112 protein-coding genes and 2 tRNA genes (1 of these 114 only partly in view) are annotated in these 110,880 nt (G+C 68.9%); 46 read left to right on the forward strand and 68 right to left on the reverse strand.

Annotated features, from left to right (window positions below; genetic code table 11):
* Positions 1–27: 27 nt before the first annotated feature.
* From ung to sucC, 6 genes are all read right to left on the reverse strand, one after another.
* Positions 28–741, reverse strand: a complete 714-nt coding sequence (gene ung / locus NS334_RS02805) for a uracil-DNA glycosylase (protein WP_058754466.1) — start codon at positions 739–741, stop codon at positions 28–30.
* Between the two features lie 3 nt (positions 742–744).
* Positions 745–1,392, reverse strand: a complete 648-nt coding sequence (locus NS334_RS02810; protein ID WP_058754467.1) for a peptidylprolyl isomerase — start codon at positions 1,390–1,392, stop codon at positions 745–747.
* A 42-nt stretch (positions 1,393–1,434) separates the two neighbouring features.
* Entirely contained in the window at positions 1,435–2,160 is a 726-nt protein-coding gene (locus NS334_RS02815; RefSeq protein WP_241491785.1) for a phytanoyl-CoA dioxygenase family protein, read from the reverse strand.
* Positions 2,161–2,220: 60 nt separating this feature from the next.
* Complete coding sequence (locus NS334_RS02820; RefSeq protein ID WP_058754615.1) at positions 2,221–3,150, reverse strand: electron transfer flavoprotein subunit alpha/FixB family protein; 930 nt, start codon at positions 3,148–3,150, stop codon at positions 2,221–2,223.
* Between the two features lie 117 nt (positions 3,151–3,267).
* On the reverse strand, positions 3,268–4,017 hold the full coding sequence (locus NS334_RS02825; protein WP_058754468.1) for an electron transfer flavoprotein subunit beta/FixA family protein: 750 nt from the start codon (positions 4,015–4,017) through the stop codon (positions 3,268–3,270).
* 180 nt (positions 4,018–4,197) lie between these two features.
* Entirely contained in the window at positions 4,198–5,397 is a 1,200-nt protein-coding gene (sucC, locus tag NS334_RS02830) for an ADP-forming succinate--CoA ligase subunit beta (protein WP_058754469.1), read from the reverse strand.
* 137 nt (positions 5,398–5,534) lie between these two features.
* On the opposite strand from sucC, the gene NS334_RS02835 reads away from it, so the two are divergent.
* Together NS334_RS02835 and NS334_RS02840 are read left to right on the forward strand one after the other, a co-directional pair.
* Positions 5,535–8,255 (forward strand): ATP-dependent DNA helicase, encoded by a 2,721-nt coding sequence (locus tag NS334_RS02835; protein WP_058754470.1) that lies wholly within the window; start codon positions 5,535–5,537, stop codon positions 8,253–8,255.
* 16 nt (positions 8,256–8,271) lie between these two features.
* Positions 8,272–8,811, forward strand: coding sequence for a SixA phosphatase family protein (locus NS334_RS02840; protein ID WP_058754471.1), 540 nt, complete (start codon positions 8,272–8,274; stop codon positions 8,809–8,811).
* A gap of 52 nt (positions 8,812–8,863) precedes the next feature.
* Here NS334_RS02840 and NS334_RS18530 read toward each other — a convergent pair whose 3' ends face one another.
* From NS334_RS18530 to NS334_RS02875, 7 genes are all read right to left on the reverse strand, one after another.
* Positions 8,864–9,529, reverse strand: a complete 666-nt coding sequence (locus tag NS334_RS18530) for a GIN domain-containing protein (protein WP_058754472.1) — start codon at positions 9,527–9,529, stop codon at positions 8,864–8,866.
* Complete coding sequence (locus NS334_RS02850; RefSeq protein ID WP_058754473.1) at positions 9,517–10,221, reverse strand: head GIN domain-containing protein; 705 nt, start codon at positions 10,219–10,221, stop codon at positions 9,517–9,519. Before NS334_RS02850 ends, NS334_RS18530 begins: the two co-directional genes overlap by 13 nt.
* 111 nt (positions 10,222–10,332) lie before the next feature.
* Positions 10,333–10,866 (reverse strand): CarD family transcriptional regulator, encoded by a 534-nt coding sequence (locus NS334_RS02855; protein WP_058754474.1) that lies wholly within the window; start codon positions 10,864–10,866, stop codon positions 10,333–10,335.
* Between the two features lie 199 nt (positions 10,867–11,065).
* Complete coding sequence (locus tag NS334_RS02860) at positions 11,066–12,055, reverse strand: proline iminopeptidase-family hydrolase (RefSeq protein WP_241491786.1); 990 nt, start codon at positions 12,053–12,055, stop codon at positions 11,066–11,068.
* 2 nt (positions 12,056–12,057) lie between these two features.
* Complete coding sequence (gene fdxA / locus NS334_RS02865; RefSeq protein ID WP_058754475.1) at positions 12,058–12,399, reverse strand: ferredoxin FdxA; 342 nt, start codon at positions 12,397–12,399, stop codon at positions 12,058–12,060.
* Positions 12,400–12,466: 67 nt separating this feature from the next.
* A complete protein-coding gene (locus tag NS334_RS02870; protein WP_241491787.1) occupies positions 12,467–12,766 on the reverse strand; it encodes an RNA-binding S4 domain-containing protein in 300 nt (99 codons plus the stop codon).
* Entirely contained in the window at positions 12,763–15,243 is a 2,481-nt protein-coding gene (locus NS334_RS02875) for a helicase-related protein (protein ID WP_058754476.1), read from the reverse strand. The genes NS334_RS02870 and NS334_RS02875 overlap by 4 nt, the downstream gene beginning before the upstream one ends.
* Before the next feature lie 201 nt (positions 15,244–15,444).
* Between NS334_RS02875 and NS334_RS02880 the strand changes: the two genes are divergently transcribed.
* The 5 genes from NS334_RS02880 (at position 15,445) to NS334_RS02900 (ending at position 20,004) form a co-directional block, all read left to right on the forward strand.
* Positions 15,445–16,914: a M23 family metallopeptidase gene (locus NS334_RS02880; protein WP_058754618.1), complete on the forward strand. Its 1,470-nt coding sequence runs from the start codon at positions 15,445–15,447 to the stop codon at positions 16,912–16,914.
* Positions 16,915–17,041: 127 nt separating this feature from the next.
* A complete protein-coding gene (locus NS334_RS02885; protein ID WP_058754477.1) occupies positions 17,042–17,800 on the forward strand; it encodes a hypothetical protein in 759 nt (252 codons plus the stop codon).
* Positions 17,797–18,969 (forward strand): M48 family metallopeptidase, encoded by a 1,173-nt coding sequence (locus tag NS334_RS02890; RefSeq protein ID WP_058754478.1) that lies wholly within the window; start codon positions 17,797–17,799, stop codon positions 18,967–18,969. The genes NS334_RS02885 and NS334_RS02890 overlap by 4 nt, the downstream gene beginning before the upstream one ends.
* Positions 18,970–18,971: 2 nt before the next feature.
* The gene (locus NS334_RS02895; RefSeq protein WP_153002565.1) at positions 18,972–19,553 is read left to right on the forward strand and encodes a hypothetical protein; all 582 of its coding nucleotides are present in this window, start codon (positions 18,972–18,974) and stop codon (positions 19,551–19,553) included.
* Between the two features lie 43 nt (positions 19,554–19,596).
* Positions 19,597–20,004: a DUF1489 domain-containing protein gene (locus NS334_RS02900; RefSeq protein ID WP_058754480.1), complete on the forward strand. Its 408-nt coding sequence runs from the start codon at positions 19,597–19,599 to the stop codon at positions 20,002–20,004.
* A gap of 39 nt (positions 20,005–20,043) precedes the next feature.
* Here the strand turns inward: NS334_RS02900 and NS334_RS02905 are convergent, their stop codons facing one another.
* The 4 genes from NS334_RS02905 to crtY form a co-directional block, all read right to left on the reverse strand.
* A complete protein-coding gene (locus NS334_RS02905) occupies positions 20,044–20,982 on the reverse strand; it encodes a phytoene/squalene synthase family protein (protein WP_058754481.1) in 939 nt (312 codons plus the stop codon).
* Positions 20,983–20,992: 10 nt separating this feature from the next.
* A complete protein-coding gene (locus NS334_RS02910; RefSeq protein ID WP_058754482.1) occupies positions 20,993–21,574 on the reverse strand; it encodes a TIGR00730 family Rossman fold protein in 582 nt (193 codons plus the stop codon).
* Between the two features lie 224 nt (positions 21,575–21,798).
* Positions 21,799–23,289, reverse strand: a complete 1,491-nt coding sequence (locus tag NS334_RS02915) for a phytoene desaturase (RefSeq protein ID WP_058754483.1) — start codon at positions 23,287–23,289, stop codon at positions 21,799–21,801.
* A complete protein-coding gene (gene crtY / locus NS334_RS02920) occupies positions 23,286–24,446 on the reverse strand; it encodes a lycopene beta-cyclase CrtY (RefSeq protein WP_058754484.1) in 1,161 nt (386 codons plus the stop codon). The genes NS334_RS02915 and crtY overlap by 4 nt, the downstream gene beginning before the upstream one ends.
* A gap of 115 nt (positions 24,447–24,561) precedes the next feature.
* Here crtY and NS334_RS02925 point away from each other — a divergent pair, with 115 nt between their 5' ends.
* The 3 genes from NS334_RS02925 to NS334_RS02935 all read left to right on the forward strand — a co-directional run bounded on the left by NS334_RS02925 (position 24,562) and on the right by NS334_RS02935 (position 27,044).
* The gene (locus tag NS334_RS02925) at positions 24,562–25,095 is read left to right on the forward strand and encodes a peroxiredoxin (RefSeq protein WP_058754485.1); all 534 of its coding nucleotides are present in this window, start codon (positions 24,562–24,564) and stop codon (positions 25,093–25,095) included.
* 57 nt (positions 25,096–25,152) lie between these two features.
* Complete coding sequence (locus tag NS334_RS02930) at positions 25,153–26,211, forward strand: GGDEF domain-containing protein (RefSeq protein WP_241491788.1); 1,059 nt, start codon at positions 25,153–25,155, stop codon at positions 26,209–26,211.
* Positions 26,212–26,630: 419 nt separating this feature from the next.
* The gene (locus NS334_RS02935) at positions 26,631–27,044 is read left to right on the forward strand and encodes a DUF1810 domain-containing protein (RefSeq protein ID WP_058754487.1); all 414 of its coding nucleotides are present in this window, start codon (positions 26,631–26,633) and stop codon (positions 27,042–27,044) included.
* Positions 27,045–27,052: 8 nt separating this feature from the next.
* On the opposite strand, the gene NS334_RS02940 is transcribed toward NS334_RS02935, so the two are convergent.
* The 7 genes from NS334_RS02940 to NS334_RS02970 form a co-directional block, all read right to left on the reverse strand.
* Positions 27,053–28,735: an ATP-binding protein gene (locus NS334_RS02940; RefSeq protein WP_083500222.1), complete on the reverse strand. Its 1,683-nt coding sequence runs from the start codon at positions 28,733–28,735 to the stop codon at positions 27,053–27,055.
* A gap of 61 nt (positions 28,736–28,796) precedes the next feature.
* Complete coding sequence (locus NS334_RS02945) at positions 28,797–29,513, reverse strand: TIGR02186 family protein (protein ID WP_428835031.1); 717 nt, start codon at positions 29,511–29,513, stop codon at positions 28,797–28,799.
* 38 nt (positions 29,514–29,551) lie between these two features.
* Positions 29,552–30,469, reverse strand: coding sequence for a sulfite exporter TauE/SafE family protein (locus tag NS334_RS02950; RefSeq protein ID WP_058754489.1), 918 nt, complete (start codon positions 30,467–30,469; stop codon positions 29,552–29,554).
* A gap of 39 nt (positions 30,470–30,508) precedes the next feature.
* Positions 30,509–31,453 carry a hypothetical protein gene (locus NS334_RS02955; RefSeq protein ID WP_193752989.1) on the reverse strand — a complete coding sequence of 315 codons (945 nt, stop codon included), beginning with the start codon at positions 31,451–31,453 and terminating at the stop codon, positions 30,509–30,511.
* A 56-nt stretch (positions 31,454–31,509) separates the two neighbouring features.
* Positions 31,510–32,865 carry a glycosyl transferase family protein gene (locus NS334_RS02960; RefSeq protein WP_083500223.1) on the reverse strand — a complete coding sequence of 452 codons (1,356 nt, stop codon included), beginning with the start codon at positions 32,863–32,865 and terminating at the stop codon, positions 31,510–31,512.
* 259 nt (positions 32,866–33,124) lie between these two features.
* Positions 33,125–33,670, reverse strand: a complete 546-nt coding sequence (locus NS334_RS02965) for an RcnB family protein (RefSeq protein WP_058754491.1) — start codon at positions 33,668–33,670, stop codon at positions 33,125–33,127.
* Between the two features lie 108 nt (positions 33,671–33,778).
* Complete coding sequence (locus NS334_RS02970) at positions 33,779–34,249, reverse strand: outer membrane protein assembly factor BamE (protein ID WP_058754621.1); 471 nt, start codon at positions 34,247–34,249, stop codon at positions 33,779–33,781.
* 121 nt (positions 34,250–34,370) lie between these two features.
* On the opposite strand from NS334_RS02970, the gene NS334_RS02975 reads away from it, so the two are divergent.
* On the forward strand, positions 34,371–34,880 hold the full coding sequence (locus NS334_RS02975; RefSeq protein WP_153002566.1) for a ubiquinol-cytochrome C chaperone family protein: 510 nt from the start codon (positions 34,371–34,373) through the stop codon (positions 34,878–34,880).
* A complete protein-coding gene (locus NS334_RS02980) occupies positions 34,877–35,401 on the forward strand; it encodes a YceD family protein (protein WP_058754492.1) in 525 nt (174 codons plus the stop codon). The genes NS334_RS02975 and NS334_RS02980 overlap by 4 nt, the downstream gene beginning before the upstream one ends.
* Here NS334_RS02980 and NS334_RS02985 read toward each other — a convergent pair whose 3' ends face one another.
* From NS334_RS02985 to ftsE, 4 genes are read right to left on the reverse strand one after another with little or no spacing between them, the layout of a single operon-like run.
* Positions 35,402–36,085, reverse strand: coding sequence for a lysophospholipid acyltransferase family protein (locus tag NS334_RS02985; protein ID WP_058754623.1), 684 nt, complete (start codon positions 36,083–36,085; stop codon positions 35,402–35,404).
* A complete protein-coding gene (locus tag NS334_RS02990; protein ID WP_193752990.1) occupies positions 36,082–36,618 on the reverse strand; it encodes a YdcF family protein in 537 nt (178 codons plus the stop codon). Before NS334_RS02990 ends, NS334_RS02985 begins: the two co-directional genes overlap by 4 nt.
* Positions 36,615–37,487, reverse strand: a complete 873-nt coding sequence (locus tag NS334_RS02995; RefSeq protein ID WP_058754493.1) for a cell division protein FtsX — start codon at positions 37,485–37,487, stop codon at positions 36,615–36,617. The genes NS334_RS02990 and NS334_RS02995 overlap by 4 nt, the downstream gene beginning before the upstream one ends.
* Positions 37,484–38,191, reverse strand: coding sequence for a cell division ATP-binding protein FtsE (ftsE, locus tag NS334_RS03000; protein ID WP_058754625.1), 708 nt, complete (start codon positions 38,189–38,191; stop codon positions 37,484–37,486). Before ftsE ends, NS334_RS02995 begins: the two co-directional genes overlap by 4 nt.
* A 114-nt stretch (positions 38,192–38,305) precedes the next feature.
* Between ftsE and NS334_RS03005 the strand changes: the two genes are divergently transcribed.
* The 3 genes from NS334_RS03005 (at position 38,306) to NS334_RS03015 (ending at position 41,617) form a co-directional block, all read left to right on the forward strand.
* Positions 38,306–39,064 (forward strand): MJ0042-type zinc finger domain-containing protein, encoded by a 759-nt coding sequence (locus tag NS334_RS03005; protein WP_058754494.1) that lies wholly within the window; start codon positions 38,306–38,308, stop codon positions 39,062–39,064.
* Positions 39,065–39,254: 190 nt separating this feature from the next.
* A tRNA-Leu gene (locus NS334_RS03010) sits at positions 39,255–39,341 on the forward strand.
* Positions 39,342–39,442: 101 nt separating this feature from the next.
* On the forward strand, positions 39,443–41,617 hold the full coding sequence (locus NS334_RS03015) for a transglycosylase domain-containing protein (protein ID WP_058754495.1): 2,175 nt from the start codon (positions 39,443–39,445) through the stop codon (positions 41,615–41,617).
* Here the strand turns inward: NS334_RS03015 and NS334_RS03020 are convergent.
* Genes NS334_RS03020 through NS334_RS03030 form a run of 3 tightly spaced genes read right to left on the reverse strand, consistent with a single transcriptional unit; the run spans position 41,587 to position 43,297 of the window.
* Positions 41,587–42,267: a M48 family metallopeptidase gene (locus NS334_RS03020; protein WP_058754496.1), complete on the reverse strand. Its 681-nt coding sequence runs from the start codon at positions 42,265–42,267 to the stop codon at positions 41,587–41,589. The genes NS334_RS03015 and NS334_RS03020 overlap by 31 nt on opposite strands.
* On the reverse strand, positions 42,264–42,698 hold the full coding sequence (locus tag NS334_RS03025; protein WP_058754626.1) for a YcgN family cysteine cluster protein: 435 nt from the start codon (positions 42,696–42,698) through the stop codon (positions 42,264–42,266). Before NS334_RS03025 ends, NS334_RS03020 begins: the two co-directional genes overlap by 4 nt.
* Before the next feature lie 11 nt (positions 42,699–42,709).
* Positions 42,710–43,297: an SCO family protein gene (locus NS334_RS03030; protein WP_058754497.1), complete on the reverse strand. Its 588-nt coding sequence runs from the start codon at positions 43,295–43,297 to the stop codon at positions 42,710–42,712.
* A gap of 87 nt (positions 43,298–43,384) precedes the next feature.
* Here NS334_RS03030 and NS334_RS03035 point away from each other — a divergent pair, with 87 nt between their 5' ends.
* Positions 43,385–43,993 (forward strand): ankyrin repeat domain-containing protein, encoded by a 609-nt coding sequence (locus tag NS334_RS03035; protein WP_058754498.1) that lies wholly within the window; start codon positions 43,385–43,387, stop codon positions 43,991–43,993.
* Between the two features lie 42 nt (positions 43,994–44,035).
* On the opposite strand, the gene NS334_RS03040 is transcribed toward NS334_RS03035, so the two are convergent.
* From NS334_RS03040 to NS334_RS03090, 11 genes are all read right to left on the reverse strand, one after another.
* Positions 44,036–44,527: an MmcB family DNA repair protein gene (locus tag NS334_RS03040; protein ID WP_058754499.1), complete on the reverse strand. Its 492-nt coding sequence runs from the start codon at positions 44,525–44,527 to the stop codon at positions 44,036–44,038.
* A 65-nt stretch (positions 44,528–44,592) separates the two neighbouring features.
* A complete protein-coding gene (locus NS334_RS03045; protein ID WP_058754500.1) occupies positions 44,593–45,225 on the reverse strand; it encodes a cell wall hydrolase in 633 nt (210 codons plus the stop codon).
* A gap of 179 nt (positions 45,226–45,404) precedes the next feature.
* Positions 45,405–45,734, reverse strand: a complete 330-nt coding sequence (locus tag NS334_RS03050; RefSeq protein WP_058754501.1) for a DUF1491 family protein — start codon at positions 45,732–45,734, stop codon at positions 45,405–45,407.
* Entirely contained in the window at positions 45,731–46,183 is a 453-nt protein-coding gene (locus NS334_RS03055; protein ID WP_058754502.1) for a PaaI family thioesterase, read from the reverse strand. The genes NS334_RS03050 and NS334_RS03055 overlap by 4 nt, the downstream gene beginning before the upstream one ends.
* Entirely contained in the window at positions 46,173–46,643 is a 471-nt protein-coding gene (locus NS334_RS03060) for a PTS sugar transporter subunit IIA (protein WP_058754503.1), read from the reverse strand. Before NS334_RS03060 ends, NS334_RS03055 begins: the two co-directional genes overlap by 11 nt.
* A gap of 9 nt (positions 46,644–46,652) precedes the next feature.
* Positions 46,653–47,243 carry a ribosome hibernation-promoting factor, HPF/YfiA family gene (hpf, locus tag NS334_RS03065; RefSeq protein WP_058754504.1) on the reverse strand — a complete coding sequence of 197 codons (591 nt, stop codon included), beginning with the start codon at positions 47,241–47,243 and terminating at the stop codon, positions 46,653–46,655.
* 57 nt (positions 47,244–47,300) lie between these two features.
* A complete protein-coding gene (gene dnaQ / locus NS334_RS03070) occupies positions 47,301–47,990 on the reverse strand; it encodes a DNA polymerase III subunit epsilon (RefSeq protein ID WP_058754627.1) in 690 nt (229 codons plus the stop codon).
* Between the two features lie 10 nt (positions 47,991–48,000).
* The gene (coaE, locus tag NS334_RS03075; RefSeq protein ID WP_058754505.1) at positions 48,001–48,603 is read right to left on the reverse strand and encodes a dephospho-CoA kinase; all 603 of its coding nucleotides are present in this window, start codon (positions 48,601–48,603) and stop codon (positions 48,001–48,003) included.
* A 14-nt stretch (positions 48,604–48,617) separates the two neighbouring features.
* Complete coding sequence (locus NS334_RS03080) at positions 48,618–49,427, reverse strand: shikimate dehydrogenase family protein (RefSeq protein WP_058754506.1); 810 nt, start codon at positions 49,425–49,427, stop codon at positions 48,618–48,620.
* Entirely contained in the window at positions 49,424–50,011 is a 588-nt protein-coding gene (locus tag NS334_RS03085; RefSeq protein ID WP_083500224.1) for a Maf family protein, read from the reverse strand. The genes NS334_RS03080 and NS334_RS03085 overlap by 4 nt, the downstream gene beginning before the upstream one ends.
* Entirely contained in the window at positions 50,011–50,841 is an 831-nt protein-coding gene (locus tag NS334_RS03090; RefSeq protein WP_058754507.1) for a pyruvate, water dikinase regulatory protein, read from the reverse strand. Before NS334_RS03090 ends, NS334_RS03085 begins: the two co-directional genes overlap by 1 nt.
* A 311-nt stretch (positions 50,842–51,152) precedes the next feature.
* On the opposite strand from NS334_RS03090, the gene hemE reads away from it, so the two are divergent.
* The 7 genes from hemE to ribA all read left to right on the forward strand — a co-directional run bounded on the left by hemE (position 51,153) and on the right by ribA (position 57,956).
* The gene (gene hemE, locus NS334_RS03095; RefSeq protein WP_058754508.1) at positions 51,153–52,172 is read left to right on the forward strand and encodes a uroporphyrinogen decarboxylase; all 1,020 of its coding nucleotides are present in this window, start codon (positions 51,153–51,155) and stop codon (positions 52,170–52,172) included.
* Positions 52,173–52,174: 2 nt separating this feature from the next.
* A complete protein-coding gene (locus tag NS334_RS03100) occupies positions 52,175–52,630 on the forward strand; it encodes a CopD family protein (protein WP_058754509.1) in 456 nt (151 codons plus the stop codon).
* A 268-nt stretch (positions 52,631–52,898) separates the two neighbouring features.
* On the forward strand, positions 52,899–54,155 hold the full coding sequence (rho, locus tag NS334_RS03105; RefSeq protein ID WP_058754510.1) for a transcription termination factor Rho: 1,257 nt from the start codon (positions 52,899–52,901) through the stop codon (positions 54,153–54,155).
* A gap of 292 nt (positions 54,156–54,447) precedes the next feature.
* Entirely contained in the window at positions 54,448–55,179 is a 732-nt protein-coding gene (locus NS334_RS03110) for a TerC family protein (RefSeq protein ID WP_058754511.1), read from the forward strand.
* A 69-nt stretch (positions 55,180–55,248) separates the two neighbouring features.
* Complete coding sequence (locus NS334_RS03115) at positions 55,249–55,857, forward strand: LolA family protein (protein ID WP_058754512.1); 609 nt, start codon at positions 55,249–55,251, stop codon at positions 55,855–55,857.
* Positions 55,858–56,118: 261 nt separating this feature from the next.
* Positions 56,119–56,901: an exodeoxyribonuclease III gene (locus NS334_RS03120; protein WP_058754513.1), complete on the forward strand. Its 783-nt coding sequence runs from the start codon at positions 56,119–56,121 to the stop codon at positions 56,899–56,901.
* Between the two features lie 32 nt (positions 56,902–56,933).
* Positions 56,934–57,956: a GTP cyclohydrolase II gene (ribA, locus tag NS334_RS03125; RefSeq protein WP_058754629.1), complete on the forward strand. Its 1,023-nt coding sequence runs from the start codon at positions 56,934–56,936 to the stop codon at positions 57,954–57,956.
* Positions 57,957–58,037: 81 nt separating this feature from the next.
* Here the strand turns inward: ribA and NS334_RS03130 are convergent, their stop codons facing one another.
* Positions 58,038–58,703, reverse strand: a complete 666-nt coding sequence (locus tag NS334_RS03130) for an HAD family hydrolase (protein ID WP_058754514.1) — start codon at positions 58,701–58,703, stop codon at positions 58,038–58,040.
* Complete coding sequence (locus tag NS334_RS03135) at positions 58,700–59,395, reverse strand: YggS family pyridoxal phosphate-dependent enzyme (protein ID WP_241491789.1); 696 nt, start codon at positions 59,393–59,395, stop codon at positions 58,700–58,702. The genes NS334_RS03130 and NS334_RS03135 overlap by 4 nt, the downstream gene beginning before the upstream one ends.
* On the opposite strand from NS334_RS03135, the gene NS334_RS03140 reads away from it, so the two are divergent.
* On the forward strand, positions 59,394–59,969 hold the full coding sequence (locus NS334_RS03140) for a thiamine phosphate synthase (protein WP_058754516.1): 576 nt from the start codon (positions 59,394–59,396) through the stop codon (positions 59,967–59,969). The genes NS334_RS03135 and NS334_RS03140 overlap by 2 nt on opposite strands.
* Here the strand turns inward: NS334_RS03140 and NS334_RS03145 are convergent.
* Complete coding sequence (locus NS334_RS03145; RefSeq protein WP_058754517.1) at positions 59,942–60,670, reverse strand: hypothetical protein; 729 nt, start codon at positions 60,668–60,670, stop codon at positions 59,942–59,944. The genes NS334_RS03140 and NS334_RS03145 overlap by 28 nt on opposite strands.
* Positions 60,671–60,872: 202 nt before the next feature.
* Here NS334_RS03145 and NS334_RS03150 point away from each other — a divergent pair, with 202 nt between their 5' ends.
* The 4 genes from NS334_RS03150 to holA are packed head-to-tail and all read left to right on the forward strand — an operon-like array spanning position 60,873 to position 65,389.
* Positions 60,873–61,316: a DUF3576 domain-containing protein gene (locus NS334_RS03150; RefSeq protein WP_058754630.1), complete on the forward strand. Its 444-nt coding sequence runs from the start codon at positions 60,873–60,875 to the stop codon at positions 61,314–61,316.
* 16 nt (positions 61,317–61,332) lie between these two features.
* Positions 61,333–63,873, forward strand: coding sequence for a leucine--tRNA ligase (leuS, locus tag NS334_RS03155; RefSeq protein WP_058754631.1), 2,541 nt, complete (start codon positions 61,333–61,335; stop codon positions 63,871–63,873).
* A gap of 2 nt (positions 63,874–63,875) precedes the next feature.
* Positions 63,876–64,382 carry an LPS assembly lipoprotein LptE gene (lptE, locus tag NS334_RS03160; RefSeq protein WP_058754518.1) on the forward strand — a complete coding sequence of 169 codons (507 nt, stop codon included), beginning with the start codon at positions 63,876–63,878 and terminating at the stop codon, positions 64,380–64,382.
* Positions 64,379–65,389, forward strand: a complete 1,011-nt coding sequence (gene holA, locus NS334_RS03165; RefSeq protein WP_058754519.1) for a DNA polymerase III subunit delta — start codon at positions 64,379–64,381, stop codon at positions 65,387–65,389. Before lptE ends, holA begins: the two co-directional genes overlap by 4 nt.
* On the opposite strand, the gene NS334_RS03170 is transcribed toward holA, so the two are convergent.
* The 6 genes from NS334_RS03170 to NS334_RS03195 are packed head-to-tail and all read right to left on the reverse strand — an operon-like array spanning position 65,386 to position 70,928.
* Entirely contained in the window at positions 65,386–66,309 is a 924-nt protein-coding gene (locus tag NS334_RS03170; RefSeq protein ID WP_058754520.1) for a ParB/RepB/Spo0J family partition protein, read from the reverse strand. The two genes, holA and NS334_RS03170, sit on opposite strands and share 4 nt — an antisense overlap.
* A complete protein-coding gene (locus NS334_RS03175) occupies positions 66,306–67,088 on the reverse strand; it encodes a ParA family protein (RefSeq protein WP_058754521.1) in 783 nt (260 codons plus the stop codon). Before NS334_RS03175 ends, NS334_RS03170 begins: the two co-directional genes overlap by 4 nt.
* The gene (gene rsmG, locus NS334_RS03180; protein ID WP_058754522.1) at positions 67,088–67,693 is read right to left on the reverse strand and encodes a 16S rRNA (guanine(527)-N(7))-methyltransferase RsmG; all 606 of its coding nucleotides are present in this window, start codon (positions 67,691–67,693) and stop codon (positions 67,088–67,090) included. Before rsmG ends, NS334_RS03175 begins: the two co-directional genes overlap by 1 nt.
* Positions 67,690–69,411, reverse strand: coding sequence for a tRNA uridine-5-carboxymethylaminomethyl(34) synthesis enzyme MnmG (gene mnmG, locus NS334_RS03185; protein ID WP_058754632.1), 1,722 nt, complete (start codon positions 69,409–69,411; stop codon positions 67,690–67,692). The genes rsmG and mnmG overlap by 4 nt, the downstream gene beginning before the upstream one ends.
* A gap of 9 nt (positions 69,412–69,420) precedes the next feature.
* Complete coding sequence (gene mnmE / locus NS334_RS03190) at positions 69,421–70,695, reverse strand: tRNA uridine-5-carboxymethylaminomethyl(34) synthesis GTPase MnmE (protein WP_058754523.1); 1,275 nt, start codon at positions 70,693–70,695, stop codon at positions 69,421–69,423.
* Positions 70,692–70,928: a DUF6489 family protein gene (locus NS334_RS03195; RefSeq protein WP_058754524.1), complete on the reverse strand. Its 237-nt coding sequence runs from the start codon at positions 70,926–70,928 to the stop codon at positions 70,692–70,694. The genes mnmE and NS334_RS03195 overlap by 4 nt, the downstream gene beginning before the upstream one ends.
* 147 nt (positions 70,929–71,075) lie before the next feature.
* On the opposite strand from NS334_RS03195, the gene NS334_RS03200 reads away from it, so the two are divergent.
* Positions 71,076–71,765, forward strand: coding sequence for a dienelactone hydrolase family protein (locus NS334_RS03200; RefSeq protein ID WP_058754525.1), 690 nt, complete (start codon positions 71,076–71,078; stop codon positions 71,763–71,765).
* A 38-nt stretch (positions 71,766–71,803) separates the two neighbouring features.
* Here the strand turns inward: NS334_RS03200 and NS334_RS03205 are convergent, their stop codons facing one another.
* On the reverse strand, positions 71,804–74,128 hold the full coding sequence (locus NS334_RS03205; RefSeq protein ID WP_058754526.1) for an FtsK/SpoIIIE family DNA translocase: 2,325 nt from the start codon (positions 74,126–74,128) through the stop codon (positions 71,804–71,806).
* Positions 74,129–74,246: 118 nt separating this feature from the next.
* Between NS334_RS03205 and NS334_RS03210 the strand changes: the two genes are divergently transcribed.
* Positions 74,247–75,464, forward strand: a complete 1,218-nt coding sequence (locus NS334_RS03210; RefSeq protein ID WP_058754527.1) for a UbiH/UbiF/VisC/COQ6 family ubiquinone biosynthesis hydroxylase — start codon at positions 74,247–74,249, stop codon at positions 75,462–75,464.
* On the forward strand, positions 75,464–76,156 hold the full coding sequence (locus tag NS334_RS03215) for an aspartate/glutamate racemase family protein (RefSeq protein WP_058754528.1): 693 nt from the start codon (positions 75,464–75,466) through the stop codon (positions 76,154–76,156). The genes NS334_RS03210 and NS334_RS03215 overlap by 1 nt, the downstream gene beginning before the upstream one ends.
* Before the next feature lie 94 nt (positions 76,157–76,250).
* Here the strand turns inward: NS334_RS03215 and pdeM are convergent, their stop codons facing one another.
* The 4 genes from pdeM to NS334_RS03235 all read right to left on the reverse strand — a co-directional run bounded on the left by pdeM (position 76,251) and on the right by NS334_RS03235 (position 81,966).
* Complete coding sequence (gene pdeM / locus NS334_RS03220) at positions 76,251–76,928, reverse strand: ligase-associated DNA damage response endonuclease PdeM (protein ID WP_058754633.1); 678 nt, start codon at positions 76,926–76,928, stop codon at positions 76,251–76,253.
* 58 nt (positions 76,929–76,986) lie between these two features.
* Positions 76,987–78,384, reverse strand: coding sequence for a M20/M25/M40 family metallo-hydrolase (locus NS334_RS03225; RefSeq protein ID WP_058754529.1), 1,398 nt, complete (start codon positions 78,382–78,384; stop codon positions 76,987–76,989).
* Positions 78,385–78,592: 208 nt separating this feature from the next.
* Entirely contained in the window at positions 78,593–79,519 is a 927-nt protein-coding gene (locus NS334_RS03230) for an aspartyl protease family protein (protein ID WP_058754530.1), read from the reverse strand.
* Between the two features lie 41 nt (positions 79,520–79,560).
* A complete protein-coding gene (locus NS334_RS03235; protein WP_083500232.1) occupies positions 79,561–81,966 on the reverse strand; it encodes a ligase-associated DNA damage response DEXH box helicase in 2,406 nt (801 codons plus the stop codon).
* Between the two features lie 271 nt (positions 81,967–82,237).
* Between NS334_RS03235 and NS334_RS03240 the strand changes: the two genes are divergently transcribed.
* From NS334_RS03240 to NS334_RS03250, 3 genes are all read left to right on the forward strand, one after another.
* Positions 82,238–83,248, forward strand: a complete 1,011-nt coding sequence (locus NS334_RS03240) for a ligase-associated DNA damage response exonuclease (RefSeq protein WP_058754531.1) — start codon at positions 82,238–82,240, stop codon at positions 83,246–83,248.
* Positions 83,249–83,370: 122 nt separating this feature from the next.
* Positions 83,371–85,011, forward strand: coding sequence for a S10 family peptidase (locus tag NS334_RS03245; RefSeq protein WP_058754532.1), 1,641 nt, complete (start codon positions 83,371–83,373; stop codon positions 85,009–85,011).
* A complete protein-coding gene (locus tag NS334_RS03250; RefSeq protein ID WP_058754533.1) occupies positions 85,011–86,816 on the forward strand; it encodes a DUF885 domain-containing protein in 1,806 nt (601 codons plus the stop codon). Before NS334_RS03245 ends, NS334_RS03250 begins: the two co-directional genes overlap by 1 nt.
* Before the next feature lie 130 nt (positions 86,817–86,946).
* Here the strand turns inward: NS334_RS03250 and NS334_RS03255 are convergent, their stop codons facing one another.
* Positions 86,947–87,627: an RlmE family RNA methyltransferase gene (locus NS334_RS03255; RefSeq protein ID WP_058754534.1), complete on the reverse strand. Its 681-nt coding sequence runs from the start codon at positions 87,625–87,627 to the stop codon at positions 86,947–86,949.
* On the reverse strand, positions 87,624–88,661 hold the full coding sequence (locus NS334_RS03260; RefSeq protein ID WP_153002572.1) for a Ppx/GppA phosphatase family protein: 1,038 nt from the start codon (positions 88,659–88,661) through the stop codon (positions 87,624–87,626). The genes NS334_RS03255 and NS334_RS03260 overlap by 4 nt, the downstream gene beginning before the upstream one ends.
* Positions 88,662–88,806: 145 nt before the next feature.
* On the opposite strand from NS334_RS03260, the gene NS334_RS03265 reads away from it, so the two are divergent.
* Positions 88,807–88,880 (forward strand) — tRNA-Gln (locus NS334_RS03265).
* A gap of 98 nt (positions 88,881–88,978) precedes the next feature.
* Here NS334_RS03265 and NS334_RS03270 read toward each other — a convergent pair.
* On the reverse strand, positions 88,979–89,179 hold the full coding sequence (locus tag NS334_RS03270; protein WP_058754535.1) for a hypothetical protein: 201 nt from the start codon (positions 89,177–89,179) through the stop codon (positions 88,979–88,981).
* A 229-nt stretch (positions 89,180–89,408) separates the two neighbouring features.
* Here NS334_RS03270 and NS334_RS03275 point away from each other — a divergent pair, with 229 nt between their 5' ends.
* From NS334_RS03275 to NS334_RS03290, 4 genes are all read left to right on the forward strand, one after another.
* Entirely contained in the window at positions 89,409–91,073 is a 1,665-nt protein-coding gene (locus NS334_RS03275; RefSeq protein ID WP_058754536.1) for a glycoside hydrolase family 43 protein, read from the forward strand.
* 102 nt (positions 91,074–91,175) lie between these two features.
* The gene (gene epsC / locus NS334_RS03280; RefSeq protein ID WP_058754537.1) at positions 91,176–92,135 is read left to right on the forward strand and encodes a serine O-acetyltransferase EpsC; all 960 of its coding nucleotides are present in this window, start codon (positions 91,176–91,178) and stop codon (positions 92,133–92,135) included.
* Positions 92,101–92,883: a gamma-glutamyl-gamma-aminobutyrate hydrolase family protein gene (locus NS334_RS03285; protein ID WP_241491790.1), complete on the forward strand. Its 783-nt coding sequence runs from the start codon at positions 92,101–92,103 to the stop codon at positions 92,881–92,883. Before epsC ends, NS334_RS03285 begins: the two co-directional genes overlap by 35 nt.
* A gap of 58 nt (positions 92,884–92,941) precedes the next feature.
* Positions 92,942–93,295 carry a hypothetical protein gene (locus NS334_RS03290; protein WP_058754539.1) on the forward strand — a complete coding sequence of 118 codons (354 nt, stop codon included), beginning with the start codon at positions 92,942–92,944 and terminating at the stop codon, positions 93,293–93,295.
* Positions 93,296–93,460: 165 nt separating this feature from the next.
* Here the strand turns inward: NS334_RS03290 and rpoN are convergent, their stop codons facing one another.
* From rpoN to NS334_RS03315, 5 genes are all read right to left on the reverse strand, one after another.
* A complete protein-coding gene (gene rpoN, locus NS334_RS03295) occupies positions 93,461–94,933 on the reverse strand; it encodes an RNA polymerase factor sigma-54 (protein WP_058754540.1) in 1,473 nt (490 codons plus the stop codon).
* A 161-nt stretch (positions 94,934–95,094) separates the two neighbouring features.
* Positions 95,095–95,880 carry an LPS export ABC transporter ATP-binding protein gene (lptB, locus tag NS334_RS03300; protein ID WP_058754636.1) on the reverse strand — a complete coding sequence of 262 codons (786 nt, stop codon included), beginning with the start codon at positions 95,878–95,880 and terminating at the stop codon, positions 95,095–95,097.
* A 135-nt stretch (positions 95,881–96,015) separates the two neighbouring features.
* Entirely contained in the window at positions 96,016–96,552 is a 537-nt protein-coding gene (locus tag NS334_RS03305; RefSeq protein WP_058754541.1) for an LptA/OstA family protein, read from the reverse strand.
* A gap of 12 nt (positions 96,553–96,564) precedes the next feature.
* Positions 96,565–97,197, reverse strand: a complete 633-nt coding sequence (lptC, locus tag NS334_RS03310) for an LPS export ABC transporter periplasmic protein LptC (RefSeq protein WP_058754542.1) — start codon at positions 97,195–97,197, stop codon at positions 96,565–96,567.
* Positions 97,190–97,810 (reverse strand): ribonuclease D, encoded by a 621-nt coding sequence (locus tag NS334_RS03315; RefSeq protein WP_058754543.1) that lies wholly within the window; start codon positions 97,808–97,810, stop codon positions 97,190–97,192. The genes lptC and NS334_RS03315 overlap by 8 nt, the downstream gene beginning before the upstream one ends.
* A 258-nt stretch (positions 97,811–98,068) precedes the next feature.
* Here NS334_RS03315 and NS334_RS19255 point away from each other — a divergent pair, with 258 nt between their 5' ends.
* Both NS334_RS19255 and NS334_RS03325 read left to right on the forward strand, forming a co-directional pair.
* The gene (locus NS334_RS19255) at positions 98,069–98,893 is read left to right on the forward strand and encodes a cold-shock protein (RefSeq protein ID WP_058754544.1); all 825 of its coding nucleotides are present in this window, start codon (positions 98,069–98,071) and stop codon (positions 98,891–98,893) included.
* 461 nt (positions 98,894–99,354) lie between these two features.
* Positions 99,355–100,881, forward strand: a complete 1,527-nt coding sequence (locus NS334_RS03325; RefSeq protein WP_058754545.1) for a peptide chain release factor 3 — start codon at positions 99,355–99,357, stop codon at positions 100,879–100,881.
* A gap of 68 nt (positions 100,882–100,949) precedes the next feature.
* On the opposite strand, the gene mgtE is transcribed toward NS334_RS03325, so the two are convergent.
* Complete coding sequence (gene mgtE, locus NS334_RS03330; protein ID WP_058754546.1) at positions 100,950–102,365, reverse strand: magnesium transporter; 1,416 nt, start codon at positions 102,363–102,365, stop codon at positions 100,950–100,952.
* 109 nt (positions 102,366–102,474) lie between these two features.
* On the opposite strand from mgtE, the gene NS334_RS03335 reads away from it, so the two are divergent.
* Entirely contained in the window at positions 102,475–102,930 is a 456-nt protein-coding gene (locus NS334_RS03335) for a peptidylprolyl isomerase (RefSeq protein ID WP_058754547.1), read from the forward strand.
* A gap of 33 nt (positions 102,931–102,963) precedes the next feature.
* Here NS334_RS03335 and NS334_RS03340 read toward each other — a convergent pair whose 3' ends face one another.
* The gene (locus NS334_RS03340) at positions 102,964–103,848 is read right to left on the reverse strand and encodes a LysR substrate-binding domain-containing protein (RefSeq protein ID WP_058754548.1); all 885 of its coding nucleotides are present in this window, start codon (positions 103,846–103,848) and stop codon (positions 102,964–102,966) included.
* 296 nt (positions 103,849–104,144) lie between these two features.
* On the opposite strand from NS334_RS03340, the gene NS334_RS03345 reads away from it, so the two are divergent.
* Positions 104,145–106,439, forward strand: a complete 2,295-nt coding sequence (locus NS334_RS03345) for a CDC48 family AAA ATPase (protein WP_058754549.1) — start codon at positions 104,145–104,147, stop codon at positions 106,437–106,439.
* A 156-nt stretch (positions 106,440–106,595) separates the two neighbouring features.
* On the opposite strand, the gene NS334_RS03350 is transcribed toward NS334_RS03345, so the two are convergent.
* The gene (locus NS334_RS03350; RefSeq protein ID WP_058754550.1) at positions 106,596–107,876 is read right to left on the reverse strand and encodes an MFS transporter; all 1,281 of its coding nucleotides are present in this window, start codon (positions 107,874–107,876) and stop codon (positions 106,596–106,598) included.
* Positions 107,877–108,034: 158 nt separating this feature from the next.
* Here NS334_RS03350 and NS334_RS03355 point away from each other — a divergent pair, with 158 nt between their 5' ends.
* Positions 108,035–108,649, forward strand: a complete 615-nt coding sequence (locus tag NS334_RS03355) for a class I SAM-dependent methyltransferase (RefSeq protein ID WP_058754551.1) — start codon at positions 108,035–108,037, stop codon at positions 108,647–108,649.
* Positions 108,650–108,703: 54 nt separating this feature from the next.
* Here NS334_RS03355 and NS334_RS03360 read toward each other — a convergent pair whose 3' ends face one another.
* Positions 108,704–110,185: a S41 family peptidase gene (locus tag NS334_RS03360; RefSeq protein ID WP_058754552.1), complete on the reverse strand. Its 1,482-nt coding sequence runs from the start codon at positions 110,183–110,185 to the stop codon at positions 108,704–108,706.
* Positions 110,186–110,306: 121 nt separating this feature from the next.
* Between NS334_RS03360 and NS334_RS03365 the strand changes: the two genes are divergently transcribed.
* Positions 110,307–110,645, forward strand: coding sequence for a hypothetical protein (locus tag NS334_RS03365; RefSeq protein ID WP_058754553.1), 339 nt, complete (start codon positions 110,307–110,309; stop codon positions 110,643–110,645).
* A 123-nt stretch (positions 110,646–110,768) separates the two neighbouring features.
* Positions 110,769–110,880: the 5' end (the start) of a glutaminyl-peptide cyclotransferase gene (locus NS334_RS03370; RefSeq protein ID WP_193752992.1), read on the forward strand. The gene runs 671 nt beyond the window's last position; the window shows 112 of its 783 coding nt (coding positions 1–112); the start codon lies at positions 110,769–110,771; its stop codon lies off the right edge, out of view.

Here is a 110,880-nt window from a genome sequence, read left to right on the forward strand (position 1 = left end):
GTGGCGTGAACTTTGTGAACTTCCGCGTCAGCCGACCCGTTCGGGCAGCGCCCAGTCGATCGTTCCGCGCCCATGCTCGGCCAGGAAGGCATTGGCCTTGCTGAAATGCCCGGAGCCGAACCAGCCGTTATATGCCGACAGCGGCGACGGGTGCGGCGCCTTGAGCACCAGATGCCGCCCGCCCTTCGCGACGTCCTTGACGAACCCGGCCTTTTTCTGCGCGTAGCTGCCCCAGAGCATGAACACGACCGGCTCGTCCTTTTCCGCCACCCGCCGCACGATCGCGTCGGTGAACCGCTCCCACCCGCGTTCGCGGTGCGAGGCGGCGCGCCCGCTCGCCACCGTCAGCACGCTGTTGAGCAGCAGCACGCCCTGCCGCGCCCAGCTTTCCAGAAAGCCATGCGCCGGCGGCACGATCCCGCAATCGCTCGCCAGTTCCTTATAGATGTTGATCAGGCTTGGCGGCGGCTTCACCCCCGGCTTGACCGAGAAGCACAGCCCATGCGCCTGCCCCGCCCCGTGATACGGGTCCTGCCCCAGGATCACGACCCGCACCTCGGGCAGCGGCGTCAGCTCCAGCGCGCGGAACCAGTCGGCGGACGGCGGGAAGACGGTCGTTCCGCCCTTCTTCTCCGCGACCAGAAAAGCCCGCAGTGCCGCCATATAGTCGCTGTCGAACTCGGTCCGCAGCGCGTCGCGCCACGTCGGGTCCATGCGGATATCGGGGCGCGGATCGGCCATCGCTCAGCCGTCCCGGCGATGTTCGAGCAGCCACGGGCGCGGGCGTCCGGTCGGCGCGGCCTTGCCGTCCAGCCGGATCGCGCGGTCGACGCGGACCGGCTTCAGCAGCAGCGTGCCGTTCATCTGCTGCCCGGTCGGCGCGGCCAGGATGCGGCGGACCACCGCCTGCCCCGCCACGACGCGCCCGAACGCGGCATAGCCCGGGTCGCGCGGACTCCAGTCCATATATGGCGTCGGCCCGACCGTGATGAAGAAATTGCCGTTCGCCGACCCCGGCGGCCCCTTGCGCGCCATGGAGATCGTCATGTCGAGATGCCTGATCCCGGTCTTCTTCGTCGATTCATGCGGGATCATGTCCAGAAACCGCCGCGCATCGGTGCGGATCCCCGACTGGACGAACCCGAATTTGGGCGCCTGCTTGTTGCGCGCCGAGCGGTAGAAGCTCACCCCGTCGAACCGCCCGTCGTCGACATAGCGCAGGAAGTTATCGGTCGTGACCGGCGCGTGGCGGCGGTCCAGCGCCAGCACGATCGGCCCCGCCCCGGTCTCCAGCCGCACCCGCACCCACCCCGGCGTCGCCCGATCGGCGCGCTGCGCGGCGGCAGGGGCGGCAAGGGCGAGCAGAGAAAGCAGCGGAAGGAACAGGCGCATGGCGGCGGATGTACGGGCCGCGATCCGGGATGGCAATTCAGCTCAGATGCCCAGCCATGTCAGCCCGCCGGGCAGATCCCGCGCGGCATAGTCGACCTGCAGCACCCGCCGACGACGCTTGCCGCTCGCCGCGGCCGAGGCATGCAAGATCGGCGTGGCGTAGCTCCATATGTCGCCCGCCGCCGCGAGACAGGTGGCGATGCCGCAGCGCGTCACCGTCTCCGCGACCGCATCCTCCGCGATCCGCCCCAGCAGGTGCGAACCCGCCGCGATCAGCAACGGCGCATTGTCCCCGGGTGTGTCGTCCAGATGGATGCGCAGCGTCACCATCGCTTCGGTGATCTCGAACGGCGGCTCGACATGCTGGATGCCCTGCTTGACCGACCAACGGCCGAAGCCGGGAACGTCGACGCGCTCTCGCACCGCGATCGTGCGGTCCTGATGCCACCCGAGCGACCGGTTGGCGGCCGGGTTCTTGTCGAACAGAACCGCCCGCACCGGTCGCGCGGCCGGGCCGAGACCACGTGCCGCTATCGCCCGGATCGGGCCGGTGGCGAGAAGCGGCGGGAGCGCGGCATGACCGTGAAGCCTGACGCCGGCACGGTCCTGCGGCATGTCATCCGCCAGCGCCCGAAGCGCGCCGAGCAACGGTGCGGCGGCGGCGCGATGATGGGTCGCCCCGTCGCGGGACCAGTCGAGGTCGGGACCGGTACAGCGCGGCGACATGGGTATGAAGCCCTTGATCAGCGGCATCGTCTTCGCGGACACGACGCGGGGACGAGCCCCGCGTCGTCGGGCGCCGCCGCGCCGCCCGCCCGCCGTCCATCGTCAGAGCTTGCTCGTCAGCTCCGGCACCACCGTGAACAGGTCGCCGACCAGCCCGAGGTCCGCGACCTGGAAGATCGGCGCGTCCTCGTCCTTGTTGATCGCGATGATCGTCTTGCTGTCCTTCATCCCCGCCAGATGCTGGATCGCGCCGGATATGCCGACCGCGATATAGACTTCCGGCGCGACGATCTTGCCGGTCTGCCCGACCTGATAATCGTTGGGGACATAGCCGGCGTCGACCGCCGCGCGGCTGGCGCCGACGCCCGCGCCCAGCTTGTCGGCCAGCGGCTCGATCAGTTCGTGGAACTTCTCGCCCGACCCCAGCGCGCGCCCACCCGACACGATGATCTTCGCGCTGGTCAGCTCCGGCCGCGTCGACTCCGCGATCTCCTGATTGACGAAAGTCGCCAGCCCGGTGTCGCCGGTGGCCACCACCGCCTCGACCGTACCCGATCCGCCCTCGGCCGCAGCCTTCTCGAAGGCGGTGCCGCGCACGGTGATGACCTTCTTGGCGTCCGACGTCTGGACCGTCGCGATCGCATTGCCGGCATAGATCGGCCGAGTGAATGTGTCCGGCCCCTCGACCGACAGGATGTCGGAGATCTGCATCACGTCCAGCAGCGCGGCGACGCGCGGCGCGACCGCCTTGCCGGTGGTGGTGGCGGGCACGACGAACGCATCGTGGTGGCCCATCAGCTCGACCACCAGCGGCGCGACATTCTCGGCCAGCTGATGCGCATAGGCCGCGTCATCCGCGACATGCACCTTGCCGACGCCCGCGATCTTCGCCGCCGCCTCGGCCACACCGCCGACGCTGTGTCCCGCGACCAGCAGATGCACCTCACCCAGCTTCGCCGCGGCGGTCACCGCCGACAGCGTCGCGTCCTTGACGGTCGTCCCGTCGTGTTCGACCCAAACCAGAGTCTTCATGTTCATAGCCTTCCTTCGATCCGACGTCCGCTGGCGCCGAGCGGTATCAGGCGCGCGACGGACGTGGGTGCATGGGCTTCGACGCCGCTCAGCCCGAACGGAGCATGGGCGATCGCCCTACTTCGCGATCCCCATCGACTTCAGCTTGTCGACCAGCGCGTCGACATCGGCGACCTTGACGCCGGCCTGCCGCTTGGCGGGCTCGGCAACCTTGACCACCGTCAGGCGCGGGGTGACGTCGACGCCCAGGTCGGCGGCGGTCTTCGTCGCCAGCGGCTTCGACTTCGCCTTCATGATGTTGGGCAGCGAGGCATAGCGCGGCTCGTTGAGGCGCAGGTCCGTGGTGACGATCGCCGGCAGCTTGAACGTGTCCGTCTCCAGCCCGCCATCGATCTCGCGCGTCACGGTGACGCTGTCGCCGCCCAGCTCGACCTTCGACGCGAACGTCCCCTGGCCCCAGCCGAGCAGCCCGGCCAGCATCTGCCCGGTCTGGTTGTTGTCGTCGTCGATCGCCTGCTTGCCGAGGATCACCAGCTGCGGCTGCTCCTCCGCGACGATCTTGGCGAGCAGCTTGGCCACGCCCAGCGGCTCGACCTTCGTCTCGGAGGTGACGAGGATCGCGCGATCGGCGCCCATCGCCAGCGCGGTGCGCAGCGTGTCCTGCGCCTTGGGCTCGCCGATCGAAACGACGACGATCTCGGTAACCGCGCCCTTCTCCTTCAGCCGGATCGCCTCTTCGACCGCGATCTCGTCGAACGGGTTCATGCTCATCTTGACGTTGGCCAGATCGACGCCCGACCCGTCCGCCTTCACGCGGGGCTTCACGTTATAGTCAAGCACGCGCTTGACCGGCACCAAGACCTTCATCGAGGCTCCTTCCGATCCTGTTCTTACCAGACCTTCTTGGGCGCAGACATGGCGGTTCCCCGCCGGTTTCGCAACCCGGGTATGGTGCGCCGCAGCGACGTAGCGTCAGCCGCAACGCAAACGGGCCGGAACGCTTTCGCGCCCGGCCCGCATACCCGAATCATCGATTCGAAAAGACGGTCAGGCGACCTTCTTCACTTCGGCCACGATCTTCTGCGCGGCGTCGCCCAGGTCGTTGGCGGGGACGATGGCGAGGCCCGAGGTCGACAGGATTTCCTTGCCCTTGTCGACGTTCGTACCTTCCAGGCGGACGACCAGCGGCACCGAGAGATTCACTTCCTTCGCCGCGGCGACGATGCCCTCGGCGATGATGTCGCACTTCATGATCCCGCCGAAGATGTTGACGAGGATGCCCTTCACCGCCGGATCGGCCAGGATGATCTTGAACGCCGCCGTCACCTTCTCCTTGCTGGCGCCACCGCCGACGTCGAGGAAGTTGGCGGGGAACATGCCGTTCAGCTTGATGATGTCCATCGTCGCCATGGCAAGACCGGCGCCGTTGACCATACAGCCGATGTCGCCGTCCAGCTTGATGTACGCCAGGTCGTACTTCGACGCTTCCAGCTCGGCGGCATCTTCCTCGGTCTCGTCGCGCAGCTCGGCGAGGTCCTTGTGACGGAACATCGCATTGCCGTCGAAGCCGACCTTGGCGTCCAGCACCATCAGCTTGCCGTCGTCGGTGACGGCGAGCGGGTTGATCTCGATCTGCTCGGCATCGGTGCCCAGGAAGGCGTCGTACAGCTTCGCCGCGACGTTCGCCGCCTGCTTGGCCAGATCGCCGTTCAGCTGCAGCGCGCCCGCGACCGCGCGGCCGTGGTGCGGCTGGAAGCCGGTCGCCGGATCGACGTCGATCGAGTGGATCTTCTCGGGCGTGTCGTGCGCGACCGTCTCGATGTCCATGCCGCCCTCGGTCGAGGCGACGAACGAGATGCGGCCCGACGCGCGATTGACGAGCACGGCGAGGTAGAATTCCTTGGCGATGTCGACGCCGTCGGTCACGTACAGGCGGTTGACCTGCTTGCCCGCCTCGCCGGTCTGGATCGTCACCAGCGTGTTGCCCAGCATCTCGGTCGCGGCGTGGCGCACCTCGTCCTCGGTCCTGGCCAGGCGGACGCCGCCCTTGCTGCCCTCGGGAAGCTCCTTGAACTTGCCCTTGCCGCGGCCGCCGGCGTGGATCTGCGCCTTGACGACGTACAGCGGCCCGGGCAGCTTCTTCGACACCTCGACCGCCTCTTCCACGCTCATCGCGGCATAGCCGGCCGGCACGGGGACGCCGAATTTCGCGAGCAGTTCCTTGGCCTGATATTCGTGGATGTTCACGGGGCTCTCCCAGGTGCAGCGATAAAATCGCGGCAGCCTAAAGCACAGCATGGCGGGCGAATCCACCCTTTATCGTCCCGCAGTTGCGATGCAATTGCAATAGAGGGTATTGGTTGCTCTTTCGTTCCGGCTGGGTCATGCCGGATCCCGTGACGTCGCTCCCGCATCCCGCGCTTCATGCCAGCCATTCCGGCATCTGGGTCGCACACCAAGGGGAGACGCGCGCCGTATCGCGCGGAGAGGCGATCCGGCTGGCTGCGGACACCCCGGTGATCCTGCTCAACGCGCCGCTGGTGGGGCAGCGGCTGGGCTATGCCGACCTGTCGGGGCTGGACGTGCTGGAACTGTTCGCCTTCCTCCATCCGGCCCGCTTCATGGTGCCGACGCCGAAGGGGGTGGCGGATGCCGCCGGGCTCGCCGCACCGGCGTGCGACGACGAGGTCGCCGCCTTCCTGCGCGACGCCGCCGAACGGATGCTGGCGGTGACGCAAGGCGACTGGCCGGAGCGCGAAGGGGCCTGGACGGCGGCGCAGTCGCTGACCCGCGCGCGCTGGGCATGGGCGCCGGTCGTCGCCCCGCGCATCGGCAAGCCGCAGCAGAACGAGCGCTGGCTCTTCTCGCGCCTCCCCGAATGGGAGGAAACCGCCCCCCGCCCCGCCCCGCGAAGCGTCGCGCTCGACGATCGCGCGGTGCTCGACCGGCTCGATCGCCTTACTGGGCAGGGGGCGGAGGCGCGCGCCGGGCAACGTGCCTATGCCGCCGCCGCCAGCGCCGCCTTCGCCCCGCGCGTCGCGCGGGAAACGCCCAATCTGGTACTGGCGGAGGCGGGGACCGGGATCGGCAAGACGCTCGGCTATCTCGCCCCCGCCAGCCTCTGGGCCGAACAGGCGGGTGGCGCGGTATGGGTGTCGACCTATACCAAGGCGCTGCAACGCCAGCTGGGGCATGAGACGCGCCGGCTCCACCCCGATCGCGCGCTGCGCAAGGCGAAGGTGGTGACGCGCAAGGGGCGCGAGAACTACCTCTGCCTGCTCAATCTGGAGGATGCGTTGCAGGGCGGATTCGCCGGGCGTGCGGCGATCCTCGCGCATCTGGTTGCGCGCTGGGCGGCCTATACCGACGATGGCGATATGGTCGGCGGCGACCTGCCCGGCTGGCTGGTGGCGCTGTTCCGCCGCAACGGCTCGGCGGCGCTGACCGACCGGCGCGGCGAATGCGTCTATGCCGGCTGCCCGCACTATCGGAAATGCTTCATCGAGCGCGCGGCGCGCGCGTCGGCGGAGGCCGATCTGGTCATCGCCAACCATGCTTTGGTGATGGTCAATGCCGCGCGGGGTCGCGAACTCGCGACCCGTCCGACCCGCTACGTCTTCGACGAGGGGCACCATCTGTTCGACGCCGCCGATGCGATGTTCGGCACCGCGCTGACCGGCAGCGAGACGATCGAGCTGCGCCGCTGGATCGTCGGGCCGGAAGGGACGTCGCGCGGGCGGCGGCGGGGCCTGCAGGCGCGGCTGTCGGACGTCGCCAGCTATGACGAACAGGGCGGGCGGGCGGTCGCCGATATCGTGACGGCGGCGCAGGCGCTCGCCTCCGACGGCTGGCTGGCGCGCGTCGCCGAGGGGCAGCCGTTCGGCGCGATCGAGGCATTGCTGGGCGCGGTGCGCGGCCTCGCCTATGCCCGCGCCGAGGAACAGGGGGCGGACGCCGGCTACGGGCTGGAAACCGAACTGGCCGAGCCGTCGCCCGAATTGATCGAGGCCGCCGCCCCCGCCGCACACGCACTCGACGCGCTGGTCCGCCCGATGGTGGCGCTCGGCAAGCGGCTGGAGGCGGTGCTGGCGGAGGGGCCGGACTGGCTCGACGGCCCGGCCCGCGCGCGGGTCGAGGGCGCGATCGCGTCGCTCGGCTGGCGGGCGGAAACGGTGGCGGCGTGGCTGGCGCTGCTCGCCCGCGTCGGGGGCCCGGCCGACCCGCGCTTCGTCGACTGGCTGGCGGTCGATCGCGTCGAGGGGCGCGAATATGACATCGGCCTCCATCGCCGCTGGCTCGACCCGACGCTGCCGTTTGCGGAGACGGTGCTGAAGGGCGCACACGGCGCGCTCGTCACCTCCGCGACGCTGACCGCCGGGGGCGACTGGGACACTGCCGAGGCGCGGATCGGCGCACCGCACCTGCCGCGCGCACCGGGCCGCTTCCAGGTCGAAAGCCCGTTCGACTATGCCGGCCGTGCCGAGGTGGTGATCGTCACCGACGTGAAGCGCGGCGACATCCCCGCGCTCGCCAATGCCTATGCCCGGCTGGTCGAGGCGAGCGCGGGCGGCGCGCTCGGCCTGTTCACGGCAATTCGCCGATTGCGCGCGGTCCATGCGCGGGTCGCCGACCGGCTGGCGCGCGCCGGCCTGCCGCTCCACGCGCAGCATGTCGATCCGGTCGACACCGGCACGCTGGTCGACATCTTCCGCGACGATTCCCACGCCAGCCTGTTCGGCACCGATGCGCTGCGCGACGGGGTCGACGTGCCCGGCCATTCGCTGCGGCTGGTGGTGATGGAGGGCGTGCCGTGGCCCAAGCCGACCGTGCTGCATGCCGCGCGACGACTGGCGGGGGGCGGCAGCGCCTATGACGACCGCATCGTTCGCGCGCGGCTGGCGCAGGCGTTCGGGCGGCTGATCCGGCGCGAAAGCGATACCGGGCTGTTCGTCCTGTTGTCCGCCGCGATGCCGTCGCGGCTGCTCGACGCCTTTCCGCCCGGCGTACCGATCGCCCGCGTACCGCTCGACGAGGCGGTCGAAAGAGTGCGGCGGCGGCTTTCCTCGGGCACCAACATCGGGCATGACGCGCCCCTCGACGCCTGACGGAGATGTTCGCCCCGTGAAGACGCTGACGCTGCTGCGCCATGCCAAGTCGGGCTGGGACGATCCGGTGGCGCGCGATTTCGATCGGCCGCTGAATCCCAAGGGGCGCCGTGCGGCGCTGGCGATGGGGCGGCACCTGCGCGATCTGGGACTCGGCTTCGACCGCGTGCTCGCCTCGCCGGCCGTCCGCGTCACCGAAACGGTCGCGGAGGTCGAGAAGGGGCTGGGCCGCGCCCTGTCTCCCGCATGGGACCGGCGGCTCTACCTCGCCTCGGCGGCGACGCTGCTGGACGCGGTGCACGAGGCGTCGCCCGACGCGGCGTCGCTGCTGCTGGTCGGCCACAATCCGGGGCTCGAGGAACTGGCGATGCTGCTGGTGCCCGACACCGCCGGCGGGCTGCGCGACGCGGTCGAGGAGAAATACCCGACCGCCACGCTCGCCGAGATCACCTTCGAGATCGACGACTGGTCCGCCGTCGCGGCAGGACAGGGAGTGCTGACCCGCTTCGTGCGCCCGCGCGACGTGGATCCGGCACTCGGACCGGACGCCAGCTGATCCCCGGATCCTCTGCCCGCCGGCCGGCTCGCCCTGGAGCCGAAATCTCCGGCTATCGCTCGCCGCAGCGCACGACGGCGGTCTTCGGCGCCCGCACCGTACATCGCGCCCGTCCCGCCACCGCGACCTGCGCGTCCGGCCCCGCCGTCACCTGCGCACTGTCCCGCGCGGCGGCACGAACGATGATGTCCCCCGCCGCCTGAACCGCCAGCCGATCCGTGGCGACCCGCGCCAGGTCGATCGTCCCCGGCCCCTGCCCCGTCACCCGCGCGTCGCGCGCACTGCCGCCGGCCGCCGCGATCTCCCCCTCGCCGACCAGCGCCACCGACAGGGTGTCCGCCTCGATCCGGCCGACCGAGAGCGTTCCCGCCCCGACCATCGACGCCGTGACGCGGCTGCCGCGCATCGCGTCCACCGCCACCGTCGCCGCCGAGGTCACCGCCACCGAATCGACGCGCGGCGTCCTGATCACCACCTCGCCTGCCACCACCTGCCGCGCGCGGAGCGTCAGGGTCGTGCCATCGACTCGCACGTCGATCGCCTCCAGCGCAGCGCGATCCGCCGCCGTCGCGCTGACGCCGGTCCCGCCGCCGGTCACGATCCGCACCGCGACCGGCGCCTCCACCCGCACGCGCTCGATGCTGCCGACCGGCCAGCGCCGCTCCGCCGCCTCGCCCGGCGCGGCGAGCGATGCGAGAAGCGCGATCAGCCCCCGCACCGCACACGACCCGATCCCATCTTGCGCACCGTGCAGCGCGCCGCTGCGCCCAGGTCGACATCGCCCGACCCCACCGAGGTCACGCTGGCCGCACCGCGCACGATCGCGCGCACGCTGCCCGATCCGACCACCTTCACGCTCGCCGCGCCCGCCACCAGCGCGGTGCCGCTCAGGTCGCCCGACCCGGCGAGTTCCACCGCCAATCGCTGCGTCGTGCCGCGCGCGACGACAGTGCCGGATCCCGCGACCGCCACCGACAGAGTCCGCGTCGACAACTGCGCCAGCGTCAAATTCCCCGACCCCGCCACGCGCGCCGACAGGTCGCCGCCCGCGACCCGATCGACCGTCATGTTGCCCGACCCACCGACCCCCACCCCGGTCAGCACGGGCACGGTCACGACGATCCGCACCTTGCCCGGCCGGCCGCTCCACCGCCGCGACACCTGCAACTCGCTGCCCCGACGTCGGACCTGCAATGCGTCGAGGATCTGCGGATCGCCCTCGGCGCGCATCGCATAGCCGCCGCCGACCCGCACCTCGATATCGTCGCTGCCGCCCAGATCGACCGACGACACGTCGCGCACGTCGAAGGTGCGTACATTGCCGCTGCCGCGCGCGGCGATATCCTCGGCATGGGCGATCGTGCCGCACGCCGCGAGCGGCAAGAGGGCGAGGCAGGTGATCCGGCGCATATGATCCTCCCAACGGGTGTGTTGCAAGGGCAATACGCCGGCCGTCCGCAAAAGAAAAGGGCGACCATCGCTGGCCGCCCCTTTCCCGCACGCAAGGAGTCGTATGCCGCGTCAGGCGGGCACCTTATCCTTGTTGTAGATCGCCGCGGCCTTGCGGAGGATCTCGAGGATCTTCTCCTGCGCCGCCGGCTCGTCGATCTGCTCCATCGCGGCCAGCTCGCGCGCCAGGCGGCTGCACGCGCCCTCGAAGATCTGCCGCTCGGAATAGCTCTGCTCGGGCTGGTCGTCGGCGCGAAACAGGTCGCGGACCACCTCGGCGATCGACGCCAGGTCGCCCGAGTTGATCTTCGCCTCATATTCCTGCGCGCGGCGCGACCACATGGTGCGCTTGACCTTCGGCTTGCCCTTCAGCGTCTCCATCGCCTCGCGCATCGTCTTATCCGACGACAGCTTGCGCATCCCCACCGATTCGGCCTTGTTGGTCGGCACGCGGAGCGTCATCCGCTCCTTCTCGAAGCGCAGGACATACAGCTCGAGCTGCATCCCGGCGATTTCCTGTTTCTGCAACTCGATGACACGGCCCACACCGTGCTTGGGATAGACGACATAATCACCGACATCGAAATGCAGAGCCTTGGCAGCCATAAGTGGCCTTTCCAATGTTGTGGCCCCCAACGGGCACGACCCGTGTCGCGAGCGACGCGATCCGACAGTCGGGAAGGGGCGATAAGGTTGGACGTCTCCGGCGGACGCGAAAGAAGCGCCCGTGCCGGACGTATATAAACGCTTTGCAACAAAATTTCCAGCCTATTTAGGGCAGCCACGCTGCCTTGGCGGAACTTTCTTACAACCCGATCGTGTCATGTCGGCGCAGCCAGCCGCGCAGCACGCCGATCGTCTCGACCGGACGATCACTCAGCGTCCCATGTGCCGCCCCCGGAATCACCGCCACCTCCGCCCCGCCGGGCACGCGGCGGGCGAACTCCAGCGCGGTGACGGGACGCGCCTCATCATATTGGCCGACCATGAACAATGTGCGCCGCGCGTCCAGCTTCGCCAGCAACGGCGTGCCGTCATAGTCCCGCAAGCTGCCCGTCGAAACGAACTCACTCCTGCCCCACATCGTCTCGTACAGCCGCTTGTTGAAGCCGCGATTGCCCTCCGCCCGCGCGGCCGCCCGCATCGCGACCGGCGCCTCCTCACGACGGTTGAAATGGCGATAGAAGACCTCGGTCGCCGCATCACACACTGTCGCCGCCGGGGGCGCGGTGCCCTCGCATGCCACCAACGTGTCACGCGCGGACTGAGGCAACGTCGCGCGCAGCGCATCGGCATCGGCCAACCACGCCTTCGTCGCGATCAGCGGCCCGCCCAGCACGACGCTCGCCAGCGCCGCCGGCTGGCGCGCGGCATATTCCAAGGCGATCGTCCCGCCCCAGCTGATCCCGCAGACATGCCAGCGCTCGACGCCCAATCCGCGCCGCACCGCCTCCAGCTCGTCGACGAACCGCGCCACGCGCCAGTTGGCGGGGTCCTGCGGCCAGTCGGATCGTCCGCTGTCGAGCTGATCGTAGAGGATCACCGCGCGCTCGTCGGCCAGCGCCAGCGCGTCGAGCATCGAGGTGTGCGTGCCGCCCGGCCCGCCGTGGATCATCACCAGCGGCGCGCGCGGCCCCTTCAGATCACCATTGGCACGCACATAGACGCGACCGCCCGGCACCGGCAGCATCGCCTCGCGCGCGGGCGGCGGATAGGTCACATCGCGTGCGAACGACCCGCGTGCGAAAAGTCCCGCCGCGCCCGCGATCAACAACGCGCGGCGCGACAGCGCCACGATCAGTCGCCCTTGCCGGGCTCGGGCGAGAAGAACTTGTCGTACTTGCCCTCGACGCCCTTCATTTCGTCGGCGTCGGGCGGGGTCTGGTCCAGCTTGCGCGTGACGTTGGGCCATTGCGCGGAGAAGGTGTTGTTCAGCTCCAGCCACTGTTCCAGCCCGCTTTCGGTATCGGGCAGGATCGCCTCCGCCGGGCATTCCGGTTCGCAGACGCCGCAGTCGATGCACTCCGACGGGTTGATGACGAGCATGTTCTCGCCCTCGTAGAAGCAGTCGACCGGACAGACTTCCACGCAGTCCATATACTTGCAGCGGATGCAGGCGTCGGTGACGACATAGGTCATGGGTCGGCTATTCCTTACTTCTTGCGCGTCGCTTTCGCGCCGCTTGTCCGGCGCGTCAACGCCTCTGTCATGGATGCGAGCCAATCTCAGCTTGGGAGAGTGCCAGTTCCTGATAGCAGGCCAGCGCCTCCGAGGCCGGGCCGCGCCGCAGCGGCAGCGCCTCGACGCGGAGCACGCGCACCCGCCCGCCGTGGAAGAAGGTCAGGATGTTGCCGATCCGCACCGGCGCATGGGCGCGGTCGATCGGGCGTCCGTCGATCCGCAGATGCCCGTCGCACGCCATCGCCTGCGCGACGTCGCGTGTCCTGGCCAGCCGCGCGAACCACAGGAAGCGGTCGAGCCGCATCGTCGCGTCGCCGGACGTCATCGCCCCATCAACCCGGCGAGCGCGGCGAAGGCATTGGCCGGGTCCGGCGCGACCGGCTTCGCGCGCGCCCGCCCGCGCCAGACGTACTGCGCCGCGCCGCCGTCGATCGCCACCGGGCGGAAGCCCAGCTCGGCCATCAACCGCGCCAGCGTCCCCGGCTCCAGCCCGATCGACACCGCCAGCGCCGGATCGGGCGCGAACGGCGCACGGCCCTTTTGGGCGCGCGCATCATGCGCCGCGCGCGCGACGCGCTCGACCAGATCGAGCCGCACCGCCTGCGCCCCGAACGCGCGAAATCCCATCAGCGGCACCGCGCCGGCCGCGCCGCGCGACAGCACCGTCGCACCGGCGCGCGGCGCGGGCGGCGGCGGCGTGCCGTTCGCCGCCAGCAATGCCCGCCGCCACTGTTGCGCAGCAGGCTTCAGCAACCGCGCGTCGAACAGGTCGAGCGCGCCGATCGTCACGCGCCGCTGCCGCAACCACTGGCGCTGCCCTGCCGACAGCGCCTCGATCGCCTCGCGCAGCGGCAGGCGCTCGGCGACGCCCGCCCCCGCCTCCATCGCCGCGGCAATGCTGCGCAACGCCGGGCCGGCCTCCGCCGCGCGACTCGCCTCCGACAGCGCCGCGACGGCGGGCAGCACGCGTGCGATCGCCTCGCCCACCCAGCGCCGCAACCGTTCGACGATCCGCGCGCGCACGCCCGCGTCGAGACAGTCGAGCGCCGCGTCCAGCACCACCTGCGGCCGCGCCAGCGACGTGCCGCGCGCCAGCCGCGCCACCGCCAGCCCGTCGACCAGGATCGCGCCCTCCTCGCCCAGCGCGATCTGCGCATCGTCGCTCGCGATCACCGCCTCGGCACGGCGCCGCCGTTCGCCGACCAGCCGTTTCTCGGCGGTGGCCAGCAACAGCCGCTTGTCGCTGGCGCGCGCATCGGGGGCGACCACGAAGCGGAATCCCTCCAGCCGCCCGATCGCATGGGTGTCGATCGTCACCTCGCCCTGCTGGTCGATCTCGACCGGCAGCGCGCCGACCCCACCGCCGATCTTCCTGGCCAGCGCGGTCGTGCGCTTGTCGACGAACCGCTGCGTCAGGCTGGCGTGCAGCGCGTCCGACAGCCGCTCCTCGATCTCCAGCGTGCGTGCCGCCCAGGTCGCCGGATCGGCCAGCCAGTCGGGGCGCTGCGCGATATACGCCCAGGTGCGGATCGCGGCGATCCGTCCGGCGATGGTCTCGACATCGCCCTCGGTCCGATCCAGCCGCGCCACCTCGTCCGCGAACCACTGGTGCGGGATGAATCCTTGCGCCAGATAGCCGAACACGCGCCCGACGAAACGCGCATGCGGATCGATCCCCAGCTTGGCGAAATCCGGGATGCCGCATGCCGCCCACAATCGCGCGACATTGCCCCGCGCCCGGTCGCGCACCCCGGCTTCCTCCGCCAGTCGCTTCAGCACCTTCAGGTCGAGCGCCTCGGGCGCGGCACGCAGCGCGATATCGTCGGGGCGCTCCGACAGGCTGGCGATCAGCGCGTCGACGCCCGACAGGTCGGGCGTGCCGTTGCGCCAGTACAGCCAGTCGAGCTTCGGGAAGCGATGCCCCTCGATCGCCGCGACCTCCTCGGGCTCGAACGCGTCCGGCCCTTCCTCGGTCAGCGCGCCGAACGTCCCGTCGCGCTGGTGCCGCCCGGCGCGCCCGGCGATCTGCGCCATCTCCGCGACGCGCAGGCGGCGCCGCTGCTGGCCGTCGAACTTATGCAGCCCGGCAAAGGCGACATGCCCGACATCGAGGTTCAGCCCCATGCCGATCGCGTCCGTGGCGACCAGATAATCGACCTCACCCGCCTGGAACATCGCGACCTGCGCGTTGCGGGTGCGCGGGGACAGCGCCCCCATCACCACCGCCGCCCCGCCGCGCAGGCGCCGCAGCATCTCGGCGGTCGCATAGACCTCCTCCGCCGAGAAGGCGACGATCGCGGACCGGCGCGGCAGTCGCGACAGCTTCTTCGCGCCGGCATAGCTGAGCGTAGAGAAGCGCGGCCGCTCGACGATCTCGATACCCGGCACCAGCGCGCGCAGCACCGGCCGCAGCGAATCGGAGCCGAGGATCATCGTCTCCTCCCGTCCCCGCGCGCGCAGGATGCGGTCGGTGAAGACATGCCCGCGCTCGCGGTCGCTGCCCAGTTGCGCCTCGTCCAGCGCGACGAACGCGACGTCGCGCTGGAGCGGCATGCTCTCGGCGGTGCACAGGAACCAGCGCGCGTCCTTCGGCACGATCCGTTCCTCGCCGGTGATCAGCGCGACGCGGTCCGCACCCTTGATCGCCACCACCCGGTCATACACCTCGCGCGCCAGCAAACGCAGCGGAAAGCCGATCATTCCACTGGAATGCGCGCACATCCGCTCGATCGCGAGATGCGTCTTGCCGGTGTTGGTCGGACCCAGCACGGCGGTCACGCGGGGTCGGTCGAAAGCCACCATGACCCATCCTACATCGTGTCGCGCGCGTGTCGATGCAATCGCCGCACATCAACGATCGCCGCTCCGCCGCGCGTGTCGAACGCCCCGCCGCACGTGGATCGGCCAGGCCACGCGGTTGATTTGACTTTAACGAATCGCGTCCACAACGCTGCCATCCGGCCGGGGCTGATCCGGCGCCTCCATGACGGGATGCGGCGCGGCGTGTTCTTGCGCGAACAACAGGGACTGGAATGGGCGGGCGCGGCCGGCGCGCGGGGCTTCGGCCGCGCGCTGGTGCCGCTGGCCGAACGCCCGCTGCTCGACCGGCTCCGCATCGCGCTGGCGCATGTCGACTGGGTGCCCGATCTGGGCCGCGACATCGGCAGCCCGACCTGGTGGCGCGGCGCGGCGACCTGTACCGCGCTCTGCACCTCGGCCTGGCTGCTGTCGCCCGGCTGGCCGCCGATCCTGGGCGTCGGCGCGCCGGTGATGACCGAGGCGGCGTTCGAGGAAGCGCGCACGCAATCGATCGCCCCGCTCGCGCTCGGCGCGACCACCGGGCGACGGATGGCGGCGGGCGCGCTGGTCCGCCAGCTCGCCCAGACGCCGGAACGCCCGCAGATCGAGCTGACCGCCGCACTGGCCGATGGCGATACGTTGACGCAGGCGCTGCAGCGCGCCGGTGTCGGCGGGAACGAGGCGGCGCGCGTCGCCGCGCTGGTCGGTGGTGCCAGCCCCGCCGCCGGTACGGTGCTGACGCTGACGCTGGGGCGCCGGCCGACCAGATATCAGCCGCGGCCGCTCGAAAGGCTCGACTACCGCGCCGCCTTCGACCTCGACCTCACCGTGCTTCGGGCCGGTGACGGGCTGACGGTGATCCGCCGCCCGATCGCGATCGACCGCACGCCGCTGCACGTGCGCGGGATCGTCGGTGCCAGCCTGTACCGCTCGGCCCGGGCGGCGGGCGTGCCGGCGCGGGTGGTCGAAAGCTATCTGAAGGCGCTGGGGCAGCACATGCCGATCGAGCGCATCGCCGCCAGCGACACGTTCGACATCGTCGCCGATCAGCAACGCGCCGCCACCGGCGAGGTCGAGGTCGGGCAGCTCCAATATGCCGGCCTGGACCAGGGCCGCCGCACGGTGCGGCTGGTGCGCTGGGGCGCGAACCCGGACCGCGATGGCGACGGCGGCACGATGATGGACCCGCTGGGGCAGGTCGAGCGGCGCGGAACGATGGGCATGCCGGTCGCCGGTCGCGTCACCTCGACCTTCGGGATGCGGATGCATCCGCTGCTCGGCTTCATGCGGATGCACAAGGGCACCGACATCGGCGCCCCCTACGGCAGCCCGATCTATGCCGCGATGGACGGCGTGGTGCAGATGGCGGGCCGCTCGGGCGGCTATGGCAATTTCGTCAAGCTCGCCCATGCCGGCGGACTCGCCACCGGCTATGGCCATATGAGCCGCTTCGCCGTGCGCGCCGGGATGCGTGTGCAGCGCGGACAGGTGATCGGGTACGTCGGCTCGACCGGCATCTCCACCGGGCCGCATCTCCATTGGGAAGTGTGGCAGAACGGCCGACCGGTGAACCCGCGCGCGATCACGATGAGCAGCATCCAGACGCTGCCCGCCAGCACGATCCGCGCGATGAAGGACAAGATCGCGCACCTCGTCGCCACCCCGCTGCGCTGATCCCGTCCGACCGAACCAGATCGGCGGCGTCCGCTTGGCGGGCGATCGTTACCGTGTCACAACGTCCATCGCCGGATGGGGGCGGTCGCGGGGGCGGCCGGTCCGGCTGATGTGGGGGTTGAGGGACATGTCGTCGATTCGATGGGCCGTGCTGTGCGCGGCGGCGCTCGCGGCCGTGCCCGCGCTGGCGCAGGAGAAGGCCGCGACCAAGCCGGGCTTCGCCTTTCCGACCGACCACGCGATCCGCATCCTTGTGTTCCGGCCGGAGGTGCGCGCCGGATCGCAATCGGCGGGCGGGGCGACGACGCCGAACGCCGAGTGGACGCGCAACGCCCGGACCAACATCATGACCGCGCTGACCGCCGCCCGCCCCGGCGGCGCGGCGGAGGTCGCGTTCATCCCCGATGCGGAGGGTGACGCCGCAGCGGTGCTGGCGGACTATCGCGCGCTGTTCGGCGCGGTCGCCAACACGGTGCTGCAACACCGGCTGTTCAAGGGCGACCGGCTGCCGACCAAGAAGACCGGTTTCGAATATTCGCTCGGGCCGGGCGTGGCGAAGCTGGCGGAGACGGCCGGCGGCGGCGACTATGCGCTCTTCGTCACCACCAACGACCAATATGGCTCGACCGGGCGCAAACTGCTTCAGCTCGCGGCGGCGCTGGCCACCACAGCGGCGGGCGGGATCGGGCCGACCGTCACCTCGGGCCAGCACAGCGGCTATGCCGGGCTGATCGACCTGAAGACCGGCGACCTGATCTGGATGAACGCCGACGCGCGCATGGGCGGCGACGTGCGGGATGCCGATGGCGCGGCCAGGCGCGTGACGCAGCTTCTGGAGGACTTCCCCGTGCAGGCCAGCGTCGCCGCCGCGGCGCCGAAACCGTGATCGCGCGATGGCCGGCGACGGCCGCGCTGCTGCTCGCCGCCGCGCCCGTCATGGCCGCGGACCTGACGCCGACCGGCTCGCCGTCCGCCCCCGGCTACACGCCGATCGGTCGCGACGAACAGGGTCTGTGGGCCGAGGCCGACGAGCAGGAGCGCGAGCTGAAGGCGTCGAAGCTGATCGTCCGCGATCCCGGCGTGAACGCCTATCTGCGCCGCGTGCTCTGCCGCACCGTCGGCGACGGGCACTGCCGCGCGGTGCGGCTGTATCTGGTGCGCGCGCCGATCTTCAACGCCGACATGGGGCCGACCGGGGTGCTGCGCCTCTACACCGGCCTGCTGCTGCGTGTCCGCGACGAGGCGGAGCTGGCCGCGATCCTGGGGCATGAGTTCACGCATTTCGAGAATCGCCACAGCCTGGCGGACATGCGGCGGCGGCGCAGCGCCACCAACTGGGGGGCGTGGCTGACGGTCGCGTCGATCGCGGCCAGCGCGCCGCGCAACTATACCCCCGATTTTCTGGTCAGCTATTATTCGTACAGCCGCGATCAGGAGCGCGAGGCCGATCTGGGCGGGCTGCACCGGATGAGCGGCGCCGGCTATCGCCCGCTGGCCGCCAGCAACGTGTGGATGCACCTGCGCGAGGAAAAGGACGCGCAGGCACGCGGGCTGGGCGTCCGCAGCTTGAAGGACCGGGACTATGGGCCGTTCGTCTCGCACCCCATGGATGTCGAGCGCATGACCTATCTGGCGCGCGAGGGACAGGCGCTGACCACGCCCGCCACCAGCTTCGACGGACTGGACGACTATCGCCGCCAGCTCGCGCCGATCTGGCCGATGCTGATCGACGACCAGATCAAGCTCAATGATTTCGGCGCCAGCGAGTACGTGCTCGCCAATCTGGCGCGCGGCGACTGGACGGGCCCGCTGCTATATGCCCGCGCCGAATTGTATCGCGCGCGCGGGCTGATCGATCAGCTGACCGCCGAGGCGCTGTACCGGCAGGCGATCGTGCGCGACGACGCGCCGGTCGCGACGTGGCGCGGGCTGGGCCTCGTGCTGTTGCGCAACGGCCGCGCCGACGAAGGGCGGGCGATGCTGCGCGACTATCTTCGGCGCGCACCGGACGCGGTGGATCGCGCCGCGCTTCAGGCCATGGCGGACGGGATGTGACGATGAACGCGAAGATCATGACGATGGCCCTCGCGCTGCTGCTCGCCGCTCCGGCGGTCGCGGGGTGGAAGGTCGTGGCACCGACCCGCGTCACGGTGGCGCAATCCACACTCTCCGTGACCCCCGACGCGGGCTGGAACCGCTGGACCGTGAAGCCGATCAGGAACGAGGAGCGCTGGAGCCTCGACGGGCCGCTGCTCAACCGCCTGTCCTTCTACGGCGGGATCGCGCAGGACGAACCGCTGGCGCGCGAACGCAACAGGAAACGCGAGCCGCTGCCGAAGTTCGACCGCACGATGCGCGCCACCGATATCGCCGAACTGATCGAGCGGACCGTGCGCATCACCGAGGAGGCCCCCGATTTCGTGACCGAGGCGGTCGAGCCGGCGACCTTCGCGGGCCAGCCCGGCTTCCGGCTCCGCTATCGCTACACCGCCGGCGAGCTGGTGCGGCGCGGCGAGGCGCGCGGGCGGATCGCCGACGGCCGATTGTACATGATCGTCTTCACCGCCCCGGCGCTGCATTATTTCGACGCCGGGCTGCCGCGCGCGGCGGCGATCATGGACAGCGCGCGGATCGGCTGACGCGGGTTGCGTCGACCGGCGCGCCGACCCACATCGGCGCTCCATGCCGCTGCATCTCACCAAAGTCGCGTTCGGTGCGGCAAGCGTCGATCTGCTCGCCGATCGGTTGCGCGCGCGGGCCGCCGCCGGGCCGGTGTTCCTGACCACGCGCTACCTGCCCAAGCGGCACGAGGAGATCACCGGGCAGGGGTCGCTGTTCTGGATCATCAAGCATCAGCTGGTCGCGCGCTCGCCGATCCTGTCGTTCGGCGACGCGGAGGGCGGTCGCGTCGCGATCCATATCGATCCCGACCTGCGATTGGTGCAGGCCCGCCCGAAGCGCGCGCATCAGGGCTGGCGCTATCTCGAGGCCGACGAGGCGCCCGTCGATCTGGGCGGCGACGTGACCGACGGGCTGGCCGCGATGCCCCCGGCGCTGATGGGCAAGCTCAGCGAACTGGGCCTGCTGTAGCGCCGGCCTCACCCCTGTTTCTCATGGGGTGGGTCGAATTTAGCGACGCGGGCGCGTCCACAGCACCGGGTCGCGCGGGGCATCCGGCAGCGCCTGCCGCCGTGCCGCCTGCGCCGCGGCGCGCGCGATCCAGCCGAGCTTGGCGGCCTTCGACGTCGTGACGCGGCCGTCCCATGCCGCCGCCCCGCGCCCCGCCACCGCGCGCGCGATATCGCCATAGATCCCCGCCGCCGCCAGCACCGCCCAGGCGGAGCGGAACGACAGCGCCTTGGTCCCGATCCGCGCGCTGTCTTCGTGGCGTTGCGCGCGGTCGGCCAGTCGTCGCGCCAGCACCACCAGCGCGTCGCGGTGCGCCGGCGCCATCAGCGCGTCCGCCGCGATACCCTGCCCCGCCAGCCATTCGCCCGGCAGATAGCAACGCCCCACGCCCGCATCCTCCGCGATATCGCGCGCGATATTGGCGAGCTGGAACGCCAGCCCCAGGTCGCACGCGCGGTCCAGCGTCGCCTCGTCGTCGGGCGGCACCCCCATCACCACCGCCATCAGGCACCCGACCGCCCCGGCGACATGATAGCAATAGCGATACAGGTCGTCCTCGCTTCGCGGTCGCCAGTCCTCGGCATCGAGCTGGAAGCCGTCGATCACGTCATGGACGAAGCGCGGCGGCAGGCCGGTCTCGCGCGCGACGACGCCCAGCGCATCGAAGGCGGGTTCGCCGGTGTCGCATCCCGCCAGCGCGGCCTCGCTCAGCGCGCGGACCCGCGCCACCCGCGCGCGCGCATCGCTGACGATCGTGCGGTCATGGCCGTGATCCTGCCCGTCCACCAGATCGTCGCACGCGCGACACCAGGCATAGAGCAGCCACGCCCGCTCCCGCACCACCGGCGCGAACAGCGTGGAGGCGGCGGCGAAGCTCTTCGACCCGCGCGCGATCGACACCCGCGCGGCCTCGACCAGCGCCGCGCGGTCCCGCGTCACAGGTCGCCCCTCACAGATCCGACGCCGCCATGCGCACGATCGGCTGCGTCGGGACGTGGCGCCCCATCCGGTCGAGCAGCCCGCCCAGCGTGTCGTCGACGATCAGCAGGTCGCGATGCTGCGCGCGCAGGAAGCCGACCTCGCCCATCTTCTCCCAGAAGGCGACGATCGCATCATAATAACCGCCCGCGTTGAGCAACCCGACCGGATCGGCGTGATAGCCGAGCTGCGCCCAGCTCAGCGCCTCCCACAATTCGTCCATCGTACCGGTCCCGCCCGGCAGCGTCACGAAGCCGTCGGCCAGATCGGTGAACATCTGCTTGCGCTGGTGCATCCCCGTGACGACGTGCAGTTCGCTCAGGCCGCGATGCGCGACCTCGGCATCGACCAGCGCCTGCGGGATCACCCCGATCACCTCGCCCCCGGCCGCCAGCGCGGCATCGGCGATCGCGCCCATCAGCCCCAGCCGCCCGCCGCCATAGACGACGCCGATCCCGCGCGTGGCGAGCGTGTGCCCGACCTCCCGCGCCAGGTCGAGGTAGAAGGGATCGGCGGGCGTGGCGGAGCCGCAATAGATGGCGAGGCGCTTCATGCCGCCCGCGCTACGGGATGGCGCGGCGCCGGGCAACCGCCTGCATCAACCGGCGCGGCGGCGCGGATCAGTCATGCTCAAGGTGATCGAGGCGCGGCGCTATAGCGGCGCGGCGCACGCGGACGCCAGATCGAGACACCCGTCATCGCGAGCGGAGCGAAGCAATCCAGGGCGTCTTGGTCCGACACCGGATTGCTCCGCTCCCCTCGCAACGACGATGCGCCTCAGCCGGCCAGCATCAGCGCCGCCGTCGCCTTCGCACTCCCCACGACCCCCGGGATCCCCGCGCCCGGATGCGTGCCCGCGCCGACGAAGAACAGGTTCGGGATCGCATCGTCGCGGTTGTGGACGCGGAAATAGGCGCTCTGCGTCAGGATCGGCTCCAGCGAGAAGGCGCTGCCCAGATGCGCGTTCAGGTCGTGCGCGAAATCGGTCGGCGCATAGCTGAACTTGGTCACGATCCGGTCGTGGATATCGGGGATCAGGCGACGGCCGACCTCGTCGAGGATGCGCTTCTCGAGGATCGGGCGCACCGTCTCCCAATCGCCCGGGAACTTGCCCAGATGCGGCACCGGCGCCAGCGCATAGAAGGTCGAATCGCCCTCCGGCGCGAGGCTCGGATCGGTGACGGTCGGATGGTGGAGGTACAGCGAGAAATCCTCGCTCAGCACGCCATGCTCGTAAATGTCGTCGAGCAGCCCCTTATAGCGCGGCCCGAACAGGATCATGTGGTGCGGGATGCCCGGCCACGTGCCCTTCACCCCGAAATGGACGACGAACAGCGACGGCGAGAAGCGCTTGCGCTCCAGCCGCGCCGCCGTGCGCCGCGCCGCGCCCGATTCGGGCAGCAGGTCGCGATAGACGTGCATGATGTCGGCGTTGGCGGCGACCATGTCGACCGGCGTGCGCCAGCCGCTTTCGGTCTCGACCGCCGTCACCCGGTCGCCCAGCGTGTCGATCCGCGTCACCTTGTCGGCGAGCCGCAACGTGCCGCCCAGCCGCTCGAACAGCGCGACCATGCCTGCCACCAGCCGGTTGGTCCCGCCACGCGCGAACCACACGCCGCCGTCGCGCTCCAGCTTGTGGATCAGCGCATAGATCGCGCTGGTCGTCATCGGATTGCCGCCGACGAGCAGGGTGTGGAACGACAGCGCCTGCCGCAGCCGCTCGTCCGCCACGAACTTCGACACGATCGAATAGACCGAGCGCCACGCCTGATATTTCGCCAGCGCGGGCGCGGCCTTGATCATCGACGCGAAGTCGAGGAAGGCGACATGGCCGAGCTTCTCATATCCCTCGTGATAGACGCCGGCGGCATATTCCAGGAACTTGCCGTACCCCGCGACATCGTTCGGATTGAGCTTGGCGATCTCCGAACGCAGCAGCGCGTCATCGTTGGTATAGTCGAAATTGGTCCCGTCCGGCCAGTTGAGCCGGTAGAAGGGCTGAACCGGATCAAGCGTCACGTCGTCGGACAATTTCTGTCCCGACAGCGCCCACAATTCCTCCAGGCATGCCGGATCGGTGATGACGGTCGGCCCGGCGTCGAAGGTGAAGCCGTCCTGCTGCCAGTAATAGGCGCGCCCGCCGGGCTTGTCGCGCGACTCGATGATCGTCGTCGCGACGCCGGCCGATTGCAACCGGATCGCCAGCGCCAGTCCGCCGAAACCCGCGCCGACGACGACCGCGCGGCGCTGCCCCGCCGCGGGCGTCATGCGCCCGCTCCCAGCGCGGCGATCGCGCGCCCGACCGGCACCGGCGGCTTCCCGCTCAGCACCCGCATTTTGTCGAGCGGGGTCGAGCGCGCGGCATAGAAGCGCGCGACCAGCCCCGGTGACAGGCGATAGAATCGTTCCAGCACGCGATAGCGCTGGTCGGGGTCGGCGGCCTTGAAGAGCATGAGGTCCAGCATCCGGTAAAATCCACGGTCGCGCCACGAACGCGCGGCGTAGCGAAAGGTGAGGTCGTGCAACGCCGCGCCCGACAAATCGTCCGCGCGCGCGATCAGCGCCGCCAGCCGCACCGCATCGGGCAGCGAATAGCCGGTGGTGGGGTGGAACAGGCCGGCGCGCACCCCGGCCTTCGCCACCCGCTCGCCGCCCGACCGCCAGTAAGCGTCGAAATCGCCCCCGCTGACGACCGGCAGGACGCCGCGCTCGCGGTGGATCACCTTCGTGTCACGCCACCCCTTCGCGGCGGCATAGTCAGCGATCCGCGCCGCGATCAGCGATTCGTCCAGCGCCGGCGTGTCGCTGTAATAGGTATCCTCGACCAGCAGCGTGTCGGCGGTAAACGGCAGCAGATAGACGAAGCGATAGCCGTCGAGCTGCGGCACGGTGGCGTCCATCACCATCGGTCGCGCCACGCCGTGCCCGGCGGGGACGTGCACTTCGTGCCCGACGAACTTCTGCCACCCGCCCTTCAGGTGCGCGGTATCGGCCATGCCGCGCGCGTCGATCACCCCGGTCGCGGTCAACCGGTCGCCGTCGGCCAGCACCACCGCGCCCGGGCTGCACGCCAGCACCTGCCGCCCGGTCATCACCGCCCGGTGCGGCAGCGTCGCGCGGACCTGCGCATCCAGAAGGTGCGAGCGGACGGTGAAATAGCTTTGGTCGATCGTGCGCGCATGCGCCGGGAAGTGAACGTCGTAGGTGGGCCAGGCATGGCTGACGATGGGGGCGATCACCGGCCAGTCGCGGGCGGCGACATCGCCGCCGAAGAACGACCAGAAGTGGTTGCCGCCGATCCGGTCGCTCGCCTCCACCAGCCGCACGTCGATGCCGGGGTGCCGCGCCCGGACGGCCAGCGCGATCAACGCCCCGGCCAGCCCGCCGCCGACGATCGCAAGGTCGCATTTGAGGGTTGCCGGCATGATGCCCGCGCTATCCTATTGCCGGGCATTGCGGAAGCCCGCGAACGGACTGGCTGGCGGCGGCGTGTACCGATAGGATAGCAGGGTTCGTCGTCGTCCGACCGGAGTTTGCCCGATGCGCCATGTGCTTGCCGTCCTCGCCGCCCTCACCCTCGCCACCCCGGCGGTCGCCGCGCTGGCCCCCGGCGCGAAGGCGCCCGATTTCTCCACGCGCGGCGCGATCGCGGGCAAGGTGATTCCGGTGCGACTCGCCGAGCAGCTGAAGCGCGGTCCGGTCGTGCTGTACTTCTTCCCGGCCGCCTTCACCGGCGGCTGCAACGCGGAGGCGCGCGCCTTCGCCGAACAGGTGCAGGCCTTCCGCGCGGCGGGGGCGACCGTCATCGGCATGTCCGCCGACAACGTGCCCGACCTGCAACGTTTCTCCTCCACCGAATGCGCGGGAAAGTTCGCGGTCGCCAGCGCCGGGCCGAAGGTGGTCGCGGGTTACGACGTGGCGCTCGGCAAGGAGGTGAAAGGTCGGCAGGTGACCAGCCGGACCAGCTATGTCATCGATCGTAATGGCCTGATCGCATTCGCTTATTCCGACATGAACCCGACCGAGCACGTCACCCGTTCGCTGGCGGCGGTGCGCAAGCTGACGGGTCGCTGAGTCATGATATCTTAGCAGTTCGGCCGCTATCCCCGTCGCGACGAACTGGGGGGCGGCATGGGGCGGTCTAATGCGATGAATGCGGTCGATGCCGGGCCGGCCAATACCGGCGACCGCATCTTTGCCCGGGTCGGCGCGTTCCTGGCCGCGCATCGCCTCAGCCCCGATCCCGCGCATTACGCCTTCGCCTATGAGGTGGTGGCCAATGCCGGGGGGGCCATCGCGCAGCGCGTCGCCAGCCTCACCGATGGCGGCGTCCGGCTGACGACCCAGGACATTGCGTTGCTGGGCGGGCGCACGGTCGCGGGCGCGCCCGTCGATACCGGCAATGATGACGAGGCGTCGGCGCTCACCGGCGATGCCGACGCGCATCAGGCGCTGATCGAGCGCATGATGATGCAGGTCGACGGCTTCGATGACACGATGCGCCTCGTCCATGCCGAGGCGAACGACTTCGGGCGCGACCTGCAACGCTCCGCCGATTCGATGCGCGAACTGGGCGCGGAAGCGGGGATCGAGGCCATCGCGCGCCTGACCGCGGACATGATCGACCGCGTCCGTCTGGCCGAACAGAAGCTCGACACCGCGCTGCGCGAGACCGAGGAACTGCGCAGCGCGCTGGACGAGGCGCGCGGCTCCGCGCGCACCGATCCGCTGACCGATCTTCCGAACCGGCGTGCCTTCGACGAAGCCTTTGCGGCGCTCCATCGCGACACGCCGGTCACCGTCGCCATCTGCGACATCGATCATTTCAAGCGCATCAACGACAGCTTCGGCCATGCGGTCGGCGACCGGGTGATCCGCATGGTGGCGCAGACCCTGGGCTCCGAGAAGGGGCCGCTGGTCGCCCGCTACGGCGGAGAGGAATTCGCCGTCCTGTTCGAGGGCGTTCCGCTCGACGAGGCCGCGAAGACGATCGAACGCTTGCGCAGTACGATCGCCGATCGTCGCCCGCGCGTGCGCGAAACCGGCGAACTGATCGGCACCATCTCCTTCTCCGCCGGGGTGGCGGAGGGTCGCGTCGGCGAAGGGCGCGCCGCGTTGATGGCGCGTGCCGACGCCGCTTTGTACCGTGCCAAGGATCAGGGCCGCGCCCGGACGATCACCGCGCCATAAGTTGGCGCACGCGGCGGGGCGAGTTGGCGAAGCACGCCAACCCGAAGGCGCCCCGCCCGCCTCTCCCCTCGTGCGCGGCAATTGGCACACATGATGCAATGACCTGAACATCGGCCGGATCGCCCGGCCGCTGTTCAAGGAGACCGCATCATGACCATCCGTTTCGCCGCTCTTCGCCAGTCGATCTTCTCGGTCGCCGCTGCCTTCGCCGTCGCCGCCGTGATGATCAGCGCCGCGGTCCCCGTCACCCCGATCGCCTGAAAGGAACGCTTCGATGTCGAGCCACCCGACCCTGACCCGCTCGCTGCTGCTCAGTGCCGCGAGCTTCGCGACCACTGCGCTGCTCCTGTACGTCGACGCCGTGACCGCCGCGATCGCCTGATCGCGGCACCACGCGCGGCCATGGACGTTGCGCACCCATGGATTTCGAGCGATTTCTCACTGCGCACGCCACGCATTTCGACGTCGCGCTTGCCGAATTGCGCGCCGGCCGGAAGCGGAGCCACTGGATGTGGTTCGTCTTCCCGCAACTCGCCGGCCTGGGCCGCAGCGATACCGCCCGCCTTTTTGCACTGAAAAATCTCGCCGAAGCAGGTGCTTACCTCGCCCACCCCTTGCTCGGGCCGCGTTACCTGGCCTGCGTCGACGCGCTGCTGATGCATCCCGACCGCTCCGCCGAGGCGATCATGGGCGGGATCGACGCCCTGAAGCTACGATCTTCCCTGACGCTGTTCGATCGCGCCCACGCGCCCCCCAGCGTCCGGACCGCGCTCGACACCTTCTTCGATGGCCCGGATCGCGAGACGCTGCGGTTGCTGGGCGTCGAGGAATAGGCGTAGAATCAGCGGCCTTGCGCGCGCCAGCGCTGCAACGTCCGTGCGATCATCTGCTCCTCGCCGCCGCCGTGCCGCCACAATTCGGAGAAGACCGGGTCGTCGGAGGCGGGACGCTGCCCCTCGTCCAGCGTGTCGAATGCGACACGGATCGGGATCGACACGCCCTCCCCGCACACGATCGCCTCGCGGTTGCGCAGCGCCGGCAGCGCATCCAGGAACCCGCGCGCGCCCTCCGGCATCGCGGCGCGCACGAAGGCCTGATCGCGGTCGTTGTTGAGCCGCATCGCGATGATCGTGCCGCATTGCGACAGCACCCCCTCCGCCAGATCGGACGGACGCTGGGTCACCAGGCCGAGCGCGACGCCGTACTTCCGCCCTTCCTTGGCGATCCGGCCGAGGATTCGCGCCACCGATCCACGCGCCTGCGCATCGGCCGGCACGTAGCGATGCGCTTCCTCGCAGACGAGCAGGATCGGTCGCTGCGCCTCTCCGCGCGACCAGATCGCGAAGTCGAACACCATGCGACTGAGCACCGCTACCACAACCGCCGTGATCTCGTTGGGCACCCCCGACACATCGATGATCGAGATCGGCTTGCCCTCTCCCGGCAGCCGGAAGATCCGCTGCACGAACCCCGCCATCGCGTCGCCCGCCAGCATCCCGGAGAACATGAAACCATAGCGGGGATCGGCGCGCACTTCGTCGATCTTGTTCTTCAGCCGCAGATAGGGGGCGGTGTCGCCGGCGCGATCCATCTTGCCCATTTCCAGCTGGATCAGCTGCGTCAGGTCGCTGAGCATATAGGGAATCGGCGCGTCGACGGTCAGCTTCGCAATCTCCTGCCCCGCCCTGCTCTTGGCCTTGGCGGCGAGCAGGCACTTGGCGAGGATATCGGCATCCACCTGCCGCGACGCGCCGGTGGCGGTGACGAAGACCTCGCAATGTTCCTCGAAATTCATCAGCCAATAGGGCATCTGCAGGTTGGAGACGTCGAACAACGCCCCCGCCTCTCCGAACGCCGCGCCATATTCACCGTGCGGATCGATCATGACGATATGCCCCTGCGGCGCGAGTGCGCAGATGCGGTGCAGGATCAGCGCGGCGGCGGTCGACTTGCCGGTGCCGGTCGAGCCGAGCAGCGCGAAATGCTTGCCCAGCATCGCGTCGACATACAGCGCCGCGCGCACGTCCTGCGTCGGGTGGACATGACCGATCTCGATCGCGGCACGTCCGCTGGCGGCGTAGATTTCCGTCACGTCGCCGGCGCGCAGCGCGAAGACGTCCGCGCCGGGCGCGGGATAGCGTGTGACACCGCGCCGGAACCCGAACAGTCGACCGGTCAGTCGCTCCTCCTCGCCCTCTCCGAGGAAATCGACCGCCGCGACGATCGAGGACGCCGATCCGGGCACCAGCCGCAACGAGCGGATCGTCGCGATCAGCCAGGTCGATCCGACGCGCACCTTCACCTGCCCGCCGACCTGACCCGCCATCGCCAGTCCCGGGTCGGGGTCCGCACGCAGCCGGTCGAGGCGCCCGACATCGAGCGTCACCTCGCCCTGACCACCCCCGATCTGGCTGACCTGACCGATCGCATCGCCGCCGTCCCCGGAAGCCGGCCACGCCCCGGCATCGGGAAAGGCGGCGGCGATCGCTTCGTGGAAGCCGCGGGGTGCGGGAAGATCGTTCATGCGGGCATCGATCCGTTAGGAAGATCGACCGTTAGCGGCCCGCAGGTAAAGATACCGTGGATCAGCCGCGCGCCAGCCGCCCCGCCCCCCAACCCAGCAGCACCGACAGCAGCACCGCCGCACCGCCGTACAGCACCTCGTGCCGGTCGGCGGCCTGCGCGACGAAACGCTCGAAGCCCGACTTGCGGATGTCGATCTCCCGCACCGCGACCGCCAGCACGCGACCGTCGCGGATCAGGAACGTTTCGGCGGTGAAGCGCCCGACCGGCACGCGCGCCGGGATCGAGACGCGCGCGCGGTACAGGACGCCGTCCGTGATCTCGACCGCGCGCGGCGCTTCATAGAACAGGCCGGCGCGCGTCCGCTGCTCGACCAGTCCGCGCGTGAAGCGATCCTGGACGTCCGACGGTGCGGCGGACGCCGGTGACAATTGCAGGCTGTCCAGCCCCAGTTCGTAGATCGCACGGGTGCGGGCATCGACCAATGTGTCGAGCGGTCGCGACGAGGCCACCGCATAGAAGGACGGCGCGGAGCGATAGCGCAGCCGCCCGGCGTTGATCCAGATTCCGGCGACCTTCTCCTTCTCGCGAATGACGATCGATTGGGTCGGCCCCTTCACCACCACCACCACGTCGGTCCGCTTGTCACCGACCGGCAGCCGCCCGCCCGGAAAGACAATCGCGCCGAACAGCAGCAGCTCGGCACCCGTGAAGCTGTAGGCGATATCGATCTGTCGCTGCGACACGTCGGGAACCAGCACCGGCTTGCCCTGCGCCATCAGCAGCGGCGCGGCGAGCAGCAACAGCGCGACGCGCCTCACGACGCCAGTTCCACGGCATAGATTTCGTCAGGCCGCCACCCCAGTCCCAGCGCGATCCGTCCCGCGACCAGCAGCACCATCAGCGCGAGCGCGAGGCGGAGATACTCCGGCCGGGCGCGCGCCGCGAACCGCGCGCCGACCTGCGCGCCCGCGACCGATCCGACCAGCAACAGCGCGGCGAGGACGATATCGACCGCCTTGGTGGTGGTGGCATGGACCATCGTCGCGGCGGCGGTGACGAACAGGATCTGGAACAGGCTGGTCCCCACCACCACCGCGGTGGACATGCCGAGCAGATAGATCATCGCCGGCACCAGCACGAACCCGCCACCGACGCCGAGCAGGATCGTCAGGATGCCCGTGAAGAAGCCGAGCAGCAGCGGCGCAAGCGGCGAGATATACAGGCCCGAGGCATAGAAGCGCATCCGGAACGGCAGACTGGCGACCAAGGGATGGTGTCGCCGGCGGCGCGGCGGGGCGGTGCGGCGCCCGCGCGCGACCAGGATCGCGCCGACCGCTTCCTTGAGCATCATCAGCCCGATCGATCCGAGCAGCAGCACGTAGGTGATCGCGATCGTGGTATCGATCTGCCCCCATTGCTGGAGCAGCCGGAACAGCCACGCCCCGAACAGCGAGCCGAGCACGCCGCCGATCACCAGCACCGTGCCCATCCGGGTGTCCACGCCGTTGCGACGGAAATGCGCAAAGACGCCGGAGATGCTTGCCCCCGTCACCTGGCTCGCCGCCGAGGCGGCCGCGACGGTCGGCGGAATGCCATAGACGATCAGTAACGGGGTGGTGAGAAATCCACCGCCGACCCCGAACATGCCCGACAGCAGCCCGACGCCCGCGCCGAGCGCGATCATCACCAGCGCGTTTACCGACAGATTCGCGATCGGCAGATAGATATCCATGCGCCGTCGATCGCTAGCGATTTCTCGGCCGCCACGCCATCAATAGTCGGCGCCGATCGACAGCGCCGGCCCCGACGCCGGGCGGGCGTCGCCGAGCGCGCGCTGCCGCCACTCCAGCGCGATGCGCAGGTGCGTGGCATCGCCGACCGGCAGCGTCAGCGCCGCGGCGGGACCGATATCGAGCCGACCCGCACCACGCTGCGCGGCGCCCCACGCACCGACGCCGAGATCGAGCGTCACGCCGGCGCGCGTGCGAAATATCGGGCGGGCGATACGGATCGCACCATCGGCATAGCCCTCGACCCGATCGCGCAGGATCGTCCCCGCCTGCGCATAGCCATCGAGCCGGAAGCCGGCCGGCAGAGGACGATCGCTGAGCCCGCCGGCGACGCCGAGCGCGGTCCCGCCCGCCATGTTCGCGAGACCGAAGCGGCGCTCCGCGATCACGCGGACCGGCAGGCGCGTCGGGGTCCATTCGATGCCGAGCGCCGCTTCCTGCTGACGGGTGTCGACCGCGGCGGCGACCCGCGCCGCGATCGCGAACCGGCCACGCGCGTCGAGGGTCCGCGAAAGGCGCAGCCCCGCCTGACTGCCGCCGAGTTGCGGCGTGGCGACCCCGCCGCCGCGCCCCGCAGCGCGCAGGATCGACCAGCCACTTGCCGACCAGCGGCGGGGGCCCGGTGCCGCCGGCTCCGGCGCGCCGTAGCGTACCATCCCGAGCAACGCGATCGTGTCGCCATCATCACCACGCCCCTTCGGGTCCGCAGTCCCGCGGACGACGGGCGGAAGGACGATCGCGGCGGGTGTCGGTACGGCGAGTGTCCGCCACTCCCGCCGGGAAATCGCTCTTGCCGTCACATTCCCGTTCGATGCGACGTGGGTTGGCGGCATTTCCGCGCGCCGGGCGACCGCGCCGCGCCATATGTCGCGGATCGGCGCGGGAAGCGCCACCGGCGGTTCGGGCCAGAGCAGCCAGATCCGCATCGCGATCCAGCCGCCGAGCACGATTGCCAGGAAGCGTAACGGTCGCCCCCCGCCCGTCATCCCGCACCCGGCAGCGAATCGGGGAATCGATGGGCGGTCTTGTCCCAACGCGGCGCAGCGCCGAACAGAATCGCGACGTAGCGAAACAGGGCGCGCCGCGCCGCCAGCATGGCGATGTAATTGGCGACCAGCGCACGGGGCAGTGACCACAGCCCCTCGCGCCAGCCGTGCTCGGCAGCAGTGTGGCGCGCGCGTGTCGCTAGCCGCCAGCACAACAGACCGGCGTTGAGCATCAGCAGCGCACGCAACCCGGCGCCATGCTCGGGTGACGCCGTCCCCGACGATAGATGGACCAGCGCCGACACGCCCCACCCAAGCAGCGCCGCATAGGCGGCAAGGAGCGCCAGAACCGCAAGCAACCCGCGCCGGTCCCGCATCCGCATCCAGTGATCGGCGACATGACGCGCCGTCCCCCATCCGGTGCGGTCCCAGCCGGCCAGCGCGATGCCCGTGACCCAGCGCGCCTTCTGGCGCACCGCCGTGTCGATGGTGTCGGGGAAATAGGCGCGGGTCGCGATCAACTCGCCCCGCTGGCGCCAGCGGACGAAGCGCGCCGGCAGCCCGAGTCCGGCAACGCGCAGCCCCATCTCATAATCCTCGGTCAGACTATTCGACTCGAACGGGACACCATTTTCCGCGGCAAGCCGTTCGAGAACGTCACGGCGGATCGCACAGCCGACCCCCGCAAGCGGCAGCGCCGCACCCAGCGCCGAGCGCACGACCAGGTCGCGGCGGTGCGACTCGGCGAATTCATCCGCATAATGGCCGGAGACGAGTCGGCGTCGCGGATCGATCAGCGGTACGACCGGAAGCTGGACGAGGGCCGCGTCACGCAGGTGATCGTCGAACACCCGCAACTCGGCGGGATGCACGACATCCTCGGCATCGTGCAGCACGACGGCGGCAGTCATCCGCCCGGCGTCTGCGTCATCGCCGCACAGCGCGCGCCAGAGGCCGTTGAGGCAATCCGCCTTGGTCGTCGGACCCGATCGCGCACCGATCACCGGCCGCACGCGCGCATCGCGCGCCGCCACGGCACCGACCGCCGCGATCGTGCCGGGATCGTTCGGATAACAGCCGACATAGATGCGATAATCGGGATGATCGTAGCGGTCGAGCGCGGCGGCCAGCATCGCGCCGATCACCCGCTCCTCATCCCATGCCGGCACGAACACCGCCAGTCGCTGCGGCGGCGCCGGGGCGATCGCGTCGCGCGCCACGTCGCGATCGCGCACCCGCCACCAGATCAGATCGACCAGCAGATCATCGATTCCGCCCAGCAGAATCATCGTCGCGGCGAACAGCGCCACTTCGCCCAACATCGTGTCGAGACAGCCGGTCAGCGCGGCCATCAATGATCCTGCCCCATGCTCGCCTGCCCCCCGGTGGCGGATCGATGGCAAGACTGTGGCAAAAGCGCAACGACTTCGAAGAACCGTTAACCCATAACGAACCGAAACCGGTGCCGGGCGTTTGCCGGCCGGTCCCTTTCCCCCTTTCGGGACCGGTGCCGACCCAAGCCGGTACAGGCCGCGCCGCAGCGTTACCGCGGCGCGGCCGAACGGCATCGGCATGGGGCGGCCGGGAAACGCATGTTTCCCGGCCATCGATCTACCCGTAGAAGCGGCGCACGACATCCAGCACTACGCCGCGCCGGGTATCGACCAGCAGCGCATCGTCATAATGCCGAACCCAGCGCGCCGCACCGGGCGCACCCGGCAGACGGTAACGCCACGGATCGGCGATCACGTAGCGCGGACCGTAATAAGCGGGCGCGATCCGGCCGCCGACGCGAAAGGATTGGTAGCGGAACGGTGCCCGCCAGCCGCCGCGCGCGTACAGATCGCGATGTCCGGCCCGCCAGCGTTGCATATCGTCACGCCATTCGCGGCGGTCGCGTTGCCATTGGCGGCGGTCACGCAAGGCGCGGCGATCCTCGCGGAAGTCACGCCGCGCCTCGCGCAGGTCACGGCGCTGCTCGCGCACGTCGCGCCAGTCGCCGCGCTCCCGCGCGCGATCGAGCTGCCGCTGCTCGCGACGGATATCCTGTCGATCGCGCCACACGTCCTCGCGCGACTGCGCCGTGGCCGGCGCGGAGGCCGCGAGGCCGGGCAATACCGTGCCGGCAAGCAGAACAGCGGTGACAAGACTACGCATCACACATCCTCCATTCCCGCGAAGCGGCTCCCGACCGCTCCGACGGAGGATATCTGCCCTGCCCGCCCTGAACGTCGCGCGAATGCGCGCGTCAGCGAAACGACAGCTTTACTGGCCGTTACGCCCGGTCGGCCCGGCGGCACCACCGCCGGCGCCCGCCGCGCCGACCGCACCGATATTGCCGAACAGGTCCTGGAAGAAGCCACGTTCACGCCCCAGCGTCGGCGTCGTCTTGCCGTACGGCGACACGTCGACGACCTGCTCGATCCCCGATTTGCGGATCGCCGTGACGTTGCCGGCCTGGTCGAAGCTGATCTCCATGGTCAGCTGATCGCGCGGGCGTGGCGCGTTGAAGGCATAGTTGCGGCTGTCGCGCGCAATATAATACCAGTCGCCCTGGTTGAACTGACTGGCGAAGGTCGGCGTTCCCAGCGTGGCGAGCACCGACTGACGGTTATCGACCCCCGGCTGGATCGAATTCACCAGATCGGCGTCGACGATATAGCCCTGGTGCGAGCGGAGCGGCGTGCAGCCCGCGGCGAGAGCGCCGGCCAGGGCGAGGAAGATCAGCGAGCGCATCGGTACTCCGGTCACAGGCGCGCGTGGACTTTGCGGCCAGTCGCCTCAATATGCCCGACGGCGGGGCGAGACAAGCGCGCGCCGTTACTGGTGCGGTTCGGATGAACGAAGGGATGCGCGGTTGGGCTGGTTGACGAAGGTGCTGGGACGGCGGGACCGCAGCGCGGCGCTGCCGCTGTACGATGCGGTGGTGGCGCGCGCCCGGCAACCGCACTGGTATCTGGACGGCGCGGTACCCGACACGCTCGATGGCCGGTTCGACATGGTGGCGGCGGTGCTGGCGATGGTGCTGCTGCGGCTGGAGGTCGATGCCGGGGGTGCGCAGCCGATCGCGCAGCTGACGGAGCGATTCGTCGATGATATGGATGCGCAGGTCCGCCAGATCGGCTTCGGCGACATGGTGGTGGGCAAACATGTCGGACGCATGATGGGGATGCTGGGCGGCCGGTTGGGCGCCTATCGCGACGGGCTGGCGGGTGGCGCGCTGGACGCGGCGCTGGTTCGCAACCTCTATCGCGGGGCCGCCCCCGCCCCCTCAGCGCTGGCGCATGTCCGCGACCGCCTGACCGCGCTGCGCCACGAACTGGACGCGGTGCCGCTGCCCGCGTTGATGGAAGGACGATTGCCATGACTCCGGAATTCTCGCGCATCGAGCGGCTGGACACGATCGGCGGAGAGGATCGCCCGGTCACGGTTTCCGCCGACGAGGCCGAGCGCGCCGCGCTGGCGCGACGGTTCGGGCTGATCGCCGTCGACCGGCTGGAGGCCGACTTCGCGATCCGGCGCGAGGCCGGCGGCATTGCCGCGCGCGGCCGCGTGCGGGCGGCGGTGGTGCAGGCGTGCGCGGTGACGGGCGCGCCGCTGCCCGCAGCGGTGGACGAACCGGTCGATCTGCGCTTCGTCGAACCCGCGCGCGCCGGGGAGGAGGAGCTGGAACTGGCCGGCGACGCGCTCGACACGATCGAGATCGAAGGCGGCGGCATCGATCTGGGCGAGGCGGCGGCGGAGACGATGGCGCTCGCCCTCGATCCTTTCCCCCGCAGCCCCGATGCGGCAGCGGTGCTGAAACAGGCCGGGGTGCTGAGCGAGGAAGAGGCCGGCGCGTTCGGCGCGCTGGCGGGATTGAAGGCGAAGCTGGAAGGGAAGGCGTGACTATCCGTTCAGCACGTTGATCGCCGCATGGACACGCGCCTCGGCCTCGCGCCGGGGCAGACCGGCCGGGATAGGCGCGCCGATACGGATCGTGATGACGCCGGCCCGCTTCGCGCCCTTCTTCGGCAGCAGCCGCCCGCTGTCCAGCGCGATCGGCACCACCGGCAGGTCGAGCGCCTTGTACAATCCTGCGAAGCCGGACCGCAGCGGCGGGCATTGTCCGTGCGGCACGCGTGTCCCCTCGGCATAGACGATCACCGAGCGGCCGGTCGCGCGCACGGCGGCGCCCTCTCGCATCAGCGTGCGCAGCGCCTTGGAAGAGGCGTCGCGGTCGACCACCAGCGCGCCATATTTCACCGCCGCCCAGCCCCAAAGCGGAATGCGCATCAGTTCGCGCTTCAGCACCATCGCCGGCGAACCGAGCAGCAATTGCAGCTCCAGCGTTTCCCACATCGCCTCATGCTTGGCGACGTAGAGGAACTGCCCCTCGGGCACGCTCCCTTCGACCCGCGTCGAGATCCCCAGGATGGTCCGCATCAGAAAACGGTGCAGCCGCGACCAGCGGTCGGCATGGGTGATGACGACCTGCTGCCCGAACAATGCCGCGATCGGCGTGGTCGCGACGATCGGCACCGAAAACAGGTAGAAGATCGCCCGGAAAACGATCGTGCGCAGCCAGTTCACCGCCATTCCTCCCACCACAGCACCACCCGCCGCAGCAGCAGCTTGTTATATTCGTTGATCGCCTGCGTCAGCGTCGGCTGCGCCGGCACGCCATCGACCGTCACCGACACGCCCGCCCCCAGCGCCGGTCCCAGCTCCAGCGCGGCGCGGCGCGCGTGCCAGTTGGATGTGACGAGCCGGATCGAGCGATAGCCGCGTGCCCGCACCCAGGCAGCGGTTTCCTCCGCATTGCTGCGCGTGTCGACCGCCTCCGCGCCCAGATCGACGCAACACGCGATTGTCGCGCCGTGGCCGGCAACCCGCGCCAGATCTGCGCGGGTCACGCCCGGTGCGGTTCCGGTCACCAGCATCCGCCGCGCGCGCCCATGTTCCAGCAGATCCAGTCCGCGTGCGATCCGCCCCGCGGCACCGGTCGGCACGACGATCCCGTCGGTACGCAGCAGCGGGTCGGCCGGTCCCGGCAGCACCAACATGAACAGCGCGAAGCCCAGCGCCCAGCCGAGCAGCAGCAAGGCGAACAGCCGTTTCGTCACGACGTCCGTCCCAACGCGCGCACGACGACGATATAGGCGACAAGCGCCGCGAAGGCGACGAACAGGAAAGGAGCCGCGACGACCGCGATCCAGCCCCCCTGCCCCAGCGTCGCGCCGCCCAGCACCTGCGATCCCGCCGCCGCCGCGCGCCGTCCCAGCAGCGCGACGACACCCCAGCCGGCGACGCCGCCGATCGCCGCGCCGGTCGCGGCATCCCGCGCGATCCGCCGCTGGAACAGCCGAGCGATCTGCGCATCGGTCGCTCCCAGCCCGTGCATCACCTCGATCGTGATGCGATGCGCCGTGAGCCCGGCGCGCACCGCCAAGACCACGATCGCCGCACTCGCCCCCGCCATCAGCGCCACCACCGACACCGCCAACAGGGTCAGCGATGACAGCAAGGCCCCGACGCCGGCCACCGCATTCTCATGCGCGTCGATGCGCGCGGCGGGGGTGATACGCGCCAGCATCGCGCGCAGCCCCGTCAAGGCGCCGGCACGCGGCGCCACGTCGATATCGATCAACGCGGGCACCGGCAGGTCGCGCTCCACCGCCGCTTCGCCCAGCCATGGTCCCAACAACTGCTCCAGCTCCGCGCGCGGCACTGGCGTCGCCTGTGTGACAAGCGGAGAAGCGCGGAGGGCGGTGAGTACGCGCGCGGCCAGCGCGTCGCGGGCCGCGGCATCGACGACAACGATCTGTACCGTCGCCCGCCCCGCCAGCGCCCGTCCCAGTGCGACGGTGGCCCGGGCGGTCCCGATCCCGCCCGCCACCGCCAGCACGGTCAGGAACAGCATGATCGCGAGCACGCCGGCCATGGCGCGCCCCTCCCGCGCGGAATCGAGGATGCGGGCGGTCGCGGCGCTCATGCCCGTTCCCGGCGTGATGAAAAGCGCAACCCGCCGGCCGCGTCGATCAGCCGGCCCTCGACGATCCGCATCGAATGCGCACGCGGCACCCGACCAAGCAGGTGGGCATCGTGGGTGGCGACCACCACTGTCGTCCCCAAACCGTTGAGCGAAACAAACAATTGCATCAGCCGGTCGGCCATCGCCTCATCGACATTGCCGGTCGGCTCGTCGGCCAGCAATACGTCAGGCCGCGCGATCACGGCGCGCGCGATCGCGACACGCTGCTGCTCGCCGCCCGACAGCGTCGCGGGACGCGCCCCGGCCCGGTGCGACAGCCCCACCCACGCCAGCATCTCGCCCACCGCCTCACGCACTTCATCCTCCAGCACACCGCCGATGCGCAGCGGCAGCGCGATATTGTCGGTGATCGACAGATGCGGGATCAGCCGGAAGTCCTGATAGACGACCCCGATCCGTCGCCGGAACGCCGGCATCCGCGCGCGCGTCAGTGTCGCCACGTCGGTCCCGAACAGCCGGATCGTACCGCGCGCCGGGCGCTGTGCGAGGTACAAGAGCTTGAGCAGCGAGGTCTTTCCCGCGCCGCTGGCGCCGGTCAGGAAGTAGAATCCGCCGGGCGCGAGCGAAAAGGTGAGGTCGCGCAGCACCTCCTCGCCATGGCCGTAGCGCAGGCCCACATTCTCGAACTGCACGATCGCGGCCATCGTCGTCGCCATTGCACGCACGCCGCCACCGCTTCAAGCACGGCGACTGCCGCTTGCCATCGGCACGACACGCGTGTTTAGATTCGCGCCGTCCATCCTGCCGGTGCCGCGCCCATGATCCTCGATTGTCCCGAATGCCGCGCCCGCTATCTGGTGCCGGATCACGCCATCGCCCCGCCGGGACGCACGGTGCGCTGCGCGAACTGCGGGCACAGCTGGTTTCAGGACGTCGCCTACGCCGACGAACCCGAAGAAGCGATCGTCGAGGATGCCGCTCCGCCGCGCGACGAAGCGGCAGCCACCGTCGCGCAGCGGACGGAGCACGCCGCCCCCCCCGCTCCACCACCCAGTCTGCCGGCACAGGCCGCCAGCGCGCCTGAGCCGGCGCCGCCCGAGCCAGCGGACTTCGACGCCTTCGCCCACCGTCCGCCGTTCCGCGCGCCGCGTCGCGGCAGCGGGCGGATCCGCACGATCGCCAGCCTGGCGGCCGGGCTGCTGATGCTCGCGGCCGTGGCGGTGATCCTCTGGACGACCGCTCCCGGCCTGGCGCAGCAGATCGGCCTGTCGATCGGGCCGGAGGAACTGCCGCTGCGCATCGCCGACAATCCGATCGAACGGCGCAAGATGGCGAACGGGTCGGAACTGTTCGCGGTCAGCGGACGGATCACGAATCCCTCCTCGACCCGCCAGCGCGTGCCGGACATTCGCGCCGACCTGCGCGATTCGCAGAACAAAATCGTGTTCAGCTGGACGATCACGCCGCAGCAGCGGACGTTGCTGCCCGGCGGTGCGATCGACTTCAACTCCGCGCAGGTCGACGTACCAACCAGCTCGCGGCGGCTGGACCTTAGCTTCGTCGGCGAGGCGAGCTAGGCGATCTCCATTATCCCCGCGCAGGCGGCGATCGGCCCGCGCGGTCATCGCAACGGTCGATAAGTCCGATGTTCCGCATTTGCGGCGGTGCGGAACGACGGAGCGTGCGCTTTCCCCATTGCCACGCACATGGCGACTTGCTAGGGGCGCGTCCCTACCAGACGCCGGGCCCGCCCGGTGGATGACACGTGCGGTCGTGGCGGAATTGGTAGACGCGCAACGTTGAGGTCGTTGTGTCCGAAAGGACGTGGAAGTTCGAGTCTTCTCGACCGCACCATCGCTCCCCCACGGCGGGGTAGAGCCGATCCCGGTATCGCCGGTCGATCCAAATGCCTTGTTAACCACCGCTCAAGCTTCTATCCGGCAGGGCGCTGATCTATGGCCCGCGCCCGTTCCTCCCGCTCCGCCCGCCCCGCTGCCCGCTCGCCGTGGAAGCGCCGCCTTGCCCTCTCGCTCAAGATCGCGCTGGGCCTGGCCGTCGTCGCGGTCGGTGCGCTGGTCACCGCCGTCTATATCGCGCGGTCGCAACTCCCCAGCTTCGAATCGCTGAAGTCGTCGCCCAACGGACAGATGATCCGCGTCCATGCCGCCGACGGGTCGGTACTGGTATCGCTCGGGCCCAGCTATGGCGAATGGCTGTCCTATGATCGCATCCCGCGCGTCATGCGCGACGCGACGATCGCGGTCGAGGACCGGCGCTTCGACAGCCATCTCGGCGTCGATCCGCTCGGCATCCTGCGCTCCGCCTATGTCAATTACGAGCGCGGGCGGCGCGTACAAGGTGCCTCGACGATCACGCAGCAGCTGGCGCGCAATGTCTTTCTCAACAACCAGAAGAAGTTCGGCCGCAAGTTCCGCGAGGCGATCCTGGCGCTCGCGCTGGAGCGCAAGTTCAGCAAGGACGAGATCCTCGAACTGTACCTGAACAAGGTCTATTACGGCGGGGGCGCCTATGGCATCGACGCCGCGAGCCGGAAGTTCTTCGGCCACGGTGCGGATCATCTGACCCTGCCCGAGGCGGCGGTGATCGCCGGGCTGGTCAAGGCCCCGTCCAATTATTCGCCGACCGCCGACGCGCAGGCCGCCGTCGGGCGCGCAGGCGTGGTGATCCAGCAGATGGTGCGCAACGGATTCATCAGCGTCGCCGATGCGCGCGAGGCGAACAGCGTGGGCGTGAAGCTCGCCCCGCCCGTCCGCCAGAACAGCGTCCGTTACTTCACCGACTGGGCGCTGCCGCAACTCGACCTGCTGATCGACGAAACCGAAAAGCCGCTCGACGTATGGACGACGCTCGATCCGGCGATGCAGCGGGATGCCGATGCGGCGATACGCGCCAACGTGCCCAAGGGGGCACAGGGCGCGCTGGTCGCGATCGATCGCGACGGCGCGGTGCGCGCGATGGTCGGCGGGACCGATTACGTCACCTCGATCTACAATCGCGCCACCCAGGCGCAGCGACAGCCGGGGTCGGCGTTCAAGCTGTTCGTGTATCTGGCCGCGCTGGAGGCGGGGAAGACGCCCGAAAGTCGCGAGCTGGATGCGCCGGTGACGATCGACGGGTGGAGTCCGCGGAACGATTCCCGCCGCTTTTCGGGCGACGTGACGCTGCGCACCGCCTTCGCCTATTCGCTCAACACGGTCGCCGCGAAGCTGGGGCAGGCGGTCGGTTTCCAGACCGTCGCGGACATGGCGCGGCGCTTCGGGATCACCACGCCGGTCAACACGCATCCGTCGATGGTGCTGGGCACGTCGGACGTGCGACTGATCGACATGACGCGCGCGTTCGCCAGCGTCGGCAACAAGGGCGTGGCGGTGGCACCGTTCGGCATTACGCGCGTGACCGCGGAGGGCCAGGAAATCTATCGGCATGAGGTCGATCGGAACCAGGTGCTGGTTGCGCCGAATGTCGCCGCCGAGATGACCGACCTGCTTCAGACCACCGTCAACACCGGTACGGGCCGCGCGGCGCAGATCGGGCGACCGGTGGCGGGCAAGACCGGGACGACGACCAGCAGCAAGGACGGCTGGTTCCTGGGCTTTTCCTCCGGGCTGACGACGGGCGTGTGGATGGGCCGCGACGATGCGCGGCCGATCGCGGGATTGCATGGCGGGACCGCCCCGGCGCGCGCATTCCAGCAGTTCATGAGCAAGGCCGTCGCCAACCGTCCTATCGAGCAGTTCGAGACGGCGGTCACGCTGCCCGAGGCGCAACTGGAGCCGGATGCGGAAAGCTATTACGGCGCGCCCGACAATGCGACCTATGGCGACGAGCCGCTTGACGGCGGCGGCGTGCCCACCGACCAGCCGCCCACCGCCGTGTTCGGCCCCGAACAGCCGGTCGTCCAGCCCTTGCCGCCGCGCGCGCGCGAGGACGATCAACGCGGAAACAACGGCGGCGTGCCGCCACGTGACGAACGGCTCGATCAGGACTGGCTCGATCGGGTGACCGGACAGCCACGTCGCGATGCGGTCCGCACGCCGCCCGCGCGGACCGCTCCCCCGCGTGGCGTGGCACCGCCTGCTCAGCCGTCCGGCGAGCGCCCGAACCAGTGAAGCGACGCGCCATGGGCGCGTAACCAGGCCCGTTCCGCCGTCGGCTCACGACCATAGAGGCGCGCCACCAGCGCATGAAAGGCGGGCGAATGGTCCATATGGACCCGGTGTGCCACTTCATGCGCGGCGGTGGCGCGGCGGACCTCGGCCGGGGCGAGCACCAGCCGCCAGCTATAGCGGATCGCGCCGTGCGACGCGCAGCTGCCCCAGCGACCGCGCGGATCGCCGACCGCCACACCGTTGACGCTGACGCCGGCGCGATCGGCGTAGAAGGCGGTATCCATCTCCAGCAAGGCAAGCGCACGGCGGCGTAGCCACGCCTCGATGCGGCGCGGCACCATCTCGACCGGGCCGCCGACCAGCAGCCGGTCGCCATCGATCCTCGGCAGACGCGACCGCTCGGCGGACCAGTCGATCGTCAGCTCAACGCCGTCGACGGGCAGGATCGCCCCGGCCACGAAGGGACGCGCCACCGGCAGTCGCTGGCGTTGCGAGGCGATCCAGCCATCCTGCGCGCGCGCCCAGGCCAGCGCCTTCGTCGCGGACGCCCGCGCCGGGATCGTCAGCCGGGCGCGGCCCGTCACCGGATCGAACGACAGCCGCGTCCGGCGAGCGCGCGGATGACGCACGACCTGAATATCGTCGTTCACAAAATCCGGTCGACGATATGGTATTCCAGTTCGCCCGCGTCATCCTCGCTGATCGTCCAGCCGCGTACCGATTCCTTCGCCCGGTGCACCGCCTCGCGATCGCCGCAGACCAGATAATGCCACTCCGGCAAGGACTTGCCCGCCGCGCGCAAGCGATAGGCGCAGGTCGAGGGCAGCCAGTCGATCGCATGGACATTGCCCATCGTCAGCCGCACGCATTCGCTGACATAGGCGCGGCGGTGGCGATAGTTGGAGCATTGCCCGCTGCGCCGGTCGAGCAGCCGGCAGGCGACGTTGGTCGGGATCAGTTCGCCGGTATCCTCGTCCTCCAGCTTGTGGAGGCAGCATTTGCCGCAACCGTCGCACAATGCCTCCCACTGCGCGCGGTCCAGCCTGTCGAGCGGCGTGTCTTCCCAGAAGCGGCCGCTCAGCGCGCCGGCGGTCACTTTACCCACCTGCGCAGCTCTTTTTCGATCGCTTCGGGGGGGCCCTCGGGAAGCAGTGCCAGCGGCTTCCCGTCCGGGTCGAACAGATAGATCTGGCGACTGTGATCCATCAGATAGCCGTCCGCATTGCCGGCCCCGCGCGCGAAGTAGATGCCATATTCCTTCGCGACCCGGGCGATCGCGTCGGCGCTGCCGGTCAGGCCGACCAGGCGCGGATGGAAGGCGGCGACGAAGCGCTTGAGCACGGCGGGCGTGTCGCGCGCCGGGTCGATGGTGATGAAGACCGGGACGATCCGCTGCGCCAGCGCGGCATCGTCCTGCTCCAGCAGCCGCAGGCCGGCGGCGATGTTCTGGACGTCGGTGGGACAGACGTCGGGGCAGAAGGTGTAGCCGAAATAGACGATCCGGTAGCGGCCGGCGAGGTCGCGATCGGTGACGGTGCGGCCGTCCTGATCGGTCAGCGTGAAGGGGCCGCCGATCCGCGCGCCGGCCAGCGGCGGATCGGCCGACGGCTGTTGCGTGCACCCGGCAAGCGGCCCGACGACGAGCAGCGCGAGCGTGACAGCGAGACGACGCATGTTCATGGTGGCGGCAGATGTGATCGGTTATAGGGGCTTGTGCAACCCCGTGGCCGCTCGGCCACCGACCCGTCGCCAGCGAGAACCGAACCGATGCTTCGTCGCCCGATCCTGAACGCCCTGCTGCTCTCCACCATGGCGCTGTCCACCGCACCCCCCGCGGTCGCGCAGCAGCAATCGCAGCGCTACAAGTTTCTGGAGGCGGTCCGCAAAGGCGACGGCAACGCCGTGATCGCGATGCTCGACCAGCCGGGGCAGACGATCGTCAACACCCGCGACGTGACCACCGGCGAAGGCGCGGTGCATATCGTGGTGAAGCGCGGCGACGCGGCGTATCTGCGCTATCTGCTGGCCAAGGGCGCGGACCCGAACCTTCGCGACGGCAACGGCGACACGCCGATGATGCTGGCGGTGCAGGCCGGGCAGCCCGACTTGATCCAGATCCTCGCCACGTCGAAGGCGAATGCCAATCTGGGCAACAGCGGTGGCGAGACGCCGCTGATCCGCGCGGTGCAGCGCCGCGACCTGGAACTGGTCCGCGCGGTGCTGGCCGCCGGCGGCAACCCGGACCAGACCGACAATATCGCGGGCATGTCCGCGCGCGACTATGCCAAGCGCGACACGCGGTCGCCCGCGATCCTGAAGGTACTGGAAGAGAATCCCACCAAGCCGCAGCGCGCGGTCGCCGGGCCGAAGTTCTGATGATCCGGTCGCCCTCCCCGGCCCGATGAGGCCGGCGGAGGGTCAGAAACCCTGAGTCGCGTCCGGATCGTGCGCGGCGATCAGCCGCCGGGCGGCGCGACGCGCGAAGGCGAGGGTGCAGCGTTTGCGGGTCGGCGCGGAGAGCGGATCGGTCCGCGCCTCGCGCACGATCGCCGCGTCGTAACGGTCGGCGACGATAAGGCCGGTACGTTCCGGCAGGAACGCCGCACCCGCGATCGGCGCGGCATCGAACCCGGCCGGGACCGCCCAGTAGAAGCGGTCGCAATGCGCCAGATAATCCTGCCACTTGCCGTCGCCGAGCAGATCGGCGCGTGACACCTTGATCTCCACGATCACCAACTGCCCGCGCGGATCGATCGCCATCAGATCGGCACGACGGCCACCGTCCAGCGGCACTTCGGCAATGGCGGTCAGATCGTGACGGAGCAGCATCCGCGTGACGCCGCGCGCCACATCGGCGGCGCATAAGGCGGCGGTCGAGTCGTTCCGGCAGGTGTCGGGCGGAGTCAGCATCGCCCGTCAGATAGAACATCCCGCGAACGAAGGCCATGCCTTCGTTCGCATCTGTTCCGCGTCGATCAGCGATAGAAGACGTGGTTGCCGATCGAGGCGACGCGCACGCCATTGGCATGGCCGGCGCGGCGATGGTTGAAATACAGCGCGTTGGACGCGTTGCTTTCCCACGCATCCTTGATCGCGACCTTGGCCACCGCCATCGCGGTGCGCCAGTCGTCGTTGCTCGGCGCTTCCGGCATCCGGCCGCCGCGCACGAACGAGAACTGGCCCTTCTGGGTCACGACGTCGCAGGTGCTGCCGCCGAAGCGGCGCGACTTGGTGCGGTTGAGGATCACCTCGGCCACCGCGAGCTGACCGGCCAGCGGCTCGCCACGCGATTCGAAGTAGATCGCGCCGGCCAGGCAGCGCAGATCCTGGTCGTCGTCGGAGCGGATCGACTGGTCGGCAACGGCCGCGGCCAGCGTCGGATAGGCAATCTGTTCCTCGACCTGCTCGGGCGTGACGGCGGGCGTCTCGGCGACCGGAGCGGGAGGGGTGACGGTCGGAACCGTCGCGGGGAGAGCGAGTTGAATCGCGGTGGAGGCGGTGGGGACCACCGGTAGGTCAGCAGCCAGTCCGGGGGCGCTCTGCGCTACCAGAGCAAGGACCGAGAGAGTAAGCGTCGCAAAGGTAGCGAGGCGCGAGCTGAACGGCATTCCACATCATTACTGTGCGGTGGGTACGCGGAAACGATCGCTGAATCAGCGTCAGCTGACATTCGGATCGCCCGGGTTCCCCCCCGACTGCGTCACCGTTCGGGATCGCACCCCGCATCGGCACAACGCACGTTGTCGATGGGCAAGCGGCTAGCCGTCAAAAGTTAACGGGGTCAACGTTACAGGATCGTTTCAGCGACGAACCGTTCGGCGTGCGGGACGTCCAGTTCGATCACCCACAGATCCGGATCGCGGCGGCGACGATTCCGCCAATATTCCTCCAGCACGGCGGCCTCGCCAGAGGCCGGCCCGGCGGGGACCAGCGTGTCGGCATCGTCGAGTCCGCGCATCCGCTCGATCGCGCGCAGGCCACGTCCCTCGGCGATCAGGATCAGGATCGCACCGCCCTGCGGCTCTCCGCCGGCGCGCACAACCGCCAGCCCGCCCGAGTCGTTGACGCGGCGCAGCAACGCGCCGACCGCCAGATGCGTCGGCAACCGCGCGCTCATGCGGCGGCATAGCCGGGCAGCGAGGCGAGCGCGATCCGCGACCGCATGAACGTGCCGGTGCCGCGCGCGACCTCATCACCGTCGACCGTCACCAGCCGCGCCTCGGCGACGAACACGCGGCGCTGTCCGCTGATCCAGCGGCCTTCCGCCACCACCGGCCCCTCACCGAGCGGACGCGTGAGCAGCAGGCTGAATTGCGTGGTCAGCAGGAAGCGATCGGTGACCAGACTGTTGCAGGCGTAGAAAGCGGCGTCGTCCAGCATCTTGAAATAGCTGGTGCCGTGCGCCGCGCCCGCCGCGTGGAAATGCCGGCGATCGACGCTGAAATGAATCCGCGACTCGCCCGGGGCGGTGACCTCCAGCCGCGATTCGAAGAAGCGGTTGATCGGGGCCGCCGCATAGAGCGACTCGAGCGCGCGATAATGCGCCGCGGCGCCTTCAGGCGGCATCGCGCGTCTCATCGGCGGTCAGCAGCGCATAGACGGCGTCGCGCGACCCGGCGCCGCGCAGCTTGGCGATCAACGCCCGGTCGCGCAGCCGCCGCGCGATCCGGGCGAGCGCCTTCAGATGCTGCGCCCCGGCGTGCGGCGGCGAGAGCATCGCCACGACGACATCGACGGGCGCGTCGTCCACGGCGCCGTAATCGATCGGCTGGACCAGTCGGGCGACCGCGACCGCGATCCGCGTCAGCCCGGCGATGCGGGCATGCGGGATCGCGACGCCATTGCCGAAACCGGTCGAGCCGTCCTTCTCACGCGTCGCCAGCCCGTCCGCCACCATGCGGGCATCGACGCCCAGCACCGGGGCGACGAGCGCACCGAGCTGGGCGAAGAGCGCCTTCTTGGAGGCGGCGGGCATTCCGACGACGATAAGTTCGGGGACAAGCAGGTCGCTGAGATCGCTTGTCATCGCTTCGGGTCAGCCGCCACGCTGCGGCTCCACCCAGCCGATCGTCCCGTCGCCGCGACGATAGACCATGTTGTACGATCCGGTCCCCGCGTTCTTGAACAGCAGCGCCTGGGTATTGCGCAGATCGAGCATCATGACCGCGTCAGACACGCTGGCGTCCGGCACGTCGACGCGCGTTTCCGCGATGACCAGCGGCGCGTCACCGACGTCCTCCTCGCCGACCTGTTCCGCGAACAGCGTGTAGCCGGCGTTGTCATAGCCGTTGCGCTCCTGCGTCTCCTCGGCGGCGACATGCGCGGCGTGGCGATCCTTCAGCCGGCGGACGTAGCGGCGGAGCTGCTTCTCGATCTTGTCCGACGCGCCGTCGAACGACAGATGCGCGTCATGCGCGTCGTGCCGCCCCTTCAGGATCAGGCCGCGCGTGACGTGCGCGACGATATCGCAGGTGAATCCATTGTCGTGAGGGCCCTTGCCGAACGTCACCTCCGCGGAAATCGCGCGGGCGAAATATTTGTCGGCGATACCCTGGAGCCGGTCCTGCACATGGGCTTTCAGCGCATCGCCGATCGCCACCTGATGACCTGAAACCCGGATATCCATATATGCTCTCCATCCTGATACCGGACCGCCCCCTGCGACCCGGCAGCCTTGATCGCGTCAATCGGACGCGACGACCTCCCACAGGGGTTCTTTGACCCCTTTCAGAAACGCGGCATGGGCCGCCAGTTCCTCAACACTGGCGGAAAAGACACGAAGCGGGCGCGCGCGCACCGGAACGGCGGCGACCGGTTCGACGATGATCGGCGCCGCCTCGCTGACCAGGCCCAGCCCGATCTGGCGACCGCCCATCAGCTCGACATAGACCTGCGCCAGCAATTGCGCGTCGAGCAGCGCGCCGTGCAACACGCGGTGCGAGCGATCGATGCCGTAGCGGCTGCACAAGGCGTCGAGCGTGTGCTTCGCGCCGGGATGGCGGGTGCGCGCGATCGCGAGCGTATCGACCATCCGCGAATGGCAGACGGCAGTGTTGCCGCAGCGTTCCAGCTCCCCGTTCAGGAACGAGAAGTCGAAGCCGGCATTGTGCGCGATCAACGGCGCGTCGCCGATGAACTCCAGCAACGCCTGAACTCCGGCGGCGAACACCGGATGTTTCGACAGGAAGGCGGCGGACAGGCCGTGGACGCGCTCCGCCTCGGCCGGCATGTCGCGCTCCGGATGGAAATAGGCGTGGAAGGTGCGGCCGGTCTCGACCCGGTTGACCAGTTCGACGCAGCCGATCTCCACCATGCGATCGCCACCTGCGAAGCTGAGGCCGGTGGTTTCGGTGTCGAAGACGATCTCGCGCATGATCGCCATACTATCGGCGCTGTGCGGCGCGGGTGCAAGCGATGACGCGGGCGACGGCGGCACGCGTTTCGTCCAACGTCACGTCGGTGGGGATGACGTGATCGGCACGCGCGCGCTTCTCGGCGTCGGGAAGCTGGCGCGTGAGGATCGCGTCCAGCTTCGCGGGCGTCATGCCGGGGCGGGCGAGGGTGCGGGCGCGCTGCACCTCCGGCGCGGCGGAGACGACCACCACCCGGTCGACGTCGCGATCGCCGCCGGTCTCGAACAGCAAGGGGATGTCGAAGACGACCAGCGGCGCATCGGCGTGCGCGGTCAGGAAGGCGGCGCGCTCGGCGCGGACCGCCGGGTGGACGATCGCCTCCAGCGCGCGCATCGCGGCGTCGTCGCCCAGCACCGCCCGCCCCAGCCGGGCGCGATCGACGCCGCCATCATCGGTGGTCCCGGGAAAGCGCGCCTCGATCGCCCCGACCAGCGCCCCGGCCGGTCCCTGCAGGCGGTGGACGGTCGCATCGGCGTCGAAGACCGGCACGCCGGCGTCGGCGAACATCGCCGCCACGGTCGACTTGCCCATGCCGATCGAGCCGGTGAGCCCCACGATCAGCGGGCGCCCCATCACCGGCTGAGGCGTCATGCGAGCAGGCGCGCGCGCAGTTCCTCGTCATGCTCGCGCGGCGGGGGAGCACCGAAGAACAGCTCGAACGCGACCGCCGCCTGACCGACCAGCATCTCCAGCCCGTCGACCATCTCCAATTCGCGGGCGCGCGCGGCTCTCAGGAGCGGCGTCTCCAGCGGCGCGTAGACGATGTCGTACACGACCGCGTCGTCGGGAAGCGGCGACAGATCGAGGTCGAGCGGGTCGTGCCCGGTCATGCCCAGCACGCTGGTGTTGACCAGCAGCGCCGCCGCCGGGAGCTTCGCGGTCAGCGGCAGCGCATCGCCCTTGAGGCCGAATTGCGCTAGCAGGCCGGCGCCTTTCAGCGGGGTGCGATTCAGGATCGTCACCTTGCCCACCCCGCTGCGCGCCAGCGCGAACAGCACCGCCCGCGCCGCGCCGCCCGCCCCGACCACCACGACCGGGCGACCGTTCAGGTCGAGGTCGGCGATCGGCGACAGGAACCCCGCCGCATCGGTGTTGGTCGCGATCAGCGCCCCATCCTCGCCCCGGAAGACGGTGTTGGCGGCGCCGATCATGCCGCGCACGTCGCCGGGATCGGGCACCTGGTCCAGCACCGCCAGCTTGTGCGGCACGGTGACGTTGCACCCGCGCCACGCCGGATCATGCGCGCGGCGCACGAAGAAGTCGGCGAGGTCGTCGCCCTTCACGTGAGTCGCGCGATATTCCCCCGCCAGCCCGAGCTTTTCGAGCCAGAAGCCGTGGATCAGCGGCGACTTGGAATGCGCGATCGGATCGCCGATCACCTCGGCATGGGGGGTCATGCGGGCAGCACCTGTCGAATGCGCAGATAATCGAGCACCGGGAGCAGCGGCATCCCCAGCACGGTGAACTGGCTACCCTCGATCCGCGCGAACAGCTGCGCGCCCGGCCCCTCGATCCGGTAGCAGCCGACGCAGCCCGCGATCGCGGGCCATTCGGCGTCCAGATACGTCTCGATAAAGGCCGGTGAGAGCGGACGGACGAACATCTTCGCCTTGTCGACGATCCGCCACACCGCGCGGCCGTTCTCGGCGATCACCGCCGCGCTGACCAGATCGTGCCGCTTGCCCGCCATCCGCGTCAGATGGTCGCGCGCCTCCTCGCGGCTGGTCGGCTTGTCGAGGATCGTGCCGTCGTCGAGGACCGCCAGGCTGTCCGACCCCAGCACCAGATGGCCGGGGTGGCGCGCCGACACCTTCAGCGCCTTCAGCTCGGCCAGCGCGTCCGCGATGTCGCGCGGGTGGCGACCCGCCAGCGCGGCCTTCAGCGCCGCTTCGTCGGCAAAGGCGGGTTCGGCGGTGAACGGCACGCCGGCGGCGGAGAGCATGGCGGTGCGCGAGGCGCTTTGCGAGGCGAGAATCAGCATCAGTCGGTGTTCCGGGCGGCGGTGCCGCGACGTTCGTTGACCAGCGAGATGATCGCGGCGGCGGTTTCCTCGATCGAGCGGCGCGTGACGTCGATCACCGGCCAGCCATTGTCGGCGAACATCCGCCGCGCATAGGCGATCTCGCGCGCGACCGCATCCTGGTCGACGTAATTGGTCTCGGTCGCCTGATTGAGCGACAACAGGCGGTTGCGGCGGATCTGGATCAGCCGGTCGGTGCTGGTGGTCAGCCCGACGACCAGCGGATTCCTCAGCGTGAACAGCGACCGGGGCGGCGGGCTCTCGACCACGATCGGGATGTTGGCGGTCTTGTAGCCGCGATTGGCGAGATAGATCGAGGTCGGCGTCTTCGACGAGCGGCTGACCCCGGCAAGCAGGATGTCGGCCTCCTCCCATTCCTCGTGCGCGATGCCGTCGTCATGCGCGATCGTGAACTGGATCGCATCGACGCGCGCGAAATAGGCGGCGTCCAGCGCGTGCTGCCGCCCGGGGCGCGCCTTGGCCTGCTGGCCCAACAGAATCGAGAGTGCGTCGTTGACCGGATCGAGCGGCGCGACCGTTGGCAATCCGAGCGCCTTGCAGCGACTCTCCAGCGCGGCCCGCGTGACCGGATTCACTAGCGTGAAGATCACCAGCCCCGGATTCTGCGCGATTTCCTGAAGGATGCGGTCGAGATGCGTTTCGGTACGCACCATCGGCCAGAAATGGCGGACGGTCTCCACATCGTCATATTGCGCCAGCGCCGCCTTGGCGATGTTCTCCAGCGTCTCGCCCGTCGAGTCCGACAGCAGATGGAGGTGGAGGCGAAGCACGCGTGACTGGACCGATCTGTGGATAACCCGTGGATAGCCGCTAGCGTAACTTCACCGGCCCGCCAAGCGCGACCCCGATCGGTGGACAAACCGGATTCCATCCACAGCGCCGTCCCCAGCCCCGAACGTTATCCACAGCCTGTGAGTCATGGGGATCATTGCGACCGACTCCCGCACCGCGCGCCGGACCTGCCCGAGTCAAGCTGTTGGCAATTCCGGTGATGACGCATAAGTCCCCGCCACCAACGCGCCTACAGCATCAACAACCAGACTCTCTGAATCTTACCTAGAAGGTAGAAGGATCGCACGTGATGGTTAACAAACCCCTGCTGCGAGCCCTTCACGGCGAGCGCGCCGCGCGACCGCCGACGTGGCTGATGCGCCAGGCCGGACGGTACCTGCCCGAATATCGCGCGCTCCGGGCGGAAAAGGGCGGGTTCCTCGCGCTCGCCACCGATCCGGTCGCAGCCGCCGAGGTGACGCTGCAACCGATCCGTCGTTTCGGATTCGACGGCGCGATCCTGTTCTCCGACATCCTGATGGTGCCCTGGGCGCTGGGCCAGGAACTGACGTTCGGGGCGGGCGAGGGGCCGCGCCTCACCCCGGCGCTGGTCGATGCCGCGCTGGAATCGTTGACGCCGGATCCGGGACGGCTCGATCCGGTCTATGCGACGGTACGCCGGGTGGCCGAGTCACTGCCGGCGGAGACGACCTTCCTGGGGTTCGCCGGTTCGCCGTGGACGGTCGCGACCTATATGGTGGCGGGGCAGGGGAGCCGCGACCAGGAGGTGACGCGCCGCGTCGCCTATGCCGATCCGGCCGCGTTCGGGCGGATCGTAGAGGCGGTGGTGGCGATGACGATCGACTATCTGGTCGCGCAGATCGAGAACGGCGTCGAGGCGGTGCAGATCTTCGACAGCTGGGCGGGAAGCCTGTCGCCCGACCAGTTCGAACGCTGGGTGATCGCGCCCAATCGCGCGATCGTCGACGGCGTGCGCGCGCGCTGCCCCGGCACGCCGATCATCGGCTTTCCGAAGGGCGCGGGCGGCAAGCTGGCGGCCTATGCGCACGGAACGGCGGTGGATGCGATCGGGCTGGACGAGACGGTCGATCCGCTCTGGGCCGATTCCGTCCTGCCGCCCGAGCTGCCGGTGCAGGGGAATCTCGATCCGCTGGCGCTGCTGACGGGCGGTGCGGCGCTGGACGCGGGGATCGACCGCGTGCTGGCGGCGTTCCCCGAACGGCCGCATGTCTTCAACCTCGGCCACGGGATCGGGCAACATACCCCGATCGCGCATGTCGAGCATCTGCTGCAACGGATAAGGGGCTGAATATGGTCGGGTTCCTGGGCGCGACCTATGATTGGGTGAAGGCCGCGCACGTCATCTTCGTGATCTTCTGGATGGCGGGGCTGTTCATGCTGCCGCGCTATCTGGTCTATCATCAGGAGGGGATGGCCGACCCCGCCGAAGCGGCGCGGTGGATCGAGCGAGAGAACAAGCTGCGCGGCATCATCCTGACCCCGGCGATGATCGTCGTGTGGGTATTGGGTCTCGCGCTGGCGCTGAATGCCGGGATCGCGGACGGGGTGCCCGGGCTGGGCTGGCTGCATGCCAAGCTGGCGATCGTGTTCCTGCTGAGCGGCTATCACGGCTGGGCGGTCGGTTATGCCAAGAAGCTGGCGAAGGGGCGCATGTCGGTATCGAACCGCGCGCTGCGGCTGCTGAACGAGGTGCCGGGGCTGGCGACGGCGCTGATCGTGATCCTGGTGATCGTGAAGCCGTTCTGATCCGGCGCACTGTCATTTCCGCGGCGGCGGAAATCGAGAACCTCCGACGTGTCGCCCTTTTGCGAAGACCTGCGCGTCTGGATTCCCGCCTTCGCGGGAATGACGGTGGGGTGACGTCGGCGCTTGACTAACCCGGGCGCGAATCATACCTCGCGCCCACGACGTCGCCGGTCCTCGGCGCGCGCCGTGTCCTCTACAGCTTCGTTTCTCGTGCGTTCTCCATCGCCGGCCGAGCTTTCCCCGACACCCGATCACATCGGACAGGTACATGCATCTCAAGGATTTGAAGAAGAAGGCCCCCGCCGAGCTGGTGCAGCTTGCCGAGGAGCTGGGCGTCGAGGGCGCCTCGACGCTGCGCAAGCAGGACCTGATGTTCGCGATCCTGAAGGTGCAGGCCGAGAACGGCGAGCAGATCATGGGCGAGGGCACGATCGAGGTGCTGCCCGACGGCTTCGGCTTCCTGCGCTCGGCGCAGGCGAACTATCTTGCCGGGCCGGACGATATCTATGTCAGCCCGAATCAGGTTCGCAAGCACGGGCTGCGCACCGGCGACACGGTCGAGGGCGAGATCCGCGGGCCGAAGGACGGCGAACGCTATTTCGCGCTGGTGAAGATCACGCAGGTCAATTTCGAGGAACCCGAGCGCGTCCGCCAGCGCGTGAACTTCGACAACCTCACGCCGCTGTACCCGGACGAGCGGCTGAAGATGGAAATCGAGGATCCGACGATCAAGGACAAGTCGGGCCGCGTGCTCGACGTGGTCGCGCCGATCGGCAAGGGCCAGCGCTGCCTGATCGTCGCCCCGCCGCGCGTCGGCAAGACGATCATGATGCAGAACATCGCCCGCGCGATCTCGCATAATCATCCGGAAGTGTTCCTGCTGGTGCTGCTGATCGACGAGCGGCCCGAGGAAGTCACCGACATGCAGCGCACGGTGAACGGCGAGGTGGTCAGCTCCACCTTCGACGAACCCGCGACGCGTCACGTCCAGGTCGCCGAGATGGTGATCGAAAAGGCCAAGCGCCTGGTCGAGCACAAGAAGGACGTGGTGATCCTGCTCGACAACATCACGCGTCTGGGCCGCGCCTACAACACCGTGGTCCCGTCGTCGGGCAAGGTGCTGACCGGTGGTGTCGATGCCAATGCGCTCCAGCGGCCGAAGCGCTTCTTCGGCGCGGCGCGTAACATCGAGGAGGGCGGGTCGCTGACGATCATCTCGACCTCGCTGATCGACACCGGCAGCCGCATGGACGAAGTGATCTTCGAAGAGTTCAAGGGCACCGGCAACGCCGAGATCGTGCTCGACCGCAAGGTGGCGGACAAGCGCATCTTCCCGGCGATCGACGTCGGCAAGAGCGGCACGCGCAAGGAAGAACTGCTGGTCGAGAAGGGCCAGCTGTCCAAGATGTGGGTGCTGCGCCGCATCCTGATGCAGATGGGTACCGTCGACGCGATGGAGTTCCTGCTGGGCAAGATGAAGGATTCGAAGACCAACGACGATTTCTTCGATTCGATGAATCAGTGACCGAGCATGGCCTGCCGCGTGCCGCGGCAGGACTCATGCCGGTCTGGCCGGCGGGTGCGCGCCAGCGTACCCGACCGACGACGCGGGCTTTGCCCGCGACGCTCCTCCCCGTCATCGGACACCGGCCTGCGCCGGGGTGACGCAGCGTTGGTGACGATCTCCCGACTCTGGCCGGGGTCCACTGAGCCGCTGTTCCTGCGCCCGACCCCATGGCAATCCTCCGCTGGAACGTTATGCGGCGCAGCATCATTGATGTCCGTCGCATACGGCCGGTCGAACAGGGAGTGACCATTTGAGCCTCATCGCCACGCTTGCCGCGGCCGCTGCCGCCGCGCCCGTCCAGGGGCCGGGGTCGCTTGGCGACATCTGGCAGCATATCGTTGCCGATTTCTCGAACCTGTCCGATCCGGCGGCACTGGCGGCGTTCGGGTCGGTGCTGATGATCGATCTGGTGCTGGCGGGCGACAATGCGATCGTCGTCGGCGCGCTGGCGGCCGGGTTGCCGGCGGAGCAGCGCCGGAAGGTGATCCTGATCGGGATCGGCGCCGCGCTGGTGCTGCGCATCCTGTTCGCGCTGATCGTCACCTGGCTGATGGGGATCGTCGGGCTGATTTTCGCGGGCGGGCTGCTGCTGCTCTGGGTGAGCTGGAAGTTCTGGCGCGAGATCCGCAGCGGAGGCCATTCCGAGCGGGAGGCGGATGACGGATCGGGCGCGGTCAAGCCGGTCAGGAGCTTCGCCGCCGCGGCCTGGGCGGTGGCGGTCGCCGACGTGTCGATGAGCCTCGACAACGTGCTGGCGGTGGCCGGCGCGGCGCGCGAGCATCCGGGCATCCTGGTGATCGGGCTGTTGCTGTCGGTGGCGCTGATGGGGCTGGCGGCCAATTTCATCGCGCGGATCATCGATCGTTATCGCTGGATCGCCTATGTCGGGCTGGCGGTGATCCTGTTCGTGGCGCTGCGCATGATCTACGAGGGGTGGGTCGGCGCGGAGACGACGCCGGGGCTGGTGACGCTGTTCACCTGACCGGGGTTCACGGCGGGTTCAACGCCGCCGTGGCACGTGAGCGGCTCTTCGATCCTGTCAGGAGACATCATGTCGAACATGCTTCTGCCGCTGGCGGCGATGGTCGCGGTGGCCGCGCCGGCGGCGGCGCAGACCGGTGATCTGGCCGCCGTGCAGCGGCACCTTGGCGATGTCCAGTCGATGACCGCCGCCTTTACGCAGACCGATCGCAACGGGCAGGTGCTGACCGGCACGCTGACGCTGAAGAAGCCGGGCAAGGTGCGGTTCCAGTATCAGAAGGGCGTGCCGCTGCTGATCGTCGGCGACGGCAAGGCGCTGACCTTCGTCGATTATTCGGTGAATCAGGTGCAGCGCTGGCCGATCGGCAATTCGCCGCTGGGCGTGCTGCTGGACCCCAGCCGCGACATTTCGCGCTATGCCAAGGTGGTGCCGTCACCCAATCCGGCGGTGCTGTCGGTCGAGGCCTATGACCCGAAGCATCCGGAATATGGGCGCACGACGCTGGTCTTCGCGCGCAACGCCGCCGCGCCGGGCGGGCTGATGCTGCAAGGCTGGGCGGCGCTCGACAGCCAGGGCAATCGCACCACGATCCGGCTGAGCGACCAGAAGTTCAACGTGCCGGTGTCGAACGACGCCTTCCGCTGGACCGATCCGCGGCGGCGCGGTCGCACGGGATAAAAAGCGCAAATTTTTCCAATTCGTTCATCTGAGCGAAAGGGAGGGGGCGGTAGATACATCAGCACGGTCGGTGGGCCGCCGGGATTTTCCCCCCTGTTGCCCGGTGCCTCCACTTACCGCTTGCGTGACGAACGCTGAGTCGGCCCTCGCTCCATGCCCCCGGAGCGGGGGCCTTTCTCGTAGCGCGCAGGCGGGCGATGTACCGGAGCGCGACCGGCGGGCCGCTTGTGGGATCCGACCTGCGAAGCTAGTCACCTCGCCGTGAAGATCGTGTCCTGGAACATCAACTCCGTCCGCTTCCGGCTGGAGATCGTCGAGCAATTCCTGCGCGAGGCGCAGCCTGACGTGCTGTGCCTGCAGGAAACCAAGGTGATCGACGCCGACTTCCCGGTCGCGGCGTTCCGGGCGCTCGGCTACGACCATGTGCTGCTGCACGGGCAGCGGATGCATCACGGCGTGGCGATCGTCGCGCGCGTGCCGGTGGTCGAGGACGACCGGCTCGACTGGCAGGCCAATCGCGAGGCCCGGCATCTGGGCGTCCGCCTGCCGAACGGCGTGCGGATCGAGAACGTCTATGTCCCCGCCGGCGGCGACGTTCCCGACCGCGACGTGAATCCGAAGTTCGGGCAGAAGCTGGATTTCGTCGAGCGCATGACGCGCTGGTCGGAATCGCTGGCGGCGCCGACGATCCTGACCGGCGACTTCAACATCGCGCCGCTGCCCAGCGACGTGTGGAGTCACAAGGCGCTGCTGAAGGTCGTCAGCCATACGCCGGTCGAGGTCGAGGCGCTCGACCGGCTGAAGGCGTCGAACGACTGGGTCGATCTGGGGCGGCATTTCCACCCCGCACCGGCGCGGCTGCACACGTGGTGGAGCTATCGCTCGCCCGACTGGACGAAGAACGATCGCGGCCGGCGGCTGGACCATATGTGGGCGACCGGCGATGTCGCGAAGACCGCGGCGTCGCACACGGTGTTCGAGACGTGCCGCAGCTGGCTGAAGCCGTCCGACCATGTGCCGATCATGACCGAGTTCGACTGGTGAGCGCGCAGGATGCCGCGCGCGCGATCGACGCGATGCGGCGGGGGTGGCCGATCACGATCCAGGCGGAGGGCGAGCCGCCGCTGACGCTGCTGGCGATCGAAACCGCCGATGCGGAGCGGCTGGCGCGCTTCGCGGCCGAGCGTGGCTATGACGTGCTGCTGTCCAACGGTCGTGCGGAAACGCTGAAACTGACCAACCAGCGCGCGGCGGCGGATCCCGACGCGCCGGTGCAGATCGAACATGCGCCATGGTTCGACATGGCGCTGGCGACCGCGCTGGCCGATCCGCAACTGGATCTGGCGACGCCGATGAAGGGACCGTTCCGCACGATCGCGCCGGGTTCGCCCCGCGCGGCGACGGCGGCGCTGCGGCTGGCGCGGATCGCCGGATTGCTGCCCGCCTATGTCGTCGGGGGGAGCGAGGTGCAGGATGTGGTGCGCGTCGAGGATATCGATGCGCATGAGGATGCGACACGGCTGATGATCGCGGTGCGCGCGCGGTTGCCGGTCGCACAGGCCGAGGATGCGGAGATCGTCGCCTTCCGCTCGCCCGAGAGTGCCGACGAACATGTCGCGCTGGTGATCGGATCGTCCGACGGCACGCCGCCGCTGGTGCGGTTGCATAGCGAGTGCCTGACGGGGGATGTGCTGGGCAGCCTGAAATGCGACTGCGGGCCGCAGCTTGACGCCGCGATTCGCGCGATCCGGCAAGCCGGGTGGGGCGTGCTGCTGTACCTGCGGCAGGAAGGGCGGGGGATCGGGCTGATCAACAAGCTGCGCGCCTATGCCCTTCAGGATCAGGGGTTCGACACGGTCGACGCCAATACCCGGCTGGGCTTTGCGATCGATGCGCGCGATTTCGGCGTGGCGGCGCGGATGCTGGCGCTGCTGGGGCAGGAGCGGGTGCGGCTGCTCACCAACAATCCCGCGAAGGTCGCCGGGCTGGAAGCGGCGGGGATCACGGTGGTCGAACGCGTGCCGCACGCGCTGCCCGCCAATCCGCACAACGAACGTTATCTGGCGACCAAGCGCGACCGGACCGGTCATCAGCTCTGAGTCTCGGTCGTGCGGCGCGCGCGCCCTGCCAGGCGGGGGGCCGACCGGCCTAGACGCCCATCAAGGGTGACCGGGTCGCCGTCAGTGGAGTAGCGCCGTGACCTCGGCGAAGTCACGCGCCACGGCGTTCACGCCGATCGCGCGCAGCCGCTCACCATGGTCGGGGGCGCAATGCTCGCCCGCGACCAGCCCGATGACGAACGCGCCGCTTGCCACCGCACCGGTCGCGCCGATGGGCGAGTCCTCGATGATCGCACACCGTTCGATCGCGACGCCCAGCTTTTCGGCTGCCAGCCAGTAGAGATCGGGGTTCGGCTTGCCGCGCGCGACATGCTCCGCGCCCGAATAGAGGTGCTCGCCGAACGCATCGCGCAGATCGAGATGATCGAGGTGGGTCGCGATCCAGCGCACGCGGCTGGACGACACGACCGCGCGCTTGAGGGTCGCGGGGAGCGCGCGGACGAAGGCGACCGCACCCGCGACCTCGGCAATCCCCTCGCGCAGGCAGCGTTCGTCCTCCGCCGACCGCGCCGCGCGGAAATCGTCCGGAATCGGCCGTCCGATCCATGTTTCGACCGCGCCCAGGAAATCCGTGCCTGACAGGCCCATGAATCGCGCCATCGACTCTTCGGCGGTGGTCGGGTGGCCGATGCCGGTGAGATAGTCGGCGAGGTGGCGGTTCCCGAGCGACTCGCTTTCGATCAGCACGCCGTCGAAGTCGAAGAGCAAGGCGTCGAAGCGGGTCATGCGGGGGTTCCCTGGCGATGTCCGAACAGTGCGGAGCCGACGCGGACATGCGTGGCGCCCAGCGACACCGCCTGTTCGACATCCTCCGACATGCCCATGCTGAGCCCGGCGATACCGTGATCGCGCGCGATCTTCGCCAGCAGCGCGAAATAGGGCGCGGGCTCGATCCCGGCGGGCGGAACGCACATCAACCCGACGATCGGCAGCGCGGCGCTGCGCGCCTCCGCGAGCAGGGCGGGCACGTCGGCGATCGCGCACCCGCCCTTCTGTTCCTCGGCACCGATATTGACTTGGACGAAGCAATCGGGGCGGCGACCGGTGGCATCCATCGCGCGCGCGAGCGCGGCGATCAGCGAAGAGCGGTCGACGCTATGGATCGCATCGGCCAGCGCCACCGCGTCGGCGGCCTTGTTCGATTGCAATTGCCCGACAAGATGCAATCGGAAATCGGCGAATTCCTCGCGCAGCGCGGGCCATTTTTCCTGCGCCTCCTGCACGCGATTCTCGCCGAAGTCGCGCTGCCCGGCGAGCAGCAGCGGGCGGATCGCATCGGCGGGGTGCGTCTTCGACACCGCGATCAGCGTGACATCGGCAGGATCGCGGCGCGCGGGGCGTGCAGCGGACGCGATGCGCGCGTGGAGCGCGGCGAGACGGTCGTCGGGAGTCATCGCGGGCGCTATACGGACCGCCATGCGTGCCCGCCACCCCATCTGCTGGCTGATGACCGACGAACGGTTGGGGGACGGGCTGTGGGATGCGCTGGAGCGCCTGCCGCGCGGGGCCGGGGTGGTGTTCCGGCATCATGCGACCCCGAGCGGGGAACGGCGGCGGTTGTTCGCGAAGGTCGCGCGCGTCGCACGGGCGCGCGGGCTGGTGCTGGTCCGCGCGGGAGCGGTTCGGATGCGCGGCGAGCAGGGGGTGCACAAGCGGCGCGGCGCGGGGCTGGTGACGTGGCCCGCGCATGACCGGCGCGAGGCGGTGGCGGCGGTGCGCGCGGGGGCGAGGGTGGTGTTCGTGTCGCCGCTGTTTGCGACCCGGTCCCATCCCGGTGCGCCCGCGCTGGGGAAGGCTCGCGCCGCGACGATCGCGCGCGGTCTTCCGGTGACGGCGATCGCGCTGGGCGGGATGGATGCGCGGCGCTGGCGCGATGTGCGGGCGCTGGGGTTCGACGGCTATGCGGCGATCGATGCGTGGTTGTTGACGCGCCGTGATGGCGGGGACTGTCACGACGCGAGGCGTCAGAAGCGGAAGGCGGTGCCCACGTAGATCGCCTGACTGTCACGGCGATCGTCGTCGATGCGTGTCAGGCGCTCGCGATCGGTCTTCAGCCGCATCCCGGCCGTCAGGTCGAGGTTGCGGGTGATCGAATAGCTGCCGCCGACATCGATCGAATAGCTGTTCGGCTCGGCGAGCGCGCGCGGGGTGCCGGGCAGCGGCCGATCCGCACTGGCGCCGACGCGGCCGGACCACTTGGTGCCAGAATAGCTCAGCGCGACATCCGCCGCCTCGCGGCTGCCGGGCATGCCGGCGAGATCGACCTTAGCGACGTCGCCGGAGATCGCGAACCGCTTCCAGCCGACGGCGACGCCCAGGTTATAGGCGATCGGGGCGAGGCCGACCGTCGCCGGCGCCGCGACGGCGGCGTAGCGCGTGGAATCGCGCGCGGTGGTGGCGGAGCGGGCACGAACCGCGACGGTGACGGCGCGATTGCCGATCCGCGATTCGGACGGCGTGAACCGGAAGCCGCTGGCATCCAGTCCGCCGCGGGCGAACAGCGCGGCCAGCTTCGGATCGGCGGCGGAGGGCGTGAACGATCCCGCGATGCGCGGTGCGGCCGACAGCCTGCGCACCTGCCGCGGGGTAGGATCGGCGGCACCGAGCGCGGGCACAGCAGCGACCGCGGCCGCCACAAGGGCAACCCCGATACCAGCAGCGATGCGGCGTCCAGCGGCCACGATCGAATCCATCCCCTTTTGCCTGACGAATCCGTCAGACCGATGGAGCGGGCCTAACAGGAATCCGTTCCAAGTCCATGACCGCCTCCACGCTTTATCCCGGACCTGTTGCATCATGTCCACAATGTGGCGTGCTTGCGGGGGGACATGGGGGCGGGTAGAGCGGCGGGATCACTTCCTTCCGATCACCGAACTTCCTGTAAGGACGATGCCGATGTTCCGCCCCTTGCGTCTTGCGGCTGGTCTGTCCGCCGCCGTTGCCGTGTCGCTGTCCCTGTCGGCATGTGGCGGGCGGGCGCGCCCGGAGAGCGACCTTGCCGCGTCGAAGGTCACCACGATCGGCGTCAACAGCTATCTGTGGCGCGCGACGCTCGACACGCTCAGCTTCATGCCGCTGTTGCAGACCGATTCCAACGGCGGCGTGATCGTCACCGACTGGTACGTGAACCCGCAGACGCCCGGCGAACGGATGAAGGTGACGGTGTCGATCCTCGACCAGGATCTGCGCGCCGATGCGGTGCGCGTCGCGGCGCTGCGCGAGGTGAATCGCGGCGGGCAGTGGGTGTCGGCGCCGGTCGAGGCCGCGACGACGCAGAAGCTGGAGGACATCATCCTCACCCGCGCCCGCGACCTGCGCCGTGGCGCGATCACCGGCTGAGGCGACGACGACGATCATGGCCACCCGTTTCAATGCCCTGAAGGCCGACGCGCACTGGCAGCGCGTCTGGGACGATGCGAGCACCTTCGCCGCGCGTGACGACAGCCCCAAGCCGAAAAGCTACGTGCTGGAGATGTTCCCCTATCCGTCGGGGAAGATCCACATGGGGCACGTCCGCAATTACACGATGGGCGACGTGCTGGCGCGCTATCGCCGGATGACAGGGCATGAGGTGCTGCATCCGATGGGATGGGATGCCTTCGGGATGCCGGCCGAGAATGCGGCGATGGAGCGGGGCGTTCATCCCGGATCGTGGACGCGCGCCAATATCGCGACGATGAAGGCGCAGTTGAAGCGGCTGGGCTTCGCGCTGGACTGGTCGCGCGAGCTGGCGACATGCGAGCCCGAATATTACGGCCACGAACAGGCGCTGTTCCTCGACTTCCTGAAGGCGGGTCTGGTCTATCGCAAGGAATCGGCGGTCAACTGGGACCCGGTCGACATGACCGTGCTGGCCAACGAACAGGTGATCGACGGGCGCGGCTGGCGCTCCGGCGCGCTGGTTGAGAAGCGCAAGCTGAGCCAGTGGTTCCTGAAGATCACGCAGTTCGCCGACGAGCTGATCGAGGGGCTGGGGTCGCTCGACCAATGGCCCGACAAGGTCCGGCTGATGCAGGAGAACTGGATCGGGAAGAGTCAGGGGCTGCAATTCCGCTTCGCCTTGTCCGACGGCGGATCGGTCGAGGTGTTCACGACGCGGCCCGACACGATGTTCGGCGCCAGCTTCGTCGCGGTCGCGGCCGATCATCCGATCGCGCAAGGACTCGCCGCGTGCGATCCGGCGGCGGCGGCGTTTGTCGAACGCTGCAAGCAGGGCGGCACCACCGCCGCCGAGCTGGAGACGCAGGAGAAGCTGGGGTACGACACCGGGCTGACCGCGACCCATCCGTTCGGCGCGGGCGAACTGCCGGTGTTCATCGCGAACTTCGTGCTGATGGATTACGGCACCGGCGCGGTGTTCGGCGTCCCCGCGCATGACCAGCGCGATTTCGACTTCGCGACCAAATATGCGCTGCCGATCCGCCGCGTCGTGGCCGAGGGCGAGAAGACCGACGCCGCGTTCCACGACGACGCGGCCTATAGCGGCCCCGGCAAGCTGGTGAACTCGCATTTCCTCGACGGGCTCGACATCGATGCCGCCAAGCGCGAAGTGATCCGGCGCGCCGAGGCGGGCGGTTGGGGGCAGGGGGCGACCGTCTATCGCCTTCGCGACTGGGGCGTCAGCCGCCAGCGGTATTGGGGCACGCCGATCCCGATCATCCATTGCGCGACCTGCGGCGAGGTGCCGGTGCCGCGCGCGCAATTGCCGGTGACGCTGCCCGAGGACGTCACCTTCGACGTGCCCGGCAACCCGCTCGACCGCCATCCGACGTGGAAGCATGTCGCCTGTCCGTCGTGCGGTGGCGATGCGCTGCGCGATACCGATACGCTGGACACGTTCGCAGATTCGTCGTGGTATTTCATTCGCTTCGCCAGCCAGCCCGATGACAAGCCGTTTGATCGCGCGGTCGCCGAAAGCTGGTTGCCGGTCGGGCAGTATATCGGCGGGGTCGAGCATGCGATCCTCCACCTGCTGTATGCGCGCTTCTGGACGCGGGCGTTGCGCCATGTCGGGCTGATCGACGTCGCCGAGCCGTTCACCGGGCTGTTCACGCAGGGGATGGTGACGCACGAGACGTATCAGCTCGACCTGCCCGACTATGACGGCCCCGCCAGCGCCTTGTGGGTGTCGCCCGCCGACCTGACCGTTGGCGAAGAGGGCAAGTTGTTCTTCCGAACCGAGGACGCGACGATGATTCCGATCGTTCGCGGTCGCGTCGAGAAGATGTCCAAGTCGAAGAAGAACACTGTCGATCCCGAGCCGATCGTCGATCAGTATGGCGCGGACGCGGTGCGCTGGTTCATGCTCTCCGATTCCCCGCCCGAGCGCGATCTGGAGTGGAGCGAGAACGGCATCGAGGGCGCGTGGCGCTTTGTCCAGCGGCTGTGGCGGCTGTTCGAGGCGGAGAAGGGTGGGGAGGGCGTCGACGCGGCGCTGGATCGCAAGCTGCACCGCACGATCGCCGATGTCGCCGCCGCGATCGAGGCGCTGTCGTTCAACAAGGCGGTCGCCAGGCTCTACGAACTGGTCACCGCGATCGAGAAGGCCGCGCCCTCGGGATCGCGCGATGCCGCGATCGCCACGCTGATGCGACTGGTTGCGCCGATGGCGCCGCATATCGCGGAGGAGGCGTGGGCGGCGCATGGCAGCGGCGGGCTGATCGCCGATGCCGACTGGCCGGCCGTCGATGCCGCGTTGCTGGTCGAGGACGAGGTGACTATCGCGGTGCAGGTCAACGGGAAGCTGCGCGACACGCTGACGCTCGCCAAGGGGCTGGACAGGCAAGAGGCCGAGAGCGCCGCGCTGGCGTCGGAAAAGATCGTGCGCGCACTGGAGGGAAAGACGCCGCGCAAGGTGATCGTGGTTCCCGACCGGCTCGTGAACATCGTCGCGTGAGCATGGGCAGGCTTCTCGCGGCGTTGGTCGCGGTCGCGGTGCCGCTGTCGGGCTGCGGGCTGAAGCCGCTCTATACCGGCGGCGGCGGGGGGCCGATCGCCGCCACGCTGGGCGAGATCGCGGTCGCGCCGATCGAGGGCAAGGCCGGGTGGCTGGTGAGCGGTGCGTTGCGTGAGCGGCTGGCGGCGCTGGGCGGCGGCACGGCGCGCTATCGCCTGAACGTGCGGCTGGACGACCGGATCATCGGCCTGGCGGCGCGCAGCGACGATTCGATCGCGCGCGAACGCCGGACGCTGCGCGCACGCTATCAGCTGATCGATGACGCGAGCGGGACGGTGGTGCTGGACGCTACCGCCGGGTCGGACGCCGGGATCGACGTGGTCGGCTCCGAATATGCGACGATTGCTGCCGAAAGCACGGCGCTGGAGCGGCTGTCGGAGACGATCGCGGACCAGATCGTCGCGCGGCTGGCACTCTATGCGCGGCGGACGCAGCCGACGCGGCCATGAAGGCGACCGAGGCGCGGCTGAACGCGGCGCTGGACCGGCCACCGGCGGACATACGGCTGTACCTGCTCTATGGACCCGACGAGGCGGTGGCGCAGGCCTTCGTCGCCCGCTTGGCCCGCGCCCTGGGGGCGGGGGTGGAGCGCGTCGATCTGGACGGCGCCACCCTGCGCGGCGACCCGGCGCGGCTGGCCGATGAGGCGGCGGCTATCTCGCTGTTCGGCGGTACGCGTTTTATTCGAGTCAGCGCGGCGGGGGAGGAGTCGCTCGAGGCGGTCGAGTCGTTGCTGCAGGCCGATCGGGCGGGCAATCCGGCGATCATGCTGGCGCCGGGCGTTAAGGCGACGGGCAAGCTGGTGAAGGCGGCGCTCGATTCGGATCGCGTGCTCGCCTTCGCCTGCTATCCGCCCAACGCGCGTGATGCCACGGCGATCGTGACCGATCTGGCGCGCGCTTCGGGATTGCGGCTGAGTGCGGCAGCGGTGCAGCGGATCATTCGCGGAAGCGACGGCGACCGGGCGGTGATGATGCGCGAGGTGGAGAAGCTGGCGCTCTATGTCGATGCGGCGGCCGACCGGCCCGTGGATGTCGAGGATGCGGCGCTGGAGGCGGTCGGCGCAGAGATCGCCGAAGGTGAAATCGGGGAGATCGTGCTGGCGGCGACCGCCGGAGAGATGCCGGCGTTGATCGAGGGTTTGCGGCGGATGAATGGCCCGGATGCCTCACCGATTCCGATCCTGCGGGCGCTGGGGCGACGATTGCTGATGCTGGCCGAGATGCGCGCAGCCGTCGACGGCGGCGACGCGCTGGACCAGATCATGAAGCGGCATCGCGTCTTCTGGCGCGAGGAGGCGGCGACGGCGACAGCGGTGCGGCGCTGGACGGTGCCGGCGCTGATCGCTGCGCAGCGGGCGACGCGCCGGACCGAGCGTGAGGTGATCGGGGCGGGCCCGGCGGGGCGGGCGGTGGCGGATACGTTCCTGCTCCGCCTTGCCCGATCGCTGCGCTAGATCCGCTCGCCACTGAGCCGCTGGCAGACCATGTCGAGCTGCTCCAGCGAACTATAGTCCAGGGTGATCGAACCACGGCCATCGTCGCTGAACGTGATGTGCACGTGCAGCCCGAGGAGGTCGGCAAGCTGATTTTCCAGCGCGGCGATATCCGCGCTGCCGGCATGGCCCTGAGCGGTAACACCGGCGGGGCGAGGGGCGGGGGCACGGACACCACCCGGACCGTGTTTGTCCTGGCTGGCCAGCTTCTCCGTCTGTCGCACCGACAGACCCTGGCTCAGCACCTGATCAGCGAGCGCGACCGGATCGGCGGCGCCGACCAGCGCGCGAGCGTGGCCCATCGCCAATTTGCCGTCGACGACCTGCGCCTGCACTTCCTCGGGCAGGTCGAGCAGACGCAACAGGTTGGCGACATGGCTACGCGATTTGTGGACGGCGCGGGCAAGCTCTTCCTGCGTATGGCCGAACTCGTCGAGCAGCCGCTGATAGGCGCGGGCCTCTTCGATCGCGTTCAGATCCTGCCGTTGGATGTTCTCCAGCAGCGCGATCTGCAGCGTTTCGCTGTCCGAATAGTCGCGGACGACAACAGGCACCTCGTGAAGACGCGCGCGCTGCGCCGCCCGCCAGCGCCGCTCGCCGGCAACGATCTGGAAGTCCTGACCGTGCGGGCGGACGATGATCGGCTGGATGACCCCGCGCTGCGCGATTGATGCGGCCAGTTCGTCGAGCGCGGCTTCGTCGAAGTGACGGCGCGGCTGATCGGGATGCGGCGCGATCGCGGAAACAGGGATCATCCGTACCGCGCCGCGCGCGCTGCCCTGTTCGCCGGTGTCGCGCTCATCCTGCGCGACGTCGCCCAACAGGGCGTTCAATCCACGACCCAGGCCACCCCGTGCCCGCCGGCTGCCAACATCACTCACGCTGCTTCATTCTCCAGTTGCGGCAGACGCCGGATCAATTCGCGGGCGAGGGCCATATAGGCTTCCGAGCCGCTGCATTTGTGATCGTAGATCAGCGCCGGCAGGCCGTGGCTCGGCGCTTCGGAAAGGCGAACGTTGCGGGGGATGACGGTGTCAAACACGACATTCCCCAGAACCGCACGCACGTCGGTCGACACCTGCTCGGTCAGGCGGTTGCGACGGTCGAACATGGTCAGCGCGACGCCGATGATCGAAAGCGCCGGGTTGAAGCGCGATCGGATGCGCTCGACTGTGTTGAGTAATTGGCTGAGCCCCTCCAGCGCGAAGAACTCGCATTGCAGCGGCACGAGAAGCGCATCGGCGGCGACCATCGCGTTGATGGTCAACAATCCCAACGACGGGGGGCAGTCGATCAGCACGATGTCCCAGGAGCGTTTCGCCTGTTGGAAAGCCCGCCGCAGCCGATGAGTGCGTTGTTCCAGCTCGACCAGTTCGATCTCCGCGCCCGACAGATCGACGGTGGCGGGCAGGACATCGAGCAGTGGAATCTCGGTCGCGACGGCGGCCTCGGCCACCCCGTCGCTGTCGATCAGCACATCGTAGCTGGAGCGTTGACGCTGCGCTTGGTTGATGCCGAGTCCGGTCGATGCATTCCCTTGCGGATCGAGGTCGACCAGAAGAACCTTGTGTCCGGACGCGGCGAGGGCGGTGGCGAGATTAATCGCGCTCGTCGTTTTCCCGACACCCCCTTTTTGGTTGGCAACGGCGATGCAGAACATCAGGTCATCACTCCATCAGCCAGGACGATCGCTGACTCGGCATCCGTGACGCTATGTTCCACGTGAAACATTCGGCGCAGGTCGCGAGGCAGTTCCTGCACCTCCCTAGCACCATTGCGACCACGCGGAAGGACCATTCGTGTCCTTGCGTGGCGAAGGTGACGCGTGATGGCGATCAGTTGTGGGATGCCCGCCACCGCGCGCGCGCTGATGATGTCGTACTGCCCCGTCACCGCTTCCGCCTTTGCCGTCAGCACGGTGGCGTTCGATAGCGCTAGAGCTCCCGCCGCATGGCGCAGGAAGTCGGCGCGCTTCGGCCGTGGTTCGACCAACGTCACGGGTCGGTCGAGCAGGATTGCAATCACCATTCCGGGGAAGCCCGCGCCCGAGCCGACGTCCAGCCAGCTTGTCGGCGCCTGCGCGTGTAGCAGCAGTTGCGCAGAGTCGGCGAGATGGCGATTCCAGATCGCGGCGCACGTCGCGGGAGAGATGAGGTTTTGCGCCTGATTCTCTTGGATGACCATCTCCCCGAAGCGGGCAAGGATCGCCACTCGTTCGCTGCCGCAGCGCGCCTCGCACCAGGAACGTGCTTCATCTTCGGTCATGTCTTGCGCCTCGAATGCAACCACAGCGCGGCGAGCGCCGCAGGGGTGACACCGCGCACGCGCGATGCCTCGTCAAGCGTGCCGGGCCGCGACTGGCCGAGGCGCTCGATCATCTCGGTCGATAGCCCGGGGATCGCGGCGAGCGCGGCGGGTGCGCTGTCGATCGCGATACCCCCATCACGGCGCATCCGCTCGATCTCCTGCGCCTGCCGCTCAAGATAGGGCGCGTAGCGGCGGTCCTCCTCGACTTCGCGGATGAGATCGGGGTCGGCGTCTACCGTCGCGGGATCAGGCGCCACGCGGAGCGACGCGCGTTGCGCCATGCGCCGCTCGACATGCGCCTTACGCGTGTCGCCGAGGCAGCCTACCTCGTTCGCCCAATCGGATAGCCGGGCCTCGGCATTGTCGGCACGTAACGCCAATCGATACTCTGCGCGCGCCGTCAGCATCCGGTACGGTTCGCTGACGCCCTGCAACACCAGATCGTCGATCATGACGCCGATATAGCCCGTTGCCCGGTCGATGATCGCGGCGGCGGTATCGAGTGCGTGGGCGGCAGCGTTCAATCCGGCGATCACCCCTTGCGCGGCAGCCTCCTCATACCCCGTGGTGCCGTTCAATTGTCCGGCGCAGAAGACGCCCGGCAAAGCGCGGAGTGCCAGGCGATGATCGAGCGACCGGGGATCGATATAGTCATACTCCACCGCATAGCCCCATTGGGTGATCGCCGCGCGTTCCAAGCCGGCGATCGACTGGATCATCGCCTGTTGCGCCTCGATCGACAAAGAGGTCGAAATGCCGTTCGGGTAGACCACGTGATCGTCCAGACCCTCCGGCTCCAGAAAGATCTGATGCCCGTCCCGATCGGCAAAGCGATGAACCTTGTCCTCGATGGAGGGACAATAGCGCGGACCGCCGCCCTCGATGGCGCCCGAGAACAGCGGCGATGTGTCGAGGTGAGCGCTGATGATCTCATGCGTGCGCGTGTTCGTGCGGGTGATCGCGCAGGCGAGCTGCGGCAGCCGTGGGCCGCTGGCCATCGGTGACATGCGCCACGGTTCGTCGTCTGACGGCTGTGGTTCCAGCACGGCCCAGTCGATCGTGCGACCGTCGAGGCGAGGGGGCGTGCCGGTCTTCAGTCGCCCCATCGGCAGTGCCAGAGCGCGAAGCTGTTCCGCCAGCAGGGCAGCAGGGCGTTCTCCGACACGACCACCAGCCTCACGATCGTTGCCACGGTAGATTCGGCCAGCCAGAAACGTTCCGGTGGCAAGCACAACGGCGCGCGCAGCAAAATGGGCGCCGTCCGAGAAGATCACGCCGGCAAGCTCATCCTTGTCGAGCCACAATTGTCCGACTTCGCCCTCGATGACCTCGAGGTTGGAAAGGTGTCGAAGCTGTCGCTGAATGGAAGCGCGATATCGTTGTCGATCCGCTTGCACCCTTGGACCCTGCACGGCGAGGCCCTTCGACCGGTTGAGCATCCGATAGTGCAGGGCGGCGTCGTCCGCAGCGATCGCCATCAAGCCATCGAGGGCATCGACCTCGCGCACGAGATGGCCTTTTCCTAGGCCCCCAATCGACGGATTGCACGACATGGTTCCGACGTGCGCTGCGGATTGCGTTACCAATGCAACCCGGGCCCCGCGCCGTGCCGCAGCCGCGGCGGCCTCCGTTCCGGCATGGCCACCTCCGACCACCACCACGTCAAACTGTTTCACGTGGAACAATCACTTCCCAAGGCAAAACCTGCGGAACAATGCGTCGAGCATCGCCTCTGTCGCGTCGCGTCCCACTATCTCACCCAAGGACCGACTAGCAACCCGGAGCCGCTCTGCATCCAATAGCAGGTCAAGGCCTTCGATCTCCCGAAGTTCGCCGAGTGCCCGCTCGATAAGCAGTCGCTGCCCGCGATGAAGACGCAGCTCGCCCGCATCGCCCAACAACTGACGCGAGCGGTCCGACAGTATCGCCCATAGAGCATCGATCGTGGTCGCATCAAAAACCGAGGTGGTTGCGTCGAACTGGCCGACGTCCAGGTCTGGACGCGCGTCGTGGCGGGCACCCACACGAATGGCACCGGCAGGTGCATCCCGAGGGAGGCCGAGCCACAGCACGATGTCAGCCTGGCCCGCGAGACGCCGCGCCCGCTCGACCCCGATCGCCTCGATGGGATCGTCGGTCACGTCGGTCAGCCCCGCGGTGTCGACCAATCGATAGGGGAGACCCTCTCGCACGACGGAGGCTTCAAGAACATCGCGGGTCGTCCCGGCGATCGGCGTAACGATCGCAGCGTCGCGTCCGAGCAGGGCGTTGAAGAGTGACGACTTGCCGGCGTTCGGTGGACCCGCAAGCGCAACAAGCACCCCGTCCCGCAAACGCTCGACAGGGGGGCGAGCGACCAATGTCGCCAGCTCTGCTACGAGTTCCGACACGGGTTCGAGCGACATCGGCGTGGCGGCAGCGACGTCACCTTCGTCGGCATAGTCGATCTCGGCCTCTACCCGCGCCGCAATCAGGCTGATCCGGTCCATCCAGCTCTCGACCTGTCGGCTCAGGCCCCCCTCGGCGGTCGCCAATGCGGCCCGGCGCTGCATGTCCGTTTCCGCTTCCAGCAGGTCGGCCAGTCCCTCGGTCTGCGCCAGATCGAGGCGACCGTTTCTGAGCGCGCGCCGGGTAAACGCACCCGGTTCGGCCGCGACCAGCCCCGGCAGGGTCGAAAGCATCGTCTCCACTGCGCGGACGACGGCGCGGCCGCCGTGCAGGTGCAGCTCCACCAAGTCCTCACCCGTCGCGGAATGCGGTCCGGGGAAGAACAGCACCAACGCCTGATCCAGCGTCGCCCCCGCCGCGTCACGAAGCCGGCGCAGCGATGCGTAGCGGGGCCGCGGCACTCCACCGGCGAGCTGCTGACATGCTGCCTGCGCCTGGGGGCCGCTGATGCGAATGACCGCGATCGCAGCCGGCGGGCGGCCGCTCGACAGCGCATAAATGGTGTCGGTCATGCCCCGGGCTTGGTACCTGCCGTGAACAATTGCCGCCAGAGATCCATGCCGGCGTCGCCAACCGGCGCCCAGCTGCGGAACATCGCGCCGATCAGTTCAGGGGAGGGGGCCTGGCCATCGATCGTCTCGCGCATTCGCGTGAGGAAATGATCGTGGAGCGGGGTGAGGTCGGGAAGCCCCATCATCCGCCGGGCTTCTTCCGGGGTGCAATCGACCTCGATGGTCACTTTCATGCGGACGCGCTCCTGTACCGCGCCCAGTGCGCGTGCTGGAACGAGGTTATGCCCGCGAACGGCCCGTCATCGCAATGTCGTCCGCGGCTGGACACGCAGTGGCCGGTCATGCGCTATGGTGCACGTTCACACGCGATGAGGCTTTCGATGAGCAGCACTTCCATTCCGACCCTCGACGACGCGACGATGCCGGCGTATCGCGCCGACCCGTCCGATACACCCCGCGCCGCGATCATCGTCATCCAGGAAATCTTCGGCATCAACGCGGGTATCCGCCGCAAGTGCGACTCGCTGGCCGAGGCGGGCTATCTGGCGATCGCCCCCGACCTGTTCTGGCGCATCCGGCCGGGCATCGAGCTGGATCCCGATGTGGAGGCGGAGATGCAGCGCGCATTGGAGCTGATGGGGCAGTTCGATCAGGATCAGGGCATCCGCGACATCGAGGCCGCGATCCGTTTCGTGCGCGGAGAGGGGATCGGGATGGTCGGCGCGGTCGGCTATTGCCTCGGCGGACGGCTGGCGTACATGACCGCCGCGCGGACCGATGTGGACGCCAGTGTCGGCTATTATGCGGTCGGCATCGACGGGCTGCTGGGCGAGAAGCATGCGATCGCGAAACCGTTGATGCTGCACATCGCGGGCGAGGATCATTTCGTCGATCCGGCCGCGCAGGCGGCAATGCACGCGGGGCTCGACGATCATCCGAAGGTCACGTTGCACGACTATCCGGGTGAGGATCACGGCTTTGCGACCGAGTTCGGTGCGCGGCGTTCAGACGCCGCTGCACGGCAGGCGGACGAACGCACCGCCGCGTTCTTCGCCGAGCATCTCGGCTAAGGCGCAGAGGGGGCGCAGCTCGACGCGCCCCCGCTTCCTCAGGCGGGATTGCCATCGGTGTCGCGCAGCACCTCGCGCCGGCCGACATGGTCGGGGCGGCTGACGACGCCCTCCTTTTCCATCCGCTCGATCAGGCGCGCGGCGGAGTTGTAGCCGATCCGCAATTGGCGCTGCAGCCACGAGGTCGACGCCTTCTGACTGCCGCAGACGATCGCGACGGCGGCGCGATATTGCTGGTCCTCGGCCGAATCTTCGCCTGTGGGGGCGCCTTCCAGCGCGAAGCTCTCGGCGGGTTCCTCGGTGACCGACTCGATGTAATCGGGCTGGCCCTGCGCGCGCCAGTGATCGGTGACGGCGCGCACCTCGTCGTCGCTGACGAACGGACCGTGGACGCGGACGATGCCCTTGCCACCGGGCATGTAGAGCATGTCGCCGCGCCCCAGCAGCTGCTCCGCGCCCTGTTCGCCCAGGATGGTGCGCGAATCGATCTTACTGGTGACGTGGAAGCTGATGCGGGTGGGCAGATTCGCCTTGATAACGCCGGTGATGACGTCGACCGACGGCCGCTGCGTCGCCATGATAAGGTGGATGCCCGCCGCGCGCGCCTTTTGCGCGAGCCGCTGGATCAGGAATTCGACCTCCTTGCCGGCGGTCATCATCAGGTCGGCCAGCTCGTCGACGATGACGACGATCTGCGGCAGCACGTCGTAGTCGAGCTGCTCCTCCTCGTAGATCGGCTGGCCGTTCTCGCCATAGCCGGTCTGGACACGGCGGCCGAGCGGGGTGCCCTTGGCGCGCGCCGCGCGGACCTTGTCGTTGAAGCTGGCGAGGCTGCGGACGCCGACCGACGACATCTGGCGATAGCGGTCCTCCATCGTCTCGACCGCCCATTTGAGGGCGCGCACCGCCTTCGCCGGATCGGTGACGACCGGGGAGAGCAGGTGCGGGATGTCGTCGTACATGCTCAGTTCGAGCATCTTGGGATCGATCATGATCATCCGGCACTGGTCCGGGGTGAGCCGGTACAGCAGCGACAGGATCATGCCGTTCAGGCCGACCGACTTGCCCGAGCCGGTGGTGCCCGCGACCAGCAGGTGCGGCATCGGGGCGAGGTCGGCGATGACGGGATCGCCGGCGATATTCTTGCCGAGGATGACCGGAAGCTGCGCGGTCTGGTCCTCGAACGCCTGGCTGGCGACGAGTTCGTGGAGCGATACGGTCTCGCGCTTGGTATTGGGCAGTTCGATGCCGATCACCGAGCGGCCGGGGATGGTCGCGACACGCGCCGAGATCGCCGACATGTTGCGCGCGATATCGTCGGCGAGCGCGATGACGCGGTTCGCCTTCGTGCCGGGCGCCGGCTCCAGTTCGTACATCGTCACGACCGGGCCGGGCCGGACCTCCGTGATCGCGCCTTGCACCTTGAAGTCGTCGAGCACGGTTTCGAGCAGGCGGGCGTTGCGCTCCAATCCGGCCTTGTCGATCGGGCCGCCCTGATTGGCGGGGGCGGGGGTGAGCAGGTCGAGGCCGGGCAGCACGAAGCTGTCGCGCAGATCGAGCCGCTGCTGCGGCTTCGCCGGGGCGGCCGAGGGGGCGAGCGCCCGATCGCTGATGACCGGGGCTGGGCGGTGATCGGGCTGGGCGACGGCGCGTGGCGCGGGGGTGCGGGTGAGCGCGAATGGCGCATCCTCCTGGTCCTCGTCATCCAGGAAGATGTCGTCGCCCTCGTCGCCGGCGAACGCCTCTCCGCGCGCGCGCCGCCGCAACAGCGCGGGGGAAGGGGTGAAGCGCGCCAGATCGATCTCCAGGCTCCGTCCCCAGACGATCGCCCCCGCGATCCCCGTGATCAGGCCGAGCGCGACGATGCTCCACCACGTGACCTGCGCCTGGCCGATCAGATCGACGCCGCCACGGACCGCCGCCACGACGGCCGAGCCGACGCCGCCGCCCCAGCCGAACGGCAGCGCCGGCACCGCGCCGGGCGCCACGCACGCCAATGCCACCGCCATGAGCGCCACGCCGCCGGCGGTGTGGCGCAACATCCGCCATCCGTCACCGGTCGGTTGCGATCGCCACAGCCGCAGGCCGACGATCGGCGCGACCGGCAGCAACAGCGCCACCGCCGGACCGAACAGCGTCAGCGCCAGATCGGCGAACCACGCGCCGGGCACCCCGAGCAGATTGCCCGCCACCCCGCCGGCCGCGGTGTTGAGCGCGGCGTCGCCGGGGCGATAGCTGGCCAGCGCCACCGCCATCGCGATCGTCAGCGCGAACAGCAGCAGCGCCGCGATCAGCGCCGCACTGCGCAGCGCCCCCGCCTTGACCGTCTCACGCCACAGCGGCGCCTCAGCCCGGCTCGCCATCACCAACCCCCAACGATGTCAGAAAAGTACCGCCATATTGTCCGCCCGCCCGCGCGCGACGTCAAGATGCGCGCGGTGCCCGTTGGCACGCGTTCACGCAGGGGGTAGGGCTGGGCATATGGACCATGCAGATGTGCTCATTCTCGGTGGCGGGCTGGTCGGCAGCGCGCTTGGCGTGGCGCTCGATCGTCACGGGCTCTCGTCGATCATCGTCGATCCCGCCGACCCGGCGGTGACGCTGGAGGCCGGGTTCGACGGGCGCGCCTCGGCGGTCGCCAGCGCCAGCCACAAGATGCTCGACGCGATCGGGGTCGGCGCCGCGCTGCACGGCAAGGGGTGCGAGATACGGCAGATCCGTGTCAGCGACGGGCTGGCCCTCGGCAAGCTCGACTTCACCCCCGCGCCCGAGGATGCGGCGCTGGGGACGATGTACGAGAATCGGGTGTTGCGCCGCGCGCTCTTTGACGCGGCCACCGCCGCGCCACGGGGCGACCTGCGGATGCGGACGCGCGCGACCACGATCACGCGCGACGCGGGCGGGGTGCGTGCGACCTTGTCCTCGGGGGCGACCGTCACCGCCGACCTGCTGGTCGCGGCCGAGGGGCGCAACTCGCCGACGCGCGACGCCGCCGGGATCAACGTCGCGCGCTGGCAGTATGATCACACCGCGATCATCGGGGCGTTCCACCACGAGCGAAGCCACGAGAACGTGGCCTATGAGATCTTCTATCCGGCGGGGCCGTTCGCGCTGCTGCCGCTGCCGGACGATGAGGCCGGGCATCGCTCGGCGATCGTCTGGACGGTGGCGAGCGAACATGCCGCCGGGATGCTCAAGCTCGGCGATCGCGGTTTCCTGGCTGAGGCGGAGAAGCGGATGGGCGGCTTTCTGGGGACGCTGTCGAACGCGAGCCCGCGCGCCAGCTATCCGCTCGGTTTCCATCACGCGGCGCGCGTCACCGATACGCGGCTGGTGCTGGTCGGCGATGCCGCGCACGGTATCCATCCGATCGCGGGGCAGGGGGTCAATCTCGGCTATCGCGACGTCGCGGCGTTGGTCGAGGTGCTGGTCGAGGGGCGTCGCCTGGGGCTCGACGCGGGCGATGCGCAATTGCTCAAGCGCTATGAGGGGTGGCGCGGGCTCGACACGTTCATGGTCGCCGCCGCCACCGATACGCTGACACGGCTGTTCGGCATTCCGGGCAAGGCGGCCAGCGCGGTGCGGCGCTTCGGCATCTCGGCGGTCGATCGCTTCCCGCCGCTCAAGGACCGCTTCATGGCGGAGGCGCGGGGCGAGAGTGGCGATCTGCCCAAGTTGCTGATGGGGACCACCGTCTGATGCGAACGGTCGGGCTGATCGGCGGGATGAGCTGGGAAAGCTCGGCGCATTACTACCGGCTCATCAATCAGGGCGTGCGGGCGGCGGCCGGGGGCGCGCATTCCGCGCCGCTGCTGCTGCTGTCGGTCGACTTCGCGGAGATCGCCGCGCTTCAGCATGACGGCGACTGGGACGCGCTGGGCGAGCGGATGGCGACGGCGGCCCGCACGCTGGCGGATGCCGGCGCGGAGGCGATCGTGCTGTGCACCAACACGATGCACAAGGTCGCCGATGCGATCGAGCGCGCGCAGCCGCGCCCCTTGCTGCACATCGCCGATGCGACAGGTGCGGCGATCGTCGCCGGCGGATATCGACGTGTCGGATTGCTGGGTACGGCCTTCACGATGGAGCAGCCATTCTATCGTGAGCGATTGGCGGCGCGCTTCGGGCTCGATGTGCTGATCCCCGGCGACGACGATCGAGCCGACGTGCATCGCATCATCTATGACGAGCTGGTGCGCGGGTTGATCCGGGCCGAATCGAGGGCCCGTTATGCGGGGGTGATCGCACGGCTTGTCGAGCAGGGGGCAGAGGCGATCATCCTCGGCTGTACCGAGATCATGCTGCTGGTCGGGCAGGCCGATTCGCCGGTGCCGTTGTTCGATACGACCGCCGTCCATGCCGAGGCGGTGGTGGGGTTCGTGACCGGCTGACCGGCTCCGCCAGTTTCGGAGAAGCATCGGTTTCGCAGCATCAGGGGGGCGCCAGCCTTCCGAGACAAGGCGTCGGTGTGGCAAAGTGGTCGCGTCACGCCGCCAGCGGGAAGCGCAACAGCCGATCCGCGACCGCGACCAGCGCCTCCGCCTTGCCGCCGGTCGCACGCACGATGTCGGGATGCGTCACGTCCAGTCCGCCGGTGAGCGCGCCGAACGCCGGGAAGATCAGCTTCGTCGCGGTCGCCACGAAACAGCGGCGCGCCACCAACTTGCCGCGCACCCGCACCCGCAGCTTCGGGTGAAAATGGCCCGACATTTCCGGGCGGGGTTCATTCGGCAGCGCTTCGTGGCGGAGGACGACGCCGTCGACGACCATCTCGTCCGCGACCGATCCCCCGCAGCGGTCGATGTAGTCGCGATCGTGGTTGCCGGTGATCCACGTCCATTGCGTTTGCGCGGTCAGGCGTGTCAGCAGCGTGCGTGCCGCCTCCGGCAGGCGCTCACACCCGGCGATGTCGTGGAAGCTGTCGCCCAGGCACCACACTTCCCGCGCGCCGGTCGCCTCGACCAGCGCCGCGAGTTCGGTCAGCGTCGCGATCGAATCATAGGGCGGCAGCATCTGCCCACGCCCCGCGAACCAGCTCGCTTTCTCCAGATGCAGATCCGCGACCAGCAAGGCGCCCCGCGCCGGCCAGAACAGCGCGCCCTGCGGTAGCGCGCACCAGTCATGCCCGGCAAAGTGCAATGCGGCGAACGGAACGGGAACCATGCCGCTCGCCATGCCCCAGTGCGATCAGGCGATCAATGCGTGGGGGTGTAACGATCGGTCAGCCGGCATAGGCCTTCACCAGATCGAACAGGTAATCACGCGCATCATACAGGTTCTTGACCCCGATCCGCTCGTTCAGCCCGTGCACCCCGCTGGTCGCGGGATCGATGAACGTGCCCGGCACGCCATATACCGGGATGCCGATCGCCTCCAGGAACACGCCGTCGGTCGCCCCCGTCGACATCATCGGCAGGAGCGGCAGGCCGGGAAAGTGCCTGGCGGCGACCTGCCGCATCGGCTCGATCACCTTGGGGTCGAGCGCCGGGGGCACGGCGGTCGGGCGGATCGGCTGGTTGGCGGTCACCGTCACCTTCGGCCCGGCCAGCTTCTTCAGCGTCGCCAGCGTGCCGTCGACCGTCTCCCCGGGGAAGATGCGGCAGTTGACGTTCGCCGTCGCGCGCTGGGGCAGCGCGTTTTCCGCATGGCCGGCATTCACCAGCGTCGCCACGCAGGTGGTGCGCAGCGTCGAGTGCATCACCTTGTCGCGGCTGACGATCGCATCCGCCGCCTTGTCGGCCGGATCGGCGAGCAGCCGCGTGATCGCACCGCCGACATCGCCGCCCATCCGCGATGCGCTGGCACTGAAATACGCGCGCGTGGTGTCGGTGAAGCGGATCGGGAATTCATATCCCTGCACCGCCTTGATCGCGTCGGCGAGCTCGTAGATCGCATTGTCGGGCGTGGGCGCGGAGCTGTGGCCGCCGGGATTGGTCGCGACGAAGGTGAAATTCTGCGCGGCCTTCTCGCCGACCTGCACCGCCAGCAACTGCCGCTTGCCGTTCGTGTCGAGCCGGCCGCCGCCACCCTCGTTCAGCGCAAAGTCGGCGGCGATCAGGTCGGGGCGATGCTGCGCCAGCCATTGCGCGCCGTTGAAGGCGAAGGTCGTCTCCTCGCCGCACGTCAGCGCCAGCTTGATCGTGCGCTTGGGGCGATAGCCCTGCTGGCGGAAGCGCACCATCGCGTCGGCCCAGATCGCGGACATCGCCTTGTCGTCGACCGCGCCGCGCGCGTAATAATAGCCGCCTTCCTCGACCAGCGTGAAGGGATCGCGCGCCCAGTCCTCGCGCTTGGCGGCGACGACGTCGAGGTGGCCGAGCAGCAGGATCGGCTTCGCCGCCGGATCGCTGCCCTTCAGCACCGCGACGATGCCGCCGTCCCTGGGGTGATCGGGGACCGAGAAATAGGTGATGTCGCCGTCGGCGAACCCTGCGGCCTTCAGGCGGGCGCCGACCTGCGCCGCGGCCTGGGTGCAGCTGCCGACGTTCACGACCGTGTTGGTTTCCACCATCTCCTTGTAGAGATCGAAGAACGCTTTCTGGTCCGGGCGGGCCTGCGCGGCTGCCGGCGATGCGCCCAGCGTGGTCATCATTGCTGCTGCGAGCGCTGCCTTATGCATCCCTATCCTCTCCGTCATTGCGATCACCGTTCGCAGCGAAGTGATGGGGGCGCAATCATGGAGGCGATATTTTGTTCGCGCAGAGGCGCAGAGGCGCAGAGAGGACGCGCGCTCGGCGGTCGGGAGACAGGATTGCGGCCGATGATCTGTCTCCCGATCGCCACGTACACCACCTCTCTGCGCCTCCGCGCCTCTGCGCGAACGACACCTAGAACGCCGCCGCCCGCCGCGCATCCTTCGGCAAGAGCAACCGCAACTCGCGCCGCGCGAAATCGATCTGCACCCGCCGGAACAGTCGCAGCGCGTCCATGCCGAGAAGCAGCGCGGGTTTCCCTTCCAGCCCGAACGCCTTGAACGGCGGCGCATCGGCGAAGGCGACCGGCAGCGAATGGATCGTTGCGCTGCCCAGTGTCATGCCGGGCACCAGCGCGAACTCGGTCGTGATCTGGTCCCCCAGCACGCTGGTGAAGATCGCCGGCTCGCCCGCCTTGCGCCGGCTGAGCAGGCGGCGCAGCGCGAGGTTGCCGAGGCTGACGCTGGTGCCGGTGTCGAGCACGACGCGCACCCGCCGGCCGGCGACGGTGGCGTTGGTGACGACCAGTTGCCCGAACAGGCTGCGCGCGCGCACCACGATCTCACCCGGTTCGGTGCGCGGCGGCTTGTGGCCCACCGCCGGGGTGACGGTCATGCGTTGCCGGTCGAAGTCGATCGTCAGCGCGTGATCCTGCATCGTGTCGATGCCGAGGATGCCGAGCGCGCCGAGATTCTGCGCCTCCAGCGCGGGCGCCTCGACCCGCCGCGCGCCCAGCGAACTGACCGACAGCGAAGGGACGATCACCGTTCCCACCGCGCTGGTGCCGGTGATCGCGGTCAACCGCACGCGCGGGCCGGGCGGCAGACCCAGCCGCGCGGCGAGCTGGCGCGAGATGACGCTTCGCTGCGCCCCGGTATCGATGATGAAGGCGAACGGCCCGGCACCGGCGATCCGTACCGGGACGGTCATGCGGTCCTCATGGTCGAGAAAGGCCAGATCGTCGCTAGCGGGGGCAGGGGCGGGCGCAGCGGGCGGCGTTGCCTCCTGCGCGGCGGCAGGCAACGCGGCACACGCCAGCAACAGCGCGAAAAGCCTCTCCATCGCCGCAGGTTACGCCGCGCCCGCGCGCGACGCCAGCGCGATTAATCGACCCGCATCGCCTCCGCCGCCAGCGCCTCGGCCTCGATCAGCAGCGCGTCGTCGGCGCTGCCGGTCGCAACCTTCTCGCGTCCGATCAGCGTCAGCACCGGCACCGCCAGCGGGGTGACGCGCGGCAGATCGACATGCACCATCGTGTCGGCGGCGCGCTCCAGCAGGTCGGCGAGCCGCCCGACGTCGGTCATCCGCGCGCGCGCATCCGCCCAGGCGGCCTGCAGCAGCACATGGCCGGGTTCGTACTGACGCAGCACGTCGTAGATCAGGTCGGTCGAGAACGTCACCTGCCGCCCGGTCTTGCGCTTGCCGGGATGCTGGCGCTCGACCAGCCCGCCGATCACCGCCACCTCGCGAAACGCGCGCTTGAGAAGATGCGAGCGTTCCACCCATTCGACGAACTCATGTTCGAGGATATCGGCGCTGAACAGGGCCGCCGGGTCCACGACCTTCTCCAGCCCGTAGCAGGCGATCGCATAATCGTTGGCGACGAAGCCGAGCGGCTTGAGCCCCAGCGTCTCCATCCGCTTCGTCACCAGCATTCCCAGCGACTGGTGCGCGTTCCACCCCTCGAAGCTGTAGGCGACCATGTAATGCCGCCCTTCGCGCGGGAAGGTCTCGACCAGCAACTGGTCAGGATGCGGCAGCGTCGAGCGGCGCTGCTGGATCTCCAGCCATTCGCGCACATCGTCGGGAAAGCGGTGCCATTCGGCGGGCGTGTCGAGGAAGCGCCGCACGCGGTTCGCCAGATTGGTCGACAGCGGCATCCGGCTGCCGCCATAGGTCGGGATGCGCGCCGGGCGGCTGCTGGCGCGGACGATCAAATCCTCGGTGTCGATCTTCTCGACCTCGAGACTCATGCCGGCAAAGAAGAAGGTGTCGCCGTGGCTGAGCGTCGCGGCGAAGCCCTCCTCCACCTTGCCCAGCGCGCGGCCGTTGCGGAAGCGGACCTTCAGCATCGTCGCCTCGACGATGATCCCGGCGTTCAGCCGGTGCTGCGCGACGAACTTCGGGTGGCTGACCCGCCACAGGCCATCCGCGTCCTGCGTCAGCCTCTTGAAGCGGTCGTAGGCGCGCAGGCTGTAGCCGCCGTCGCGGATGAAGCCGAGCACGCGCTCGAACAATTCATCGGTCAGCGCCGAATAGGGCAGGGCCGAGCGCACCTCGTCGAGCATCGCCGCCTGATCGAACGGCGCGGCGCAGGCGCACGCCATGACATGCTGCGCCAGCACGTCGAGCGCGCCCATGCGGAATACGTCGGCGTCCAGTTCGCCCGCCTCGACCGCATCGAGCGCCGCCCGCGCCTCGAGATATTCGAAGCGGTTGCCCGGCACGAGGATCGCCTCGCTGGCCTGATCCAGCCGGTGGTTCGACCGCCCGATCCGCTGGAGCAACCGCGACGATCCCTTGGGCGCGCCCATCTGGATCACGCAATCGACATCGCCCCAGTCGACGCCGAGATCGAGGCTGGCGGTGGCGACCAAGGCGCGCAGCCGCCCCTCGGCCATCGCGCCCTCGACCTTGCGGCGCGCTTCCTTTTCAAGGCTGCCGTGGTGGATTCCGATCGGCAATTGTCCGGTGTTCGCCTTCCAGAGGTCCTGGAAGATCAGCTCGGCAAGGCTGCGGGTGTTGCAGAAGACGATCGAGGTGCGATGCGCGGCGATCTCCGCCATCACCTGTTCGGCGGCGTAGCGCCCCGAATGCCCCGCCCACGGCACGCGATCCTCCGGCAGCAGGATCGCGACATTCGGGTCCACCCCGGAATCGCCATGGACCAGCGACACGGTGTCGATATCGCCATCCGGCGCCAGCCACGCGCGATAGCCGTCCGGGTCGGCGACCGTCGCCGACAGCGCGACGCGGCGCAGATCGGGCGCGATCCGCTGGAGCCGCGCCATGCAGAGATTGAGCAGGTCGCCGCGCTTGCCGGTCGCGAAGGCGTGCACCTCATCGACGACGATCGTCTTCAGGTTCGCGAACATCGTGAAGCTGTCGGGATAGCTGAGCAGCAGCGACAGCGATTCCGGGGTGGTGAGCAGGATCTGCGGCGGCTTCACCCGCTGGCGTGCCTTGCGGTCGGAGGGCGTGTCGCCGGTGCGCGTCTCGACACGCAGGTCGACGCCCATTTCCGCGACCGGGCCGAGCAGGTTGCGCTGGATATCGACCGCCAGCGCCTTCAGCGGCGAGACGTAGAGCGTGTGGAGGCCGTCACTCGGCGCCTCGATCAGTTCGGCGAGCGTGGGCAGGAACCCGGCCAGCGTCTTGCCGGCGCCGGTGGCAGCGATCAGCAGTGCGTGACGCCCGGCGCGCGCTTCGTCCAGCATCGCCAGCTGATGCCCGCGCGGCTGCCAGCCACGCCGCGCGAACCAGTCGCCGAGGACGGCGGGGAGGGGGATCAATCGCGGGTCCGGACGTGCATGACGGGGATGTAGGAAGCGGCGGGCGCGGCGTCATCCCCGCGTCGGCGGCGGCCACGTCCCCGCGACATCAACGGATTGCGGATGGGGGGATGACGCCCGGTTTGGCGGCAGCGGGCTTTCGCCGCGATCTCGCACGCTGAGGGAAACACAGGTCGCGGGTCGCCTCGTCGGTTCGCGCCGAGCGGCCGTAGCGCATCGTCAACGAAGGCGCGATGAACTTCGATCCGCGTGGCCGGTTGATGGCGGCATGGCGACGCGCGACGGCACTTTGGGCGACTGGCTGGAACCGCATCCGCATGGAATTTACGTCCGTCCCGCCGATGCGTGGGTCGATCCATCGATTCCGGTCGCGAAGGCGCTGGTGACGCACGGTCACGCCGACCACGCGCGCGGCGGCCATGGCGCGGTCTGGGCGACGCCGGAGACGCTGGCGATCATGGATGCCCGCTATGGCCGGCAGGAGGCGCGCCCGGTCGCCTATGGCGCAAGCGTGCGGCTGGGGGAGGTCGAGGTCGGTTATGTCCCGGCTGGTCATGTGCTGGGTTCGGCGCAGATCGTGCTCGACTATCGCGGCGAGCGGATCGTGGTGTCGGGCGATTACAAGCGCCGCCCCGACCCGACCTGTACGCCGTTCCAGCCGGTCAAATGCGACGTCTTCATCACCGAGGCGACGTTCGGGCTGCCCGTCTTTCGCCATCCCGACACCGGCGACGAGATCGACAAGCTGATCGCGCGGCTCCACGCCAACCCCGATCGCTGCATCGTCGTCGGCGCCTATGCGCTGGGCAAGGCGCAGCGGGTGATCGCCGAACTGCGCGAGCGCGGGCACGAGGCGCCGATCTATATCCATGGCGCGTTGCAGCGCTTGTGCGACCTTTATGCCGACCATGGCGTGCGGCTGGGTGAACTGCGCCCGGCGACCGGCGTCGCGAAGGCGGAGATGGCCGGGCATGTCGTGATGTGCCCGCCCTCCGCGCTCAACGATCGCTGGTCGCGCCGACTGCCCGACCCGATCACCGCGATGGCCAGCGGCTGGATGCGGGTGCGGCAGCGCGCGCGGCAGAAGAACGTCGAACTGCCGCTGATCCTGTCCGACCATGCCGACTGGGACGAGCTGACCGCGACGCTGACCGAGATTTCCCCGCGCGAGGTGTGGGTGACGCACGGGCGGGAAGAGGCGCTCGTTCATTGGTGCATGACGCGCCAGATCCGCGCGCGGGCGCTGGCGCTGGTGGGATTCGAGGATGAGGACGATTGACCCCGCCGTCATTCCCGCCCGCGCGGGAATGACGGTGAAGTGGCGGCACGACGGTAAGGCCGCTTGCATCGTTTCGTTCGCGACGACTACACCATCCCCCTGACAGAAAAGGGGATCGCCTGATGCGCTTCGGATATGCCGCCCTCCTGCTCGCCGCCGCGACGATGCCGGCGCAGGCGCAGGACAAGGCGGGGGACAAACGGCCCGCCAGGAACAATGCCGAGGTACAGAAGGAAGAGGCCGACGCCGCGACCGCCAATGCGCCGGTCGAGGAACGCGCCGAGACGTCGAAGGGCGCGGTGACGGTCGCGGGCAAGCGGCTGCCCTATACGGCCACGGCGGGCACGCTGACGATCCGCGATATCGAGGGCAAGCCGACCGCCTCGATGTTCTACACCGCCTATACGCTCGACGGGACGAAGCCTGGGACGAAGCGCCCGATCACCTATTTCTACAACGGCGGGCCGGGCAGCCCGACCTTCTGGCTGCACATGGGGTCGTTCGCGCCGATGCGGCTCCAGACCGGCAGCCCGGAGTTCATCCGACCCGCGCCCTATGATTTCGGCCCGAATCCCTACACGTTGCTCGACAAGACCGATATGGTGTTCCTGGACGCGATCGGCGCAGGCTATTCGCGGCCGCTCGGCGACTCCAAGCCGTCCGACTTCTACGGCACCGACGAGGATGCGGATGCCTTCGCCAAGGCGATCATCCGCTATTCGACCAAGTTCGGACGCTGGAACTCGCCGAAATTCCTGTTCGGCGAAAGCTATGGCACGCTGCGGTCGGGGGCGCTCGCCTATCAGTTGCAGGATCGCGGCATGGCGCTGAACGGCGTGGTGCTGCTCAGCTCGATCATGAACTACGGCTATCGCCAGCCGGGGCTCGATCAGGTGTATCTGAACTATCTGCCCAGCTATGCCGCGACCGCCTGGTATCACAATCGCCTGCCCAACCGCCCGGCGGACGTCGCGACCGTCGTGCAGCAGGCGCGCGAATTCGCGGTCGGCCCGTATATGTCGGCGCTGGCCAAGGGGCAGAACATCTCGGCCGAAGAACGCGATACGGTCGCGCGGCGGATGAGTGAGCTGACCGGCCTGTCGCCGGACTTCCTGATCCGCAGCAATCTGCGCGTCGATCTTGCCCGTTTCCAGAAGGAGTTGCTGCGCGGCACCCGCCAGACGGTCGGGCGGTTCGACTCGCGCTACGTCGGGGTCGACAGCGACGCGGCGGGCGAGCGGCCGGAAAGCGACGTGTCGTCGGATGCGATCTCCGGCGCGTTCATCGCGACGTTCAACGATTATGCGACCCATACGCTCGGCTACAAGACCGACATGCCGTACCGCCTGTCGGCGCGCGATGCGAAAGGCTGGACCTGGAACTGGAAGCACGATTCGCCGCTGCGCGGTGGCGGGCAGCAGAACAATCCGAACACCGCGATCGATCTGGCGGCGGCGATGCGCGGCAATCCGTACCTGCAGGTGCTGTCGATGAACGGCTGGTACGACATGGCCACGCCGTTCTTCGGGACCGAGAACGATCTCGGCCATATGATGCTGGAGCCGACGCAGCAGCGGAACCTGACCTTCACTTACTATCCGGCGGGGCATATGACCTATCTGAACCCGGAGGCGCTGGTGACGATGAAGCGCGACCTGTCGGCCTGGTACGACCGCGCGCTGTCGGTCGCGCGATCCGATACGCCACCGGTGCCGCCGTCGACGTCGGCGGCACCGGCCGCAGGGCAGGGAGGGCCGAACTGATGCGCGCGCTGTTGCTCGCACTCGCCGTACCCGCCACCGTCGCCGCCCAGGCGCCGGCAACGCGGGCCGCCGCTCCGGCGGCGGCGGAGGATGCGCGGCTGACCGCCTTCCTCGATCGCGCGTTCGACGCGCGCGTTGCGCTGAGCCCGGAGGCGCAGACCAGCCTCGGGCTGAAGACCAACTACGACAAGCTCGACGACGAAACCGACGCCGCCGCGATCCGCGCGCGGGACCTGTCCGAACGGCAGTTGCGCGAGATGCGCGCCAGCTTCTCGCCGGCGAAACTGGGGGCGAGCGGCAGGCTGAGCTATCGCCTGTTCGAGCAGCAGGTCGAACGCGCGCGGGACAGCTTCCGCTTCCGCAAATGGCGTTACCCGGTATCGACCAACGGCAGCCCGATGGGCGACGTACCGGCGTTCCTCATCAACAACCACCGTATCGACAGCGTGGCGGACGCCGATGCCTATGTCGCGCGCATCCATGATTCGGAGCGGGTGATGCGCGAAACCGCCGCGCTGATGCGCGAGCAGGCCCGGATGGGTATCGTCCCGCCCAAAATGGTGTACGCGCCCGTGCGCGGCGATGCACGCAAGGTGCTGACCGGCGCGCCGTTCACGGCGGGGGCCGATTCGGCGCTGATGGCAGACTTTCGCAAGAAGGTGACGACGCTGAAGACGTCGGATGCCGACAGGCAGCGGCTTCTCGCGGCGGCGGCAGCGGCGATGACCGGGCCGATGAAGCGCGGCTACGACCTGATGTTCGCGACGCTGGATGCGATCGAGCCGCAATCGACCGGAAATTTCGGCGTGTGGAAGCTGCCGCAGGGCGCCGACTATTATGCGGTGCGGCTGCGGGATTCGACGACGACCGATCTGACCGCCGACCAGATCCACGACCTCGGCCTGCGGCAGGTCGCGGCGATCCGGCAGGAAATGGAGGCGGTGAAGACGCGCGTCGGATTCAACGGCACGCTCGAACAATTCTTCGATGTCGTCCGCATCGACCCGCGCTTCAAATATCCGAACACCGAGGCGGGGCGCGAGGCGTATCTGAACGACGCGCGCGCGTTCGTCGGGCAGATGATGACCGCCGCCCCGCGCTTCTTCCTGCGGCTTCCCAAGGCGAAGCTGGAGGTGCGCGCGGTCGAGAAATGGCGGGAGGCGACCGCCTCGACCGCCTTCTACAACCGCCCCGCGCCGGACGGGTCGAGGCCTGGCATCTTTTACGTCAACCTGGTCGACATGAACCAGACGCAGAAGATCCAGCTCGACGCGATCGCCGCGCACGAGGCGGCGCCCGGCCACCATTTCCAGATCGCGCGCGCGATGGAGCTGGAAGGGCTGCCGCGCTTCCGCACGCTCGGCGGCTATGGCGCCTATGTCGAGGGCTGGGGGCTGTACAGCGAGCGGCTGGCGAAGGAGATGGGAGCCTATACCGATCCCTATGCCGAGTTCGGGATGCTCTCGAACCAGGTGTGGCGGGCGATCCGGCTGGTGCTGGACACCGGCATCCATTCGAAGAAATGGACCCGCGAACAGGCGGTGGGTTATTTCCGCGCCAACAGCTCGGTCAGCGACACCGACATTTCGCGGGAGGTCGATCGCTATTTCAACTGGCCGGGACAGGCGACCAGCTACATGGTCGGGCAGTTGAAGATCGCCGAGCTGCGGCGGAAGGCCGAAGGCGCGCTGGGGCCCAAGTTCGATATCCGCGACTTCCATGAGGTCGTGCTGGGGCAGGGGGCGCTCCCGCTCGACGTGTTGGAAGAGCAGGTCGACGCCTATATCGCCACGAAGAAGGCCTGACGCGGCCCTCACCCATAACCGTCACCCCGGCGCAGGCCGGGGTCCAGTTGCGGGCCTCACATTGCCATGCGGTGACGTCTCCCAACCGGGCCCCGGCCTCCGCCGGGGCGACAGCATAGGTAAGCGCTCGCTATTCCTCGCCGACCGGCGCAGCCCGCCCCTTGAACCCCTGCGCCACGACGAACCACTCGACCGAACCCTTGCGGCTCGACGGCGGCTTGGCATGTTTCACGGTCGCGAAATTGCGCTTCATCTCCGCCACCAGCGCCGAATCCGCGCCACCGGCGAACACCTTGGACACGAACGTGCCGCCCGGCCGCAGCACGTCGATCGCGAACGCCAGCGCGGTTTCGACCAGCGCCATGGTCCGCAGCGCATCGGTCTGCGGATGCCCGACCGTGTTCGCCGCCATGTCCGACATCACCAGATCGGGCGCACCGCCCAGGGCCTCCATCAGCTTGCCCGGCGCGGCATCGTCCATGAAATCCATCTCGAAGATCGTCACGCCGTCGATCGGATCGACCGGCAGCAGGTCGATCCCGACGATCGCCGCATTCGGCGCGACGCGGCGCACGACCTGGCTCCACCCGCCCGGCGCAATGCCGAGATCGACCACGCGCTTCACGCCCTTCAGCAATCCGAAGCGTTCGTCCAGCTCGGTCAGCTTGAAGGCGGCGCGGCTGCGATAACCCTCGGCCTTGGCGCGGCGGACATAAGGATCGTTGAGCTGCCGCTCCAGCCAGCGCGTCGATTGCGCAGTGCGGCGCTTGGCGGTCTTGACCCGCTGCCGCCCGACTCCTGCCCCCCTCATGCCCCCGTCTCCATCAGGCGCCGCAATATGCCCTCGCGGATACCGCGATCGGCGACGCCCAGCCGCTCGGCGGGCCACAGATCGAGAATGCCCTCCAGGATCGCACACCCCGCGACGACCAGATCGGCGCGCTCGCGCCCGATGCACGGCAATTTGGCCCGTTCCGTGATCGACATGCCCGCCAGTTCCTGGCTGATCCGACGCATCGCCGCAGCGGGCGCGATCAGCCCGTCGACCTGCGCGCGGTCATAGCGCTCCAGCCCCAGATGGACGCTGGCCAGTGTCGTCACGGTTCCCGACGTGCCGAGCAGGCGCGGCGTGCCGGCCGGACGCGGCAGGCGCGCGGCGAACGGCGCGAAGCTTTCCGTCACCAGCGCGCGCATCCTCTTATAGGCCCGGGCGCGCTCCTGCACGGTGCCGCCGCCGCCTGCGCTTTCGGTCAGCGACACCACGCCCCACGGCGCGCTGTGCCAGTCGCGGACCCGCGGCACGGTCGTGTCGGCATCGACCAGCACCAGCTCGGTCGATCCGCCGCCAATGTCGAACACCAAGGCCGGGCCGGTGCCGGGCTCCAGCAGCGCATGACAGCCGAGCACCGCCAGCCGCGCCTCCTCCTCGGCGGAGATGATGTCGAGGTGGATGCCGGTCTCTTCCAGCACGCGCGCAATGAACGCCGCGCCGTTGCTCGCGCGGCGGCATGCCTCGGTCGCAACCGATCGCGCCAGCGTGACGTTGCGGCGCTTCAATTTGTCGGCACACACGCGCAGCGCGGCGATCGTGCGTTCGATCGCGGCATCCGACAGCGCGCCGCTATGCGCCAGTCCTTCGCCCAGCCGGACGATTCGGGAAAAAGCGTCGACCACCGCGAAGCCGTCGCCCTGCGGCCGGGCGATCAGCAGCCGGCAATTGTTGGTGCCAAGGTCCAGCGCGGCATAATGCCGCGCCGCGCCGCGCATATGGCGCGGCTGGGGTCGTGCCGAACGGGCAGGCGAATCGGCCTGCCGGCGCGGCAATTGGGCGGGATAATCCACCATTGCCGTCAACTTTCTTATATCTGCCGGACCGGGATCGCCCCTGCGATCCCCCGGTGCTTGGCACCCAAGCTACACACTTGGTATTGGCCGGGCAAGGCAGGCGTTGACACGGCGCGGACATGCTTCTAGAGGCACCACCTCTCGTTGCCCGATCCTCTAATGGTAAGAGAGCGGACTCTGACTCCGTCAATCAAGGTTCGAATCCTTGTCGGGCATCCACTTTTTGCATCGCTGAGCATGTCGCGATCGATCCTGCGGGATCGGTTTTCGCAGATCCTGTCGGAAACGCGGGCGGCGGGATTCGCGCCTCGCGATCGTCAGCGGGTCGCGGCGTTCGCGCGCCGGATGAGCCATGGTGCGGAGCGACGTCCGGGCGCGGCGGCGCGCGGGGCGGCACGTTCGGTGGCGGCGGCGGGGTGCGGCGACAGGCCGAACCAGTGCGGCCGATCGACCGCGACGAGGACCGCAAGAAGCGAGCATCCGAGGGCGAACCAGGCCGAAAGGGCGCGTGAGGTCATCGGGAAGCTCCTGGCCGGTGGCGGTGGACGGCCGGTGCGACCGTTGGAACCCGGTATCTAGGGCGTCCGCGCGAGCCGGGTGTAGCTCACCCATGACAAATCCTTGCTGATATTCGATTAATCAGCTGCGTGCCGTCGATCGGCCTTGCGATGATAGCGCTACCGGATACACTGCCGCCACACGCCGGCGGCAGTGCCGGGACGCAATCGGGAGAGGGACATGGCCGGGATGCGGTATGGCAAGGCGGTGGCGCGCGTGATCGTCATGGCGGCGGCGGCGGCGGCGGCGGCGGCGGCGGCGTCCGCGGGTGCGCAGGTCGCGCGGTTCGAGAACTTTCGGTACGATGGCCGCGCGCAGGAGCGGGTGGCGGTCAAGGCGGGCGAATACCGCAATCCGATCCTGTCCGGCTATTATCCCGATCCGTCGGTGACGCGGGTCGGCGACGATTATTATCTCGTCAATTCCTCCTTTGCGCATTTTCCCGGCCTGCCGGTGTTCCGGTCCCGGGATCTGGTGAACTGGGTGCAGATCGGCAACGCGATCGACCGCCCCGACCAGCTCGATTTCACCGGACGGCGCGTGTCGCAGGCGGTGTTCGCGCCGGACATCTCCTATCACGACGGCACCTTTTACATCGTCAACACCTGCGTCGAATGCGGCGGCAATTTCGTCATCACCGCACGGAACCCGGCCGGGCCGTGGTCGAAGCCGAACTGGCTGCCGTTCGAGGGGATCGATCCTTCGATCTACTGGGAGGGCGACCGTGCCTGGATCGTCAACAATCGTGCGCCGAACGAGACGCCGCGCTACGACGGGCACCGCGCGATCTGGGTGCAGGAATATGACTGGCGCACCGGCAAGATGGTGGGGGACAGCACGCAGCTCATCAACGGCGGCGTGGACATCGCGACGAAGCCGGTGTGGATCGAGGGGCCGCACATCCTGAAGAAGGACGGCCGTTATTATCTTACCGCCGCCGAGGGCGGGACCGGCGACAATCACTCGCAGGTCGTGTTTCGATCCGACGCCTTGCGCGGGCCGTTCGTGCCCTATGCGGGCAATCCGATCCTGACCCAGCGCAACCTGCCCGCCGATCGCGCGCATCCGGTCACGTCGGCCGGACATGCCACGCTGGTGCAGACGCAGAAGGGCGACTGGTGGGCGACCTTCCTGGCGACACGACCGTATGCGGACGGGCTCTACAATATCGGGCGCGAGACCTTCCTGCTGCCGGTCACGTGGCGAGGCGGCTGGCCGCATATCCTGGAACAGGGCAGGCCGATCCCGTTCGCCGTCGCCCGGCCGGACCTGCCCGTCGATCCACGCCCCGCGCTGCCGACCAGCGGCGACTTCGGCTATGTCGATCGCTTCAGTGGCGACCGGCTAGCGATGCAGTGGATCGGGATCCGCACGCCGAAGCAGTCCTTCTACTCGGTCGCGAAGGGCACGTTGACGCTCCACCCCGGCGCGCGGTTCGGTGACCTGAACGGCGTGCCCTCGTTCGTCGGGCGCCGGCAGCAGCACCATATCGCGACGGTATCGGCGACGATGCGCTACGTGCCGGCCAGGGACGGTGCGCGCGCCGGGCTGGCCGCGGTGCAGAACGATCGCTCGCTGTTGCTATTCGGGGTGACGCGGGTCAGCGGAAGGCCGGTCGTGGCGCTGTGGACGCGCGACACGGCCGACACGGACACGCTGGTCGCGACCGCGCCGGTCGATCCGCGCCAGCCCGTCACACTGACCATCCGTGCCGATGGCGGGACGATGGGCTTCGACTATACCGCCGCCGGTCGTACGCGGACGTTGAAGGCCGATCTCGACACTCGTTTTCTCAGCACGCAGCGCGCAACCGGTTTCGTCGGTACGGTTATCGGACCGTTTACCGAGTCTTGACGTCCAGACGCTTATGCCCTCGTTTTCCCTTGGGGCGGGTAAGGTCGTTCTTTGAACACCTACCGCTTCGATGGAGTATAAGAGCCAGCGAAAGGACGGCTCATGGGCGATGGCGGCAACGGATGGAGCGGGGCGGGGGATGCGGCGGGGTCGCCGATCGCGTCGGCGGTCGCCGCGCTGCGTTCGGCCCGCGACGATTGGCGCGCGCGGCAGGATGCGACGCGCGATCCGGCCAGCTTCCCGTCGCTACGCGCGGTCGAGCGGATCATCGACCTGCTCGCCGCCGCCCTGTTCCCGCGCCGGCTGGGCCATTTTCGTGGCAGTCCCGCCGAGGAGGATCATTTCGTTGCCGCCAAGCTGCTCGCCGCCGCCACCGAGCTGGAGCGTGAGGTCGCGGCGGAACTGGGATATTGGCAGGCCGAAGCGCGCAGCGGCGCGTTCGACGCCGACCAGGCGGCGACGATCGTCCGGCTGTTCGTCGCCGGGCTGGGCGAGATCCGCCGCCTGATCGACAGCGATGTCGAGGCCGCCTTCCTGGGTGATCCCGCCGCGCGCAGCACCGACGAGATCCTGCTGTGCTATCCCGGCGCGATCGCCAGCCTTCATCACCGCATCGCGCATCCGCTGTACGAGCTGGGGGCGCCGATCGTCGCCCGGCTGATCTCTGAAATCGCCAACGAGCGCACCGGGGTGGACATCCATCCCGGCGCGACGATCGGCGGGCATTTCTTCATCGACCATGGCACCGGCGTGGTGATCGGCGAGACCGCGATCATCGGCGCGCGCGTCCGGCTCTACCAGCATGTCACGCTCGGCGCGCGCACCCCGCTGGCCGATGGCGGCGACCGCCCGCGCGAACGCTATGCGCGGCACCCGATCGTCGAGGATGATGTCGTGATCTATGCCGGGGCGACGATCCTGGGGCGGGTGACGATCGGCCGCGGCGCGATGATCGGCGGCAACGTCTGGTTGCTGGACGACGTGCCGGCCGGGCACACCGTCGTCCAGCCCGAGGCGCGCGTGCTGCATGACGCGGTGGACTGGCGCCGCCACGATGGGTGAGGCGCGCGCCCGCAAGCCGCTGATCGGCGTCTTGTGCTGCAACGAGGTGGCGCAGCGCCCCGTCCAGGTCGCCGCCAGTCGCTTCGTCGCGCCGCTGGCGCGGGTGTCGGACGCCTGCGTCCTGCTGGTGCCCGCGATTCCGGAGGCATGCGACGCGCGGCTGCTGGCCTGCCAGCTCGACGGGCTGCTGCTGACCGGATCGCGCTCCAATGTCGCGCCGACCCGCTATGGCGCGTCCAGCGACTGCGGCGGCGGCGCGCTCGATCACGACCGCGACGAAGTGGCGCTGACGCTGGCCGATGCGATGATCGAGGCGGGCAAACCGGTCTTCGGTATCTGCCGGGGGCTGCAGGAACTGAACGTGTTGTTCGGCGGCACGCTGTCGGGCGAGCGGTGCTGCGGCCGGCACCTGCGCGGCGGCTGGGACGATGGCGATTATGCCGCGTTGTTCGATCATCGCCACGACGTGCGATTGACCGATGGCGGCGTGCTGGCGCGCGCGACCGGCGCGCGGCGGCTGTCCGTGCGCTCGGTCCACGAACAGGCGATCGACCGGCTCGGCGGCGGGCTGCATGTCGAGGCGCTGGCAAGCGACGACGGCGTGATCGAGGCGATCGCCGCGCGACCGTGCGGCGCGGACGTTCTGGCGGTGCAATGGCACCCGGAATGGGATGTCGATTCCAGCCCGGGCAGCCAGGCGTTCTTCACGCTGATCGGCCAAGCGCTGCGCGGTGGAACGACCGCGTGACGCAACAAAGCGGCGCGGTTGCGAATTGATCGGGGCGAACGACCGAGGAGAATCGCCGATGAAGACACCCGCCCTGATCGTCCCGCTCGCCGCACTGGCGCTCGCCGCCTGTTCGGATCGCGTCGAGGATCATGCCGAGCGGACCGGCAATGCGATCGCCGCCGATGTCGAGCGCGCGTCCGACAATGTCGTGCAGAGCGTCGATCACCTGACCGACACACTCGCCAATCGCGTCGATGACGTGGCCGCGCGGCATCTGGATCGCGCCGCCGACCGGATCGGGGAAGCGTCCGACCGGCTGGAATCGGAGGTGCGCCGCCACGGTGACCGCGCGCGCGACCGGGCCGGCGCCGAGCTGGAGCGGGCGGGCAGGGACTTGCGTGATGCCGAGGGGGATACGGACCGGCGGTAATTCCTGATCCGTCGTCGTCACCCCTGACCTGTTCCGTGGTCCACCGGCCCGCACACTCAGCGGCACATAGCTGTGCGGCACGGTCGATGCCGGAACAGGTGCGGGATGACGGAAGAGCCTTGGCGATGGTCCGTGACGCCGGGATGCCGGCGGGGAGATCGCCGCCTACCCTCCCGCCAGCGCCCGCGCGCGTCGCCGTTGCACCGAACTGCCGATCCCCATCGACTCGCGATACTTCGCCACCGTCCGACGCGCGATGTCGAAGCCCTTGGCGTTCAGTTGCTCGACCAACGTATCGTCGGACAGGATCTTATCGCCCTCGCCCGCGATCAGCGCGCGGATCGCGCTCTTCACCGCCTCCGCCGACACCGCATCACCGCCGTCCGCCGCCGCGATCGCCGAGGTGAAGAAATATTTCAGCTCGAACACCCCGCGCGCGCAACTCAGATACTTGTTGCTGGTGACGCGGCTGACGGTCGATTCGTGCAGGTCGATCGCCTCGGCGACCTGTCTCAGCGTCAGGGGGCGCAGATGCGCGACGCCGCGCAGGAAGAATGCCTCCTGTTGCCGCACGATCTCGGTCGCGACGCGGACGATCGTTCGCTGCCGCTGGTCCAATGCCTTCACCAGCCAGTTGGCACTGGCCAGCTTCTCGGCCAGCCATGCCTTGCCCGCCTTGTCCTGCGCCCCGTCCGACAGTTCGCTGTAATAACCCTTGTTGACCAGCACGCGCGGCAGCGTGGCGGCATTCAGTTCGATCGCCCAGCCCTTGCGCGCGCGCGTCACCGACAGATCGGGGATCACCGGGGCGGGCGCCTCGCCGCCATAACGGCAACCGGGCTTGGGATCATAGCCGCGCAGTTCGCGGATCATGTCGGCCATATCCTCGTCATCGACCTGGCACAGCCGCTTCAGCCGGGTCAGGTCGCCGCGCGCCAGCAGGTCGAGATGATCGAGCAGCCGCGCCATGCACGGGTCGTAACGATCGGCCTCGCGCGCCTGGATCGCGAGGCATTCGGCCAGGTCGCGTGCGCCGACGCCGCTCGGCTCGAACCGCTGGATCATTGCCAGCACCGCCTGGACCCGCGCCAGTTCCACCCCCAGCCGCCGCGCGATATCGGCGATGTCGGCGCGCAGATATCCGGCCTCGTCGATCTGGTCGATCAGCGCGCGGGCGATGAACAGGTCCGCCTCGTCGAACGCGGCGCCCGCCTGCGCCAGCAGCACGTCGGCCAGGCTCTCGCTGGTATCGGCGAAGGAATCGAAATCCACGGCCTCGCCCGATCCGGTGCCGGCCGGGGCGGCGGCGGAAGACAGGCCGCTATGGTCGGACGGCGAATCGTCGAAGCGCTCGGCGGCGATATCGACGTCCAGCGACTCGCCGGTCGCCTCGCCCGCCATCACCAGTTCGTCGGCGCCGGCCGGTTCGTCGCGGGTCGGCGTCTCCGGCGGCGCGGCGTCGGGCGCGTCGTCGGCCGGTCCGCTCGACTCGAGCAGCGGGTTCCGCTCCAGCTCCTCGGCGATGACGCCTTCGATCTCGAGATTGCTCAGCGCCAGCAGCTTGATCGCCTGCTGCAACTGCGGTGTCATCACCAGCGATTGCGACTGACGCAGGTCGAGGCGCGGGGCGAGGCTCATGCCGCCCGATCCAGTGGGCGGCCCGATGCAGCCAGCCCCCGGTCGCCGTGGTCATGCACCGACCGCTCCGTGTCGAGCGGCCTTGCCGACGCTAGAGACATGGGCCCCTGCCTGCGCAGCGGCGACGGGGAGGGGCGAGGGCGCGTCGCCGCTACCATGATCTACAGCGCGAAATCCTCGCCCAGATAGAGCCGGCGGACGTTCTCGTCGCGCACCAGCTCTTCCGGGCTGCCGGTGAACAGCACCTTGCCGTCATAGATGATGTAGGCGCGATCGACGATATCGAGCGTCTCGCGGACATTGTGGTCGGTGATCAGCACGCCGATCCCGCGCTCCTTCAACTGGCACACCAGGTTGCGGATGTCGGCGATCGAGATCGGGTCGATGCCCGCGAACGGTTCGTCCAGCAGCATGATCGAGGGATCGGCCGCCAGCGCGCGCGCGATCTCCGCCCGGCGCCGCTCGCCCCCCGACAGCGCCATCGCCGGCGCGTCCCGCAGCCGCGTCAGGCCGAATTCGTCGAGCAGCCGCTCCAGCTTCTCGGTGCGCGCCGCCGCATCCGGCTCGGCCAGTTCGAGGACGGTCAGGATGTTCTTCTCGATCGTCAGCCCGCGGAAGATCGACGTTTCCTGCGGCAGGTACCCCAGCCCCAGGATCGCGCGCCGGTACATCGGCAGGCCGGTGATATCGTCGCCGTCCAGCATGATCCGGCCCGAATCGGGCTTCACCAGCCCCATCACCGAATAGAAGCACGTCGTCTTGCCCGCGCCGTTCGGCCCCAGCAGCCCGATCACCTCGCCGCGCCCGACCGACACCGACACGTCGGTCAGCACGACCCGCTTGTCATAGCTTTTGGCGATCGACACGACCTGCAGCCCGCTGCCGACCGGCGCCTCGTGGATCGGGGCGACCCGGTCCAGCGCGTTGCGATCGAGCGGGCTGGTCATGCTGTCCATCGTCCTTCGCCCTTTCGGAACGGGGTTGCCGCTTCGCCAATGTCAGCGGGATTGGCAGGGTTCATGCATGAAGCGGGCGCGGAGGTGAACCCCCGTTCGACGCCGTTGCCCGAGGTTCCCGCGCGATCAGTTGCGCTTGGGCACCGAGAAGGTGCCGGTCACGCGCCCGTTCGGCGCCTGCGTCACATTGCCCGCCGACCCGCTGCCGCCGCCAGCCACCGACGATCCGTCGATGATCGCCCGGCCGGTGTCCAGATTGATGGTCAGTCGCCCGCCGTTGATCGTGTTGCCGCCCTGGGTCAGCCGCACCGATCCCAGCATCGTGATGACGCGGCGGTTGAGATCGTACACCGCGAACTGGCTGCGCGCTGTCTGGTCCGGCCGCGTAACGGTGACCCCGCCGGCGGCGTCGAGCCGCGATACCTGCGGATTGCCGTTGATCACCTGACCCGTATAGGCGACGGTCATGCGCTGCGCCGTCAGCGTCATTTCGCCCTGCCGTACCTTGACGTTGCCCGACAGCACCGCGCGATTGGCGCGATCCTGCAATTCGATATGATCGGCGCCGAAATCGATCGGAGCACTGGTATCGTGACGCGTCTGCGCCGCCAGCGGGGCGGCGAGCAGCAACAGCAGGGCAGGGGCGGCGGCAAGGCGCGACATGCGGGCGCTTCTCTATCGTCTGGGGTTGAACCGCAAGCGCGCATTGCCGTCGAGCGTGACGGTGCGTGCTTCCAGGTCGGCGCGCATCCGGTCGCCGCGGAACGTGCCCTGGCGCACGGTGCCGGTCGCTTCGCCGGTCGATTGCAGCTGGCGGCTCTTCAGATCGACGACCGCGTTGCTGGTGTCGAGCGTATAGTCGTCGGGTCCGCGCACCTTGATCGGGCCGTTCACGTCGACCCGCTCGGTATCCATGTCGTAGCGCGCCGTCGGCGCGGTCAGCGTCGCCGGACCGTCGGACAGGCGGATCGCGGCCGCCATGTCGGCGATCCGCACCACCGGTTCGGCGGAGCTCTTCTGCAGCGCGGAGCCGGCGTCGAGCTCGAACGGCTGCCCCTTGGCATCCGTCCCGCGATAGCGCGCCTGCTGGAGCTTCATCCGCTCCTTGGCGACCTCGACGCGGTTCTTGTCGAGCACGAACGACGCGTCGCCGCCCATCGTCAGCGGCGCCATCACCAGGAACGCGAACAGCACGCCGATCGATACGGGCAGGGCGCGGTTCGCGGTCGCGATGATGCGATCATGCCGTCCGCCGGGCTGCGCCCAGCGTTGCCGTTCGGACCGGACGCGCAGCGCGACGTCAGACATGCGCGAAGATGTCCACCTCTGGCCATCCCGCGAGATCCAGCTCGGCGCGGGCGGGCAGGAAGTCGAAGCAGGCCTGCGCGAGCGCGGTGCGCCCCTCGCGCGCCAGCCGCCGGTCCAGTTCGTCCTTCAGCCGGTGCAGGAAGCGCACGTCCGACGCGGCGTAATCGCGCTGCGCGTCGCTCAGCACCGGGCCGCCCCAGTCGGACGACTGCTGCTGCTTCGAGATGTCCTGACCCAGCAATTCGCGCACCAGTTCCTTCAGCCCGTGGCGGTCGGTGTAGGTCCGCACCAGCCGCGACGCGGTCTTGGTGCAATAGACGGGCGCCGCCACGACGTTCAGATAGTGACGGATCGCCGCGATATCGAACCGGCCGAAATGATAGAGCTTCAGGCGAGCGGGATCGGCCAGCACGCTCTTCAGCACCGGCGCGGCATAGTCGCTGCCCGGCGAGAAGCGCACCAGATGCTCGTCCCCGCCGCCGTCCGAGAGCTGCACGAGGCACAGCCGGTCGCGCGGGGTGATCAGCCCCATGGTTTCGGTGTCGACCGCGATCGCGGCGCCGGGAGCGAACACGTCGCCCGGCAGGTCTTCCTCATGCAGATATACAGCCATGTCCGGCCTGTAGCGGTGGGACTCGTGCGGCTCAATCGCTTCCTTGGTCGCGGGGCGCGTTACGACGAAACGTGGCAACAATACGACACTGCGGCGGTCGATGCGGAAAAGTTTGGCAAAACGATTCGCAGGATGGCGCAAGATGGTCTATGACAGGCTCTGAGGCGCAGTAGGACCTGCGTCCGGGGAGCCGCGTTCGCCGTCCTGCGCGTGGCCCTGATGAGAGTGTTCGGGCGGACCGGGAAGACGAACAGGGTTATGGGTTACGACAAGGGCGGCCGCGGTGCGCGCGGCGGGCGTGGGCGCGACAAGCGCGACAGTTTCGGTGGCGGTGACGATTTCGGCGGCGGCTTCGGCGGCGGCGGCTTCGGTGGCGGCTTCGAGGATCGCGGCGGTGGCTTCGGCGGCGGTCGCGGCTTTGGCGGTGGTGGCGGCGGCTTCGGCGGCGGCGGTTTCGGTGGTGGCGGCGGTGGTCGTGGCTTCGGTGGTGGCGGCGGCGGCGGTGGTCGCGGCTTCGGTGGCGGTGGCGGCATGCCCCCGCAGGTCGTCGGCGAAGGCACCGGTGTGGTCAAGTTCTTCAACGGTCAGAAGGGCTTCGGCTTCATCGTCCGTGACGATGGCGGCGAGGACGTGTTCGTGCACATCTCGGCCGTCGAGCAGGCGGGCCTGTCGGGTCTGGCCGAAGGCCAGCCGCTCGGCTTCACGCTGGTCGATCGCGGCGGTCGCGTCTCGGCGACCGATCTGAAGATCGATGGCGAGCCGATGGCGGTGCAGGAGCGTGCTCCGCGCGACGGCGGCTTCGGCGGCAACGATCGCGGCCCGCGCGGCGGCGCCGGCGGTGCGGGTGGCCCGCAGCGTCAGCTGACCGGCGAGAAGGCGACGGGCACCGTCAAGTTCTTCAACGCGATGAAGGGCTTCGGCTTCATCCAGCGCGACGATGGTCAGCCGGATGCGTTTGTGCACATCTCGGCGGTCGAGCGTGCCGGCATGCCGACGCTGAACGAGGGCGATCGTCTGAGCTTCGAAATCGAGGTCGATCGTCGTGGCAAATATGCCGCGGTGAACCTCGAGTCGGGCAGCTAAGACCTCACTTCCCGCATACGAAGGCGGCCCGCCCGGCAGATGTCGGGCGGGCCGCTTTTGCGTTCGGAAGCGCCGCTCCCCGCCCATTCGCGTGGCGGCGACCGCGATGAACGTTCCGGCATCCGCCGTGCCGCGACCGCATCGGTTTGTGCTGTCGCGGGGGGAAGGCCGAGCCGGAGATCTTTGGGACATCCGCGAAACGCACGTCTCCTGCCTCATCCAGCGCGTCGTGCCGAACCTGTTCTGGTCGTCTTGTTTCCTCACGACCAGTGAGGTGTGCGTCCGCGGTGCCGTGGACGCCCGAACAGGGCCGGCATGACGGACCCGAACCGCGCCCGCGCCCGCGTGCGGCTGCGAACGCGCAGGCGCTTCCGCTGCCCGCCGATCCCCGCCTCTGTCTTTGCGCCCCCCATCCTGCTAATCGCGCGCCACTGCCGCCCGCCCGCCATATTGGACCGCCGATGACCTCCCCCCGCCGTACCTTCGCGATCATTTCCCACCCCGACGCGGGCAAGACGACCCTGACCGAAAAGCTGCTGTACTTCGGCGGCGCGATCCATCTGGCGGGCGAGGTGAAGGCGCGCGGGGCCAACCGCCGCGCGCGCTCCGACTGGATGAAGATCGAGCAGCAGCGCGGCATCTCGGTGACGTCCAGCGTCATGACCTTCGAGAGCGGCGGCGTGACCTTCAACCTGCTCGACACGCCGGGGCACGAGGATTTCAGCGAGGACACCTATCGCACGCTGACCGCCGTCGATTCGGCGATCATGGTCATCGACGCCGCGCGCGGCATCGAGGCGCAGACCCGCAAGCTGTTCGAGGTCTGCCGCCTGCGCTCGGTCCCGATCATCACCTTCGTCAACAAGGTCGATCGCGAGGGGCGGCCGACTTTCGAGCTGCTCGACGAGATCGCCGACATGCTGGCGCTCGACGTCTGCCCGATGACGTGGCCGGTCGGGATGGGCGGCACGTTCGAGGGCATCCTGAACCTCGACACGAACCGCATCGCGCGCCCCGAGGGCGACAGTCGCACGTTTCAGGGCAAGGTCGAGGATGCACCGACGCTGCCCGCCGAGATCGCCGAGGAGATCGAGCTGGCGCAGGCCGGCTATGCCGCCTTCGATGCCGAGGCCTATCGCAACGGCGACCTCACCCCGGTCTATTTCGGTTCGGCGCTCAAGGACTTCGGCCCCGCCGACCTGATCGCGGCGCTCAGCGACTATGCCCCCCCGCCGCGTCCGCAGCCCGCCGAGCCGGCACCGGTCGCGCCGGAGGAGAAGGAAGTCACCGGCTTCGTCTTCAAGGTGCAGGCGAACATGGACCCGCAGCATCGTGACCGGATCGCGTTCATGCGGTTGTGTTCGGGCACGTTCAAGCGCGGCATGAAGCTGACGCCGACGGGGCATGGCAAGCCGATCGCGGTCCATTCGCCGATCCTGTTCTTCGCGCAGAACCGCGAGGTCGCGGACGAGGCGTATCCGGGTGACATCATCGGCATCCCCAACCACGGCACGCTGCGCGTCGGCGACACGCTGTCGGAAAAGGCCGACGTGCGTTTCACCGGGCTGCCGAACTTCGCCCCCGAAATCCTGCGGCGTGTCGCGCTGAAGGATCCGACCAAGACCAAACAGCTGCGCAAGGCGCTGGACGACATGGCCGAGGAAGGCGTGACGCAGGTGTTCTATCCCGAGATCGGCAGCAACTGGATCATCGGCGTCGTCGGGCAACTCCAACTCGACGTGCTGCTATCGCGCCTCGATGCGGAGTATAAGGTCGCCGCTGGGCTGGAGCCCGCGCCGTTCGACACGGCGCGCTGGGTTTCGGCGGAGGACCCGGCGGAGCTGAAGAATTTTACCGACCTGAACCGCGCCGCCATGGCCAAGGATCGTGACGGCAACCCGGTCTTCCTCGCCAAGAGCGCGTGGGAAGTCGGCTACGTCCAGGATCGCTACCCGAGGGTGAAGTTCGCGGCGACGCGCGAACGATAGCCGACCCGCCGACCCGCCGACCCGCCGTCATCTGCGCCGCCGCGCGAACGCCGGTGGTGGGGTGGCGCTTAGCCGCCCAGCCCCCACAGCGCCGCCAGCCCGAGGAAGGTGAAGAACCCCAGCGAATCGGTGCAGGTCGTCACGAAGACCGACGACGCCACCGCCGGATCGATATCGAAGCGGTCGAGCGTCACCGGCACCAGCACACCCGCCAGCCCCGCGACGATGTTGTTGATGAACAACGCCAGCCCGAACACCATCGCCAGTGCCGGATTGCCGAACCACAGATAGGCGCCAGCGCCGACCACCATGCCCAGCCCCGCGCCGTTGCTGGCGGCGATGCGCAACTCGCGCCAGATCATCCGCAGCGTGTTCGATCCGGTAAGCTGGTTCGTGGCCAGCGCGCGGACGACGACCGCCAGCGTCTGCGTCCCGGCATTGCCGCCCATCCCGCTGACGATCCCCATCAATTGCGCCAGCACCGCGAAGCGCGCGATCCGTTCGTCGAACAGCCCGACGACGGTCGCGGCCAGCATCGCGGTCGGCAGATTGATGAGCAGCCACGTCAGCCGCGTGCGGACGGTGAAGCGGATCGGCTCGTTGATGTCGCCTTCGCCCGCGCCCGACAGCAGCAGCGTGTCCTCGCCCGCCTCTTCCTGAATGATGTGGACGATGTCGTCGACGGTGATCATGCCGACCAGCCGCCCCGATCCGTCGACGACCGCGGCGGAGATCAACGCATATTTCTGGAAGCGCAGCGCCACCTCTTCCTGGTCCATGTCGACCGGAATCAGCGTCTGTTCGCGCTTCATGACATCGGCGATCGCGATCCCGCGCGGGGTACGCAGGATCCAGCTCAGCGAGCAGGTGCCGACCGGCTTGTGCGCGGGATCGACGACGAAGATCTCCCAGAAATCCGTCGTCAGATGGTCGTCGCCGCGCAGATAGTCGAGCACGTGGCCGACCGTCCAATGTTCCGGCACCGCGACCAGATCGCGCTGCATCAGGCGTCCGGCGGATTCCTCCGGGTAGGACAGCGCCTCCTCGATCGCGGCGCGATCGTCGGGCTCCATCGCGCGCAGGACCTCGCGCTGGTCCTCCGGCTCCATGTCCTCGATGATCGCGACCGCGTCGTCGGTATCGAGCTCGCTGGCGATGTCCGCGACCTGCCGCGCGTCGAGCGCATCGATCAGGTTCTCGCGGACGTAATCGTTCATTTCCGCGAAGACGTCGGCGTCGAGCAGGTCGGCGATCGCGGCCGCCAGGTCGCGGCGGCAATCCTCGGGCGTCAGCTCGAACAGGTCGGCGATGTCGGCGGGGTGGAGCGGCGCGACCAGCGCATGCGCTTCCTCGACATCGCCCGATTGCACGGCATCGACGACCGCGCGGACGAAATCGGGCTTCAGCCGGTCGTCCTCGTCCAGCCGGTCCTCGGCGCGATCCTCGACATCGTCATATCCGTCGCGCAGCTCGGTCTCGCTCATCTGCCGGCTCCCTCGTTCGCGTCGGACACCGGGCACCTAGCGCGGCCTTCATGCATTTGCCAGCCGCGCGCCGGGCGACTAGGGGCACGCGATCAAGAAAGGACATTCCATGGCCGATACCTTCTCCACGTTGACGATGACGCTCGAGGGCGGCGACGTGACGATCAAGCTGCGCCCCGATCTGGCGCCCGAGCATGTCGCGCGCATTGCCGAGCTGGCGAACGAGGGCTTTTACGACGGTGTGGTCTTCCACCGCGTCATCCCGGGCTTCATGGCGCAGGGCGGCGATCCGACCGGCACCGGGATGCACGGATCGGACAAGCCGAACCTCCGCCAGGAATTCTCCAAGGAGCCGCACGTGCGCGGCACCTGCTCGATGGCGCGGACGATGGATCCGAATTCGGCCAATTCGCAGTTCTTCATCTGCTTCGACGATGCGCGCTTCCTTGATGGACAGTACACCGTCTGGGGTGAAGTGACCGAGGGCATGGAGCTGATCGACGCGCTGCCCAAGGGCGAGCCGCCCGCGAACCCGGGCAAGATCGTCACGATGAAGGCGGCCTGATCCGCCACGCCGCCGCCCAGCCGGGCGGCGGCCCTATCCTTCGCGCAGCGTGCGGATCAGCCAGTCGCGGAAGATCCGTACCGGCTTGGTCTGCAGCGCGCGCGGCCGGCACGCGAACCAGTAACTGTACGGGCTGGTCACATCGATATCGAACAACCGTACGAGGCGCGGGTCGTTCGCATCCTCGAAGTGGTTTTCGTGCATGAAGGCGACGCCCAGCCCCTGCGCGGCGGCCTCCAGGATCAGCACCCCGGTATCGAAATAGTCGATCGCGACCGGCTCCATCCCCGGATAGCCCGCCGCCTGGCTCCACGCGGCGAACGTATCGGGCATGTCGCGATGGAGCAGCACGCTATGCTCGGTCATCTGCGCCGGATCGCGCAGCGGGGTCGGGCCGTCGAGCAGAGCGCGCGCGCCGATCGGGAAGACCATGTTGCGGTCCAGCCGCTCCGCATAGAGCATCGGATCGATATCGCGCGCCACCACGATCACCGCGTCCAGCCCCTCGCCAAGCCGCGACAGCGCATTGCCGCCGGTGTCGATGTCTAGGTGCAGTTCGGGATGCGCCGCGCGCAACTCGCCCAGGCGCGGAAACAGCCGCTGCGAGGCGTAGAGCGGCAGCACGCCCAGCCGCAGCCGAAGCACGTCGCTGCCGCTGGTCATCGCCTCGATCGCGTCGGACATGCTGTCCAGCGCCGGAGCGATCGCCGACAGCAGCCGCTCGCCATCGGCGTTGGGCACCATCGCCTGATGCCGCCGGTCGAACAGCGGGCGCGAGATGAAGCGTTCCAGCGTCTGGATACGGCGGCTGAGTGCCGGTGGCGACAACGCCAGCTCCTGCGCCGCCGCCTTGATCGAGCCGAGGCGCGCCACGGCCACGAAGGCCTCGATCGCAGTCAAGGGCGGCAAGCGGCGCATGTCGTGTCCGATGTGACTATTGCACCGCATCATGCAACAAGCCGGTGGTGGTGCAAGTCCGAATATGGGGCAAGTTGCACAATATGCAACTGTAGCGCTACCATTTCGCACTTGCGAACCGACGTGGTGCGGCGCACATCGGTCGGGCCTTTCAGGCATCCTCTCCTAAAAACTTTCACGGCCGGCCCCTTGGGGCTGGCCTTTTTTTCATTCTCCTTCCGTCGCGCCTTGCCTCGACAAGCGGAACCGTCACCCTATCTCTGGCGCTCGTCGCGGACAGCGCGGAAGGGAATTGGATGGCGGACGCCGAGGACAGGACGGTCAAACTACAGGTCGCCAATGCGCGCCCCGAGGATAGCGGGCGCGGCGTCGCGCATCTCCCGCGCTCGGTATTCGCTTCACTGGGGATCGCCGACGGCGACGTGGTCGAGATCGTCGGCAAGAAGTCGACCCCGGCGCGCGCGATCGGTCCCTACGTGGAGGACGAGGGGCTGGAACTGGTCCGCATCGATGGCTTGCAGCGGGCCAATGCCGGGGTGGGCTCGGGTGATTTCGTCGAGGTGCGGCGCGTCGAGTCGAAGGCCGCGACGCGCGTCGTCTTCGCCCCCGCGCAGCAGAACCTCCGTCTGCAGGGATCGACCAGCGCGCTGAAGCGCACCTTCTTCGGCCGACCGCTCTGCGCGGGCGATATCGTCGCGACCGCCGGGCACCAGCGCGTCCAGAACATGCCGCCGGGGATGGAGCGCTACGTCAACGCGCCGGCCTATGCGCTTCAGGAGATCCGCCTGTTGGTCGTGTCGGCCAGCCCCAAGGGCGTCGTCCATATCGACGAGAGCACCGAGATCGAGCTGCGCGCCGAGTACGAGGAGCCGCAGGCCGCGCGCCGCGCCGACGTCACCTATGACGATATCGGCGGCATGGCGCAGACGATCGACCAGCTGCGCGAGATGGTCGAACTGCCGCTGCGCTATCCCGAATTGTTCCAGCGGCTGGGCGTCGATCCGCCCAAGGGCGTGTTGCTGCACGGCCCGCCCGGCACCGGCAAGACGCGGCTGGCGCGCGCGGTGGCGAACGAATCGGACGCGCAATTCTTCCTCATCAACGGCCCGGAGATCATGGGCTCGGCGTACGGCGAGTCGGAACAGCGGCTGCGCAGCGTGTTCGAGGAAGCGAGCAAGGCTGCGCCGTCGATCGTCTTCATCGACGAGATCGACTCGATCGCGCCCAAGCGGGGCCAGGTGTCGGGCGAGGCGGAGAAGCGCGTCGTCGCGCAATTGCTGACGTTGATGGACGGGCTGGAGGCGCGCGCCAATCTGGTCGTGATCGCGGCCACCAACCGGCCGGAGGCGATCGACGAGGCGCTGCGGCGGCCGGGTCGGTTCGACCGCGAGATCATCGTCGGCGTCCCCGACGAGCGCGGGCGGCGCGAGATCCTGGGCATCCACACGCGCGGCATGCCGCTGGGCGAGGGTGTCGACCTCGACCAGCTGGCACGCCAGACGTTCGGCTTCGTCGGGGCGGACCTCGGCGCGCTGACGCGTGAGGCGGCGATCGAGGCGGTGCGGCGGATCATGCCGAAGCTGAACCTGGAGGATCGCACGATCCCGCCCGAGGTGCTCGACACGCTGGCCGTCACGCGCGAGGACTTCGGCGAGGCGCTGAAGCGCGTCCAGCCGAGCGCGATGCGCGAGGTGATGGTGCAGGCGCCAACGACCAAATGGTCCGACGTAGGCGGCCTGGACGATGCGCAGATGCGGCTGAAGGAGGGGGTCGAGCTTCCGCTCAAGAACCCCGACGCGTTTCGGCGACTCGGCATCCGCCCGGCCAAGGGCTTCCTGCTCTACGGCCCCCCCGGCACCGGCAAGACCTTGCTGGCGAAGGCGGTCGCGCGCGAGGCGCAGGCCAATTTCATCGCCACCAAGTCGAGCGACCTCCTCAGCAAATGGTATGGCGAGAGCGAGCAGCAGATCGCGCGGCTGTTCCAGCGCGCGCGACAGGTCGCGCCGACGGTGATCTTCATCGACGAGCTCGACTCGCTGGTCCCGGCGCGTGGCGGCGGGATGGGCGAGCCGCAGGTGACTGAGCGCGTCGTGAACACGATCCTCGCCGAGATGGACGGGCTGGAGGAACTCCAGTCGGTTGTCGTGATCGGGGCGACGAACCGGCCGAACCTCGTCGACCCGGCGCTGCTGCGGCCGGGGCGGTTCGACGAGCTGGTCTATGTCGGCGTGCCCAATGCGGCGGGGCGGCGGCGGATCCTGGATATCCAGACGCAGAAGATGCCGCTGGCCGCCGATGTCGATCTCGACGCGATCGCCGACCGCGCCGAGCGGTTCACGGGCGCCGACCTGGAGGACGTGGTGCGCCGCGCCGGCCTGATCGCGCTGCGCGAGTCGCTCGACACGCGCGAGGTGCGGCACGCACACTTCCTGCGCGCGCTGGAAGACAGTCGCGCCAGCGTGACGCCCGAGGTGGAGCGCGAGTACGAACAGATGGCGGCGCGGTTGAAGCAGGAGGCGAATGCGATCCAGCCGATCGGATTCATCTCGCCGGGCCAATTGACGGCGCGACCGGGCGGCAAGGAGGTCTGACGCCGTTCTGCGGGGAGTGGTTTTTTGTTCGCGCAGAGACGCGGAGGCGCAGAGAGGTGGCGTCGCAGGCTACGTCTCGCTCTTCACGCGATAGGACGTGAAAATGGTAGAGAAAGATTGCCTGCGGCGCATCATCTTCGCGCCTCTGCGCGAACATCACTCCCGCAACGTCTGCCACCCGAACGCCAGCAGCAATGTGCATGCCACCCCCGCGACCGTGTACGGCAGCGGGTGCGCGACGCCGTACAGCGCCACCCCCACCGACGGGCCGAGCACGAAGCCCGCGCCGCTGACGCTGGTCACCTTGCCCGCCACCGACGCCTGCAGGTCCGCACCGACCGCCAGGCTCGACCCGGCCGTGAACCCCGGCCGCACGAAGCCGAAGCCTAGGCTCGCCAGTCCGTAGGCGGTCGCGATCGACGGCAGCGTGGTCGCGCGCCCGGTCAGCAGCGCGCCCGCTGCCGCCAGCGCCAGCCCCACGAGCACCAGGGCGCGCGGGCGCAGGTCGAGCAGCGGGATCAGCCCCCATTGCGCCAGTAGCGCCGCGCCCGCGCCCATCATCAGCACCAGGCCCGTCGCGCCCAGCGCCTGTTCCGGCGGCAGCCCCAGCCGATCGATCACGAGGAAGCCGATCGTCTGCCCGGTCATCGCCTGCGCATGGACCATCACCAGCCCGGCGATCATCCACGCGCGGATACGGGCGTCGAACATCCCGATCCGTGACGTGCTGGGGGCCGCGGTCGCGGCGGTGACGCTCGCGCCCGAGGACTGGCCGCCGATCGACGGATAGGCGTTGGCCGCGCCATGCGCCTCGACCGGCAAGGCGCGATCGTCGGGCAGCATCCGCCGCGTGACCAGCAGCATCGCGATACCGAACAGCGCGAAGGCGAATGCCGGCCCCGCCAGCCCGATCGTGACGCCGCCGACGCCGCCCAGCACCAGATACGGCGCAAGTGCCGGGCCCAGGATCGTCCCCAGCCCGAACGCGGAGGCGATGAGCGTCAGCGCGCGGGTCCGCTGGGCGCGCGTCGTCCGCCCCGCGACCAGCGCCTGCACGGCCGGCGGCGCGGCGGCGCCGGTCGCGCCATAGATGACCCGACCGACGATGAAGAGCAGGAAGGCGACCGTCCCGCCGATCCAGCGGTTGATGCCGGCGGTCAGGAACAGGCCGCACAATGTCAGGCTCAGCGCGAATCCGCCGAGGCCCAGCAGGATCATCGCCCGCCGCCCGTGGCGGTGGGAGCGATTGGCCCAGAAGGGCGCGGCCGCCACCCACACCAGCGCCGATACGGAAAAGGCCAGCGCCACCTCCGCATCGCGCACCCCCAGCGAGCGGCCGAGCGCGGGCAGCACCGATTGCAGCGCGGTGTTCCCCGCCGCGATCGTCAGCATCACCATGAACATCAGCGCGAAGGTCGTGTCCGGGGGCTGTCGCATTTTCCGCTCCTGTCCCGAACTTGCCGGGGCGACGTCGATTAGGCGCTTGGGGCCGGCGCGCAACCCCGCTATGGCAACTGCTGCGCCGGAAGCGCGTTCGTCATGCGGATGACGCGAATACGTCATCATACCAAGGGTTCGGGAGCCGTTTTTTCCACATGACCAGTTCCACCGACGCCGTGCGGCGCGATCGCAGCAAAGCCGCCGGCGTGCCCGGACCGTGGCAGATGTTCTTCACCGGCTTCCTGAAGCATCCGGTCATGGTCGGCTCGATCATCCCGTCGTCGGACCGGCTGATCGCCAAGATGCTGGGTCCGGTCGACTGGGCGAATTGCAAGCTGTTCGTCGAATATGGCCCCGGCGTCGGCACCTTCTGCCGCCCGATCCTGGAGCGGATGGCGCCCGACGCGATGCTGATCGCGATCGACACCAATGCCGATTTCATCCGCTATCTCGATCACACGATCACCGATTCGCGCTTCGTCGCGGTGCACGGCTCGGCCGCCGACGTGGAGAGGATCGTCGCCGATCACGGGCATGACGCCGCCGATTACGTGCTGTCCGGCCTGCCGTTCTCGACGCTGCCCGACGGCGTCGGCCCGGCGATCGCGGCGGCGACGCAGCGGGTGATCCGCGCCGGTGGCGCGTTTCTGGTCTATCAGTTCAGCCCCAAGGTCCGCGACTTCATCGCGCCGCATTTCCACCGCATCGACCACGACATGGAATGGTGGAACGTGCCGCCGGCGCAACTCTATTGGGGCTGGAAGGACTAGGCCGCCTCGCCCGTCATCCAACCGTTCACCGAATGACGGGGCACGGTTTACCCCTCAGTACAATCCCGGCGTCTCGCGCTGCGCGGCGTTCGGCCTGGGCGCGATCAACAGGCGCTGCGCCGGCGCGAACAAACCGGCGGTACGCTGCGCCGAGGCGCTCGCGCCGATCCGCGTACAGCCCCGTCCCGCCAGCCAGTCGATCGCGGTGCGCGTCGATGCCTCGCTCGCATCGCCCAGCGGACGGCTGAAATCGTCGCTGGCCTGGCAGCTCGCCTCCACCTTCGTGGCCAAACCGTCGTAGTAATCGCCCTGCCGCGCGGCATTCTGCAACGCGAACGCGATCACGCGCAGCCGGTCGTCGGGGCAGGACGGATTATCGAGCGCGATCTGCCCCACCGGCTTGCCATAGGTGTTGCTGCCGATCAGCGCGACGTTGCCGTGCAGGTATGGGATCATCGCGTTGATGACATATTCGCTGGCGGAGGCCGTCTGCCCGGTGCCGATGAACGCGATCCGCGTCGGGGCGATCGCCTGCGCCTCCTGCGCGAAGCGACGAATCTGGTTCTCGCTCGATTTGGACGCGCGGAACGTCGTGTAGGCCTGAACATCGGCGGTCGAGCGGTTCGCGCCGAGCAGGTCGGTGAACGTCTCCGCCGTGCGCAGCAATCCGCCGCCGTTATAGCGCAGATCGATCACGAGCTGCGTCACGCCCTGCGCCCGGAACGTCGCGAAGGCGCTACGCAACTGATCGTCGGCGCTGCTGATGAAGGTGCGCAGGTTGACGTACCCCACCTTCTGCCCGTTGCCGGCGTCGATCACCTTGCTGCCGTAGCGGGTCGACAGTGGCGACAGCGCGTAATCGGTGCTGGTGACGGTCACGTCGCGCGTGCCGCTCGCGTCGATGATGCGCAGCACGCGGCTCGTCCCGGCCGTAGACGTGTCGAGCGCGCGGTCCAGCGCCGCGTCGCCGCCGTTCGCCAGAATGTCGCTGACGGTGCGCAGCGTGGCGGTGGACGTGCCGATCGCGGTGATCTGCGCGCCGCGATCGATCCCGGCGGTCAGCGCGGGCGCGCCCTCGAATGCCTCGGTCACGAACAGCCGGTTGCTCGAATCGAAGCCGAGACGCACTCCGATCCCCGCCGTCGCGCCGGAACTGTAATAGGCATTCTCCTCGGCGACCGAGGTGATGTAGGTGAAATACCGATCCTTGCGTTGCGCTCGCGCGTTGGCGGTCAGTGCGTCGAGATAGTCGGACACGGTCGTATAGGCGCCCGGGTTCAGGCCGGCCGGCAGCGTGTCGGGGAACAGATACCATTCGTTCATCTGCGCGGCGACCCAGTCCTGTCGCGCCCGCACCGTGCAGCTGCTGGACACCCCGCCGGTCGCCCCACCGCCGCCGCTTCCGCCGCCGCTGCTGCTTCCTCCGCTGCTCCCCACGCTTGTGCCGCTGCCCGACGTACCGCCGCCGCCATCGCCCCCGCACCCGGCGACCATGGCCAGCATTGCGACCACACCGACGAACCGACCTGCACGCATCACTGTTACCTTCGCTTTGCTCGCTCGAGCGCCGATCATGTCAGGCTTATCTACGTTGGCAAGGCGCAACCGGATGCGGTGGCTGTCGTTATGGAGGCGTATCGATAACAGGAGAGCCGTGATGCTTCGCCATGTCGTGATCGCCGCCGCCGTGCTGCTGCCGTTGTCGGCCTGCGGCTCCCGGGCCAGCGAGGAGCCGGCCACCACGACCAACAATAGCGGGGACTATATCGCCAAGGTCGAGCAGCTGAACGAGAAGGAGCGCAACGCGGTGCTCTTCCGTGCGCTCAGCGATGCGGGACGCCCCTGTCAGGGCGTGAAGCGCTCCGTCCCGACCCAGGCGGTCGGCGGACGCCCCGCGTGGGTCGCGACGTGCGAGGATGGACGCCCGTGGGTGGTCACGCTCGACAATAACGGCATGGCGACCGTCGTCACGGTCGCACCGAACAGCGGCGGCTGATCCGCCAGCATCGATCCGGAGTGCTGACGGTGCGGAAATGAGCGATCGGCCGGCGCTCGTCCGCGCCTTCCCCGCGTGCACGTCGCCGTTGCTCGTTGCGGCGCGGCGTCGTACCCCGGCGGCATGTCTCGCTGGCTGATCCTTTCGCTCGCGCTGCTGGCCGGTTCGGCCGCCGCCACGCCCCCGCAGGCCGCGCCGGCCGTCGCGCGCCCGCCCGCTCCCGTCGTACCGGTGG

Origin of the sequence: Sphingomonas endophytica (assembly GCF_001476895.1) — a bacterium.
Classification (GTDB): Bacteria; Pseudomonadota; Alphaproteobacteria; order Sphingomonadales; family Sphingomonadaceae; genus Sphingomonas; species Sphingomonas endophytica_A.

Excerpts from the sequence above, each read along its gene's own strand:
- ung (WP_058754466.1), bottom strand. The coding sequence starts at position 741 with ATGGCCGATCCGCGCCCCGATATCCGCATGGACCCGACGTGGCGCGAC.
- NS334_RS02810 (WP_058754467.1), bottom strand. The coding sequence starts at position 1,392 with ATGCGCCTGTTCCTTCCGCTGCTTTCTCTGCTCGCCCTTGCCGCCCCT.
- NS334_RS02820 (WP_058754615.1), bottom strand. The coding sequence starts at position 3,150 with ATGAAGACTCTGGTTTGGGTCGAACACGACGGGACGACCGTCAAGGAC.
- NS334_RS02825 (WP_058754468.1), bottom strand. The coding sequence starts at position 4,017 with ATGAAGGTCTTGGTGCCGGTCAAGCGCGTGCTTGACTATAACGTGAAG.
- NS334_RS02835 (WP_058754470.1), top strand. The coding sequence starts at position 5,535 with ATGCCGGATCCCGTGACGTCGCTCCCGCATCCCGCGCTTCATGCCAGC.
- NS334_RS02850 (WP_058754473.1), bottom strand. The coding sequence starts at position 10,221 with ATGCGCCGGATCACCTGCCTCGCCCTCTTGCCGCTCGCGGCGTGCGGC.
- NS334_RS02855 (WP_058754474.1), bottom strand. The coding sequence starts at position 10,866 with ATGGCTGCCAAGGCTCTGCATTTCGATGTCGGTGATTATGTCGTCTAT.
- fdxA (WP_058754475.1), bottom strand. The coding sequence starts at position 12,399 with ATGACCTATGTCGTCACCGACGCCTGCATCCGCTGCAAGTATATGGAC.
- NS334_RS02870 (WP_241491787.1), bottom strand. The coding sequence starts at position 12,766 with ATGACGTCCGGCGACGCGACGATGCGGCTCGACCGCTTCCTGTGGTTC.
- NS334_RS02875 (WP_058754476.1), bottom strand. The coding sequence starts at position 15,243 with ATGGTGGCTTTCGACCGACCCCGCGTGACCGCCGTGCTGGGTCCGACC.
- NS334_RS02885 (WP_058754477.1), top strand. The coding sequence starts at position 17,042 with ATGTCGTCGATTCGATGGGCCGTGCTGTGCGCGGCGGCGCTCGCGGCC.
- NS334_RS02895 (WP_153002565.1), top strand. The coding sequence starts at position 18,972 with ATGAACGCGAAGATCATGACGATGGCCCTCGCGCTGCTGCTCGCCGCT.
- NS334_RS02900 (WP_058754480.1), top strand. The coding sequence starts at position 19,597 with ATGCCGCTGCATCTCACCAAAGTCGCGTTCGGTGCGGCAAGCGTCGAT.
- NS334_RS02910 (WP_058754482.1), bottom strand. The coding sequence starts at position 21,574 with ATGAAGCGCCTCGCCATCTATTGCGGCTCCGCCACGCCCGCCGATCCC.
- NS334_RS02915 (WP_058754483.1), bottom strand. The coding sequence starts at position 23,289 with ATGACGCCCGCGGCGGGGCAGCGCCGCGCGGTCGTCGTCGGCGCGGGT.
- crtY (WP_058754484.1), bottom strand. The coding sequence starts at position 24,446 with ATGCCGGCAACCCTCAAATGCGACCTTGCGATCGTCGGCGGCGGGCTG.
- NS334_RS02925 (WP_058754485.1), top strand. The coding sequence starts at position 24,562 with ATGCGCCATGTGCTTGCCGTCCTCGCCGCCCTCACCCTCGCCACCCCG.
- NS334_RS02930 (WP_241491788.1), top strand. The coding sequence starts at position 25,153 with ATGGGGCGGTCTAATGCGATGAATGCGGTCGATGCCGGGCCGGCCAAT.
- NS334_RS02935 (WP_058754487.1), top strand. The coding sequence starts at position 26,631 with ATGGATTTCGAGCGATTTCTCACTGCGCACGCCACGCATTTCGACGTC.
- NS334_RS02940 (WP_083500222.1), bottom strand. The coding sequence starts at position 28,735 with ATGAACGATCTTCCCGCACCCCGCGGCTTCCACGAAGCGATCGCCGCC.
- NS334_RS02945 (WP_428835031.1), bottom strand. The coding sequence starts at position 29,513 with ATGGCGCAGGGCAAGCCGGTGCTGGTTCCCGACGTGTCGCAGCGACAG.
- NS334_RS02950 (WP_058754489.1), bottom strand. The coding sequence starts at position 30,469 with ATGGATATCTATCTGCCGATCGCGAATCTGTCGGTAAACGCGCTGGTG.
- NS334_RS02955 (WP_193752989.1), bottom strand. The coding sequence starts at position 31,453 with ATGCGGATCTGGCTGCTCTGGCCCGAACCGCCGGTGGCGCTTCCCGCG.
- NS334_RS02960 (WP_083500223.1), bottom strand. The coding sequence starts at position 32,865 with ATGGCCGCGCTGACCGGCTGTCTCGACACGATGTTGGGCGAAGTGGCG.
- NS334_RS02965 (WP_058754491.1), bottom strand. The coding sequence starts at position 33,670 with ATGCGTAGTCTTGTCACCGCTGTTCTGCTTGCCGGCACGGTATTGCCC.
- NS334_RS02970 (WP_058754621.1), bottom strand. The coding sequence starts at position 34,249 with ATGCGCTCGCTGATCTTCCTCGCCCTGGCCGGCGCTCTCGCCGCGGGC.
- NS334_RS02980 (WP_058754492.1), top strand. The coding sequence starts at position 34,877 with ATGACTCCGGAATTCTCGCGCATCGAGCGGCTGGACACGATCGGCGGA.
- NS334_RS02995 (WP_058754493.1), bottom strand. The coding sequence starts at position 37,487 with ATGAGCGCCGCGACCGCCCGCATCCTCGATTCCGCGCGGGAGGGGCGC.
- ftsE (WP_058754625.1), bottom strand. The coding sequence starts at position 38,191 with ATGGCCGCGATCGTGCAGTTCGAGAATGTGGGCCTGCGCTACGGCCAT.
- NS334_RS03005 (WP_058754494.1), top strand. The coding sequence starts at position 38,306 with ATGATCCTCGATTGTCCCGAATGCCGCGCCCGCTATCTGGTGCCGGAT.
- NS334_RS03015 (WP_058754495.1), top strand. The coding sequence starts at position 39,443 with ATGGCCCGCGCCCGTTCCTCCCGCTCCGCCCGCCCCGCTGCCCGCTCG.
- NS334_RS03030 (WP_058754497.1), bottom strand. The coding sequence starts at position 43,297 with ATGAACATGCGTCGTCTCGCTGTCACGCTCGCGCTGCTCGTCGTCGGG.
- NS334_RS03035 (WP_058754498.1), top strand. The coding sequence starts at position 43,385 with ATGCTTCGTCGCCCGATCCTGAACGCCCTGCTGCTCTCCACCATGGCG.
- NS334_RS03040 (WP_058754499.1), bottom strand. The coding sequence starts at position 44,527 with ATGCTGACTCCGCCCGACACCTGCCGGAACGACTCGACCGCCGCCTTA.
- NS334_RS03045 (WP_058754500.1), bottom strand. The coding sequence starts at position 45,225 with ATGCCGTTCAGCTCGCGCCTCGCTACCTTTGCGACGCTTACTCTCTCG.
- NS334_RS03050 (WP_058754501.1), bottom strand. The coding sequence starts at position 45,734 with ATGAGCGCGCGGTTGCCGACGCATCTGGCGGTCGGCGCGTTGCTGCGC.
- NS334_RS03055 (WP_058754502.1), bottom strand. The coding sequence starts at position 46,183 with ATGCCGCCTGAAGGCGCCGCGGCGCATTATCGCGCGCTCGAGTCGCTC.
- NS334_RS03060 (WP_058754503.1), bottom strand. The coding sequence starts at position 46,643 with ATGACAAGCGATCTCAGCGACCTGCTTGTCCCCGAACTTATCGTCGTC.
- hpf (WP_058754504.1), bottom strand. The coding sequence starts at position 47,243 with ATGGATATCCGGGTTTCAGGTCATCAGGTGGCGATCGGCGATGCGCTG.
- dnaQ (WP_058754627.1), bottom strand. The coding sequence starts at position 47,990 with ATGCGCGAGATCGTCTTCGACACCGAAACCACCGGCCTCAGCTTCGCA.
- coaE (WP_058754505.1), bottom strand. The coding sequence starts at position 48,603 with ATGGGGCGCCCGCTGATCGTGGGGCTCACCGGCTCGATCGGCATGGGC.
- NS334_RS03080 (WP_058754506.1), bottom strand. The coding sequence starts at position 49,427 with ATGACCCCCCATGCCGAGGTGATCGGCGATCCGATCGCGCATTCCAAG.
- NS334_RS03085 (WP_083500224.1), bottom strand. The coding sequence starts at position 50,011 with ATGCTGATTCTCGCCTCGCAAAGCGCCTCGCGCACCGCCATGCTCTCC.
- hemE (WP_058754508.1), top strand. The coding sequence starts at position 51,153 with ATGGTTAACAAACCCCTGCTGCGAGCCCTTCACGGCGAGCGCGCCGCG.
- NS334_RS03100 (WP_058754509.1), top strand. The coding sequence starts at position 52,175 with ATGGTCGGGTTCCTGGGCGCGACCTATGATTGGGTGAAGGCCGCGCAC.
- rho (WP_058754510.1), top strand. The coding sequence starts at position 52,899 with ATGCATCTCAAGGATTTGAAGAAGAAGGCCCCCGCCGAGCTGGTGCAG.
- NS334_RS03115 (WP_058754512.1), top strand. The coding sequence starts at position 55,249 with ATGTCGAACATGCTTCTGCCGCTGGCGGCGATGGTCGCGGTGGCCGCG.
- ribA (WP_058754629.1), top strand. The coding sequence starts at position 56,934 with ATGCGGCGGGGGTGGCCGATCACGATCCAGGCGGAGGGCGAGCCGCCG.
- NS334_RS03130 (WP_058754514.1), bottom strand. The coding sequence starts at position 58,703 with ATGACCCGCTTCGACGCCTTGCTCTTCGACTTCGACGGCGTGCTGATC.
- NS334_RS03140 (WP_058754516.1), top strand. The coding sequence starts at position 59,394 with ATGCGTGCCCGCCACCCCATCTGCTGGCTGATGACCGACGAACGGTTG.
- NS334_RS03135 (WP_241491789.1), bottom strand. The coding sequence starts at position 59,395 with ATGGCGGTCCGTATAGCGCCCGCGATGACTCCCGACGACCGTCTCGCC.
- NS334_RS03145 (WP_058754517.1), bottom strand. The coding sequence starts at position 60,670 with ATGGATTCGATCGTGGCCGCTGGACGCCGCATCGCTGCTGGTATCGGG.
- NS334_RS03150 (WP_058754630.1), top strand. The coding sequence starts at position 60,873 with ATGTTCCGCCCCTTGCGTCTTGCGGCTGGTCTGTCCGCCGCCGTTGCC.
- leuS (WP_058754631.1), top strand. The coding sequence starts at position 61,333 with ATGGCCACCCGTTTCAATGCCCTGAAGGCCGACGCGCACTGGCAGCGC.
- lptE (WP_058754518.1), top strand. The coding sequence starts at position 63,876 with ATGGGCAGGCTTCTCGCGGCGTTGGTCGCGGTCGCGGTGCCGCTGTCG.
- holA (WP_058754519.1), top strand. The coding sequence starts at position 64,379 with ATGAAGGCGACCGAGGCGCGGCTGAACGCGGCGCTGGACCGGCCACCG.
- NS334_RS03175 (WP_058754521.1), bottom strand. The coding sequence starts at position 67,088 with ATGTTCTGCATCGCCGTTGCCAACCAAAAAGGGGGTGTCGGGAAAACG.
- rsmG (WP_058754522.1), bottom strand. The coding sequence starts at position 67,693 with ATGACCGAAGATGAAGCACGTTCCTGGTGCGAGGCGCGCTGCGGCAGC.
- mnmE (WP_058754523.1), bottom strand. The coding sequence starts at position 70,695 with ATGACCGACACCATTTATGCGCTGTCGAGCGGCCGCCCGCCGGCTGCG.
- NS334_RS03195 (WP_058754524.1), bottom strand. The coding sequence starts at position 70,928 with ATGAAAGTGACCATCGAGGTCGATTGCACCCCGGAAGAAGCCCGGCGG.
- NS334_RS03200 (WP_058754525.1), top strand. The coding sequence starts at position 71,076 with ATGAGCAGCACTTCCATTCCGACCCTCGACGACGCGACGATGCCGGCG.
- NS334_RS03205 (WP_058754526.1), bottom strand. The coding sequence starts at position 74,128 with ATGGCGAGCCGGGCTGAGGCGCCGCTGTGGCGTGAGACGGTCAAGGCG.
- NS334_RS03210 (WP_058754527.1), top strand. The coding sequence starts at position 74,247 with ATGGACCATGCAGATGTGCTCATTCTCGGTGGCGGGCTGGTCGGCAGC.
- NS334_RS03215 (WP_058754528.1), top strand. The coding sequence starts at position 75,464 with ATGCGAACGGTCGGGCTGATCGGCGGGATGAGCTGGGAAAGCTCGGCG.
- pdeM (WP_058754633.1), bottom strand. The coding sequence starts at position 76,928 with ATGGTTCCCGTTCCGTTCGCCGCATTGCACTTTGCCGGGCATGACTGG.
- NS334_RS03225 (WP_058754529.1), bottom strand. The coding sequence starts at position 78,384 with ATGCATAAGGCAGCGCTCGCAGCAGCAATGATGACCACGCTGGGCGCA.
- NS334_RS03230 (WP_058754530.1), bottom strand. The coding sequence starts at position 79,519 with ATGGAGAGGCTTTTCGCGCTGTTGCTGGCGTGTGCCGCGTTGCCTGCC.
- NS334_RS03240 (WP_058754531.1), top strand. The coding sequence starts at position 82,238 with ATGGCGACGCGCGACGGCACTTTGGGCGACTGGCTGGAACCGCATCCG.
- NS334_RS03245 (WP_058754532.1), top strand. The coding sequence starts at position 83,371 with ATGCGCTTCGGATATGCCGCCCTCCTGCTCGCCGCCGCGACGATGCCG.
- NS334_RS03250 (WP_058754533.1), top strand. The coding sequence starts at position 85,011 with ATGCGCGCGCTGTTGCTCGCACTCGCCGTACCCGCCACCGTCGCCGCC.
- NS334_RS03255 (WP_058754534.1), bottom strand. The coding sequence starts at position 87,627 with ATGAGGGGGGCAGGAGTCGGGCGGCAGCGGGTCAAGACCGCCAAGCGC.
- NS334_RS03260 (WP_153002572.1), bottom strand. The coding sequence starts at position 88,661 with ATGGTGGATTATCCCGCCCAATTGCCGCGCCGGCAGGCCGATTCGCCT.
- NS334_RS03270 (WP_058754535.1), bottom strand. The coding sequence starts at position 89,179 with ATGACCTCACGCGCCCTTTCGGCCTGGTTCGCCCTCGGATGCTCGCTT.
- NS334_RS03275 (WP_058754536.1), top strand. The coding sequence starts at position 89,409 with ATGCGGTATGGCAAGGCGGTGGCGCGCGTGATCGTCATGGCGGCGGCG.
- epsC (WP_058754537.1), top strand. The coding sequence starts at position 91,176 with ATGGGCGATGGCGGCAACGGATGGAGCGGGGCGGGGGATGCGGCGGGG.
- NS334_RS03285 (WP_241491790.1), top strand. The coding sequence starts at position 92,101 with ATGACGCGGTGGACTGGCGCCGCCACGATGGGTGAGGCGCGCGCCCGC.
- NS334_RS03290 (WP_058754539.1), top strand. The coding sequence starts at position 92,942 with ATGAAGACACCCGCCCTGATCGTCCCGCTCGCCGCACTGGCGCTCGCC.
- rpoN (WP_058754540.1), bottom strand. The coding sequence starts at position 94,933 with ATGAGCCTCGCCCCGCGCCTCGACCTGCGTCAGTCGCAATCGCTGGTG.
- lptB (WP_058754636.1), bottom strand. The coding sequence starts at position 95,880 with ATGACCAGCCCGCTCGATCGCAACGCGCTGGACCGGGTCGCCCCGATC.
- NS334_RS03305 (WP_058754541.1), bottom strand. The coding sequence starts at position 96,552 with ATGTCGCGCCTTGCCGCCGCCCCTGCCCTGCTGTTGCTGCTCGCCGCC.
- lptC (WP_058754542.1), bottom strand. The coding sequence starts at position 97,197 with ATGTCTGACGTCGCGCTGCGCGTCCGGTCCGAACGGCAACGCTGGGCG.
- NS334_RS03315 (WP_058754543.1), bottom strand. The coding sequence starts at position 97,810 with ATGGCTGTATATCTGCATGAGGAAGACCTGCCGGGCGACGTGTTCGCT.
- NS334_RS19255 (WP_058754544.1), top strand. The coding sequence starts at position 98,069 with ATGGGTTACGACAAGGGCGGCCGCGGTGCGCGCGGCGGGCGTGGGCGC.
- NS334_RS03325 (WP_058754545.1), top strand. The coding sequence starts at position 99,355 with ATGACCTCCCCCCGCCGTACCTTCGCGATCATTTCCCACCCCGACGCG.
- mgtE (WP_058754546.1), bottom strand. The coding sequence starts at position 102,365 with ATGAGCGAGACCGAGCTGCGCGACGGATATGACGATGTCGAGGATCGC.
- NS334_RS03335 (WP_058754547.1), top strand. The coding sequence starts at position 102,475 with ATGGCCGATACCTTCTCCACGTTGACGATGACGCTCGAGGGCGGCGAC.
- NS334_RS03340 (WP_058754548.1), bottom strand. The coding sequence starts at position 103,848 with ATGCGCCGCTTGCCGCCCTTGACTGCGATCGAGGCCTTCGTGGCCGTG.
- NS334_RS03345 (WP_058754549.1), top strand. The coding sequence starts at position 104,145 with ATGGCGGACGCCGAGGACAGGACGGTCAAACTACAGGTCGCCAATGCG.
- NS334_RS03350 (WP_058754550.1), bottom strand. The coding sequence starts at position 107,876 with ATGCGACAGCCCCCGGACACGACCTTCGCGCTGATGTTCATGGTGATG.
- NS334_RS03355 (WP_058754551.1), top strand. The coding sequence starts at position 108,035 with ATGACCAGTTCCACCGACGCCGTGCGGCGCGATCGCAGCAAAGCCGCC.
- NS334_RS03360 (WP_058754552.1), bottom strand. The coding sequence starts at position 110,185 with ATGCGTGCAGGTCGGTTCGTCGGTGTGGTCGCAATGCTGGCCATGGTC.
- NS334_RS03365 (WP_058754553.1), top strand. The coding sequence starts at position 110,307 with ATGCTTCGCCATGTCGTGATCGCCGCCGCCGTGCTGCTGCCGTTGTCG.